The sequence below is a fragment of the Mesorhizobium monacense genome, assembly GCF_056781675.1.
Map to the genome: position 1 here is coordinate 5526118 of NZ_CM165567.1, position 114111 is coordinate 5640228.

The following is a 114111-nucleotide window of genomic DNA, read 5'->3' on the forward strand; positions in this document are numbered from 1 at the left end:
CCGGGCTGGAGGAGCCGACCAGCGGCGCCATCGTGCTCGATGGCGAGGACATCACGCCGCTGCCGACGCACAGGCGCAATCTCGGCATGGTGTTCCAGTCGCTGGCGCTGTTCCCGCATCTTTCCGTCGGCGACAACATCGCTTACGCGCTGCGCATTCGCGGCGCCTCCAAGGACGAGCAGAAGAAACGCGTCGACGAGTTGCTGAGCCTGATCCACCTGCCCGGCTTTGCCGATCGCCCGGTGGCGAAACTGTCGGGCGGCCAGCGCCAGCGCGTGGCGATCGCCCGCGCGCTCGCGCTGTCGCCGAAACTGTTCCTGCTCGACGAGCCGCTCTCGGCGCTCGACGCCAAATTGCGCGAGGCCATGCAGGTGGAACTGCGCCAACTGCAGCAGCGGCTCGGCATCACCACCATCGTCGTCACCCACGACCAGCGCGAAGCGATGACCATGGCCGACCTCGTCGTCGTCATGGGCCATGGCAAGATCCTGCAGGCAGCGCCGCCGATCGAGATCTACCGCAAGCCGGCCGACGCCTTCGTCGCCGACTTCATCGGCATCACCAATTTGTTGCCGGCGGAAGCCGACAGCGCCGGTCGAACCACCATCCTCGGCACCGCTATTCCCGGCCTTACCATGCCGGCGGGGCAAACCAAGGCCTCGGTGTCGATCCGTCCCGAGGACGTGCATCTGGGCGCTCCCGGCGGATCGGCGATCACCGGCGAGGTGAGTTTCGTGCGCGATCTCGGCGGCACCATCGAGACCTTCGTCGAGGTCGGCGGCACCAGCATCATCGCCGTGACGACGCCGCGCGAGCGGCACGACGTGCCAGTTGGCGCCAAGGTCGGCGTCACGCTGCCGCCTGAAAGCTGCGTGGTGCTCGGCTCATGAGACGCCAAGCTCCAAAGTCGGTAGCCGACTACACGCCGCTGTTCTTTCCGGCGCTGATGCTCATCATCTTCTTCGTCGTGCCGTTCTCGACGATGATCGCGGTGAGCTTCTTCAAGCGCAATCCGTCCGGCTTCTACACGCCGGATTTCGTGTTGGATAATTACGCACGCTTCCTGTCGGTGTTCTTCGGCGGCGTGCTCGGCTTTTCGCTGATGCTGGCGGTGCTGGTCGCCGTCTGCTGCGTCGCCATCGCCTTTCCCTTCACCTATCTTTTGACCCGGCGGCCGCGCCGCGTGCAGACGCTGTGGCTGGTCGGGCTGTTGTCGGTGCTATCGCTGTCGGAAGTCATCATCGGCTTTGCCTGGTCGATGCTGTTTTCGCGCACCGCGGGCATCACCAACCTGTTCGTGGCGATCGGGCTGATGGACAAGCCGGTGGCGCTGCTGCCGACCTTCGGCGCGGTGCTGACCGGCATGGTCTACCAGGCGCTGCCTTACACCATACTGGTGCTCTACCCCGCCCTCGTGCGTCTCGACCCGACACTGCTCGAGGCGGCGCGCACGCTCGGCGCCTCGCCGGTTCGGGCCTTCTTCAACGTCGTGGCGCCGGCGCTCCGAAACACCATCGTGGCGACGCTGATCATGGTCTTCGTCTTTGCGCTCGGTTCCTATCTGTTGCCACAGATCCTGGGACGGCCGCAGCATTGGACGCTGTCGGTGCTGATCACCGACCAGGCGATCTACCAATCCAACATGCCTTTTGCCGCGGCGATGGCGGTGTTCCTGGTGCTGATCTCGCTGGCGCTGGTTGGAATGACGCTGCTCGTCGGACGCAAGGAGAACGCGCTATGACCGAGACCTGGCTTCGCCGCTTCTATTTCGCCATCGTCGCGCTGTTCCTGGCGGCGCCGCTCATCGTCGTCGCCGGCGTCTCGGTCAACGAGAAGCAAGATCTGGCTTTCCCGCCGGTCGGCTTCTCGCTGGCGTGGTACGGACAGATCTTCACCGACCCGGAATGGCGGCTGGCGCTGATCCATTCGGTGACGCTTGCCCTCTGTTCTGCCGCAATTGCCGTCGCTGTCGCGTTGCCGCTGGCCTGGTTCCTGTGGCGGCGCATCGCGCCCTGGGCGAACATCTTCCAGGTGCTGGGACTCGCGCCTTTCATCCTGCCGCCTGTCATCACGGCGCTCGGCTTCCTCAGCTTCTGGGCAACGGTCGGGCTCTTCGGCCAGTTCTTCACCGCCATCATCAGCCATGCGATCTTCTTCGTGACGCTGCCGCTGGTGACGCTGTCGCTGGGCTTTGCCTCGATCGACCGCTCGCTCGTCGAAGCCGCCGCCACCATGGGCGCCGACGACCGCACAGTGCTGAAGACGGTGGTGCTGCCGCTGATCCTGCCCTACCTCGTCTCGGGCTATGCATTCGCCTTCGTGCTGTCGCTCAACGAATATATCGTCGCCTACATGACGATCGGCTTCACCACCGAGACGCTGCCGATCAAGATCTTCAACGCGCTGCGCTACGGCTATACGCCGACCATGGCCTCGGTGTCGGTGTTCTTCGTCGCGGTGGCCGCACTTGTGTTCGGTGCCATCGCCCGGTTCGGCGATATCCGCAGGCTGCTCGGCGCGATGTCGTCGGACGGCAACTGAGCGGACTCGCGAAAACAGCCGCCGGAACCTGTCCGGCGGCCGCTTTGTTTTTCAATGCCCGAAGGCGAGCGACGGCGCGATGCGGTCGCGCCGTAGCCAGCGTGCCAGAAGCATTGCGGCCACAACGGCCAGCCCCGACGACAGGCCGATCCAGATGCCGACGCCGTTGAAGCCGAAATGGAAGGCGAGCAGCACGCCGAGCGGCAGGCCGAGACCCCAATAGCCGATCGCGGCATAGATCATCGGCACCTTGGTGTCGTGCAGGCCGCGCAGCATGCCGGCGGCCACCGCCTGCGCGCCGTCGAAGATCTGGAACAGTGCCGCAAACGCAAGGAAAGACACGGCAAGCGCGATCACCCTGGCATTGGCCGGATTGCCTAGATCGATGAAGGCGCTGATCAGCAGATGCGGCCACAGGATCATCACGAGGCCCGTCAGCGCCATGAACGAGACGCCGATGACGAAGGCGGTCCAGCCGGCGCGGGAAACCCCTTCCGGATTGCCCGCACCATGGGCAAGGCCGACCCGTACCGTGACGGCCTGGTTGAGGCCGAGCGGCACCATGAAGGAGATCGAGGCGATCTGGATGGCGATGGCGTGTGCTGCCAGCGAATCCGCATCGATCAGGCCCATCAGCAGCGCCGCCGCGTTGAAGATCGTCACCTCGAAGGCGAGGAGGCCGGCGATCGGCATGCCGAGCCGCAGCAGGCCCTTGAAGCGCGGCCAGTCGGCGCGCCAGAAGCGACCGAAAAGCTGGTAGCGGCGGAACTTCTTCTCCAGCATCACCACCGCCACCATGCCGCAAAACATCAGCATACTGGAGAGCGTCGTGGCGAGACCGGAGCCGGCAATGCCCATCGAGGTGACACCGAGATTGCCGAACATGAACACCCAGTTGAAGAAGACGTTGCAGACGACGGCGACGAAGACGATGATCAGCGCCCAGCCCGGCCGCTCCAGCGCCGAGATGAAGGAGCGCAGCACGATATAGCCGTAGAAAGGCAGCACCGCCCATTCCAGCCAGCGCAAATAGACGCCGGCCTGGTGCGCCAGCGCTGGTTCCTGGCCCATGGCCAGCAGAATTGCCTCGCCGTGCCAGAGGAAAATCCAGATCGGGACCGAGATCAGGATCGCCAGCCACAGCCCTTGCCGCACGGTGCGGCGCAGATCGCGCACTGAATAGCCGCGGCGGCCGAGCTCGGTCGCCATCATCGGCGAGGTTGCCAGCATCAGGCCGAGGCCGAAGATCAACGGCATGAAATAGAGGTTGGCGCCGAGCGCGCCGCTGGCCAGCGTATCCGGCCCAAGCCGGCCCATCATCATGACGTCGGTGGCAGTCATCGCGGTCTGGCCGAGATTGGTCAGCACCATCGGCCAGGCGAGCGCCAGCGTCGCCCTGATTTCCTGACGCCAAAGATTTTCCGGCGCGCAAGCGTCGGCTTCGATCGCAGACATTGTCCTGCTCTTTCCGATTGCGGCGCGTCGGGACCCTGCCCGGAAGCCGCACGTCAAACGGCAAAACCTTCGGTTTCGCAGCGTTTGCGCCGTCTATTGAACGAAATGCGACATGAAGGCAAGGGAGGAGGAGCGGGCAGCTATTGAGCCAGAGCTTGCCTACAGCGGTTTTCCGTTTCACGGAAACGCAGAACCGCTCTATCTGTTTGTTTGACGCAATTCCGGACGGAAAACCGTTTCACACTTTTCCTGGAATTGCTCTAGCCGATGGCGTCGAGCGCCTGCCGCTGACGGTGCATCTCGAGAAAGATGCGGTAGTCGCGGTCGAAGCGGGTGCCTGCGGCCGGGTTGGCGGCGCGTTTCCTGCCGCCCTGCTGCATGGCGACGCAGGCGGCGTTGAGGTCGGGGAAAAGCCCGGCGGCGGTGGCGGCAACCATGCCGGTACCGAGGAGCACCGCCTCGTCGGCCAGCGGTTCGACCACCGTGCAGCCGGTGGCGTCGGCATAGAGCTCCATCAAAAGCGGGTTCTTGGTGTGGCCGCCAGTGACGTGCAGCGTATCGATCAAATAGCCGTTCTCGTTCAGCGCTTCCAGCACGTGGCGCACGCCGAGCGCGATGCCGACAGCGGTGCGCCAATAGAGCTTGCACAGGCTGTCGAAGGAGGAATCGAGCGTCAGGCCGCTGACGACGCCGACGGCGTGCGGGTCGGCCAATGGTGAGCGGTTGCCGTGGAAATCCGGCAGCACATGCAGCCTCGCCGCAAGAGCCTCACCCTCGGTGGCGCGCAATTCAGCGACGCGGCGCGCGATCTTTGCGTGCATGGCGGCATCAGGCTCGCCACCGGCCCCGTGCCAGCGGATGATATGGTCAAGCAGCGCACCGGTTGCCGACTGGCCGCCTTCCGACAGCCAGAGTTTTGGCAGTGCCGCGCCATAGTATGGCCCCCAGACGCCGGCGAAGGGTTGCGGATCGGGCGACATCGCCATGACGCAGGAGGAGGTGCCGGCGATCAGCGCCAGATGGCGGCTGATATTGCTGTCGTCGCCGGCAAAGCCGCCAAGCACGCCGAGCGCGCCGGCATAGGCATCGATGACGCCGGCACCGACCCGGCATTTCTCCGTCAGGCCAAGCTCCGCCGCCGCTTCGGCGCTGAGCGGGCCGATGTCGGCGCCGACCGGACTGGCCTTCTCAGGCAAATTGCCATGCTCGAAAAGATCACCAAGACCGACCGTCTCGAAGAAATCGCGCCTCCAACCGGTTTTTTCATGCGCCAGATAGGTCCATTTGGCGGTCAGTGTGCATTGCGAGCGCGCCAGCGATCCGGTCGCCTTCCAGGTCAGGAAATCCGTGAGGTCGAATAGCGAGCCGGCTTCATTCCATGTCCCCGGCAAATAGCGCTTCAGCCACATGAGCTTCGGCGTCGCCATCTCCGGCGACATGACGCCACCAATATAATCGAGCACCACATGGCCGCTTTCCGTGCATTCATCGGCCTCGGCGATGGCGCGATGGTCGAGCCAGACGATGGTGTCCCAGCGCCGCTCCCCGGTCACCGACACACTGAGCTGGCCACCTTGCCTGTCGCGCACCACGAGCGAACAGGTGGCATCGAAGGAGATGCCGACAATGTCGCCCGCCGCCACGCCCGCCTTTTGCCGGGCGGCGCGCACGGCGACGCACACCGCCGACCAGATATCCTGCGAATCATGCTCGGCGTGATCGGCCCTGGGCTGGTTCATGGCGATCGGGTGATCGGCGCGGCCAAGCAAGGTACCCTTGGTGTCGAGAATGCCCGCACGGGCGCTCCCGGTGCCGACATCGACCGCGCAAACGAAACTGTTGGTCAAGATGCTTTTACTCTCGCTCCCAGGCCTGCAATCAGATCGGGCAATTGCAGCATGTCAGCGAATATAAAGTCCGGTTCACTCGACGCAAGCCGCGCTTTCAATGCCGGGTTGCCGGCATGCGAGCCGCCGGTGAAGGCAAAGACGCGCATGCCAGCCGCCCGCGCTGCCGCAATGCCGGCCGGGCTGTCCTCGATGACGAGGCATTTGCGCGGATGGGCGCGCATGCTGGCGGCCGCGTGGAGGAAAAGGTCCGGCGACGGCTTGCCTCTAGCCACCATTGTGGCGCTGAACAGATGCGGCTGCAGGAGGCCGAGCAATCCGGTGACGTCCAGCGCATAGCTGATGCGCTCGAGCGTGCCGGAGGAAGCGACGCAGAATGGCACGCCAAGCTTCGGCAGCACGTCCTTGATGCCAGGAATCGGTTGCAGCTCCTCGCGGAACCGGCGCATCAGTTCAACGCGCATCGCGGTCAGTTGCTGGTCGGTGATGTCGAGCCCGAAGTCGCGGCCGAGGATCTCGCGGACGCTCTTCATACTCTTGCCGAGGAAATGCTCGTAGGCCTGATCCTCGCTGACGGCGCCGCCGGCAAGCGCGATCATGCCGAGCAGCGCCGAGACGGAGAGCGCCTCGCTGTCGACCAGGACGCCGTCACAGTCGAAGATGACCAGTTCGGGCGTCATTCGATGCGTCCAACCGGCGTCAGAGCTGGCCGGCGAGATAGCGCGTCAGCGTCGTGCGCGCGCCGCTCGCCCATAAGACTTTGAGCGCATGCGCGAACGCTGCGGCGAAGACCGGCGAGCGGCCGACATCGCCATAGATGTCCTCCATGGCAAGCCAGGCGGATGGCGCATCCTTAGCGGTCCGCGACGCCGCCTGCAGCCGGTCCCAGTTCGGGTCGTTGGGCTCGATGACGGCGCCGCTGTCGGTCGTGCCGAAGCAGTAGCGGCACCAGAGCGCCGATTCCAGCGCCAACCCAGCGACGCTCTTTCCCGCCTTCAGCCGGTCGGCGATGGCCGGGATGATGAATTTCGGCTGGCGGTTGGAGCCGTCGAGGCAGAGCCGGCGGATGGTGTCGCCGATTTTCGGGTTGGAGAAACGGCGCTCGATGAGCTGATAATAGTCTTCCAGTACAGTGTCCGGCACCGGCGGCACGGTCGGGATGATCTCGTCGCGCGCAAGCTTGGCGAGGAAGCCGCGCACCAGCGGCTCCTGCATCGCCTCATGCACGAAATGAATGTCCATCAGTCCGGCCGGATAGGCGATCGTCGCATGACCGCCATTGAGAATGCGGATCTTCATCAGCTCGTAGGGCGCGACATCCTTGACGAACTGCACGCCGACTTTTTCCAGCGGTGGGCGGCCGTCGGTGAAATGATCCTCAAGGACCCACTGCTTGAACGGTTCGCAGAACACCGGCCAATTGTCCTCCAAACCGAAATCGCTGGCCAGGATGCCACGCTCGCGGTCGGTGGTGGCCGGCGTGATACGGTCGACCATGCCGTTCGGAAAGGCGACGTTGTCGCTGACCCAATTGGCGAGGTCCTCGTCGATCAGGCGGGCAAGGCCGATGACGCCGTCGGAGGTGACGTGGCCGTTGTGTGGGATGTTGTCGCAGGACATGACGGTAAAAGGCACGACACCGTCGCTGCGGCGACGCATCAGGCCGGCGAGGATCAGGCCGAAAACGGTCTTCGGCGTCGCCCCTGCCTGCGCATCGGCAACGATATCGGGATGGGTCGGGTTGAACACGCCGGAGGCCGGGTCGATGAAATAGCCGCCTTCGGTGATGGTCAGCGAAACGATCCTGATCGCCGGATCGGCAAGCCGCTCGATGATACCGGCCGCATCGCCCGGCATTAGAAAGTCGATCATGACGCCGGTGACGCGGGCGCTCATATGGCCCGAGTCCTGCTCGACCACGGTGGTCAGCCAGTCTTGTTCCTGCAGCTTGCCGCGGCCGACCTTCTCGCCCTCGAAGACGCCGGCGCCGACCAGCGCCCAGTCGTGGCCAAGGCCCGCATTGAACAGATCGTCGAGATAGACTGCCTGGTGCGAGCGATGGAAGTTGCCGACGCCGAAATGCACGATGCCGGCCTTGAGTGCCGAGCGATCGTATTTCGGGCCGGCGACCTCCGGGGGAAGCTTGGTGAGAATGGAAGACGAGAGTTTCACGGTCATCTGCTTTTACCCTTTGGCCGAACCCGGCTTTCGCGATCCCGGCGTCTTCTCCCCGCGGAGGTACGGGGAGAAGAGCGCCTTCGCCCCCCTCAACTCATCCACTGTCCGCCGTCGACATTGTAGGTCTGGGCGACGATGTATTCGGCGTCCTCGCTGGCCAGGAACACGGCCATGCCGGTCAGGTCTTCCGCTTTGCCCATGCGGCCGTAAGGCACGCTCTCGCCGACCAGTCTCTTCTTCTCGCCCTTCGGCCGGTTCTCGTATTTGGCGAACAGCGCATCGACATCATCCCACATGTCGCTGTCGACGACGCCCGGCGCGATGCCATTGACGTTGATGCGGTGCTTGATGAGGTCGAGCCCCGCCGACTGGGTGAGCGAGATGACGGCGGCCTTGGTGGCGCAATAGACGGCGACTAGCGGTTCGCCACGCCGCCCGGCCTGGCTCGCCATGTTGATGATCTTGCCGCCCTTGCCGCGCGCGATCATCGAGCGGGCGGCTGCCTGCAGCATGAACAGCGTGCCGGCGACATTGACCGAAAACAGCTTTTCGTAGCTCGCCTTGGTGATCTCGACGATCGGCGCCAGGTCGAACAGGGCGGCGTTGTTGACCAATATGTCGAGCCCGCCTGCTCTGGTCTCGACCGCCTTAACCGCTGCCTCGATCGACGCGAGATCGCTGACGTCGAGCTTGACCGCATAGGCTTTCCCACCGATCTCCGAAGCCGTCTTCTCGGCGGCTTCTAGGTTGATGTCGGCAATCCCCACCGTCGCGCCCTCGCGCGCATAGGCTTCGGCGAAGGCCTTGCCGATGCCGCGCGCCGACCCGGTGATCAGCGCCGATTTGCCGGCCAGGCGCATGCTTACATCGCCTTCCCGTCGGGGCCGAAGCGATGCAGCTTGGCCTTGTCCGGGGTCAGGTGGATGGTGTCGCCGTGATGGGCGGCGAGCTCGCCGTCGGCGCGTACCGTCAGCGGGCCGACACCGTCGGCCTGGACGTGCAGGAAGGTGTCGGAGCCGAGATGCTCGGCAACGCCGACGGTCGCTTTCCACTCGCCAGCCGTGGTCGAGATCTGCAGGTGCTCGGGACGAATGCCGATCGTCTTGGCGCCATGTTTGGCGGCGGACGCGCCTTCGATCAGGTTCATCTTCGGCGAGCCGATGAAGCCGGCGACGAACAGGTTCCTGGGCGTCTTGTAGAGCTCCATCGGCGAGCCGACCTGCTCGATATTGCCGGCATTGAGCACGACGATCTTGTCGGCCATGGTCATGGCTTCGACCTGATCGTGGGTGACGTAGATCATCGTCGTCTTGAGCTGGTGGTGCAGTTCGCTGATCTCGAGGCGCATGGTGCCGCGCAGTGCCGCGTCGAGGTTGGAGAGCGGCTCGTCGAACAGGAAGGCCGAAGGCTGGCGCACGATAGCGCGGCCGATGGCGACACGCTGGCGCTGGCCGCCGGAGAGCTGGCCGGGCCGGCGTTCGAGATAGTTGGTGAGGTTCAAGATTCGCGCCGCGTCCTTGACCTTCTTGTCGATGGTCGCCTGGTCCTCGCCCGCCATCTTGAGCGGGAAGGCGATGTTCTTGGCCACCGTCATGTGCGGGTAGAGCGCGTAGGACTGGAACACCATGGCCAGCTTGCGCTTGGCCGGCGCCTCGCCGGTCACGTCGCGGCCATCGATGTTGATGGTGCCGCCGCTGGTGTCCTCCAGGCCGGCGATCAGCCGCAGCAGCGTGGACTTGCCGCAGCCGGACGGGCCGACAAAGACGACGAACTCGCCATTCTCGATGACCAGGTCGAGGCCGGGGATGATGGACGTCGACCCAAAGGACTTGGAGACGTTCTTGAGCGTGATGTTTCCCATGGTTTCCTCCCGGGGGATTGGTGTCCGTCGTCCGCCTGCGGCGTTGTTATTTCACCGCGCCAAATGTCAGGCCGCGCACCAGCTGCTTCTGGCTGAACCAGCCCATGATCAGGATCGGCGCGATCGCCAGCGTCGAGGCCGCCGATAGCTTGGCCCAGAACAGGCCTTGCGGGCTGGAGAAGGAGCTGATGAAGGCGGTCAGCGGTGCGGCTTCGGTGGTGGTCAGCCGGATCGTCCAGAATGCCTCGTTCCAGGCCAGGATTATGTTGAGCAGCATGGTCGAGGCGATGCCTGGCACCGCCATCGGCGTCAGCACATAGACGATCTCGTTCCACAGCGAGGCGCCGTCCATGCGCGCTGCTTCGAGGATCTCGCCGGGGATCTCGCGGAAGTAGGTGTAGAGCATCCAGACCACGATCGGCAGGTTGATCAGCATCAGCATGACCATCAGGCCGGCGCGGCTGTCGAGCAGGCCCGAGTCGCGGAAGATCAGGTAGATCGGGAACAGCACGGCGACCGCCGGCATCATCTTGGTCGAGAGCATCCACATCAGGATGTCCTTGGTCCGCTTGGTCGGCGAGAAGGCCATCGACCACGCCGCCGGTATGGCGACGAGCAGAGCGAGGATGGTCGAGCCGACCGAGAGAAGCACCGAGTTCAGGAAGAACTTGAAGTAGCCGCTCTGCGCCTGGACCTCGGAATAGCTCTCGATGGTCCCGGACGGGATCAGGGCAAAGCCCTGGATCGCCTCCTGCTCAGACTTGAACGAGGTGATGATCGTGTAAAGGATCGGGAAGAAGATCAGCAGCGCGACGATCCATGCGGCCGCGGTCGCGATCGTCTTGTGCTGGGTGGTGACTGCACGTGCCATCTTAGCCTCCCTTACTTGTCCAGGTTCTTGCCGACGGCGCGCATGGCGAAGAAGGCGACGATGTTGGCGAGAATGACGGCGATCACACCGCCGGCGGATGCCTGGCCGATTTTGAACTCCAGCAATGCCTTCTGGTAGACGAGGAAAGGCAGGTTGGTGGAAGCGTAGCCCGGGCCGCCATTGGTGGTGACCAGGATTTCGGCATAGATCGACAGAAGGAAGATGGTCTGGATCAGGATGACGACGGTGATCGCCCGCGACATGTGCGGCAGCGTCAGATAGATGAAGCGGCTGACGAAGCCGGCGCCGTCCATCTCGGCGGCTTCCTTCTGCTCGCCGTCAAGCGACTGCAGGGAGGTCAGCAGGATCAGCGTCGCGAAGGGCAACCACTGCCAGGCGACGATAATGATGATCGCCAGCATCGGATGCTGCCCGAACCAGTCGATCGGCTGCATGCCGAAGAAACGCGCAATGTCGGCAAAGACGCCGTATTGCGGATGCATGATCATGTTCTTCCAGACCAATGCGGCCACCGGCGGCATGACGAAGAAGGGCGAGATGACGAGGATGCGGACAATGCCTTGTCCCCACATCGGCTGATCGATCAGCAGCCCCAGCGCGATGCCGCCGATCACCGTGATCAACAGAACACTGCCGACGAGGACAAGCGTGTTGAGGATCGACTGCAGGAAGGCCGGGTTGGAATAGAAAAGCGCGTAGTTCGAGAAGCCGACGAACCCATCGCGGATCGGGTTGAGCGGGTTGTACTGCTGGAAGGAGAACCAAATGGTGATGACCAGCGGCACAATCATCCAGACGAACAGCAGCACCACGGATGGCGCCATCATGAAGCGGGCAAGCGAGCGGGTCTGCTGAGTAGCCATGACGGTCACCCTCCAAAGGTCAGACAGATTTCAGAGTTGTGCCAGAATTTCCCGGGTTTTGAAGGTGGCCGCCCGAACTGGGATTCGGGCGGCCCCTGCCGGTCATGGTGTGCGACCGGCTTTCGGCACCGGGAGGAGCCTTACTTGATATAGCCGCCTTCGGTCATCGCCGCGGTGGCGGCGTCCTGGGCCTGCTTGAGGGCATCGTCGACGCTCGACTGGCCGGCGAGTGCCGCCGAGAAGAGCTGGCCGACGGTGGTGCCGAGACCCTGGAACTCGGGGATGGCGACGAACTGGACGCCAACATAGGGCACCGGCTTGACGGTCGGCTTTGTCGGATCGGCGGCGTTGATGGAGTCCAGCGTCATCTTGGCGAAGGGCGCTGCCTTCTGGTACTCGGGGTTGGCATAGAGCGAGGAGCGCGTTCCGGGCGGTGCGTTGGCCCAGCCTTCCTTCGACGCGACGAGCTCGGCATAGCCCTTGCTGGTCGCCCAGGACACGAACTTCTGTGCCGCGTCAGCCTTCTGCGTGCCGGCGGGAATGGCCAGCGACCAGGCCCACAGCCAGTTACCGCGCTTGCCGAGGCCATTGTCCGGCGCCAGCGCATAGCCGACCTTGTCGGCGACGGTGGATGCCTTCGGGTCGGAGACGAAGGAAGCAGCGACCGTGGCGTCGATCCACATGCCGCACTTGCCCTGCTGGAACAGCGCCAGGTTTTCATTGAAGCCGTTGGAAGAGGCGCCCTCCGGACCAGCGGCCTTCATCAGGTCGACATAGAACTGCAGCGTGTTCTTCCATTCCGGCTGGTCGAACTGCGGCTTCCAGTTCTCATCGAACCAGCGGGCGCCGAAGGAGTTCGACATGGCGGTCAGGAAGGCCATGTTCTCGCCCCAGCCGGCCTTGCCGCGCAGGCAGACGCCGTTCACGCCATTGGCGCGATCGGTCATCTTCTCGGCGGCCTGCTTGATGAAGTCCCAGGTCGGTGCGTCGGGCATGGTCAGCCCGGCCTTCTCAATCAGGTCCTTGCGGTACATGACGAAGGAGCTTTCGCCGTAGAAAGGCGCGGCATAGAGCTTGCCGTCGACCGAAAGACCGCCGGCGATGGCCGGAATGATGTCCTTGGCGTCATAGTCGTCGCCGAGCTTGTCGAGCGGCAGAAGCCAGCTCTGCTTGGCCCAGATCGGAACCTCGTAGGTGCCGATGGTCATCACGTCGTACTGGCCGCCCTTGGTGGCGATGTCGGTGGTGACGCGCTCGCGCAGGACGTTTTCCTCGAGCGTGACCCAGTTGAGCTGGATGTCGGGATTTTTGCTGGTGAAGTCGTCCGTCAGCTTCTGCATGCGGACCATATCGCCATTGTTGACGGTGGCGATGGTGATGGATTCGGCGTGCGCGGCGAACGCAAGAGCGCTGGCCGACAACAGGCCCAGTGTGAGCGTGCGAAGTTTCATCAAATTCCTCCCATAAACCAAGATGAGCATTTGCCTTGGCTGTGAGCAATTACTCACTTGGCGTTAAATATGTCAAGTCGGATTCGTTGCTGCAGCGCAACACGACGAAGCCGCGCGGCATCGTGCGCCGGGCGCATGGAGGACGTTAGACGATGGATGTCGCGGCAGGGACGCTGCGGATCCCGGCAACGAGTCGCGGGAAAGCTGGCTGCCTACTGGCGGGCGATCTCAGTCAGGATCCAGTCGCGAAAAGCGCGGATCTTCGGCGCGTTGCGCCGTGTCTCGGGATAGACCAGCCAATAGGCATGACCGTCGTTGCCGACCAGGTCGAAGGGCTGGATCAGGCGGCCGTCGGCCAGTTCGGCCTTGAACAGCGACCTGGTCAGGATCGCCACGCCATGGCCGGCGATGGCGGCATTGGCCTCATAGGCCTGCGCGCCCATGCGGCTCTCGGGTCGGCTGGCGAGGTCGTGCGAATGCACGCCGGCGGCAGCAAACCATTCCTTCCACCAGATGTCGCCAGGGTCGAGGATGGGCAGCCGCAGCAGATCGGCCGGTTCCTTCACACCACCAATGCTCGCCGCCAGTTTGGGACTGAGCATCGGCGTGAAATCCGCATCGAGAAGCTTGTGGGCCTCCAAGCCTGGCCAATTGCCGCTACCTGAGCGGATGGCGAGATCGACTTCCTCGCGGGCGAAGTCGGTCAGCCGGCTCGACGTGTCGAGCCGCACCGCCAGCGCAGGATGGGCGATCTGGAACGAGCCCAGGCGCTGCGCCAGCCAGTTGGAGGCAAAGGTCAGAACTGTGGTGACGCACAGCAAGCTATCCGCGCCGGTGCGTGCGGCGGCATCGGCCCCGCTCAACAACGCAAACGCCTCGCTGACGGCAGGCGCCATGCGCTGCCCGGCCTCGGTCAGCGCGATCTGCCTTGGCTGACGCAGGAACAAGGGGCCGCCGACGCGCTCTTCCAGAAGCTTGATCTGATAGCTTGCCGCCGCTTGCGTCATGCCGAGTTCCTCGGCAGCCCTGGTGAAGGAGAGATGCCGCGCCACTGCCTCGAACACCCTGATCGCCTGCAGCGGAGGGAGCTGGGAAATCTGTCGCGCCTCAAGATTCGGCATAAGTCCTCCTTATGGGCCATGATCGACGTTTGATTGGAAGCGAGCCCCGATCCTGCCGATATCTGGGGGCGACGATAACTCTCGTCTAGACATATCGGAGGCTGACGATCATGACCACGGTACAGGAAAAGCTGTCTTTCACGCCAGGCCAAGGCTGGTTTTCGTGGCTGGCGCGTGGATTTGCGCGGCACACGGCAAAGCGGCGGGCCTACATCGACATAAGGGAGCTGTCGCCGCATCTGCAGCGCGACATGGGTTTCCTCGACGGCAACGACCCCAGCGAACCGTATAGATAGGCTTGCCTGTCTTATGCAAAGTCAGCTGGCCGCGAGCAGGGCCGCGGCGGTGCGCTCATCGGTGATGAGGCCGTTGACCAGCCGCCGGTTCACCGCCGCCTGGATGCCCGGCAGCTTGCGTTCGCCCATGGCGAGCGCAATGACCAGCGACTTTTCGCGGGACGGCAGCGCCGCCGACGAAACCCGCTCGTTGGTAATGCCCTCGATCATGCGGCCTTCGCGGTCGAACACCCAGCCGACGATCTCGGCGATGCCGCCGGCTTTCTGCAATGCCTTCAACTCGCTTTCCGAAATGAAGCCGTCCTCGTAGAGCGGCGCCTTCGGGCCGAGGTCGCCGATGCCGACGAAGGTGACGTCGGCCTCTGCCGCCAGCGCCAGCGTCGGCTGGATCATCGGCTGGGCGAGAAGCATCTCGCGTTCCTCCGGCGAAGAGGCGATGACTGGCAGCGGCATCGGGAACGAGCGTGCCTTGACCCTGTCGGCCATGGTGAAGATGACGTTGTAGAAGGCGGCCGAGCCGTCGGGCGAGATGTTGCCGGTCAACGAGACCACCTTGTGCTGCGGACACTCCATCGGCGGCAACTGCTCGATCGCGGCCTTCAGCGTGCGCCCGGTGCCGATCGCCATGACGATCGGCGCCGGCGATCTTAGCCGTCTCTCGATCTCGGCCGCGGCCGCCTCGGCAACGCCAACGATGGTGGAAGAGGAGGTCGGGTCGCTCGGCACGACCTCGACCAGATCGAGCGCGAAGCGCGATTTCAGCCGCGCCGCAAGATCGAGGCAATTGGCGATCGGGTGATCGACGCGCACCTTGATCAGCCCTTCGGACACCGCCAGCGACACCAGCCGCTGCGCCGTCTGCCTGGAGATGCCGAGGGTGGCGGCGATCTGGTCCTGCGTGTTGCCGGCAACATAATAGAGCCAGCCGGCGCGCGCTGCGTCGTCCAACCGGTTGCTGCCGCCGTCCTGCCGCGAATTCACGTCCTGCCTCCCAAGCCCCGCCTAGTATGCAAGCGGGCGCCTTAGCTTACAAGGAATGGCGCCATGCGCAATTGTCTATCACAAGGGGCAATTGCTTAGGCCCTTTGGCATGCCTGACCGGACTCTGGCATCATAAACCGGGCCTCCGCGCAGAGGCTGCAGCTGCGTCAATATCGGGGATCGCGGGTTCGACGGTTTATCTCCGGACACAAACGCTTTATGGGGGTCACAAAAGGAGCCTTGCATGACGCCGAAAGCGGTTTTCTGGGATATGGACGGCACGCTGGTCGACAGCGAACCGCTGCACGAGGCGGCCCTTGTGGCGGCGCTGCGCAGCGTCGGCATCGCGCCGCCGACCAATCTGCATGAGCGGGTGCTGGGCGTCGCCGCATGGCCGGTCTACGAGATGCTGCGCGAGGAGTTCGGCCTCGACCTGCCCTTCGACGACTGGATCGTGCGCAAATACGATCACTATTTGCCGATGGCCGAGACGCTGAAGCCGCGCCCCGGCGCGATCGAGATCTTCAACGAACTGCGCGAACGCGGCGTGCAGCAGGCGGTGGTCTCCAATTCCGACCGGCTGATCGTCGATGCCAACTTGCGCGCAGTCGGCCTCGTCTATCCCGGCATGAAGACGATCAGCCGCAACGACGTGCACGAAGGCAAGCCGCATCCCGAGCCGTTCCTGCGCGCCGCCTTCCTGGCCGGCGTCGAGCCGGCTGACGCCGCGGCGGTCGACGACAGCCGCACCGGCGCCATGGCCGGGCTGGCGGCGGGAATGCGCACGATGTTCTGGCCGGAAGCGCCGATGGAAGGGCCGCTAGGTGCGACCGTCATCAACAGCGCCGAAGATCTGCGCCGGGAATTCGGGCTTTAGAGCAATTCCAGGAAAAGTGCCTAGCGGTTTTCCGTCCGGAATTGCGTCAAACAAAGAGATAGCTCTCAGTTCCGATAGACCGGTTCCTGCTCGTCGAGGATCGCCTTCAATTCGCTGAGATGCCGTTCGGCCTGGCCGGGATAGTCGTCCATTTCGCTCGCTGTCTTCTCGGCAATGGCGTCGGACAGCGTGCGCAGTGGACGGCCGGTCCACAGCGCCTTGATGTAGGTCTCGGCGGCGCGCTCGAAATAGAACATGCGGTTGAAGGCATCGGCGACGTTATCGCCGATGACCAGCACGCCGTGATTGCCCATGACCATCACCTTGACCTTCGGATCGGTCAGAAGCTGCGAGCAGCGCTCGCCCTCCTCTTCGAAGGCCAGCCCGCCATAGTTGGCGTCGACGACATGGCGGTTGAAGAACATCGCCGAGTTCTGGTCGACCGGCGGCAGCCGCGAGTCGGCGAGCGAGGCGAGCACGGTGGCGTGGACCGAATGCACATGCATGACGCAGCGCGCATGCGGCACATTGCGATGGATGGCGCCGTGCAGGCCCCACGCCGTCGGGTCGGGCGCATTGGGGCCGGAGAGCGTCTCGGGAACGTTGGCGTCGATGAGCAGAAGATCGCTGGCCTTGATGCGCGAGAAATGCACCTGGTTGGGGTTCATCAGGAATTTGGTACCGTCCTCGTTGATGGCCAGCGAGAAATGATTGGCCACCGCCTCGTGCATGTTGAGCCGCGCCGTCCAGCGGAAGGCGCAAGCGAGATCGACGCGCTCCTCGTAGAAGGGCAGATTGGTCAGCGGCTCTTTCTGCAGGCGGGCAATGCTCATCGAAAAACTCCATTTTCCCGAGAATGCCGCGCCCAAAGCAGGCCAGCAATGGCAAACTGATGGCGCAGCTGTTAGGCCGCCGAGCGGGCCGACTGCAACCCGCCATGCTCGACGATGAAATCGATCACCTCCTGCAGTCCCTTGCCGCGCGACAGGTCGGTGAAGCCGAAGGGCCGCTTGCCGCGCATGCGGGCGGCATCGCTCTCCATGACATCGAGGTTGACGTTCACATAGGGCGCGAGATCGCTCTTGTTGATGACAAGGAAATCGGAGCGCGTTATCGCCGGGCCGCCCTTTCTCGGGATCTCCTCGCCCTGGCAGACCGAGATGACATAGAGCGTCAGATCAGCGAGATCGGGCGAGAAGGTGGCGGCAAGGTTGTCGCCGCCGGACTCGATGAAAATGACGTCGAGATCCGGGAATTTTTTGTTCAGCTCGGCGATCGCCTGCAGATTGATCGAGGCGTCCTCGCGGATGGCGGTGTGCGGGCAGCCGCCGGTCTCGACGCCGACGATGCGGTCTTCGGGCAGCGCCTGCAGCCTGGCCAGCATCATGGCGTCTTCCCTGGTGTAGATGTCGTTGGTGACGACGGCGATAGAGAACTCGTCGCGCAGCGCCTTGCAGAGCTTTTCGGTGAGCGTCGTCTTGCCGGAACCGACAGGACCGCCGATGCCGATGCGAAGGGGACCGTTGGCCTGGGTCATGCGGGGAACTCCGTGATGGCAAAGACGGCAAAGCCGAGCCCGATCAGCAGGCACAGCGGCGAATAATAGCGGACATCGAGCCGCGCGAAAGGCTGCTCGGGCGTGAGCCGCCGCCACCAGGGCGTGAAGCCGGCAATGCCGCGCCCGAGGAAGACCAGCGCAATCAGCATCGACGTGGCGGCAAGACCGACCTTCGGAAAAGGCGAGGCAAAGACGCCTTCGAGCGCCATCGGCCACAGCGTCGCCAAGGCAAGGCAGGCGGCAACGGCAAAGCTGGCAAAGGGCGAGGGCATCTCACTGATGCCGCGAAAGCCAACGACAGCATGGGCGCAGGAGGCAGCGTCCCTGCCCGGCCAGACACCGCCAATGCCCCAATAGACATGCAGAACGGTGATCACGAGCAGGACGAACGACAGCGCAAAGGCGAGGAGGATCATGAGCGGAACAGCCGCGAATATTGGGTTTCGTGCTTCATCGCCATGACGTCGGAAACGAAGGCGCAGCCGCCGAGATCGTCTGTTGTCGAGAGGGCGGCACGGGCCGCCGTCGCCAAGGCCAATGGTTCGAAGCCGGCGAGCAGCGCGGTGGCGTCGCTTTGGCCGACGACGCCGAGCCGGATCGCGGCCTGGACGAGGTTGGAGAAGAAGGCCTGCAGAAAGGCAGACAGTGCGTCCTGCAAGGCGATGCCGTTGCCGCCGGCAACCGCGCCGACGGCGACGCAATAGGCGCAGTCTTCCGGCAGACGGTCCAGCACCTGAGAGGGCCATGCCGATGCCGCTTTCAGGAAGGCGGCGCCCTGCAGCATGGTCTCGACATGGCGTTCGCGCGAGCCGGCCAGGGCTTCGGCGAGTGCGGCAATCTCGTCAAGGTCGCCGGCGTCGCGGACGCGCCGCCAGGCTTCGGCGAACAGCACGGCATCGTTCCAGCCCGAGCCCATCTCGATCAGCGTTTCCAGCCAGGCGGCGAGGCTTTGCCTGTCGGTTATCAGGCCGTCATGCACGGCGCGTTCGAGGCCATGGCTGTAGGAAAAGCCACCGACAGGAAAGGCCGGCGACAGCCACGCCATCAGCCGCAGCAAGGCGATGCCGGAAGGCTGGTCAGTCATGGTGATGATGGTCGTCATCATGCGAATGGGAATGACCATGGCTGTGCGAGTGAGAATGCGATTCGCTGTGCGAGTGGGAATGCGCTTCGGCATGGCTGTGCGCATGCGCCTCGGCATGGGCATGACCGTGATCGTGGCCATGGCCGCCATGACCGGAATAGGCGCCGCGCACTGGCTTGAAGGGTTCGGAGACGTCGCTCACCGTAGCGCCGAGCCCTTCAAGCATCGCCTTGATGACATGGTCGCGCAGGATCAGGATGCGGTCGGTCTCGATTGCCGCGGCGAGGTGGCGATTGCCGATATGCCAGGCGAGCTCGGCCAGATGCACGGCGTTGCGGGCGCGAATGTCATAGACCTCTTCATGCGCCGCGACGATCTCGACATGGCGGCCATCCTCCAGCACCAGCCTGTCGCCGTCGTTCAAGGCAACCGCCTCCGGCAGATCGACAAGCACCTTCTCGCCGCCTGACGTCTCGATGGCGCGGCGACGCAGGTGCCGCTCGTCGTGAGCAAGCACAGCCTTGGCGCAAGGCACGGTCGTTCCCGTCTCCGCGGCGGCAAGCACCGAGACGGCGCGCGGAAACTTGGTGAAGTCGGTGCGGATGTCGAGCTTCATCTGGAAGATCCTCCATTGGCCTGCGCACGGGCGCGGGCTGGACGGGCCAGCACGCGGTCGAAATAGGCGTTGACGCTGTCGGACTCTATCCGAAACCGGCCGGCGCGGGCCCAGCCACCCATATCGCCCAAAAGCACGTCGATAGCGGAAAACCGGTCGCCGAGGGCAAAAGGCTTGTCGCCAAGCCGGCGGTCCAGCACCTTGACCTCCGTGGCGAAGTCATGCGCCGCGGCGGGGCCGACATCGACCCGCACCTCCTTCGGCAACAGGAAGCGGTGGCGCACTTTGTTCCACAGCGGTGCCTCGAATTCCGACTGGGCAAAATGCATCCAGGAATCCATCTCGGCGCGGCCGGCGAGACCGGGATTGGCGCCCATGCCCTTATCCGCGTGCTTTTCGCCGAGATAGACGCAGATCGCCGCCGAATCCGTCACCTTCAGCTCGCCGTCGATCAGGATCGGCACCTTGCCGGACGGGTTCAGCGCATAGGCTTCCGGCGAGCGCAATTTGACCTCGACGAATTCATAAGGCTGCCCGAGTTCCTCGAGCATCCAGAGAACACGACTGACCCGGGATCCGCGCGATCCGACGGCCTTGTACATTGTTGAAACCTGCCTTTTCCGAGAAACCTAGACCATCCGCTGCCGTCATACGATCGTGTCGAAGAGCCGCAGGATGAACGATACCTGATAGATCAGCGTGCCGGCGACGAAAACGATGTGAAAGCGGCGATCGCGGACCAGGATGGCTGCGATGCACAGCGCGACGAAAACCGGCGTGCGGATGAGATATTCATTGCCGTAGTGGGCGAAATGCTCCGGCCCTTTCAGCAACGTGTCGACGGCATCGAGCAGATAGGTCATCGCCAGCAGGCCAAAAAACCAGGCGCGGCGCGAATAGAAGAAATCCTCGTAGCTGGTGTAGTCGAGCATGGAGTCCGGGAACAGCGGCGCGCAAAGCAGGAACAGCGTGACGGCATAGAAGATGAGGAACAGGTACGTGCCGAAGGTCCAGGTCTCGATGGCGTAGAGGCCGAATTCCCACCACCAGAAATGCACCAGCAACAAGAGCATGGAGCCGACCCAGGCCAGATGCACGGGATAGAGCTTGTACTGGCCGGGATGCTGGACGATGCGGGCAAGCCCCGACAGCAGGCGGGTGACGCCGAGGCCGATCACCATGCCCATGACGATGCGGATATGCGGAAAGATATCGTGGGGAGAGGCTATTTCGGTGGCCATGCCTGGGTTCTACCGGCTGCGTCGACAGTTGCGGCTAGTCATACCAGAGCCATAACTTTCGGTAACCGGCCGGAACTTCAACCTGCTCGGCGGGTAGGTGATTTACATCTCCTTCCCAGGTTTCGTCCGGCTCAAAGCCTGACGGCAGCCAGCCAATCACATGTTCTTCGCTGGCGCGCGTTGTGATCACGACCTTGTCAGAGAACGGCCATTCTCCATCATCACACTGCACGATTGCTATCCGGACGTCGTGAACTTCAGGCCTTTTCCGTATCGATTGAAATGCAGCTAGAACCGTATCATTGTCCGGCGCCTCCGGGCTGTTGCACAGCAATCCGGCTTGACCTTCAGCTCCATCGAAATATTCTTCCAATGTAACAAGAGGCATAGCGAGCGGAGCAACGCCGCCATTGTATTTTTGCAGCGCGCCCATCCTCGAAATCAGGGCTGTTTTCTTCTGGTCGTCCATGGCGTGTCCGAATGCGTTCTAGGATACGACCCTAAAACAGAAAATACCTCTGCGCCATCGGCAGCACGGTTGCCGGTTCGCAGGTGAGCAGCTCGCCGTCGGCGCGGACCTCGTAGGTTTCGGGATCGACCTCGACATGCGGCGTGGCGTCGTTGAGCACCATCGAATGCTTGCCGATGCCGCCGCGGGTATTTTCGACCGCGACCATGGCCTTGTCGACGCCGAGCCTGGCCTGAAGGCCGGCGTCGAATGCGGCTTTCGAAACAAAAGTAACCGAGGAGTTGGTCAGCGCCTTGCCATAGGCGCCGAACATTGGCCGGTAGTGCATCGGCTGCGGCGTCGGGATCGAGGCGTTGGGATCGCCCATGGGAGCCGCGGCAATCGAGCCGCCGACCAGCACCATCTCCGGCTTGACGCCGAAGAAGGCCGGGTTCCAAAGCACGAGATCGGCGCGTTTTCCCACCGCGATCGAGCCGATCTCCTTGGACAGGCCGTGCGCGATGGCCGGGTTGATGGTGTATTTGGCGATGTAGCGGCGGACGCGGAAATTGTCGTTGTCGCCGGTCTCCTGCGGCAGCGATCCGCGCTGGCGCTTCATCTTGTCGGCGGTCTGCCAGCAGCGGATCGCGACTTCGCCGACACGGCCCATGGCCTGCGAATCCGAGGAGATGATCGAGAAGGCGCCGATGTCGTGCAATATGTCCTCGGCCGCGATCGTTTCCTTGCGGATGCGGCTTTCGGCAAAGGCGATGTCCTCGGGGATCGACGGCGAAAGGTGATGGCAGACCATCAGCATGTCGAGGTGCTCGGCCAGCGTGTTGACGGTGTAGGGCCTGGTCGGATTGGTCGAGGACGGGATGACGTTGGGCAGGCCGCAGACCTTGATGATATCGGGCGCGTGGCCGCCGCCGGCTCCTTCGGTGTGAAAGGCATGGATGGTGCGGCCCTTGATCGCCGCGACCGTGTTTTCGACAAAGCCGGACTCGTTCAGTGTGTCGGTGTGGATCATCACCTGCACGTCATAGTCGTCGGCGACCGACAGGCAGCAGTCGATGGCCGCCGGGGTCGTGCCCCAGTCCTCGTGCAGCTTCAGCGAACAGGCGCCGGCGAGCACCATTTCTTCAAGTGCGGCCGGCAGCGAGGCGTTGCCCTTGCCCGACAGGCCGATGTTCATCGGGAAGGCATCGAAGGACTGGATCATGCGCGCCATGTGCCACGGCCCCGGCGTGCAGGTGGTTGCCAAGGTGCCGTGCGCCGGTCCGGTGCCGCCGCCGAGCATGGTGGTGATGCCGCTCATCAGCGCTTCCTCGATCTGCTGCGGGCAGATGAAGTGGATGTGCGCATCGAAGCCGCCGGCGGTCAGTATCTTGCCCTCGCCGGCGATGATCTCGGTGCCAGGGCCGATGATGATGGTGACGCCATCTTGAGTATCCGGATTGCCGGCCTTGCCGATGGCGGCGATGCGGCCGTCCTTGAGGCCGATATCGGCCTTGAAGATGCCGGCCGACGCATCGATCACCAGCGCGTTGGTGATGACGGTGTCGACAGCGCCTTGCGCTCGCGAAACCTGGCTCTGGCCCATGCCGTCGCGGATGACCTTGCCGCCACCGAACTTCACTTCCTCGCCGTGAACGGTGAGGTCTTTTTCCACCTCGATGAACAATTCGGTGTCGGCAAGCCGCACCTTGTCGCCGACCGTCGGGCCATACATCTGCGCATAGGCGGCGCGGGTAATTCTAGCCATCAGCAATTGCTCCCGAAATGCGGCTGCGAAGCCATGCCCCACATTGCCGCCATCCTATGGTCACGCAATGACCTGCTAAGCGACACCTTGTGTTCCCATTTGGCGGTTGAGGTGGGCGAGTCACCCCAAAACGACCGTTTGCCAAATCGATGGAAGGAAGATCCATGCGCAAAACGATACTTCTTGCAGCCGCCGCCACCCTGGCGTTGGCGAGCGCAGCCAGCGCTCAGCAACAGCCCGCGCAGCAACAGCCCAGCCAGCCGCCGGCCGCGCCCAACGCGCAGCCCGCCGTGCCGACGATCCAGAGCGTGAACATCGTCGACATCACGGAACTGCCCAAGGACACCCAGACGCAGGTCAACCAGGTGATCGCCCAGCGCGGCGAGGCCGGTTTGCAGAAGCTGCGCAGCTCGATCGACGCGACGCCGAAGGTCAAGTCGGCGCTGGAAGCCAAGGGGCTGACCTCGGCGCAGGTGATCGCCGCCAGCATGAACACCGACGGCGCGCTGACCTTGATCACAAAGAAGGCGAGCTGATCCGGGAAAGCGAGCTGACGCGTGGCTGCGGCGGGCCGGCACCCGGCCCGCCCGCCACATCAGAAAGGGAACCTTCGCCGGGCGGGATTCGTTTCTATCTTTTCGCGCTGAACCGCGTCCCGAAAAGAGTTCCATCTGGAGCGAGCGATGGCGATCACCCCTACCACAAGATGGCTGCAAGCGATGGCCGTGCTGGCGCTTCTCGCTGCGGCCGGTTCCGACACCGAGCTCAACGCGCAAGGGCTTGGAAGCACCGAGACCGTCGACCGCATCATCGGCTCGGAGGTCAAGCAGGAAGAGACCAGGACAAGCACCGAAGCCGGGAAGGTCAGCACCGCGATCGACCGGACGCGTGAAAACATCGGCACGGTGCGCAAGACGTCCAAGCTCGACAAGGTCGATATCGTGTTCCTCACCGACGCGGCGCGCAGCGAAGGCGGCCCGCCACCGGCGATCGAGACCAAGATCAAACAACATCAGGACGATATCGCGGAACTGCGCAAGGAGATCGAGGCGAACGCGCTGCTGTTCAATGCCATCGATTCCAGGCGCGTGGCCGCCGAGGACGTTCTCGCCGTCGAGTTCGATGATCCGGGAAAAGTCGTCATCTATGCGGCGGCCAAGCCGTCGGGCTGAACCGAAAGCGCTGCTTGTTTGCACGCATGTCGTTGCCCAAAAACCGCCCAGCACTTTTGGGCGACATGCATCAGCAATCGATCTCACAGCTTGCCCATCACCTTCTGTTGAAAGCCGTAGACCTCGCGCTTGCCGCCGAGCGGCACCAGCGTTACGTCGCGCTCCTGACCGGGCTCGAAGCGCATCGCCGTGCCGGCGGCGATATCGAGGCGCATGCCCCGCGCCTTGGCACGATCGAATTTCAGACCTTCATTGGTCTCGAAGAAGTGATAGTGGCTGCCGACCTGGATCGGCCGGTCGCCGCTGTTGGCCACTTTCAGCGTCACAGTCGGCAGGCCCTTGTTCAGTTCGATTTCGCCGCTTGCGGTGATGACTTCGCCCGGGATCATCTGGGGCCTCACAGCACGCCGAAGACAAGGCCGACGCCAACGGCCGCGCAGGCGGCGCCGGCGGCGCGGGCAAGTCCGCGGAAGCGCACACCAAGGCCGAGACCAGCCGCAATACCCGTCGCGTGGAGCAGCGCGGTGGCAGCGGCAAAGCCGGCCATGTATTCCAGCCCGCCGGCGTTTTCAGGAACCTCGGTGCCATGGGCGTGACCATGGAACAGCGCGAACAGGCCGATTATGGCGACGCCGGCCGAAACCGGCAGATCAACCGCCAGCGCCACCAGCAGGCCCAAGGCCACGACAGAGGCCAGGATGCCGGGTTCGACGAAGGGCACCGGCAAATGCAGCATGCCGAGCGCACCGCCCACCAGCATGACGCCGACAAATGCCGCCGGCCATGCCCAGATTGCCTTGCCGCCGTTGAGCGCCGCCCACAGCCCGACAGCGATCATCACCGTCATGTGGTCGAGGCCGGACAGCGGATGCATGAAGCCGGCGGTGAAGGACGAGGTGATGCCGACGCCGACATGAGCGTAGGCGGGCATGGCAGCGGCGAGCAGCAGGATCGCCGAGAGCGCGGTGCGTTTCATCGGAGCTGATGTCATCGAAATGCCTTCTCTGCTGACAGGGGTTATGCCGGTCATGCGGCCTTGCGGGGACCGCAGCCCCCGGCCTTGAGCACGCGTTTGGTCGAAGCGGGATATCTTTGCAGCATCGCCGCCGGGCGGATCGGCCGCGCCGACAAATTGCCGCCGCAGTTCGGGCAAGTGCCGCCGAGCACTTTTTCCAGGCAATCGGCGCAAAAAGTGCATTCGAAGGTGCAGATCAGCGCATCCGTCGCCTCCGGCGACAGGTCCTTGTCGCAGCATTCGCAGTTTGGGCGCAGCTCGAGCATCTTTATCTCCTCACCGTATCGGTTCGTGCACGGTCACCAGCTTGGTGCCGTCGGGAAACGTCGCCTCGACCTGCACGTCGTGGATCATCTCGGCGATGCCGTCCATCACCTGCGCGCGGGTGACGACATGGGCGCCGGCCTCCATCAGTTCGGCGACCGGGCGGCCGTCGCGGGCGCCCTCGACGACGAAATCGGTGATCAGCGCAATCGCCTCCGGATGGTTGAGCTTGACGCCGCGCTCGAGCCGCTTGCGCGCCACGATCGCCGCCATGGCGATGAGCAGCTTGTCCTTTTCCCTCGGCGTCAGGTTCATGCGTTTTCCTGGATTGACCTAGTCAGAATCAGAGTGACCATAATTTGGGCAGACCCGCCCGTCCGTTGAGCAATTCGACAAGCGGAACCAGCCGCTTGCGGAGCTGGTAGCCGTCCTCGGCAAACAGCCTCGCAAGAAGCTTGCCAGATTTTTTCACGCTCCAGGCACTGGCGTCACCCTCGCCACCGATGATTGCGCGAACCGGATCGAGAAACGCCTCGGCGCGCGGCGAGACCAACAGCACCGTCGTCATCGCAGCGGCGCCGCCGGCGACGGCCGCACGGCCAAGGCTGGCGGCAATATCCGGTCCGATACGGAAATCCTCGGCGTGCACAAACGCGCCGCCCTGGCGGACGCGCCAGCGGTCGTGAAAGCCGCCATGCGTCGTGCGCTCGCCCATGGCCAGGCGGCCGAAGACGGTGGCCTCGAGCAGCAGCGCCTCGGCATCGGCGGCTAGCTCGACGTCGAGCGTGCGGGCGAAGGCCGCCCGATCGAAGACGATGGTTTCCTGCGGCAGCCAGGCGATGCGGCCCCCGGCGCCGACGGTCAGCCTCACCCGCACCTCGGCGCGATCCGATGCCGCGCGATAGATTTTTTCGCAGGCCTGGGTGGTGATCGAGGCCGAGGCGCCGGCGCCGACATCCGCCTCCCAGCCGAGACGATCGCCGCCGGTCAGGCCGCCGGCGGTGTTGATCAGCACGGCTTCGAGCGGATCGGCCGAGACTGCCGGCATGCGGATCTTGGCCGAACCGTCCTGATAGAGACGCCGAAGGCGCGTGCGACCATCGCTCTTGCCGCAGAAAAGCCTGGCTCGCCCCGCAACACGCTGGGCCGCGGGCGCTGAAGTCGAGATAGTTTCCATCATGTCCACACGACCAACGTTAAGCACTCCCGTGGCTTTGTCGATATATAGCTTGTTGCTTCACAACGTTTCGGTTTCTATAGAGGGAGCCACCTTGGAACGGTCACGCAGCGCCTGGCGGGGTATAGGGCGACGACGACGATGTGAATCCGGGGACAAAGGGGCGCTGATCAGTCGGCGTCGGGAAACGACAAAGTTGGGGAAGAAACCGAATGGCTGACCAGCTGGCAACGGACATCATCGCGAAGATCAAGGCTCATGCCGAGCCTGGCGGCGAAGAGATCACCGCCAATACCGAATTGACGTCGCTGGGCATCCATTCGCTGGAACTGACGGAGATCATCTTCGATCTCGAAGAACAGTATGGCATCGAGATCGAGATGAACACGGTCGATGCCTGGAGCAATTTGAAGAATGTCGGCGACATGGTCGAGGCAGTTCGCGCGCTGATCACGAAAAAAGCCTGACCGAATGCTGAAACGCGTCGTCATCACCGGCATCGGCGGGATCTGCGGGCTCGGCACCAATGCACCGGCAATCTGGAGCGAGATGCGGGCCGGCCGCTCGGCGATCGGCCCGATCGACAATCCGCTGCTGCATGATTTGAAGGTCAAGATCGGCTGCGAGATCAAGGCGCTGCCCGAGCACGGCATCGACCGCAAGCAATTGGTATCGATGGACCGCTTCAGCCTGCTGGCGGTGATTGCCGCGCGCGAAGCCATGCAGCACTCCGGATTGACCGCGCATGCCGACAACACCTACCGGATGGGCACCATCGTCGGCGTTGGGGTCTGCGGCTTTGAGGCGATCGAGGAAAACTATCGCGCGATTTTGATCGAGAAAAAGAACCGCGCCGGCATCTTCACGGTGCCGAAAGTCATGCCGGGCGCAGCCTCCGGCCAGGTCAGCATGCATCTCGGCCTGCGCGGGCCCGTGTTTGGCGTCACCTCGGCCTGTTCGTCGGCCAACCATGCGATGGCCTCGGCGGTCGACCAGATCAGGCTCGGCCGCGCCGACGTCATGGTCGCCGGCGGCACCGACGCGCCGCTGGTCTGGGGCGTGCTGAAGGGCTGGGAGGCGCTGCGCGTTCTGTCGCCTGACACATGCCGACCGTTCTCGGCCGATCGCCAGGGCCTGATCCTCGGCGAAGGCGCCGGCATGGCGGTGCTGGAAAGCTACGACCACGCCATGGCGCGCGGCGCCACCATCCTGGCCGAGATTGCCGGCACGGGCCTGTCCGCCGACGCCTCCGACATCGTCGCGCCGACCATTGAAGGACCGGAAGCGGCGATGCGCTTCTGTCTCGCCGATGCCGGGCTCAATCCGGAGGATGTCGACTACCTTAACGCGCACGGCACCGGCACCAAGGCCAACGACCAGATCGAGACGGCGGCGATCAAGCGCGTCTTCGGCGAGCACGCGCATTCGCTCGCCATCTCCTCGACCAAGTCGATGCACGCACATTGCCTCGGCGCCTCGGGCGGCTTGGAGATGATCGCCTGCGTCATGGCGATCCGCGAAGGCATCGTGCCGCCGACGGCGAATTTCCGCGAAGCTGATCCCGATTGCGATCTCGACGTGACGCCGAACGTGGCGCGCGAGCGCAAGGTGCGCGTCGCGATCAGCAACGGCTTCGCCTTTGGCGGCACCAATGCGGTGCTGGCCTTCAAGGCGGTCTGAGGCCGTCCTGCACCATTTGCCCGGAACTTTTGCCGGCCATATTGATCGGGGCCGGGCCTGCTCCTAATTCTTTGCGACCCGCCCCTTGCGCCTGTTCCGCACCCGATCCCGGAGCCTTCCATGACCGACCTGTCCGCCTTTCCGATCACCAAGCGCTGGCCGGCCAAGCATCCAGACCGCCTCCAGCTCTATTCCGCGACAACACCCAACGGCGTGAAAATCTCGATCGCGCTGGAGGAACTCGGCCTTCCCTACGAGGCGCATGCGGTCAACATCGGCAAGAACGAGAGCTGGACGCCGGAATTCCTGTCGCTGAACCCGAATGGCAAGATACCGGCGATGATCGACCCGAACGGTCCCGGCGGCCAGCCGATCGGCCTGTTCGAATCCGGCGCCATCCTGCTCTATCTCACCGACAAGACCGGCAAGCTGATCCCTGCCGATCCGATCCGGCGCTACGAGACGATCCAGTGGGTGTTCTTCCAGATGGCCTCGATCGGACCGATCTTCGGACAGGTCGGCTTCTTCAACAAATTCGCCGGGCGCGAGATCGCCGACAAGCGGCCGCTGGAGCGCTACCGCGACGAATCGCGGCGGCTGATCGGCGTGCTCGAAACCAGGCTCAAGGGCCGGACATGGATCATGGACGACGACTACACCATCGCCGATATCTCGATGCTCGGCTGGGTACGCAATCTGATCGGCTTTTATGAGGCGCGCGGACTGGTCGGCTTCGACGATTTTCCGATCGTCGGCGCCTGGCTGGAGCGCGGCCTTGCGCGACCGGCCGTGCAGAAGGGCCTGACCATTCCCGCAAGGGGCTGAACGCGGCCTGCCGCAAGGACGGGGGGAATTGACCGGGCCTATTTTGCCTTGGCTTTGGACCCGCCCCTGCCGACGACAGAGGCAGCAAACGACGCGACGCCTCGCGCGGTGGCGACGACCGCTCCGGCCGCAATGTTGGCTGCCGTGCGAACGGCGCCCTTCGAGGCGGTGCTTGCCGCCGGCTTCCTCGCCTTGGCCTTCGACGCGGCGCCCGGCATCACTTTCCTTGGCGCGGCCTTGCCGAAGGCAGGCTTGGCGTCCTTCGAACGCTCGGCGATTGCCGGGCCGGCACCGGCTTTTGCCTGCGTTGCCCTGGATTGAACTGACCTGCCCTTGGCGGGTTTTTGGGTCCTGGTTGCCATCGGATTTTCCCTGATCCAGCTAAATGCCGTGTCGGGCATAACGACCGGAAAGTCTTAAGGTTCCCCGACCAACAATGCTAAAATCCGGCATGATCGCCGATGACAAGATCGGCGGGCCGCCGCCGCGCCAGCACGCGGTCGATGTTGGGCATGTCGTTGGACGCGATCCAGGCGCGGGCGTCTTCATCGGAGCGGCCATGCCCGTGCCAGCGCACCAGCAGGCGGCGTTCGAGCTCGTCGCGCGGCACGTCGACGAAGATGGTGAAATCGAACAGCGGCGCCAGCCGCGACCATGGCTCTTCGTCGAGCAGGAGATAGTTGCCCTCGACCAGGATGAACTTGGTGCCGGCACCGACGATTGCCGCGGCGGCGCGCGACAGTTCCATGCTGCGGTCGAACACCGGGATGGCAATGTCGGGCTCGCCCGAGCGGATGCGTTTCAAAAGCGTTTCGAAGCCGGCAAAGTCGAAGGTTTCCGGCGCACCTTTCCTTGGCCGAAGGCCGCGCTGGTTGAGCACGATGTCGTCATAATGGAAACCGTCCATCGGCACGACTTCCGAAGACCCTTCCGGCAGCAGGTCATGCAGGGAGGCTGACAGCGTCGACTTGCCGGCGCCGGGAGGGCCGGCGATGGCGACGACGAAGCGCGATGCCTTGCCGGCACGCTTGAAGATGGTGGCGGCGAGATGGGCGATTTCGGACATGAGGCATTCCTGGCTGGATGTTCCGCAGGGTGATCGGCGCATCTTGGCGACAGTTGGTGGAAATTTCAAACGCGGGATTGGCGCCCGCCCTCAGGCCGGGACGGACCGGCCGATGCGCAGGAAGTCGCCGTCGAAGGCAACCTCCTTCGCCGCGCCGTCGGCGGCGAGGATGCGCATCCGGTCGCGCACGGTTTCGATGCCGCGTGGCGGCTCGCCGCCGGCCGTGGGGACGGCGCCGATGACATGGCGGAACGACACCGAGCGCCCTTCGGCAAGCGCGAAGGCTGTCGCCACGCCTTCGCGCTTCAGCCAGTTGTCGCCGAGCGAAGCGGCATGGCCGACGGCGGCGCGGCCGTCCTCGATGCCGAGCACGCCGCGGTGGCGGCCGTTCCACGGCGCGTAGTCGCGCCCGCCATTGCTGAACCACAGCATGGTGACCGGCAGTTCGACCGGGTTCTTCAGCACCAGCACCAGATCCTGCTCGGCACGCCGCGCCAGCGCCGTCCAGCCCGGCCCGCCATGGTCGGCCTCGACCAGAGTGAGGAAATCCTCGCGCAGCTGATCGTTGCGATAGTCGCCGAGATCCGCCGTGCCGCCATCGGCGGTCGGAAACCGCGACAGGTCGGCGGAACGCGCCGGATAGGCGAGCATGAAACGGCCGCGCGCCGGATCGGGCTCCAGCGGATCAGCGGGTGTGGCGGCGAAGCGCTTGGGCGAGAAGGCCAGCCTGCCGCCGTCCTTCATCGCCGTCATCGGATGATGGGCGACGGAAATGGCGCCGGCGCCGCCCGAGAAGACATGCTCCTGATAGAGGAAGGGGTGGCCGTCGCGCACGGTCAGGACCTTGTCGACTGCGGCACCCATGACCTTGCGGCGCAACCGGAAGGTGGCGCGCCAACCATCGGCGATGGCGCTGCTGTCGACGGCATCCCATTGACTGTTGGCCGGCCAGCCATGCAGCGGCGCCTCCTCGACGTCGCTGCGCGAAAACGGCGCACAGAGGAAATCGCCTGACAGGCGCAACGTGCCCTCGGGCAGGTTTTCAGCCAGCGTTTCGCGCGGCGCGCCGACCCAGGGCGCCCGGTGCAGCGGCTGCAGCCGGCGCCCGTCGATGTCGACCGCCATGTCGGCAAGGTGACCGACCATGAGATCGAGCGAGACCGAAATGCCCTTTGCGCCGATTGTGAGCGTGTCCATGTCCACCTGCCGATTCTGCCCGGTGTGAGCAAAGCCCGCTCGGGGTTGATTGCGCAAGCGTGAGGGCAGGCATTTTGCATCAGGCGAGGCCAGAGGTGCCAATTGTCGAAGTCGGCGCTGCCCCTCATTGCCCTGCCGGGCATTTCTCCCCGTTTACGGGGAGAAAGAAGCCGGCATCGGCTGCAGCGCCCTTTCTGCAATGCTGGTGATTGGCGAAATCCTGGGCGAAAGCACCCCTCTCCCCGTCACTATGCGGGGAGAGGATGCCGGCCGGCAGGTGAGGGGCGGCGCCGACGCCCAGTCATCGCCAATGCCACAGCAACCAAGTCTACTGCCGCTTGTACTCCCGCACCGGCGACTTGGTGCCATCGGTGTAGGTGACCTGCACCGACATCGACTTCACGCTGTCGGCGACCTTGAAATAAGGCTGGTAGTCGTAGGGGATGGCGTAAGGGTCCTTCTTGTCGCAAGGCGGCATCTTGATCTCCTTGTCGAGCGCGGCGCCATTCAGGCCGTATTGCACCTGTTTGATGGCGCAGCGGAACGACAGCATCTGGGAGAAGTAGACCAGGCCGTGGTTGCCGCTGGCGTCGAAGGCAATCCACGACGTCCAGAACTGGTCGAGGATCTGCTTCGCGCCTTGTTGAAGGGCGGCGTCGGGATCGAAACTTATGTCGAACGGGCCGGTCTCGCGTCCGCGCAGATCGAGATATTTGATCCCGATGGTGGTGGCGGCGGTGCTGTCGGGCAGTTCGAAGCTCGGATTGGGCATCGGCTTGCCGGTCCGCTGGTCGTTCATCGCCATGAAACCGGTGTCGGTGAACGGGCCGCTGTTGCCCAGGCGCCAGGAAATGGCGGTTGCCGGCTCGGGCAGCGAGATGGTCATCGACCAGCCCTGGTTCGATCGCATCGGCGTCAGCGTCGGCGCGAACAGCGCAGGATCGAGCACGTCGCCAAGGGCTGCCAGCCGGCTGCGGCTGCGGTCCAGCCAGTCGGCAAGTTCTCTCTGGTCGACGAAATATTTGAGCAGCCCGCCATCCTTCTCGTAGGCGACGAATTTTGTCAGCGCCTGGGCCTCGCTGCGCTTGTCGGACAGCGACTGGCTGCCAAGGCGGTCCTCCGAAGACTCCTGCGCCAAAAGGAAATAGGCCGGCGCGAAGTCGGGATGGGCGGCGATGAAGGCGTTGAGCTTGTCGAGGCGCTGGACATCGTCGAACTGCATGAGATGGACCAGCTTGATCGACAGCGCCTTGCCCTTGTCGGAGAGCGCGCCAAACACCTCGCGGGCGCCGGCCTTGCCATCCTGCACCCGAAGCAGCGTGGCAAAGCGGGTGTAGGGGTCGACGGCGTCGACATCGAAGCCGGCGAAGGCGAAGTAGGAGCGCCGTGCATTGAGCATGTCGCCCGACAGTTCGTAGACGCGGGCATTGTGGTAATACTCGTCGGGACGCTTGGGATCGGCAATCGCGCCGCCCTGCGCGGCAAGGGCGGCAAAGCCCTTGGCGATGGTGTCGATGGAAGCGGCGATCTGCTCGGTCGTCGCCTGCAGCTTTTCGGCCTGCGCCACCTGCTGCTGCTGGCCGGCGGCCAGCGTGTCGGTGGTCTGCTTGACCGCTTCGACGGTCTTTTGCGTTTCCGCGCCCTGCGCGGTCTGCTGCTGCTGGTTGGAAGCAATCTCCTCGGTCTTTTTCGCCACGGTGTCCGTCGACTGCTTGACGGCTTCGACCGTCTTCTGCGTCTGCGTGACGGTCTGCTCGATCTTGGCCACCTTCTCGGCGACGATGCCCATCGACTGCTGCAGCTCGGCGATGGCCGGCACCAGGCTGGCAATCACCCCGTTCTGCGAATTGGTCTGCTGTTGAAGGCCGTAGACGCCGCCGGCGACCGCCGCCGCACTGGTGGCAAAAATCAGCGCCGGCACGGCCTTGGCAGCCAGCACCAGCTTGAGCACGACGGCAATCGCGATGATGACCGCCGTGACCGCGGCGACCAGCGCAATATAGGCGGCAAACGGCGCCAGCGGATTGAGCACGTCGGAAACGGCGCCACTGACGAACGCGACGCTGCCGGCCCACTTGCCGGTGCGGCCCAGCGATGCCTTGATAAGAGACGGCGCCTTGGCGCCGAGTTCCATTCCACTCGTCATAAAAACCCCCAAGCCAATGCCGCGCGCATAATAGCAGCGCGACCCCGAAGACCAAACAGGACAGGAAGCAGGCGTTTTCGGGGCGGGGGGACGTGGGAGGCTGTGGGCGCGGCAGAGGGAACCCTGCAGGGGCCGGCGCTGCCCCTCATTGCCCTACCGGGCATTTCTCCCCGTATAGTGACGGGGAGAAAGGGGCTGGCCGCGGCGCTGGCGGGTTCTTGCAACGCTGGTGATTGGCGAAACCGTCGATGACAGCGTCCCTCGCCCCGTTTACGGGGAGAGGATGCCGGCAGGCAGGTGAGGGGCGGCGCCAGCCTCTGAAACCTGGGCAAATGCGTCATTGCAGGTGTTAACCAAATGGACGCGGCAGGCGCGTTACGTTAGCTTCGCCGCATCTCAGCAACAGCGCGTTCAGAACAGTCCAGCCCTTGTCCGACCAGCGTCCCTTCCCGCTCATCCAGAAATTGATGGCCGTGTTTGCCCTGCTGGCGCTTGTCGCCGGCTGCACCACGGCGCCGCCTGACACAGTGCTGGCGGTGCCGGCGGCGCCGCAAAAATATGCGACGATCGTCGTCGACGCCAGGACCGGCAAGCAGCTTTTCGAGGTGAATTCGGGCGCGCAGCGCTATCCGGCCTCGCTGACCAAGATGATGACGCTGTATCTTTTGTTCGAGGCGCTGGAGAGCGGTCGCCTGGCCAAGGACACGCCGATCCCGGTCTCGGGCAATGCCGCCAGGCAGCCGCCGACCAAACTGCGCTTCCGGCGCGGCGAGACGATCGACGTCGATTCGGCGATCCGCGCCATCGTCGTCAAATCGGCCAATGACGTGGCGGTGGCGGTCGGTGAATATCTCGGCGGCTCAGAGGCGCAGTTCGCCGCCATGATGACGGCCAAGGCGCGCCAGCTCGGCATGGCGAGCACCGTGTTCCGCAACGCGTCGGGCCTGCCCGACGGCGGCCAGGTGACGACGGCGCGCGACATGGCGGTGCTGGGCATGGCGCTGCGCAACCGCTTCCCGCAGCATTTCCACTATTTCTCCGAAAGCGACTTCATGTTCCGCGGACGGCTGGTCCGCGGCCACAACGACATGCTCGGCCGGGTGCGCGGCGTCGACGGCATCAAGACCGGCTATATCAGGGCCTCCGGCTTCAACATCGTGACCTCCTACAGTGCCGACGGCCGGCAGCTGATCGTGGTGGTGATGGGCGCCGACAGCGCGCGCCAGCGCAACGACCATGTCGAGGCGCTGATCCAGCGCAGCCTGTCGCCGACGATCGCCGATGCGAAGACGCGGCTGATGTTCGTGCAGCAGTAGCGGCGAGCTTCGCACCTGCCGGCACATTCGGCACGCAGGCGCCCTTCTCGCGCGATCGTGAACGCACCGCCGCGGCTACGCGGCTTCTCCCACTCGACCGCAAAAGCCGGACGTGGGATGCGAAATCCGCCCGAACGGTGGATATGCCCCGCCGCCTTGGCCTCTCGCCCAGCGTGACAGCAGGAGCCCGCAGCATGAGCACCGCCCCCAAGACGCCCGAGAAGGCGCCAGAGAACGACAGCGGCGGCGAATATTTCGAGGCGCCGACCGTCGGCGACGCCGATCAAAGTTCGGACGAGCAGCTCGAAACGCCAGACGTGCCGGACTCGGAACCGGCCCTGCCCGGACGGGCAAAGCCGAAGAAGAAGCCGTCGGCGATATCCGGCAGAAGATTCCGCAAGCGCGACCTGGTGCGCATCGACGATTTGCGGCCGAGCCTGGCCGACCGGATCCGCGCCGATCACCCGGACCTGCCGACCGGCGCTCGCATCAGCCGCGAGGAGCTCGGCCGCTACCGGATGCGCTACATGGAGGAGCTTCTGCAGCAGGAGCACGGCGAATTCTCCGAGCTGGACCGGCAGGTGGTGGAGAGCATCGCCAGGCAGGACACGATTTCCGAAAACAGCGAAGAGGAGTTCGAGGAGCACAGGTCATTCGCCGACCGCGTCTCCGACAATATGGCTGCATTCGGCGGCAGCTGGTGGTTCCTGATCTCGTTCGCCAGCGTGCTGCTGGTGTGGATCGGCATCAATCTGCTCGAGGGCGCGGTAAGCGCCTTCGACCCCTACCCCTTCATCCTGTTGAACCTTCTGCTCTCCTGCATTGCCGCCATCCAGGCGCCGATCATCATGATGAGCCAGAAGCGGCAGGAAGCAAAAGACCGCCTGCGCTCGTTCAACGACTACCGGGTCAATTTGAAGGCCGAGCTGGAAGTGCGGCACCTGCACGAGAAGCTCGACTATCTGATCTCGCGCCAGTGGACGCGGCTGGCCGAAATGCAGCAGATGCAGCTCGATGCGATGCACGAGCTGACCGGCGCGAAGAAGCCGAAGCGGGCGCCGCGCGACGTGCGGAGGCGGGCTGTGAAGAGCGAGGTGGAGGGCGGCGCGAGCTAGCTCAATCATGTTTGTAGGCGCCGACAACCCACCCAGCGCAACGTCCAGATGCTGATCCACTGCAGCCTTACACCGATGGCGGCGGACGCGAAGACGAAGCTGCGGAGCAGTCGTGAGGGCCGCTTGCTCCGTTGCGGGCGGAACCGGCGGGCTCGTGATCGGTTGCCCGGTGACGGCAATTATGCTATAAATCTATGCATGGTGCTGATTTGCGCCAGCGACCCGCCGCCGAGGCGGGTTTTTCGTTTCAGGCTTGCAGGCCTTCGCGACTACCACCGCACGCATCCGAGACCCGCCAAGCCATTACGACTGATTGCTCCGAAAACCGGCTCGGATTGCCCTATGGCAGGCAGTGGTTCGCGCCAATAGAATGGCGCTTCGTTGAAGGGGGCGGCAGATGGGCCTGACGTGTAGCTTGCATCGTGCGTCAGAGGCTGAGATCAGGCGATTGCTTGCGGAGCCAGATGCGATGGCCGGCTTCCTTTACCCTGAAGACGGCTCGACGCTGCGGGTGAGAAAGGTCTGGCCGAGAGGGGTGCTCGGCTGGCTATTGCGTCTGACGCCAATCACGATCGAAGAAGTGGTTCCCGACTCCAACGGCGGCGCGGCGATCCAGCCGCCCGATCCGGATCGGAGTATCGACATCGACCGGGGCTGGCATGGCCTGCACTTTCTCTTCACCGGCACCGCCGACGAAGGCGACGAGCCCGCCTGCTACTTCGTGCGGGGTGGCCAGGATCTCGACGATGAGGGCCACGCGCGAGCGCTACGACCCGATCAGGTTCGCCGCTTCGCGGTGTATCTCGATACGCTCACACCTGCCGAGCTCGCCCGCCGTTACGATCCTGCGCGGATGACGGAGCTCGATATCTACCCCGGTGTGATCTGGAACCGACCTTTCGCCCCAGACGGATCACCCCTCGGCTGGCTGACTGGCTGTTACGCCGAAGTGCAGCAATTCGTGAAGAAGGTGGCGGCTTCTGGTGAGGGGCTCATCATCAACATTTCGTAGCGTGGTTCGCGCAAGCTGCTCCGGTTGGAAGCGGGGTCAATTCAGACCGCAGCACGATATCACGCCGAGCGTAGATTTGGCGCACCGACTGGATTCGAACCTGTGACCACTGCGCGAGGAGGCAGCGCACCTCCAATTGCCCGTTGAAGCCCGCCGCCGCTTCCGCTAAGAAGCCGTGGCTGGCCGGTTCACCGGCTGGTTCGTTTTCAAGATCGCCGATCCTGAAGGCACCCGTAGCTCAGCTGGATAGAGCGCTGCCCTCCGAAGGCAGAGGTCACAGGTTCGAATCCTGTCGGGTGCGCCATCAAATATCTGAATTTGTTAGTCTATTACCCGGCACTGTGACGAACCTTTTTCGGCTGCGGCCCTTGGGGTAACACCTGGGTAACAGCAAAAGCCGCGCTCCGGCAGTAATGCCTTGTAATTTCCACGTCGGGTTCCACAATTCCAACGTGAAACACTCGCCACCACAGTGCGGGCCTGGGTCTTAGAATTGGGTCAGGTTCGAGCTGAATTCCTAGGTCTCATTAAACGCCTTGAGACCGTCGCAGGTAACCAACAGGGCGTGGGAAGCAGGTCGCGTAAGGCTCTTGGGCACTGAGAACAACGGTCCGGAGATTAGTTTCGGTGTCCGCTTCCTTGGAAGCTGCCCGGAGCTATGTCCACTTGCGGCGCATTGCCGCCCGGCAGCATTGGGCCGGCAGCGGACTGGCGGCCTTTAGCGTCACGTAGCAATTAGCGGACCTTCAAGCCGATAGGGCCAAGTCTTAGATTGGCCCGAACCGGTCATTCAAACCCGGTCCTAGACAGGCTCTCTTCCCTGGTGGATCATGCGTGGGTAGGCAAGCCAGGGGCGCCGCCATGGACGTCGGAGGTTGGCTGCGGAGGCTTGGCCTCGAACAGTATGAGGCCTCCTTCCGCGAGAATAAGATCGACGACACGGTCCTGCCGAGGTTGACGGCCGAGGACTTGAAGGATCTTGGTGTCGGATTTGTCGGAGATCGTCGTAAGCTGCTCGACGCCATCGCAGCCTTGCGCGCTCAAGTAGGCGCACCAACACCGCTGTTATCCGATGCGCCTCTGGCAATCGACAACGCCGCGAAGGACCCCGCCGAGCGCCGCCAGGTCACCGTGATGTTCTCGGACCTTGTCGGCTCGACAGCACTCTCCGCGCGAATGGACCCTGAGGATTTGCGTGAGGTGATTGCGGCCTATCAGAAGTGCGTTGCCGAGGCCGTGCGTCGCTTCGGCGGGTTTGTGGCTAAATACATGGGCGACGGCGTGCTGGTGTATTTTGGCTATCCGAAGGCGCATGAGGACGACGCAGAGCGAGCCGTGCGCGCGGGGCTGGCGGTCGTTGATTCGATCGCAAGGCTCGCGACCCCGGCACAAGCGGCGCTGGCGATACGTGTCGGCATCGCAACGGGGCTGGTGGTGGTGGGCGATCTCATCGGCGAAGGAGCGGCGCAGGAGGAAGCGGTGGTCGGCGAGTCGCCGAACCTAGCGGCGCGGTTGCAAGCATTGGCGGCGCCCGGCCAGATCGTGATCCCGCTCGCCACACGCCGACTGCTCGGCGGGCTGTTCGAGCTCGTAGACCTGGGTCTGCACGACCTGAAAGGGTTCGACGCCCCGATCCGCGCCTGGCGCGTGCTTCGCGAGAGTGCCGCCGAGACCCGGTTCGAAGCGCGCGCGACGAGCGGCCTCGCCCCAACAGTTGGGCGCGAGCACGAGTTTGCTCTGCTCGCGGAGCTCTGGAGCAAGGCCGCGTCCGGCGAGGGGCAGGTGGTCCTGCTCTCCGGCGAGCCCGGCATCGGCAAGTCGCACCTGATTCAGGCGCTCCGCGAGCGCCTGCGGGACCGACCGCATATCCGCATCCGCTGCCAGTGCTCGCCGTTCCACGCAAATAGCGCCCTTCGCCCGTCGATTATCCAGCTCACCCGCGCGGCTGGCTTCCATCCAGACGATTCGCCGAGCGTAAAACTCGACAAGCTAGAGAGCCTCTTGGCGCGGTCCACAGACAAGGTCCGGGACGTCGCCCCTTTGTTGGCGGCGTTTCTGTCGCTCCCGGTAGGCAGTCGCTACGCACCCCTGAACCTCAGCCCTCAGCGCCAGAAGGAGCTGACCCTCGAGGCTCTGGTCCGGCAGCTTATTGGCCTAGCGGACCACCAGCCCGTGCTGATGGTTTTCGAGGATATCCACTGGATTGATCCAACTTCGCTAGAGCTTCTCGACCGATTGGTCCAGCAGATCCCCCGCCTTGCAGTATTGGCGATCTTCAGTTTCCGCCCTGAGTTCAAGCCGCGGTGGATCGGCCACCCGCGGGTCACCTCGCTCACGCTGAACCGCTTAAGCCGCCGGCAGGGCGCGACCCTGGTGGAGCGGTTGACCGGGGGCAAGGCGCTGCCGGGCGGGTTGCTCGAGCTGATGGTGGCCAAGACAGACGGCGTGCCCCTGTTCCTCGAGGAGGTGACCAAGGCCGTAATTGAATCTGACGTGCTGACCGATGAAGGCGACCGCTACGCACTCTCGGGCCCGCTGCCACCGTTGGCGATCCCTGCAACCCTGCAGGATTCTCTGCTGGCGCGGCTCGATCGGCTAATGACGCCAGCGCGGGAGGTCGCGCAGATTGGCGCCGCCATCGGCCGCGAATTCTCTTATGAGCTGCTGGCGGCGGTCGCGCAGCGCGAGGAACGGGAACTGCAGGGCGCCCTCGACCAACTAATCAGCGCCGAACTCGTGATCGCGCGCGGTCGGCCGCCGCACGGGACGTGCATCTTCAAGCACGCATTGGTGGGAGATGCCGCGTATGCCACCTTGCTGCGTAGTCGCCGCCAGCAGCTGCATACCCGGATCGCCCACGCGCTCGAGCAGCATTTCGGCGAGGTCGTCGAACACGAGCCCGAGATCGTGGCTCAGCACTATACGGCTGCAGGCCTCCCTCTTCAGGCCATCAGCTATTGGCAGCGCGCGGGAGAGAGCGCCAACGACCGTTCGGCCAACGATGAGGCCCAGAGCCATCTGCAGAAAGCGCTGAACTTAATCGAAACGCTCCCCGCGGGCCCGGAGCGCCAGCGGCGCGAGCTCGCAGCGCTAACGGTGCTGGGCCGCGTGCTCACCGCCAAGAATGGCTACGCAAATGCCGAGGTCGAGCCGGTCTATTCTCGCGCGCGCCGCCTTTGCGAGGTGATGCCAGAAGATGCGGATGTCTTCCCGGTTCTGCTCGGCCTGGCCATCTACTCGGCCACGCGCGCCGAACTCACGTCGGCGCACGAGCTGAGTGGACGGCTTCTCGACCTTGCCCTGCAGAGTAACGATCCCGTGCGGGTGGTCGAGGCCCATTATGCTCGGGGAATCAGCTTTTCTTGGCGCGGCGACTTCAGGGAGGCACGGAAACATTTAGAGCTGGCCTCCGAAGCGTATCGCCCGCAGCGACATCGAGCTCATCTCGCCCTCTACGGCCAGGACCCCGGACCGATTTGCCTATGTCGTGGGTCAGCGGTGCTTTGGCACCTCGGCTACCCCGACCAGGCGCTGACCCGGATGGAAGACGCCCTTGTCTTGGCCGAGCGATTGGCGCACCCCTTCAGCCGCGCTTATGTGCTGATATGGGCAGCGTGGTTACGACTATTCCGACGCGAGGTGGCCGAAGCCGAGGAGCGGATCGACCGTGCGCTCACTTTCGCGACCGAGCAGGCGTATCCCTTCTGGGTTGCCATGGCCGCCCAGCAGAAGGGATGGCTCTCGGCGAAGCAGGGCCAGAAGGAGCGAGCGATCGCCCAAATTGAGGATGGCCTGGCCCGGATGCAGGCCGTCGGAACGCAAGTGACGCAGGCGTACACGATGGGATTCCTCGGGGAGGTGCTCGGGAGTGTCAATCGCGCGTCGGACGGCGTGCGCCTGATCGATCGGGCTCTCGACCAGGTGAACCGGACCCGCGAGCTGTGGTGCGATGCCGAATTGCTGCGGCTCCGAGGTGCTATATTGGCTGCCGCGGAACCAAGCGATTGCCACGAGGCTGAAATCTCGTTCCGCCAAGCGATCGAACGGTCTCGTGAGCAAGGTGCCAAATCCTGGGAGCTCCGCGCCGCCACATCGCTTGCGCGCCTTTTGGCCGAACAGGGCAAGCGCGCCGAGGCGCACGACCTGCTCGCGCCTACCTACGGCTGGTTCACCGAGGGCTTCGACACGCTCGATTTGAAAGAGGCTAAGGCCTTGCTCGACAAACTGGGGGGATGACGCACATGCTAGCCATGCAATGTCCGGTCCTGGCGCGACCACGACCTCCAGCGTGGTCAACCGCAATGTCTGCTTCCAGTCGGAGGCAAAGTTCGCCTTTATGGCCGACATGTGGCGCGAAGCTTACTTTCGCGAAGGTCAACATCTGGCCCTACGCGGGCGTTAAGGCGCCTAACCGCAAGCGCGGCCGTCGAAGCGGGAGCGATGCTCTGATCGTGTCGCTTAGTTAGCGGTCCACTCCTGGCAACTGCGAGTTTGGAGGGTTCGCGAAATAGGCACTGGACGAAGCCCCTCTGAGTCGTAAACGTTTTGTCGGGCAAATACCTCGGTTCTCGGAGCTGAGATGACCAATTCTGCCGACCAGAAGGTTGAAAGGCGTCTCGCAGCGATTCTCGCAGCAGACGTGGTCGGCTACTCGAGTCTGATGGGCCGGGACGACGAGGGCACCCTCGCCAGGATAAAAAGTCTTCCGAGGCGGCGCTTCACGGTAGGTTCTCCTATCGGAGAGGGAGATTATCGGCCATTCCTCACAGAAGCGACAGCGATAAGAACGCCCGCAACTTCGGCTATTGATGCTGTGGACGGCTTTCCCGCAGCCGTTCAGCCTGTTGATTTCATCATGGCAACGCTCCGATGATAGTGAGGCTGATCTCCAAGTCGGCCATTTTGCCAATGTCCACAAACGGCACAACCGCGGCTGTCAGCGTGGTCGATTGGAGCGTCGGCTTTCAGGAAGTGGCCAAACTGCTCCCAGCGTCCGAGATCAGGCGCAAAGCTGACATTCGCATCGCAATTGGCGCGAGCAACTTTTGGTCGAAGCCGACGTAAGTGCACCTTGGTGATACCCCGGTGTTACCCGAACGTAGATAGCTGCGATCTTTCTCGATACGGATTTTCTGTAACGTACTGATTGACGAATTAAAATGCCGTACTCGCAAATTCGTGCACGGCGATTTCCACTGCCTTCCGTAGGCAGAGGTCGTCTTTTTGACGCCTCCCGGCTCAGGGGGAGCGTCTTCTGAAATGTCGGATTTTGGGCCGGTTCCGGGCGGGCAGCTTCACGGTGCGAATCGTGAATAGCGGACATTCAGAGAGACGCGGGCAACGTCGTGATCTGGACCCTCAGCGGTCATGAGCCCGATAGACGCAGGCACGAGGTGGCAATACAATCCGGCTGACCATTTCTCTGAAGGTCGCTGGATTCCATGGCCGAAGAGCGCACCCATCGCCGCCTCGCCGCCATCCTGGCTGCCGATGTGGTCGGCTACAGCCGGCTCATGGAGCAGGACGAGGCGGGCACGCTGGCCGCGCTGAAGGTGCGGCGCAAGACCATACTGGCGCCGTTGGTCGCCGAGCACGAGGGCCGTATCGTCAAGGTGATGGGCGACGGCGTTCTGATGGAGTTCGCCAGCGCGGTTAATGCGGTTACCTGTGCGGTCGAGTTGCAGAAGCGGATGGCAGCGGCCAATGAAGGACTGGCGGAGGATCGCCGCGTCGTCCTGCGCATCGGCGTCAACCTGGGCGACGTGATTGTCGAAGGAAATGACCTTTATGGCGACGGCGTCAACATCGCCGCTCGCTTGGAAGCCATCGCCGAGCCAGGTGACATTCTGGTGTCCGGTACCGCCTATGACCACATCAAGAACAACATCAAAGTGAGGTTCAATGATCTTGGCACCCAATCATTGAAGAACATCACCGTGCCAGTTCGTGTCTATCGCGTTTATCCGCTGTCATCCGCCACACGGGAAAACTCCGGGCGGGAGCAGAGACCATTGCCGATACCGGATAAACCCTCGATTGCCGTGCTGCCCTTCACCAGCATGAGCAATAATCCGGAGCAAGAAGCCTTCGCTGATGGGCTGGTGGAAGACCTGATCACCGATCTCTCCCGCAACGCTGAATTGTTCGTCATCGCCCGCAACTCGACCTTTGCCTATAAGGGCCGATCCGTCGATGCCCGCATGATCGCCCGCGATCTCGGCGTGCGCTATTTGTTGGAGGGCAGCGCACGCAGGGCCAAGGGTCGCGTGCGCATCAACGTGCAACTCATCGACGCGATCGGCGGCGGGCATTTGTGGGCAGAGCGCTTCGACCGTAGCCTGGAGGACGTCTTCGCGGTACAGGACGAGGTCACCGGCAAGATCGTCGAGGCACTCATCGGTCGGTTGAAAGCGGCCCCGCCCAGCCGAAAGCGGCCGGCGAGCCTGGAGGCCTATGATCTTTGCGTGCGCGCCCGGCGGCTGAGCGGAATATCGCGGCAGGCGGCGCATGAGGCACGCGTGCTTCTGGAGCGGGCGATTTCGCTTGATCCCGAATATGCGGAGGCTCATCGCTGGCTCGCCTACATTCTGTGGGAAAGCTGGTCGAACTGGGGGACGCCGATGGAGCCGGACCGCCGCGTGGCCGTGGAGTTGGCGCAACGCGCCGTGCGGCTCGACCCGAACGACGCAGGCAATCATTGGGTTCTCGCCCATGTGTTGGCGTACGAACGGCGCTGGACGGAATCCGATGCGGAATTCGCGGTTGCAATCGAATTGGATCCAAATCATGCCGACGCCTGGGCGGTTCGTACAGAAGTCACCGCGCTGGGCGGCCAAGCGGAGGTCGCCATCGAGCAGGCCCAACGGGCGCTCCGCCTGAACCCGTATCCCATGGCCTTATATTATTGGGCGTTGGGGCTGGCCCAGTATGCGGCGCGCCACTACGAAGCCGCCGTCGAGACGCTGCGCAAGGACATCGTATATCGGAGCGGCTCCCGGCGCATCCTGGCCGCCAGCCTGGCTCAGCTCGGGCGAATGGAAGAGGCCCGCCAGGAGGGAGCGCTGTTCATGGCGAGCAATCCGTTGTTCACTATCAGCCACTGGATCGCCACGCAACCGATCCGCGATGATGCGGTGGGCGAACATTTTGCCGAGGGATATCGCAAGGCTGGGCTGCCAGATTGACGATTGATCACTCGGCTCCGGCCAACGACGTCCGTTCCTGTGCAGGTTTTCGGACGCCGCAATTCCGAGACCATCCATGCGCTCGGACGGCCGGCGTCCGAAAAGCGCCAGGGCACGAAATCGCGGGGTGTGGGGCACCGACGGTGGAGCGGGCGCTATGGGGATTTGGGATTTGGCCGCGGCGTGAGTGTCGGGGACGTTGAAGCGAGGCCGCCGATCCGATCGCTTTACTTCGAAGCGTGGGGGTGCGCGCCGGGGTGAACAAGCCGATTAAGTTCATCGGGCGCCGGCCCATCGCCTTCGGCAACTCGGACGGCGATCTGTCTGCTTTCAGGAAGCGACAAAGCTGATCTCTACGGCCGACATGCGGCGCGTACCTGTCCGGCTCCTCGTTGGTCGCAAGGAGCCGGCGTGGTCAAATTTCTGTCCCTTCCGCCAAAGTGAGTGCATCCTCGACGTCGACGCCAAGATAGCGCACCGTGTTCTCGATCTTGGTGTGGCCGAGTAGGATTTGGACCGCGCGTAGGTTGCCGGTGGCTTTGTAAATGATGGACGCCTTGGTCCGCTGTAGCGAGTGCGTGCCGTATTCCTCCCGGCGCAGGCCGATGCCAGTCACCCACTCATCGACCAGTCGCGCATATTGCCGTGTGCTCAGATGATCGGCGTGATCGATGCGGCTCGGAAAGGCGTATTCGTCGATCGCGCCGCCGCGCCGATCAAGCCATGCCAGAAGGCTGGCACGCGCATCATCCATCAACTCGAATTGGACCGGCCGACCCGTCTTTTGCTGAACGACGATCGCCCGGGTCCGGATTTGGCTGCCGCTGACCAATTCGCCGATTTTGATCTTTACGATATCGCAGCCCCTCAGCTTGCTATCGATCGCCAGATCGAAAAGTGCTCGGTCACGGACGCGACGGTGCTGATTGAGGAAGAAGCGAACGGCCCACACCTGACGTGGCTTCAACGCTCGTTTGGCTCCGACCTTGCGGCCAGCATTCCAAGCTCGACGTTCCTGCGAACCCGGATCATATTGTGACATACCCATGATCATTCTCCTTGGCCGACATCGGCCAGGGAGATTTCCCCGCCTTGCACCTACCGTCTGTTGCGGTTTTGGGGCCGAGAGAGGACTGGCAGCTTCAAGACTCGAATCGTCAGAAGCGGACATTCAGCTTCTTGGGGGCATCGACGTGATCGACCCGAAGCCGACAGCGCCCCTGGCTCTTCCCGCATTGCTCTCGATCGCGCAATTGCACCTTGCGCGCCTATCCCGATTGTCGGATCAGAATTGAAGCCAGTTGCTAGTCGGGCAATCCTGCCAAGCGCATGCATTCGATGAGGTCGTCAGCCATCTTGGGGTCAACAAACATTGGATTCTTCCGCAGGGCACGCAGCGAGTAGCGCGGAATCAGGCGGAGCAGCTCGTCCACGTAATGCTTGGCTTCCTTGGGGCGACCTTGACGAGCATAGGAACACGCCAATGTCACTAGCGCGCCGAACAGAGCGGGGTCTTGTTGAAGCCCCTTCTTCGAAACGTCGATCGCTTTTTCATAATCGCCGAGGAAGAAATAAGCGTGTCCCATCGCGTCATATAGCCAGGTTCCGCGAGAATCGCGTGGGTTGCCGCGTTCCGCCCTTTGACAAGCAGCCAAGCCACCTTCCAAATCGCCACGAAACACCAGGGCATGCCCCAAGACCGCGTAGGCGTCGGCATAGTTCGAATTGAGCTCTATCGCCCGTTGGGCCACCCTGATGGCCTGCTCTGCCTCTCCGGTCACCGCCAGCACGAACGCCAGAGACTGATTGGCCTGCGGGTTTGTTGGCGCCAGGTGAACCGCCTTCTCCGCCCAGCGCCGGGCCTCTTCGAAGGCCAGGCGCGCCGGACGAATCCATCCGCGCAACCCGATGTGCACGTGGCATTGACCAAGCAAGGCGTGAGCATTGGCGAAATCGGGGTCGATCTCGATCGCTCTTCTGAGATCGGCAATCGCCGCATCCACATCCTGCTTCGTCATCCTGTGATAGGTGGCGATCGCCCGCAAATAGTGGTCCCATGCACCGAGATCGTCCGGCCGTTTTCCTCGCGCCCGCTCGATCTCAGCCAACGTGATTTCGGGTCCGACTACCGACGCGATGCTGGCCACGATGTCGTCCTGCAACTCGAAGAGATCATCCATCTTGCGGTCGTATCGCTGTGCCCATACATGGCGATCTGACTCCGCATCGATCAACTGAGCGTTGATTCGCACCCGGTCACCGGCCCGGCGCACACTGCCTTCGAGAATATACCGGACCCCGAGCTCCCGCCTAATCTTCTTCACGTCAACGGCCTTGCCCTTATAGGTAAAGGCGGAGTTGCGCGCGATAACAAACAACCATTCGAAACGCGAAAGTGCCGTCGTCAGATCTTCGGATATGCCATCCGAGAAATACTCTTGGGCATGATCATCGGACATGTTGTCGAACGGCAGGACGGCGATCGACGGTTTGGCCGGCAAGGGAATAGGGCCAGCCGGTTGGCTCGACACGCTCGCCGCAACCACTCGATACGTCCGTACGGGATCTGCGATATTTCTTACCTGGTGAGTTCCGAAGTCCTGGAACCCGGCGTCGAGTTTGCCTTTTACCTGGTCGAAGGCCATGCCGGAGATACAGATGCCGCCTGGGTCAGCCAGCTTTTCAAGTCGCGCCGCGACGTTGACGCCATCGCCATAGATGTCTTCGCCGTCGATGATTATATCGCCTACGTTCACACCAATCCGAAAGGAGATCGACGCGCTATCGGGCATTGCGAGATTTCGTTCGGCAACGCGGCGCTGAATGCAGACTGCACAGTCCACCGCATCGACCGCACTGGCGAACTCAATTAATGCTCCATCGCCCATGAGCTTCACCAGACGCCCTCGATACTCGGTGAGGATCGGGCTTATCAAGTTGCGGCGCAGTTCCTTGAGCGCACTCAGTGTTCCTGTCTCGTCCGCTCCCATGAGGCGGCTGTAGCCCACGACGTCAGCCGACATTATAGCAGCAAGACGCCGCTGAACGCGTTGCTTCGTCATTCCCTTCCGCCTCTGGCTAACGTGGTCGCAAGTGTATCGCCCACTGCCTTGGTGTGTCTACGAAGGCCTCGTTTCCCCAAATTCGACAGGCCACCGCGCGATGCGGCGACTGGCGCGGATCCGTCAATCGGGCATGGTCCCGCCGTGGAAGAAGGAGCGCGAGATGATCGCTGAGGTCGCTCATCGTAACCGGCGCCATGTCTGGAACTGCTTGCCCAAACAGGTACATGCCGGGTGCCTCGACTACGCCGCCGTCGTGACGTGTCCGGCCTTTGCGACGACTTTAGAGAACGGCAGGTTTGACAAATGCCATGGCGCCTCTCGAATGTCCGAGAAAGAGGCGCATAGCGGACCTGCCCGATGTTTCATGCGCTAACGCCTGAGATGCGAGCGCCGCCATTAACCATCGATTAACTATCCGGTCGCCTTTAATTCAATTCTGCAGCATACTGATTTGGGTAGCGAGGGTGCTCAAGGAGACTGGAACAAGAGGGTAATTCTCCGGTTCGCGCACCTGCCACTTTCACTCGCGACAGTCGAAATTGAAAAGGAAGCGACGGAACACCGTCGTCTCATGGGGAGGCGCCAGCATCATGTTTGATGAGGAGCGCCAGAATGAAGATCGAAGACGCAGTTACGGCGGTGACATCAGAAGCGAGCGCGCTCATGTCTTGCCTCGGCCAGCCCGTTGTCGCCTACCACGTCACGGAAATCATGAGAGAGGCGGACCTGGCACAGGCCCGCGAGATGCAGCTCGCGCTGATGCGACGAAGCATCGAGGCTCTTGTCGATGACGGCCTGGAAGGCGTCGCCGCCGAACATTTCGCATCCCAGTTCGACGGCCGCGTCGGCTTGACCTGGAGACTCCTGCACGCACCCGACGACGTGGCGCATTGATCAAGACCAGAGCGGTCTTGGTCAAGCTCTGGCAAGGTCAGCTTCGAGGCGCAGAGCGGAATATCGGCATCGCGCCGCGATGGTTGAGATTCAATCGCGGCTCAGTGCTCGCCGGAGAGCACCGAAGCGAATGCGATATTGCGCCGGCGTCACCCCGACCTTGCGGCGGAAGAGACGCCCGAAAAAACTCGCATCCTCGTAGCCGACTTCATTCGCCACCGCTTCGACCGGGAGATCGCCCGTCTCCAGCATCTGCTTGGCCTGCTCGAGCCTGAGCGCGTGGATGTAGTCGATCGCCTTCATGTCCGTAGCCCTGGCGAAGCGGCGCACGAAGGAGCGCTCGGACAAGCCTGACAACTTTGTCATGGCGGCGACGGGCGAGGAGGTCCGGTAGTTGAGCTCCGCCCATCTCTGGCACCGGTTGATCACCGCGTCGCTGGTCTGGCGAAAGCGCATGAGCGCGGCGAAGGGCTGCTGGCCCATGTCGTGCCACTGCAGCATGTAAACCTTGGCGACCTCCATCGCCTCCTTGAGGCCGACAAAGCGCGCGATGAGATAGAGGGCGAGATCCTGCCAGCTCGAGCCGCCCCCGGCCATGATCACCCGTTGCGCCTCGCCGCTCAGCACAAGCGACTGGTCCGGCTTCACCTTCACGCCGGGATAGTTGTTCGTGAGCGTCTCGACATAGCCCCAGTGAATGGTGGCCTCGCGATTGTCGAGCAGCCCGGCCTCGCCGAGCAGCACCGCGCCCGAGCATGCGCTGGCCAGCATGGCGCCGTCGTCATGCGCACGCTTCAGCCAGGCGGCTTCGGCGTCATACTGCCCGGCGACGTTTTCGCCCGGATTGACGAAGAAATCGGGGATGCAGACGATATCGGGGCGAGGGCAATCGGAAAGCGCGTGGTCCGGGCGCACCCAGACGCCGTTTGCGGCGCGAAACGCGCTGCCGTCCCCGGCAACCACATAGGGCCGCATGCGCGGCGTGCCCGCGGCTCCGCTGGTGATGAATAGGAAATCCCTGCCGGGCGAGGAAAACAGGTCGAACATGCCGTAGATCGTGGACGCGGTAGCCTCCGGAGCCGCAAGGATCGCCACATTCAATGGGTCGGCCTGTTCGACCATGGCAGAAATGACCGTCTTCCAGCATTTTCGACTTTAGTGGCCGTGCCCGCGCCGCGCTAGCGTGCGTGAAACGAGGAGACCGCCACATGACCGCCACCGCTACCCTTGCACAATCGAGCATCGAAAGCTTCCGTTCCATCATGCGCGGCGAGGTGCTGGAGCCGTCGAACCCATCCTACGACGCGACGCGAATCGTCTGGAACGGCATGATCGACCGCCGTCCCGCCCTCATCGCGCGCTGCCGGAGTGCTGCCGATGTCGAGGCGTCGGTGAATTTCGCGCGCGAAAACGGGCTGGCGATCGCGATCCGCTCGGGCGGCCACAATGTTGCAGGGTACGCCGTCTGCGACGGTGGGCTGATGATCGACATGTCGCTGATGAAGGGCGTGTGGGTCGCGCCCGGCCTCGACCGTGCCTTCGTCGAGGGCGGCGCCACCTGGGCCGATGTCGATGCGGCCACCACCCCGCTTGGCCGCGCCACGCCGGGCGGTCTCATCTCGGCGACGGGCGTTGCCGGCCTGACGCTTTCTGGCGGCATCGGCTGGCTGCGCGGCAGCCACGGTCTCAGCGTCGACAATCTGCTGGCCGCCGATCTTGTGACCGCTGATGGCTGCCTCATCCATGCCGACGCGACGCAGAACCCGGATCTCTTCTGGGCGCTGCGCGGCGGCGGCGGCAATTTCGGCGTGGTGACGAGCTTCGAGTTCAAGCTGCACCCGATCGAGCCGGAGCTGATGTTGTGCGGTCCGACCTATCCCGAAGAGCGCGCCAACGAGATCATTCCGCTCTGGCTCGACTTCATGCAGACCGCACCCGATCGCCTGAGCGGCCTGGCGGAATTCTCCACGCTGCCGGACGATCCCTCGATCCCCGAGCATGCAAGGGGCCGGCGCGTCCTGGCGCTCGCGCATGTCTATGACGGACCGGCCGACGAGGGCGAGCGGGTCGTGGCGCCGTTGCGCAGTTTTGGGGAACCGCTCGTCGATTTCAGCGGCCGCATGCCATATCGCACTATCCAGTCGCTCTATGACGGCCTGTTCCCGAAAGGCCGCGACCGCTGCTACTGGAAATCCACCTACCTCTCGCGCCTCGACGACGAGGTCATCGGGGAGATCACCGCGCGGATGGCGAAGCGGCCCTCCGAAATGACCTTCGCCTCGATCTGGAAGTTCGGCGGTTTCGTCCAGCGCGTTGCAGCCGATGAGACTGCCTTCGGCGACCGCTCCATGCCCTTCATGCTCAGCCTCGACGCCATTTGGCCAGGCGCTGACGAGGACGATGCGAACATCGGCTGGGTTCGCAGCTTCTGGCAGGACATGCAGCGCTACTCGACCGGCCGCCTCTATCTGAACTTCCCCGGCCATGGCGAAGGAGCGGATCTCGTGCGCGACGCCTTGGGAGCCGAGGCCTATGCGAGGCTCGCCAAGATCAAGCACAGATACGATCCGGACAATCTGTTCCGCCTCAACCAGAACATCCTGCCAATGCCCTGACGCACAATCCAAATCGGGCGTACGGTGGCTACTCTCATTTCGGCCATGGTGGTTTTGATCGCGCTGAGTCGCGAGCGACGACCAGCGTGGTCGCCACGATGTCCTCTGTGGATGGCTCCCACATTGCAAGAGGTAATTCGTTGTTCTGGCGCATTGGTCGGGTGCAGTCTTCTGTCCGGCCTGTTCATGCAGCCGTTTGAAGCTGCTGGCCCTGATGGGGTCGGCGAACAAGGTCCCAAACGCATCAAGTAAAGTCCAATCTCATCCGAGCTCATGGATCGCTACGCCCGGCACAACAGTCTTGGCGATCTCGCACAGGTGCTGATGATGCGTGAGGTAGATGACCTGACCGGCACTCGCCATCTCTCCAAACAACCGGAAAACCTCCTCTGACCGGACATGGTCGAAGGTTTCCATGATATCATCGGCGATGAAGGGCACCGAGGGTCGAAGCTGGGCGAACTCGTAGTATCCCGCAAGCCTGAGCGCCAGGTAGAGCTGAAAACGCGCCCCCTTTGACAGCGCGTCGGCGACCTTGGATTGCCCGTCGCGTTGCAACGCGATGAGCACTTCCCCACCCTTCACCGGCTGAGTTGTCAGGCCGGAGTACTGGCCACGCGTCATGAGTGCGAATGCGTCTGATGCCCGCTCCATCATTCCGGAGCGATGACGCTCGCGGTAGACGCAAAGAGCATTTCCAGCCGACATTATTCCCAATTTCAGCTCGATATAACGGACGGCCTTTTCTTCGATTTCGAGAAGTACGGTGCGCCGTTCGGCATCTATGCGGGCAACAGCGCTGTCGCCGCCAATGGCGTCCAGCTTATCGGTCGCGCGCGTCTGCCGAATGAGCTGATGCTGTATCGCCTCGTCAGAAGCGCGAAGCCTTTGCTCGGCTTCGGCCTTCTCAATTGCGAGACTGTCGAGATCGACGGCATCCAATATCGAACGCGCCTGCTCGAACCCTTCTACCGCGAGCTCGGACGACACCTGCTCCTCAAGTTCGGCCACGGCTGTGCGCAGGCGATCCCTGTCGCGCAGCAGTTCGTCGCGTTGCACGACTTCGGACAGCGTGGCCACACCAAAGACGCTCAGGACCTCGTTCTTGCGGCGCTCATGTGCCGAAATCTCAGCATCGAGGATCTCACGCCCATTCTGCAGTCGCTGCAGGTCATTGAAGAGGCTTGCCTTGGCCTCGCGCGTACGCTCGGCGCGCTCCAGGCGCTCGGCAAGCCGAATCGCAAGCTGTTCCGGTTCGTCGTCATCGGCCGCCTCGCCCGCTTCGGCTGCAACAGCGGTAACCTCGACCAGGAAATTGTCCCTGTCGGCCTCCATCTTCTCGATACGGAGTCGCATGGCGTCCCGGTCTTGAAGACATTTGGACAGTTCAGCCAATTGATCGAGGACACCGCCGACGCCGGGCGCCGAGATGCCGCTCTCGAGCCAGGTGCCCTTGAGCGCTTCGGCAACGCCGGCCAGCCATTCATCCTCACGCTGCTCTGCGACTTCGATGGCTCGGCGCCTGGCGGCCAGATCCTCTTGCCTTGTGCTAACGGTCTTGAGCGCCTCGGTGCGCTCAGCGTCCACCTTGAATTGCCTGTCAAGGAACAGCTCTGCCACGGCCATGACCGTCTCCAGGCTGTCACCAGGATCCGAACCGACGCCGACGCTCGCCAGCGCATCGCTTAGCTTCAGGCGTATTCGGCCTTCCTCATCAACCGCCTGCTCGGCCTTCTTGCGGGAAAGCTCGATCTCCTCCCAGGCCGCGAGCGCATCGATTCGGGCAGCAATGCGATCCTCGATCAGTTCGATCAGCTGTTGGGGGGATGTTTCCGGGACTTTTCCAAGCAGGTCTCTGGCGACTGCAAGAATTTCCGAGAGCATAGCCTCCCGATCTGAGCTGTTGCGTTCAAGTTGATCGCGCGCATACGCGATGGTGGCCACGGTTTCTGCGAGGTTGCGGTTCGTGCTGCGAATCTCAACGAGCTCCCGGGCGTTAGCCAGTCGGCCTGCTCCGACACTGTCGTCTCGACCCAGTGCTGCCGCGAAATCATCCGCCGTTTCGCCAGTCAGGTCATCGCGATGCCTTGCCCAGGCCTCGTCCCGGGCGCGCCGAATGGCGTGCGCCGCATCGTCGTCGGTGACATCCACCGAGGCACGAAGGGCATCCAGCCGCGCTGAAAGCAAATCGTGATTGCCCTGGTGCTCGGCAAGACGTTCGGAAAGGACGCCCCTGCTCTTCCCTAGCACTGCGGCCAGCGCCTTCCATGCGCCAAGCTGTCCAGCATTCGGAATGGCGACCCTGGCCAGGGCCTGAGCATCTCCCGACCAGGGATGCAAACGCGCGATCGCGGCCTCCCACCGGATTGCACCAGCATCCGTGACCTCGCGTGCCGCCTTGATTTCCCCTATGTGTCCGCCGGCCCTTGCCGTCGACAAAGCCGAAAGCAGCCTTGCCCTGGCAGGCTCGGGTACGGCCCGTTCTTCGCCGACCCGCTCGCGTGCCGCCTGAAGCGCATCAGCCGCCGCCGCGGCCTCCTCGCGCGCAACGCGCACGCTGGTAACGATCCCGGATCGCTGCTCGACCATGGTGCGCACAGCGCCAATGGTCGCAGCGGGCAAGAGCAGATTGGCAGGGTGTGGTTCGGACGACCTTCCAAGAGCGGCAAGGCAGGTCGCCACGGCATTGTCGAGGATTTGCAGCTCCGTCCTGCGACTTGGCAGGTCGAGGCCGGCCGAGACGTGGCGCACCTTGCGGTCGGCCAGGCCGCGAACCCGTTCGGAGATCGCAAGGATCACTGCGTCCACATCGACCGAGGCGATTTTCGTCGTCACCCGCTCGAGCTCGTCCACACTCGCGGATAGCCGCGCTCTCAGACTGGCGTCGGTCTCAATCATGTCGGCGACGCTGCCGGTCCAGGTCCGTGACGGTGAAGCGATCTCAGGCAACACGGCTAGTTGGGCTTCCTTGCGTCGGATATCGGCAAGGATTGGGATAGCGCGAAGATACTTCGCGATGGTATCGAGCCGAGCCGAAAGCACCGACCGTTCGGCGATGCTGCGGTCGTATTTTTCTGTCGCGTCCAGGCGCTCTGTCTCGAGAGTTTCGAACGTCGACGCCAAGGTGTCGATCGCCTCCCTCCCGGACTTCAGTTCCGCAAGCCGCTTCTTGAGCAGCGCGAGCTCGGTTCCGTGTGCCTGCTTGCGATGGAGCCTGTCCGCTTCGGCCTCCAGCACGCTCAATGTGTCACTTGCGTGCCCGAGTCCGGCGCTGGCCGTGAACAGCAGCTTGCCCAGGTCGCCGCGCGATTCCAGGATTGATTTTCCACCTGCTTCCAGCGTTTCGTCGTCTAACGAGAACATGGTCTCGTATGCGTCGCGAGACAGCCCGGCGAGATGCGCTGATATCGCCATCTCGCTGACCGGTTGGCCAGTCGCATTCAGCAATGAGTTGGTGCGCTGCTTCGTGCGCGTGAACGTGTGCTCCGCGCCGCCGAGTTCCAGCACACCGCCGATGCGCATCGCGCTGTACTCGTGCAGGAAATTGTAGCGGCTGCGTTCCTCGATACCGAACAGCAGGTCGAGATAGCCGGAAAGCGCCGTCGACTTGCCGGCTTCGTTCAAGCCGAAAACAATATGCAGGTCCGGTCCGGATTCCGGTTTTGGCCCGAAGTCGATCGTCCTGTCGGTGAACTTGCCATAACGGATGAGATCAAGTCGCCGGAGCCTCATTGTGACCCACCGGCCTTGAGGCGGGCGGTGACCAAGTCAGTGCCGTTGGTAAGCACTCTGTCGAGGAACAACTCCAGCTCAGCCTCATCCTTGCCGGCGAAATCGCGCCCGTCAGGCGGAAGATCCGCGACCATCTTCTGGACCAACGCCCTCGCCTCGGCACGGAAAGCTTCCGAGCTGGCATCGGCGCGCATGGATTGAGCGAGTTCGAAAACCGGATCAGCGGCGCCCTCGAATGTTTCGGCCGCGGATGGAGAGACGTTGAGCTCGAGCTTCTCCACCCAGGTGTCTCCCGTTTGTTCCGCGACTTGCTCGGCTTCTGCGAGCAGCAGGTCGCGGTCACGGATCAGCGCCCAGGTTAAAGGTGAGGCCCCGGTCAGGCCGAGACGGACCACAACATGACGGGATCTGACGGAGGCACGCACATCTTCGAGTGCGGAGCGGACTCGCCCGACGACTTCGGACCACTCCACCGTTTCGGTCAGGTCGACGTTCACCCGCTCGAATTGCGCGATACTGGTCAGCCTTTCCTCGATCTCGACGGTGCGGTCGTCTCGTATCGTCACCAGGGTGACGGATTTCTCTCCGGCCTCGTTGATGTCCCTGCCCTGCGGAATTCCTGGCATCACCACGGTGCTCGCCCCGGGATGGACTTGGCGGACATGGATGTGACCGAGCGCCCAATAGTCAAAACCGTGGAGGTGCAGGTCAGCGACGCTGCAGGGAGCATAGACGTCGTGGCCGGGTGATCCGGCCAGGCTCGTATGCATGATGCCGACATTGACTGCGCCTTCACGCGGAGCTGAATACTTGGGAAGCAGACTGTCTGGCGCCTTAGGGCTCGCGAAGCTCAAGCCATGGAACATGACGTCGAGCCCGCCGGCTGTCTGCAGCACTGACTGGGGACGGCCGCCGAAGATCGTGACCGTGTCCGGGAACACGAGCTGTTTCGATATCCGCGATAGGGCGTCATGATTGCCACGGATCTTGAAGACCCTGATGCCGGCCTGGTGAAGTCGTGTCATTTGCGATGCCAGGAATCTCGCCGTTTTCATCGACGTCTGATCGCCATCGTAGAGATCGCCGGCAATGACCAGGGCATCGACGCCTTCCGCAAGGCAGAGATCCACGATCGAGACAAACGCCTGACGGCTGGCGTCTCCTACGAGTTCAGCAAGGTCGGGGTTTCGCATCGCCAGCGAACGCAATGGCGAGTCGAGGTGGATGTCAGCGGTGTGGACGAATCGAAATGCCATTGAGCGGTCTCCGGCCACAAACATACCGGGGTTTGACTGCGGCTCGGTAGGAACAATATCATGATAGCCGATGCTGACGCCCGAGGTGGTTGCAATTGAGCAAACTGAGTGCGATGTGTCGGGGCGTTCCATATCGCGTTGAGAAACCCAACACCTTTCTAGACCCGCCTCTGTTACGCATATGACTGAATGACCGAAATTGGGAAAGCAGACTGGCCGCTCCTGGCATCCGAAGAGCGACAGCAGACATTCGACCAGGTGGGATTGAAGTCTCCAACTGACCCAAGTCGGACTTTGCGCGCGCTGGTTACCTCACCCGCCGCTATTGGGGACGTGCGAGGAACGCACGAGATTCATTCCGGCAGTCCGGCCTTTCGCAATGCCTGAACGAACGCATCCATCAACTGCGGGCGCGCCAACGCCATCCGCGCGAAACCGCTGACCGTGAAACCTGGGGTAATCTCCAACAGCCGTCGCGCCGCCGCGCGCGCCGCCTCAAGCCGGTCGAGATTGGCATAGCTGGCCACGAGGGTGGCATGAAGCAGGCTGAAGCCGGGGTTCGCCTGGATCGCCTGGGTCGAATAGGTGACCGCTTCCTCGTGGCGGCCGGTGAACAGGCAAACGAAGGCCAGCGCGAGGTAGGCGTGGTAGTTCAACGGACTGAACGGGCTCAGGCGCAGAGCCTTCCGGGCATGCTCGCTGGCTCGCTCGTAGCGGTCGCTGATCGAGCCCACCAAGGCGCTGAAACCGAAGGCAAGAGCCGAGTTGCCGTTCATGTCCAGCGCGCGGTCGAGCGCGCCGATGGCGCTTTCATAGTCGTGGGTAATGATCGCCTGGACGAAGGCGCCGATGCTCAGCGCCTGCGGGTCGTCCGTGCCGATGCTCAGCGCGATGCGGGCGTGGTCTAGCGCGGCAGCCCTGTCCTCGGGATGAAATCCGCCGCGAAAGAAGCGCTGCTCATGACACCAGGCGGCATGGGCGTGGGCGACGGCGTAGTTCGGGTCCAGCCGCAGGGCCTCCTTGAGGAAGCGCAGGGCCTCGTCAGTGTCGGCCGGCGTGTTCGCGAAAGCATGCGGCAGCGCCCGCAGGTAGAGATCGTAGGCGTCGAGGCTGTCGGGCCGCTTGCGGCGCGCCCGCTCTATTTCGGCGCGCCGCAGCGAGGGCTCGATCGCCCCGACGATGCTCTCCGTCAGCCGGTCCTGCAGATCGAACATGTCTTCGACGGCGCCCTCGAATTTGTCGGCCCAAACATGGGTTGCGGTGGTCCCCTCGACGAGCTGCCCGGTGATGCGCAGCCGGTTGGCCGCCTTGCGGATGCTCCCTTCCAGCACGTAGCGGACGCCGAGGTCCTTGGCGACCTGGCGGATGTCCACCGCCTTTCCCTTGTAGACGAATGTGGAATTCCGGGCGATGACGAACAGGCCGGGATTCTTCGACAGACTGGTGATCAGATCCTCGACGAGCCCATCGGCGAAATACTCCTGCTCCGGGTCACCGCTCATATTGGTGAAGGGCAGCACCGCGATCGAAGGCTTGTTCGGCAGTGCAAGCGGTATGGCCGGTGACACAGCAAGCGCCGAGCCGTCCAGAACGACGCGATAGGCGGGGACCGGCTCGGTCATGTTCTTGACCTGCTGGTCGCCCATCGCCTCGAAGCCGAAGGCGAGCTTCTTCTCCACCTCGCGCGCGACCTTGCCGGAGACGCAAATGCCGCCGGGCTCCGCGAGTTGCTGTAGACGTGCCGCAATGTTTACGCCCTCGCCATAGCGATCCTTCCCGTCGACGATCACCTCACCAAGATTGACTCCAATTCGAACCTGCATGCGTTCGCCGTCTGTGACATTTGCGTTGCGTTCCGCCAGACCACGCTGCAGCGAGACGGCGCATTCCACGGCATCCACCACGCTGCCAAATTCGGCAAGCAGACCGTCTCCCATCAGCTTGAAAATGCGGCCATGGCGCTTGGCAATTTCTGGCTCGAATAATTCCTTCCGACCCGCGACGACACGGCCGAACGTTCCTTCTTCGTCACGCTCCATCAGCGCCGAATAGCCGACGACATCAGCCGCGAGTATCGCCGCGAGCTTGCGCTCCATGAAAGAACCTCCCCTCGGTCAAGACCGAGTGGCAGGAAGAATAGCACACAAGTGTGCCAGTGCCCGCCAACCACTTGATGGGCAAGATTGCGGGTTCAGGTGCGGTGGACTTGTCTGCTTCTGGCGCAACCGCGACCGTCAGCGTGGTCGCTTGGAATGTCGGCTTTGAGCTCGCTCGCCCTCGGCCGAATTCACTCCCTGGCGCAGGACCGACATGCCATTCCCCGCTCCTTCGCATTAAGATAGATTGCCTGTTTCGCTACGGCAGCAGTTGAAGCTGCCGTTATGCTACTGAAGTGAACTTTCACACGAGGGGGCGAGATCGGTTTATGGCCGATGCTGGGACAGTGGAAGCTGCTGCCGGCTTCAAACGGCGGGCGCTCGGTGTTGGCTTGGTCGTCCTATCGACAATCGCCATCGCGATTGTTCCAAGCCTTGCCAAACTCGCTTATGAGGGCGGCAGCAATACTCTCAGTGTCATCACCGGCCGCAGCATCGTTTCGGTGTCGATCACACTGCTGTTATTGGTGGCCTTGCGCCAGCCGATCACAATTCCACGCAGACCTATGCGCATCGCCCTGGCAATGGGCGTGCTCTATGCCGTGATGCTCTACGGCTATCTAGGAGCGGTGAACTATCTTCCAGTCAGCCTGGTGATCTTGATCTACTTCATTCATCCAGTGCTTGTCGGTCTCATCGTGATGTACCTTGGTCAGGAGCGGCTCACGATCATATCGGTCGGGGCGCTCGTTGCTGCTCTAATCGGCCTTTACCTTGCCATCGGATTTTCTTTCGAAAGGCTCAGCCCCGTCGGTATAGGCCTCGCTACATTGGCAATGGCGGTGACGGCAATCATTGTCGTTTGCAATGCTCGCGCCATGGCGGACGCAAAGCCGATTTCGATTGGCTTCTATATGATGCTTTCGGCGGCAGCTACGCTCACGGTGATCTTCGCACTCTTTGGAACATTAGCCTTGCCTACGACAACGCTCGCATGGACGGGCTTTGTCGGCGTCGCCGTTGCGTCAACGACCGGAACCCTCGCCTTCATGACCGGCATGGCTTACGTAGGTGCGGCGCGTGCCGCAATGATCAGCAATCTGGAGCCGGTCCTTGGGGTCCTGTTTGCGATTGCAGTCTTGGGGGAGCGGGTCTCGCTCCTGCAAGGTATCGGCATCGCGGTGGTGATCGGGGCGATCTTTGTCATGGAAATGCGTCGTTAGCCCAATTGAACGTCCGCTGTTGGCGCAACCACGACCTCCACCGTGGTCGCCGGCAACGTCTGCTATCGGGCAACAGCGAAGAGCACCTCAACGGCCGACATGCGGCGCAAAGCTGCCGATTTTTCGCGCCCAAGATTGACCAATTCGCGTCAAGAGCCAACCTTTGCCGGCGGACAATCGATGCTAACATTGTGGCTAATTAAACGGCGCGCGATTATCGAGGCCCGGAAAGGCCGTTAATGGGCCGTGTATGGACGGCTCTCCGTTGGCAAGGGTTCTATTTGAGCGCTCTGCAGTTGCTGGTTGGTGCGGCCATGTATCCGACCTGTAGGTGCGGCTCTTCATATGCCGCTGGCCATAATGCCATTCGCGCGGCTCAGGTCCCGATCGAAAGCTCGCACTCGAAGGTGCACGGCCCAATTGGGTTCTCCTGATCCGGCGGTATCAACCGGCTTTGTGCATTAGCTCCTGTCCGCCCTTTCCAACCTCGTCGGCGTTCGCTCGCCTTGTCTCGTTCTATGCGATGACCGGCTCCCTGTAGCGCTCGCCGCTTGTCATCAACGCCCAGACCATCCGGGCGGTCTTGTTGGCGAGCGCTACCGCTGCAACCTTGGCCGTTCGCCGGGTCATCAGTTGCACGAGCCATGGCCGCCTAGTCCCGTTCCGCTCGGCATATCGGATGACCGCCATCGCGCCGACCACGAGCATCTGGCGCAAGTAACGATTGCCGGCTTTGGAGATGCTGCCGAGCTTCTCCTTGCCCCCGCTTGAGTTTTGCTTCGGCACGAGCCCGATCCAGGCCGAGAGGCAGCGCCCCGACTTGAAAGCGTGCGCATCGGCGACGGTCGCCACGAACGCACTCGCCAGCAACGGGCCCACGCCTGGTATCTCCATCAACCTGCGACCAAGCTCGGTCTCTCTCGCACTCGCCCGGACCCTTCGATCATTCTCGAGTATCTGCGCCTTCACGACCCTGAGCTGCGCCTCGAGCATCTGCAGGCAGAGCCGTGCGTCAGCTGGCACCCTCGGGTCGTTCTCGTCGTTGATGACGGCAAGCAGTTGCTCGATGCCGCCCCGCCCGATCGGCGCCACGATACCGAACTCCGAGAGATGCGCCCGCAACGCGTTCGATAGCTGGGTGCGCTGGCGGTTGAGCATCAACCGAACGCGGTGCAACATCATCACACTCTGCTGCTCGGGCGTCTTCACCGGCACGAAGCGCATGGTCGGCCGGGTCACGGCCTCGCAGATGGCCTCAGCATCGGCCGCATCGTTCTTCTGCCGCTTCAAGTAGGGCTTCACATACTGCGCAGGAAGCAGCCGCACATCATGGCCTCGTGCAATCAGTTCTCTAGCCCAATAGTGCGAGGAGCTGCATGCCTCGATCCCGACGAGGCATCGTGGCAGATTCTCGAAGAACCCCAGGACCCGCCCACGGGTCAGTTTCCTGCGGATGACAACCTCGCCAGCCGCATCCACGCCGTGCACTTGAAAGACCGACTTCGCGATATCCAGACCAATCGTCGTAGCAATGCCCATGGCAGCTTTCCTCCAGCTCTAGCCCCGCGATTATAGCCGCAGGGGGGTGGAGAGCCGTCCACCGCATCAGAAGCGGACAGGCAGCTCCGGACGTTTGTAAGCCAGAAGCGGACCCCTTGCGGTCAATTCCGTGCCTCTCCCCACTAAGCGCCATTTCCTATAGGATGTGGCGAGTTCGCGGGAAGGTAATGACCCAGGATCGCGTTCATCGCAGAATGGCTACCATCCTCGCTGCCGACGCAGTTGGCTACAGCCGACTGACAAGCAGAGACGAGGAAGGGACACTTGCCACCCTGCGGGCTCATCGTCGAATCATCGACCGGCTGATCGAGCAACATCAGGGGCGGGTATTCGGGAGCGCTGGAGACAGCGTCATAGCCGAGTTCGCGAGCCCTGTCGAAGCGGTTCGGTGCGCTACCGAAATCCAGCTCGAAGTCGACAAACAAAATGCTGAGCTTTCCGAAGCGAGCCGGCTGCGCTTTCGCATCGGCATTAATCTCGGCGATGTCGTCGTAGAGGGCGATAATCTCATGGGCGACGGTGTGAACGTCGCCGCCCGCCTGGAGGCGCTGTCACCCCCCGGTGGAATATGCATTTCGGACGCGGTCTACACTCAGGCCCGCGATCGGCTCGCCCTCGAATTCATCGATCTTGGCGAGCACAGGGTGAAGAACATCACCCGGCCTGTGCACGCTTACCGCGTGCCTCTCCCCTCGGAGGAGCAGGTCACGTCGCCCTTTCGAGGTCTCAACCCCTTCGAGTTCGAAAACGCCGACCTCTTCTTCGGACGAGCCCGCGCGATTGCCGAGTGCATGGAACGCCTGAGGCAGCAAGCTGCCAATGGCAAGGCATTCCTGCTCATCTATGGCATGAGCGGCTCCGGCAAGTCCTCTCTCCTGCGAGCAGGGCTGCTGCCTTCCATCACTCGGCCCGGCGCAGTGGCTGGCATCAATTTTTGGCGCCGCTGCCTAATCCGCCCCTCCGAGGTACCCGATGCGGTCGCCTCGCTGGCCGCTGGGCTGCTTCGCGAAGGCGCCCTCCCTGAGCTGGCTTGCGAACCGGCAGCGCTGGCTCAACTCTGTCGGAGCTCGCCTGATCGAGCTCTGGCGCTCATACGCCAGGCCCACGCCAAAGCGGCGGCCGCCGCAGGTTCGGTCCCTACGCAATTGCGACTGATAGTTGCCCTCGACCAGATGGAGGAGTTGTTCACGACGGAGGTGGAGCCGGCATCGCGCGAAGTGCTGGTGCGGCTCCTCGCGGCGCTCGCCGGCAGTGGACTGGCTTGGGTGATTGCGACGATCCGATCGGATTTCTTTCACCGCTGCGGCGAAATCCCCGGTTTCTCGGGGCTGAAGGATGGACTCGGCAGCTACGAGCTCTTGCCGCCATCCGGCCCTGAGATCGCCCAGATTATCCGCGAGCCGGCCCGCGCCGCCGGGCTCCGCTTCGAGGAGAGTCCCGATCGAGGACGGCTCGACGATGTGCTGCAGGACGCGGCAGCCGCCGATCCCAGATCCTTGCCGCTTCTCGAATTTGTGCTCGACGCCCTGTACGAGGCGGGGCGGGAGCGCCGAACCCTGACCTTTGCTGCGTATCAGGCCCTTGGCGGTCTCGAAGGGGCGATCGCGCGCCGCGCCGACGAAGTCGTCGACGCTCTACCGCCGGACATCCAGGAGGAGCTGCCGGTAGTGTTGCGTGCCCTCACCATGGTGCGCCCAGGCGATGAAGCAGTTGCGGCACGTCCGGCCTTGCACGCCGAAGTCACAGGCACGCCTCAACGATTGGCTCTCGTTGAGGCGTTAGTCGCCGCTCGCCTTCTCGTCAGTGATGAGGATGCCGCAGGCCACGTCTTCGTTCGCGTGGCACACGAAGCCTTGTTGAGCCGTTGGCCGCGCGCTAGCGACATTGTCAATGCAAACAGAAGCTTCCTCGAGACGCGGGCTCGGCTCATGGCTGACGCCCGTCGCTGGCATTCGGATAACAGGAACCAGGAACTTCTCTTACCATCCGGCAAGCGTCTCGCCGAAGGCGAGGAACTGCTGCAGTCGAGACGGGAAGAAGTCGACGATCAAGTCATCGAATACATCGAAGCGTCTTCTCGTGCCCAGAACGAGCGGGAGGAAAAGGACCGGCAGGCCGAGCGGGCACTGATCGAGGCTGCCGAAGCTGCAAAACGCGAACGCCTGGAGCGCGACGCTGAACGTCTGGAGCGCGAGGCCGAGCGCCGCAGCCTTGCGGCCGCGGCGGCGAGCCGGCTCGCGCAACGCACGCGCTATGCGGCCATCGTGGCGACGGCGTTGGCTCTCATGGCCAGCGTGGGCGCGTTCTTCGGGTTCAGAGGACAACAGGAAGCAACGCGGAACGCGGAGTTGGCGGAACAGAGTGTGGACAAAGCGAGATCGGCCGAACAGGAGGCCCTCGAGGCGCGCGACCAGGCGCTCCGCAATCAGTCTCTTTCGCTTTCGTTTCTTTCGCAGCAAACCGCGGCGAGCGGCGATACCGAGGCCGCGATCCTGTTGGCGTTGGAAGCGCTGCCGAAGGGCGGATTGGAGCCCGCGCGGCCATATCTCTTTGAAGCAGAGGCCGCGCTTTTCAACGCTCTGTTGGCACACCGCCAGACAGCGGTGTTCAAACACGACGCGGGAGTGACGCAGGCAGCTTTCGATCGGACCGGCGACCGCATTGTCACCGCGTCCTACGATAAGACTGCACGCATTTGGGACGTCTCGAAAGGTAAGGAGACTGCAATCTTGAAGGGCCACGAGGGACCCGTGGAGAGAGCCGGATTCAGTCCGGACGGACGCCGGGTCATTACGGCCGCAAGGGACGGCACCGCGCGCCTCTGGGATGCCGACACTGGAGCGCAGCGTGCCGTGCTTGAACCGGTCGGCTACTTTCCAACAGCTGTGTTCGATTCGAGCGGCGACCGGGTGCTGACGGCAGGGGAGAACAGTCCCGCGTCACTCTGGGATGCCCGCACGGGAACGAAACTCCTGAGCGTAGCCAGCTTGGTGGTGGCTGGCTTCAATCCGGATGGTCGCAGCTTTGCGACCTCACCAGCATATAAGGTCTTCGTCTGGAGTGCCGCGGATGGCGCTTTGATCCATGAATGGAACGTTGGCACTTACGCATCCACGCTCACATTCAGCCCGGACGGAAGTCGGCTGTTGCTAGGCTCGTGGGGCATAATTACATGGGGCAATGCAATTTCCCCGACCCTTTGGGACGTATCGAACGGAACCGAGATTGCCAGGTTGACCGGCCACAAGAGCGACACCCAACTGCAGGGTGTCACGTTCAGTCACGACGGCCGCCGGATTGCAAGTGTCTCGCTCGATGGCAGCGCACGAATCTGGGACGGGAAGTCGGGAACCTTGCTTGACGTGCTCGGCCAAGAGGTCCCGAACTTGAAACTGAGTGACATTGGCTCGGATGACCGTGATCACGAAATGAACAGCGCTTTCAGTCCTGACGACCATTTCCTGGCCACCGCTTCCATAAACGGTCCGATACGCATCTGGGACGTCGGTCGAGCGTCGCTGTTCACCACCTTCACCGGCCATCGTGCCTTGATCGAGCACCTAGAATTCGATCCAGTCGACAGCAATATCCTTCTCACGGCCTCACACGATGGCACCGCCCGGCTTTGGGACGTTGATGGAATTCTGACGACTGCACCGCCCCACGAGTACCCGCCGACCTTTGCGGTCTTCAGTCCTGATAACGTGCATCTTCTGACTGGAGGTGGGGACAGCGCGGTGCACCTTTGGGATGTTGTAACCGGTCGTAAGCTAGCCGACCTCGACACAGGCGAGATTGTCCACGGCGCGACATTCAGCCCTGACGGAAGTCGCGTTGCAACTGCATCCGGATCCGGGGGCCGAATCCTCCTCTGGGACGTTGGTGGGAGACGTGAGATCCGGCGACTCGAATATCCTCATGGGCTCCTTCAGGTTCAGTTCAGTCCGAAAGGAGATCTACTGGTAGCGAGTTCGACTCTCGGCACCGCGCGGTTGTGGAACGCGGCGAGTGGCACCGAAGTCGCCACTATCCGGACAAGTGGGAGGCAGGTTGTTTTCAACCCGGACGGCAATCTTGTCCTCGCGGCGACCAGCGACAACGCCGCGCACCTGTTGGAAACGGACGGGACCGAACTGAAGAAACTGGTCGGGCATGAAGGCCGAATCACCGGGGCGGCATTCAGTCCGGACGGGCAGCTGGTTGCCACAGCCTCGCTCGACCACACCGCGCGGATCTGGTCGGTCAAAGACGGAAGCAGTGTCGCGACGCTGAAAGGGCACCGCGACGAGCTGACGACAGTGATGTTCAGCCCAGAGGGTCAGTCACTACTGACTGCTTCGCGCGACGGCACGGTGCGAATCTGGAACGTTCCGGACGGGAAAGAAAGGGTCGTGCTCAAAGGTCACACTGGCGAAGTGAGTAATGCGCAATTCAGTCCCAACGGGCTCTATGTCCTGACCGCTTCAATCCAGGACGGAACGGCGCGGCTCTGGGCCTCGCGGACCGGGCGCGAGATGGCAGTGCTGGCCAGCCCGGAAAAGGAGAACAAGCGGCCGGCACCGACACGCGCAGCCTTCAATTCGGATGGCACGAGGGTCGTGATCGTGTCCTTTAAGCAAGACCCTCGCGTCATTCGCGTTTTTCCGACACCCCAAGATCTCATCGATTTCGCGAAGCAAATTGTTCCACGCGAACTGACCGCGTGCGAACGGCGTCGCTTCTTCCTTCCCGTCGAAGGCGACGTTAGCGATTGTCCAAACTGATGTCGCCCAACGCTGGTAACGCCATCTCGACTACGCCGTAGCCGTAATCGCACACTCATCCCATAGCGGTGATTTCTGAGCCGTTCGCACGCGACTGCATTTGGCGCAACCGCGACTTTCAGCACAGTCACCTTGATGTCCGGCTCTGGGCCAATGGGAACTTTGCCCGCTCGGCTGACATGAGTAGTTGGCAGGACTGGGTTCTAGAGCCGCTATGCGGCGCAAAGCGGACGTCCTGAGCGTGTCATCAATTCTTGGAACCAGAAGCGGATGTTGGTCACGCCGAGCCAGAGAAGGTTGGTTTCGGGTTCGTGTCCCTCTACCAGTCCTAACAAACAACAATTCTCTGTCGTGAAAAACCGGCTCCCTAAAGCCCAGCGTTTGCGGGATATGCGGCCGAAAGCCCGGGAGTGCGGGAACGATGTTCTTCCCGAAGACGTTCTCTGAACGCCCATCACTCTCCGAAGCTGGGGAGTAGCCCCAAAAATCCCCAGGTTTTGACGACAGGAATATCAATGCTTTAGCACCAGACTTGCTGCGGGCAGTTTGCGCTTCGCTCGCCTGTCCAAACAAGACCACAACTATGCCATCGCTCACTAGGTCCGGCTTGCGCCCACTACGGACATCGCCAAGCCACTACTCGGACGTCACGTTTGGGCCGTGTATGGACGGCTCTCCGTTGGCAAGGGTTCTATTTGAGCGCTCTGCAGTTGCTGGTTGGTGCGGCCATGTATCCGACCTGTAGGTGCGGCTCTTCATATGCCGCTGGCCATAATGCCATTCGCGCGGCTCAGGTCCCGATCGAAAGCTCGCACTCGAAGGTGCACGGCCCAATTGGGTTCTCCTGATCCGGCGGTATCAACCGGCTTTGTGCATTAGCTCCTGTCCGCCCTTTCCAACCTCGTCGGCGTTCGCTCGCCTTGTCTCGTTCTATGCGATGACCGGCTCCCTGTAGCGCTCGCCGCTTGTCATCAACGCCCAGACCATCCGGGCGGTCTTGTTGGCGAGCGCTACCGCTGCAACCTTGGCCGTTCGCCGGGTCATCAGTTGCACGAGCCATGGCCGCCTAGTCCCGTTCCGCTCGGCATATCGGATGACCGCCATCGCGCCGACCACGAGCATCTGGCGCAAGTAACGATTGCCGGCTTTGGAGATGCTGCCGAGCTTCTCCTTGCCCCCGCTTGAGTTTTGCTTCGGCACGAGCCCGATCCAGGCCGAGAGGCAGCGCCCCGACTTGAAAGCGTGCGCATCGGCGACGGTCGCCACGAACGCACTCGCCAGCAACGGGCCCACGCCTGGTATCTCCATCAACCTGCGACCAAGCTCGGTCTCTCTCGCACTCGCCCGGACCCTTCGATCATTCTCGAGTATCTGCGCCTTCACGACCCTGAGCTGCGCCTCGAGCATCTGCAGGCAGAGCCGTGCGTCAGCTGGCACCCTCGGGTCGTTCTCGTCGTTGATGACGGCAAGCAGTTGCTCGATGCCGCCCCGCCCGATCGGCGCCACGATACCGAACTCCGAGAGATGCGCCCGCAACGCGTTCGATAGCTGGGTGCGCTGGCGGTTGAGCATCAACCGAACGCGGTGCAACATCATCACACTCTGCTGCTCGGGCGTCTTCACCGGCACGAAGCGCATGGTCGGCCGGGTCACGGCCTCGCAGATGGCCTCAGCATCGGCCGCATCGTTCTTCTGCCGCTTCAAGTAGGGCTTCACATACTGCGCAGGAAGCAGCCGCACATCATGGCCTCGTGCAATCAGTTCTCTAGCCCAATAGTGCGAGGAGCTGCATGCCTCGATCCCGACGAGGCATCGTGGCAGATTCTCGAAGAACCCCAGGACCCGCCCACGGGTCAGTTTCCTGCGGATGACAACCTCGCCAGCCGCATCCACGCCGTGCACTTGAAAGACCGACTTCGCGATATCCAGACCAATCGTCGTAGCAATGCCCATGGCAGCTTTCCTCCAGCTCTAGCCCCGCGACTATAGCCGCAAGGGGGTGGAGAGCCGTCCACCGCATCAAAAGCGGTCTGTCGGCATTTGGACCAGAGGTCATTAAAGCAGACACATGATCGGTGCCTGAAGCCGCTGCCGGCATGAGCCTCGCCCGTATCCGTTGAGGGAGCGCTAGCGAGATCGTCGGCTGATCTCATGGGTTCGAGGCTGGCCGGGCGATTTTCGATCCTGCTCTCGTCGAGCCATCCCGACGCAGCGGTAACGTTGCCGTCAGGCCGTAATGATCAGTATCCGGGAATAAACCGCCGCCTGCCCTGGTCTTCCATGCATACGCTTCTGATTGACCTTGAAGGAACACCACGCTGCAAACCTCCACAGTGACGCGCACGACGGCATCGGCCAACCCATTCCCGAGATGCCTTGAGTGCAATGGGTTTTCCGTCTGTGGCCAACTGGCTCCGCGCCTGTCCACCGTTAGATCTTGCGCCGGGCGAGATCGAGAAGGCCCCGGCCCCGCGGGCGCGATCCCAATCATGAATGCGACAAAGTTCGTGCTCCAGAGCGCATCCGCGTGGATGCATCGTTGCGGCCCGGTGTGTGATTGACATCGATGAGACATTTACCTTCACATTCACCGCAGCTGGCGACCCGACAAATCCCTGCCGGGTCCGCTCGCAAGGAACCCTCCTCGCCCCATGAACATTCAAGGCGCGGCGCATATGGCGGTGTCCCCATGCTGAGCAGCAATGCACAGGCCGACCGCTTCGGCGAAGTGGTGATGCCTCATCTCGCCGATGCAATCTCGCTTGCCCGTTGGCTGACCGGCAACGCCACCGACGCCGAAGATGTCGTGCAGGACGCCTGCATAAAAGCACATGCCAGCATCGCCAGCTATGCCGGCGGCAATGCACGAGCGTGGCTGCTCACCATCGTTCGCAACTCCTGTTATACTTGGCTGGCCCGCAATCGCCCGCGCAGTATCGTCTCGGTGGGCGACTTGGGCGATCTCGACGAGATGAGCGCCGCTCATGCAGCCGATGTATCTGAAAGCGGAAGCCCGGAGGCGAGCCTGATCGCCAAGGCCGACATCGCGGCCTTGGAAGCGTCAATCGCCGCCCTGCCGCAGCCGTTTCGCGAGACACTCGTGCTGCGCGACATCAATGGCCTTTCGTACCGCGATATCGCGGCCATGCTCGGCGTGCCGATTGGCACGGTGATGTCGCGGCTGGCGCGGGCGCGCGGCCTGCTTATCTCTGACCTTGGGAGGGCGCAATGAACGCGCACAATGACGGATTGCCCGAGGACGCGGCAGGCATGAACCTGATGCTGCACGCGCTGGTCGATGGCGAGCTTGACGCCGCCGCGGCGATGGCGGTCGAGCGGCGCATCGCCGCCGATCCCGGTCTGGCGGCCGAACATGCCCGCATCGTTGCCTTGCAAGGGGTTGTGAGTTCACTGCCGAAGCCGCAAGTCAGCGACGCCTTCAGCGCCCGCATCGCTGCCATGGCCGCAGCCGGCAATGTAGAAGTTCTGGGGCTCAGGGCGTCGCCGGGACAGGCGAAGCCCGCTCGAACTGGGTGGTCGGCGCGCAACTTGGGATCATTCGATTGGCGCGCCATGGCGGCGTCGATCATGATCAGCGCGGTGCTGGCCAGCGGCGCGACGCAATGGGCGATGCAGCGCGTACCCGACAGCGTTGCCGCAGGCGTGGCCAGCGGCCATCGTCGCAGCCTGCTGGCGACGAGCCCGGTGGATGTCGTCTCGTCGGACCGGCACACGGTAAAGCCCTGGCTCGACGCAAGGCTCGGCCTTTCACCGCCCGCGCCAGACATGGCGAAGGACGGATTTGCGCTCATCGGCGGCAGGGTCGAGGTCATCGGCGGTCGGCCTGTGCCGGCGCTGGTGTATCGCCACCGCGAACATCTGATCACCCTTGTCGCCGAGCCTCAAAACGCCGGTGCCGTAACCGACCCTGTCGATCTTTCGGAGGGCGGCTTCTCGCTGGTGCAATGGAGCGACGGCGCCTTTTCCTATTGGGCGATTTCCGACATGGAGCGGCCGGAGCTCGACGATTTCGTGGCACGCTTCCGCGCCGCCGTCATGACCGGCTGATATCCGTCTTTCGGGACATCGGCAGCGACATCAAATGCGGCGCCACCGCTAGCTGCAGACCCTCGTGCGCGTGGGCTGACGGGCCATGACAGCCGCATCGTGCCGACTTCGGACGCGACGCGCGTGCTCGATTTGACCTATCGACTTGACCAAGGGGCAAGCCCGCACGCGGGCTCCCGGGCGCGTCCGTAATTCCCGCCACTCCTTCCTTCATCGGCGCTGCCAGCTCTTTGCTCGTGCAGCGTCGGCTGGCCCAGTTCCAGCCGGCCGCCAACCCCTGATTTCTGGACATCCAAAGAAATTCACTGCCCCTCGGGAATAAAGGGAAGCCCTCCCGGGTCTTCACTGTAGCGGGGCCAATCTCCCGGCCCGCGACCCGAAGAAAACGAAACAAGGATCCATGATATGACCAAGCTCGCTCTCAGCGTGGCTGCGATACTGCTTGCCTCGAGCGCTGCCTTTGCCGGCAGCGACCACGGCGCCAACAATGCCAACCAGCCGGTCGCTTCCGTCGACACGAAAACCACTGCCTCGATCCCCGCGCACCAGAACGGCGTCGACACCAAGGTGACGACCGGGCCGGGCCAGGGGTGGTCGGTTCAGGACATCATCACCCGACACAACAACGACAGCCTCTGGGGCCGCTGAGCGCTCCCGGCCTTCGACACCCTCTCAACCCTCACAAACAGGAACCATCGACATGAAAAACATCGTTCTCACCGCCGCCGCCATCCTCGTGGCCACCACCAGCGCTTTCGCCGGCAGCGACCATTTTGGGTCGCGCTCGACCAACCAGACGACTGCCACCATCGACAACACCTACACCGCTTCGATCCGCAAGACGGACATGGCCCGGCACGGCGTCCAGGCGGCGATGCAATCTGATGCGGGGGAACCCGGCCAGGGCATCTGGGGCCACTGAGTTCACGAGGTCAAGGCCGGATCCGACGGCGCTGACCTCAACCGCAGGACAGAGGGCCAGGGCTTGGCTTCCTTCCGAGACTTTTAGCCACCACTCAACCGAGGAAATCACCATGTTCAGCATGACACGTCGTACATTGCTTGGATCCGCCGCCGCCGCCGCCGCTTTCGGCCTTGCCGGAAGGCTGGAATTCACCCGGCCGGCCTTCGCCGACACGCCGGTGGAGCCCTCCGTCGGCTTCTACAAATACAAAGTCGGCGATATCGAGATCACCGCCATCTATGACGGCATTTGGCGCAAGCCGCACGACCCGGCCTTCATCAAGGATGTCTCGGTCGAGGACACCAAGGCGGCCCTTGCCAAGGCGGGGCTGCCCACCGACTTTATGCCCATTCCGCTCACCGTCGTCGTGCTCAAGATGAACGGCAGACTGATCATGATGGATGCCGGATCGGGCGTCGGCCAGTGGCAGACCAATGCCACCCATCTGCCGGCCAACATGGCCGCCGCGGGCATCGACTACAAGACGATCGACACCATCATGATCTCGCATTTCCACCCCGACCATGTCTGGGGCCTGATGGAAAAGGGCAGCAATGCGCCGGTGTTCCCCAATGCCGAGCTGATCGTCAACGCCACCGAATACAATTGGTGGACCGATCCCGGCCGGCTGGCAAAGTTGCCCGAGGGGCGCAAGCCAGCGGGCAAGCGCATCGCCGAAAACTTCCCGAAATGGAAGAACTGGAAGCTGGTCGAGGACGGCGCGGAGGTCGCGCCCGGCATCCAGATCATCGCCGCACCCGGCCATACGCCCGGCCACTCGGTGTATCTCGCGAACTCCGGCAAGGAACAGATCATGATTTCAGCCGACACGATGTATGTGCCGGCGCTGCTGGCACCGCATCCGGAGTGGCAAGGCAGCTACGACCAAGACGGGCCGACGGCGATCACCACGCGTCACAAGCTGATCGACCGGGTGATTGCCGACAACATCCGGATTTCGGGCTCGCACTTCCCGTTCCCGGGCACCGGCACCTTCGTCAAGGACGGCAACGCCTATGGCTTCACCTCCGTTCAGATCTAAGCGCGAGAACAAGAAGGCGAGAAAGACAATGAACCACCCAGTTTTCGGCAAACATGCCCTATTCGGACTGCTCGGCGCCCTTGCGGTCTTGACCGTCGTGCCGGTCGCCGTCACCGTGCCGGCCTATGCCGTGGACAACATCGAAGGCGACGACGCTCCGGACCTCACCGCCGTCAAGGCCAAGATCGACGTCAAGGACTACACGGGCGCGCTCGCCGAGCTGCGCGACCTTGCGCAGGACACCCAGCAAGCCGACGTCTACAATCTGCTCGGCTTCACGCTGCGCAAGACCGGCGACTACAAGACGGCGCTGACTTACTACACCAAGGCGCTCGAATTGAAGCCGGACCACAAGGCCGCGCGCGAATATCTCGGCGAGCTCTATGTCGAGACCGGCGACATGGCCAAGGCCAGAGAGCAGCTGGCGTCGCTGACGCAGCTCTGCCCTGCCGGCTGCGAGGAACGCGCCGACCTGCAAAAGGCCATCGAGACCAAAGTGACCAAGTAAAACCAGGCAGGCGCTTCAGGGCGCCTGCCCACCTTCCTGCCTGGAGCCAATCGTGACAACCACACAAATCGCCTCGAAACTACACCTCACGGACTTGACGCTGCTGACGGGTCGCCTGCTGCTCTCTTTGCTCTTCGTGCATGAAGGCCTTGTGCTGGCGACCCATTTCGACGGTGCCGCGAAAGTCATGGCCGCGCTCGGCGTCAGCCCGCCGCTTCTGATGGTCACCATAGCGCTGCAACTGGGAGCTGGTCTTTCGGTCGGCCTGGGCTTGCTGACACGCCTGGGCGCATTCGCGCTCGGACTGTTCTGCCTGGCAACCGCCGCCCTATTCCACACCAACTTCGCCAGCCCGAACGAATTGCTGCATTTCGAAAAGGATCTCGCCATAGCCGGCGGCATGTTCGTCCTCGCCATAGGCGGCGCCGGCGCGATATCTCTCGACAGCGTGGTGACTGGCTTGGTGACGCGTCGGCAAGGCACAGAGAGACGGTTGCTGCGCTCATAGCGGCGGGTCGCCCTCTGTCGGCGCGCGATCTCAAGCTTCCATTCTAAAGCGGCCAATACGCCGGGTCTCATTTCAACCCGCCCGCCCGATCGGCACCCCACATCTACCTGGGGTGACCCCTGATCGCGCAAGCCGCTCGTGGCGTGGGTAGTGGGTCCCAGATTTCAAACTGACCCACCACCGTGGCGTGTCGTTCATCGACGTCCGCTTGTCGGCGCGGACAGGACCGCCCCCAACGGCCGATTTGCGGCGCAAAGCGGTCGTGCCGCTTGGAGCGCCAATAATTCAGTCATAAGTCAAAAAAGCCACCTATTACGAATTGGTGTTACCCCGGTGCTACCCTCAGCCGAGAAATTCAGAGTGAGCGGCAAGCCTTGCGCTAATCCCCACGATAAATCGAATAGTTAGGCTCACCGCACTGGCAGCGCTTCGTTCCAACTCCTGCCTTCAGTGGGCAGAGGTCATTTTAATCCTGAGCCTTGGGCTTGGCGCCACAAGTAGTGAAAGCCGCCGCTAGTGCCCGGTGGCGGCAGTAATCCGCTCGCCGATGCTGGCCATTAGCTCCTGCTGCCTGTAGCCGGGGACAGTTCCATAGCTGGTAAGCGTGGTGAGTACATCTTCGTGTCCCAAGTTCTGTGACCAGGCCTTGAGTTCTTCGGGCGTGGTGCACATGCGTTGCCCAAACCTCGCGAGCGTGTGGCGAAAACTGTGCGGCTTGAAATCCGGAAGCCCTGCCGACTTGCAAGCCCCCTTGAACAGCATGCGGATAGGATCGGCGTTTGCCCAGCACACTGTACCGATACGCGGCGGCATCACTGACCCGTCTCCGCTAAATGAAACAACGGTGCGGGGAAACAGAGGGGCGTCCGCCCCGAACCTGTGGATCGACTGCAATTCAGTCTTCCACTGCTCGAGGACCGCTACGAAGTCGTCCCCGACGGGAAAGAACCAAGTTGAGAATGTCTTACGGAACTTGGTCCGCATTTGACGGGCATCTTGAAAGAGCTCCCGCTTGGCCACATCAAGGTGCTTCAGGCGCGCCGACGCAACGGCGTCGTCTCGGGCGCCAGTCAAGATGATCAATGCCACGATCGCCCGATTTCGCCGCTCCACGGTCGACGTTTCCGGCATCGCCGAAATCATCTTTCTTATCTGCTCTATGGTCGGCACGTCCATTTGCCTGGGAGCGCGCGAGATCGCCTCGTCCTGTCGTGAGGGTTTGAAATAGAGCGCGTCCGTCTTTACCAAGCGATTGCGGAACCCCTTCTGGTCGGCAAGCCATTCGATGAAGTCCCGCATGGCATGAAGCGTTGACGTGACAGTTGCCTTGCTAAGTCGGCTACCGGTCCGCTTGCCATCCTGAATGGCGAGATGTTTCTTGAAACCGCTTGCCTGTTCCGTGCGAAATTCCTTGAAGCTGCGGCGACGAGTATATCTTTCGAACCGGTCTAATGCCTTGGCCACTTGATCAATGGAATGCTCCCCCAGCCCCTTCGCGTCGCGCAGCCAGGCAAAGTAGCGATGCTTTAGGCGTTCGTTGGGAGCGTTCAGTTTCAACTCATGGGCCTGGTTTCCAACTGACAATTCAGACTGCATCAAAGACTCTCCTTTATGGCTTCGGGCGCCGGTCTGACCGTCACCTCCAATTCGGCCGTAAAGTGTGCAAGCCGGGCTGCGTTGACCCGTTGAGTCATTATGCCTTCGCAGACTGGGCAGATCGCGGACAAAATCCCGACCTTGTCGGTCATTCGAGTGAAATCAGCGATTGAACCTGCTGGTTGTCGCGGCCTACGGCAACCGAGGCAATAGACCTCGCCGGGACCGCAGGTCTGAGCGACTGTACCTCGCCGAGCCATATGAAAGCGGTTGAGCGCGGTGCCATGAACCATCACAGGCCGTTTTGCGTCGAGCGCCTGGAGTCCGTTGGCTAGCCAGTGGCGGACGGTGTTGCGATGAACCCCATAGAGGTCTGCAACTTCGATGAGGGTGTAGCAATGTAGCGACTTGGCCAGGCGGGGATTCTGGCGACGTTTGGCCATAACGACCCCTATGCCACAACAGAGGTCGACCGACGCGCTTCACCGATCCGATCCTCCGCCCAGGAGTCGAGATCCGTAGGGGAATAGATCGGGGTGCGTCCCGCCTTGCGATAAATAGGTCCTCCCCCAGTGACAGCGAGCTTGGCCAGCCACTGCTTGGAACAAGGAAAGCCATACTTAGAAATTACATAGGCGGCGGCCTCGGCCCGCCGCAGAAACCGGGGAGGGGAATTCAGAGTTGCGGCACTGCTCTCGTCCATTGTCGATCATCTCCGCCAATGCCCGGGGAATTCCGGGCTTATGCCTGAGATGGACAACTCGGGGGCCTAGAAAAAGCAGCCTAGAAATTCGCCTGGTCGATAATTTCTAGGCTTGGTTGGCCTTGTGAAAGGCAATGCGAATTCCGTTCTCGATCGCCTTGCGTCCCGCACGTGGGGAGTTGCGGTGGGTTTCGATCAGCCATTCAGCCAGGACACTTGCCTGCTTCGAGAGCGTGGTTTCAGTATCGCCGCGAGCAGCCCGCTCTTCAAACTCCGCAACAATTAGGTGCATCGATGTCGGTCTACCCGGAGCACCGCTTTTCGAAGGTGGGCTTGATTCGAACGGCCAGAAATGGGCAACGTCCGCCTTGGCCACCATCAGTTCCTTCCATCGGACGTCGTGACGATTGGTGAACGAGTCACTGAAGCCTCGGCGCCAATGCTCTTCGTCAATGTATGGATATGACTGCAAGTAGTAGGTCTCGCTAAATCCGATATCCAAGGCGGCGTCTGAATACGGATAGTCAACCTGACATCCGGCGAACACCACGCCGTCTATCAATTCGCGCGCATTGTTGCGAACGCCACTAATCCGAACCTGGCCCGACGAAACGTGGTCGAGCAATTCGCTATATGCCAAACGCCAATGATCCGTCTCTTCGGGGTCAAAATCAGACGCTCCGCCTTTGGTAGCGATCCACTGCGCAGCGCAAAACAGGGGTATATACCCAGGCCCGTCTGGTCTTATCAGCGGCGGTAGAACCCCTCGCGGCTTGGGCAGAGGCCACATTTTTGTAATGGCCCGGGAGTCGACCATCACATTATCGTAGCGCCCAGCTGAACCCTGTCGCAGAGCGTTGGCACAGTAGTAATCGCTGTTCTTCTCACTGAAGCATTTCAGGTCGATCCATTCGACCATTGGTATCGCAACTCGGTTTTCGTGGGGAGCGGTGACACCGGTAGCGCTGAAGCAGCCGATCTGCAGCGCCGTGACAAGCGCAGCTTCGGCTTCTGCCGGCGACATTTGCCTGGTTTCGGGCTGTTCTCCCGTGGCCCGATCATAAGTGTCCGCGAGAACGAGATGCTGCATGGAAATCCTTGGTCGTGCTTCCAGGAAGTAACCTTCCTCGATCGGGCCGTCGAAGCCGAGCCGCGATCGTCTGAAATGCCAATCCCAGCAGTTTTCTCGATAAGAGTTCCAGGCGTCTCGCACAGCATCCGAAGTTCGCCACGCGATCCACGCGACCGCCATCGGCATGGTCCAGAACGCTTCGGTAAGCGGATCGTACATGAGCGTGCTGGGCGTTCGAGCGAGTGGGCCAACGCCCAGCCTGTTAGCCACAGCTTCGGCCCGGCCAGGTGCCCATTTGCCTCGTTGGGCCTTACCGACTATATCGCCCAGGACATAAAACGCATCGCGCGCCAGATTCATGAAATCATGATCTATCCAAGATCATTGCTGGGAACCAGCTTCCAGCAGATGGATACACAAATAACTCTTGGTCTTATCGATCAGCAAACTCCGCCAGCGCGCTTACGACAACCAAGGCGGCGTGAGGCACGGCCTACGCTGCCGTTGATAGTCTCGATGGCCCGGAAGGCGAGCAAATCCAGTCTAGATTGGCCTAGCGACCGGCGCGATCCTTGATAGGCACAATGTCGGCGTTCCGCGTCATGTGAAACGCGGCTTCTACCGATTTTGAAATCTCGTCAGCAGCCTTCCTGACAGGATCGTCTGCAAGGTGGGCGTATCGGCTCGTCGTCTTGACGTCAGCGTGACCAAGGATGGCGCCAATGATCGCCAACGCATCGCCCCGTGCCAGGCCTACGGAAGCTGTGACGCAGATCATGCAGACGAAGCGAAGGGAAGCCAGCAGCGGCACGCACTTTGCGCCAGACGCGCTCGGTGCCCTGGAAGTGTCCACTCCCGGAAGAAGCCGGAAACACGTAGTCGCTGCCGTCTATCGCCGTCACGTTTGCCAAGATTTCTTTCGCCGGTGCGCCGATTGGAATGACCTTTGCGCCGGTCTTGGAGTCGCCAAGCCGCAAATAGCCGCGCTCCAGGTCGACCTCCGACCATCGCAGCGCTGCGATTTCGCCTTTACGTGCACCAGTAAAGGCCAGGAGCCGAATGACCGCAGCGCCAGCCGGGTTTGCTCCCGTCGCCTCGGCGTTGGCGAGTGCTGCGCCGACCTTAGCCAGTTCGGCCGCTGAGAGGAACTTCTCGCCCTTCTGATCAGGATAGCGTTTGACGCCGCGCACCGGATTGTCAGCGCGAAGTTGACGCGAGACGGCAAACGAAAAGATTCCGCCGAGCAAACCAACAGTCCGCGCTGCGGTGCCTTTGCCGCCTTCAACGATCGCTCGCCCGCGAGCTTTCGTTTTGATGTCAGCCGCAGTCTTCCCCGCGGCCACATCTCTCATGAACCGCTCGATGTCTGGGCGTGCGATCTCTCCTATCCGCTTCTTACCGAGCAGCGGCTTGATGTGACGCTCGATGCGCCCTTTGTCGGTGAGCAACGTGCTCGGCTTTTTGGTATCGCAGCCCTCAATGAGGTAGAGGTCGCAGATCTCACTAAGCGTTCTTTCGGCCCGCGCCTTGGCTTTGTCGGCGGCAAAATCCTGCCCCAGTTCGGCCTGACGGATGATGCGCTTTGCTTGCTCACGCGCGGCATCGGCCTCGATCTTGCCAACCGAGCCGATCGTGACGCGTCGCAGCGGCGTGTTCCTGCCTCCGACCCTGTAAACCGCAACAAATGATTTTGAACCGCTGGAGCGGACCCGAACACCGAACCCTGTCAACTCACCATCCCAATGGACGAAGTCCTTTCCAGTCGTTCGAATGGCATCCACTGTGCGCTTGGTGATCCGACCCAGTGCCATCTTTGTCTCCAGCCGATTTCCGCCTGGGTAACACCGGGGTAACACACCACGGGGAAGCAGCAGAAACGTTCAGGAAAAGCTATCCACCTCCCTTATTGATTTTGCAAGGATTTTGAATAGCCTATCAATCGGAAGCACGCTCTAGGAATTGTGGACGCTTGCCCTCCGAAGGCAGAGGTCACAGGTTCGAATCCTGTCGGGTGCGCCAACTTCAACATAAATATCAGATAGTTAGTCGAGGATGATTTTGGCAAGTGTCTTCGTGCTTTTTGCGCGGAAGCACGACGGAAGCACAAGAGATCTGACCAATTTCGACGCACCATCTTGTGGAAAACTATGCCATGGTGGCAAGGTCCTCGTCCGGCGACGGCAGACTGATGCTTCAAGAAGAGATGCAAGAAAATGCCGTCATTGTTCTTCGATAAAAGCGGCTTTCAATCGCATAAAATCTTTCCGCTTGGTGGTGATTGTCGCTACGCTCTTCGCGCAAACTCCACCGTCAGCTGTTTCCCTGTTTGATGATCTAAGCGTTGATCAGTGAGATGATAGCCTCTCGGATCCAGCGTTGGCCGCTGTGTCCGTGACTACGCTCGTGCCACACCATTCCTACAGCAAACCCCTCCACGGGGAACGGACAGTCAATCACCTTGAGCTTGTCCGCACGGTCGCGCACCAGCCGTTCGGGGACCAAGGCCACGAAGTCCGACTGAGACACGATCTCGGGAACGAACAGGAATGAAGCCGTGGAAAGCACTACGTTGCGACTTTGTCCGAGGGCAGCCAGAGCGTTGTCCACCGGAGTGACAAAGCCGCCTCCGACAAGGGACACGATCACATGCTCCAGCTGACCAAATTCCTCGACGGTGATCCCGTCGCGTAGTCGCGGATGATTCCGGCGGCCGATGAGCACATAGCGCTCGTCGAACAGATGCCGGGTGCGAAGACTGGGCGGTGCGACTTGCGGAGTCATCAGTGCCAGGTCGATATCGCCGCGCGCCATCTGAGCTTCCAATTGCTGCATGTCCAGATTGCGCAGCGCTACACGCACCCCGGGCGCCCTCGTCCTGAGTGCGACGACCAGCGTCTTGACCACCGCCGCCTGCAAGTAGTCCGTACACGCGACAGCGACGGTCAGCTTGGCCTTTGCGGGATCGAAGTTCCTGTGCGTGGTGAGGGTGGCACGAACCTGGTCGAGGGCTTGGCGCAACGGGTCGAGCAGTTCAATTGCCTTGGCAGTCGGAGTCATCCCTCGCTGTGCGGGAATTAACAGTGGGTCATCGAACACATCCCTCAGACGACTCAACTGGGCACTGACCGCCGGTTGACTCAGGTGCAGGCGGGCAGCCGCTTTCGACACGTTCTGCTCCACCAGCAACGTTTCCAGTGTGACCAGCAGATTGAGATCGAGACGCTTGCTATCCATGAGGTGGATAGTAGCCGAACATTTTCGCGATTTCAATTGTAGCTCGGAGCGGCCGAGACTTCGTGGTCTAGGTCAGACCTCGTCGCGCTGACTGCTTTAGCGGGCTCTGATGGGGAACGATCGGAAACAGTCTACGCCCTCAAGACTAGGAGAAATAGCATGACCCAAGCCGATAAGCCTTTGATCACTATTGTCGGTGCCTCGAGTAAGCAAGGCCGCAGTGTCGCCGATGCCCTGCTCGATAGTGGGCGCTACCGGGTACGCGCCCTGACTCGGCGCCTCGATAGCCAGCCCGCGCAAGCCTTGGCGCGAAAGGGTGCCGAAGTCGTGGTGGCCCCCCTTGAAATCGGCAGGCAGGCCGAGCTAACCGAGGCCCTGAAAGGCTCGGCCGGTGCGTACTTGATGACGCCGAACATTGTCACGGTGGAGCCAGAGGAACCCGAGTTTGCCCTCGGCAAGGAGTTGGCCGATGCGGCGGTGGCCGCTGGCGTCGAACATGTGGTTTTCAGCTCGCTCGAAAACGTCAGAGCGCGCACTGGCGGCACCAAGTGGGCGCCGCACTTCACGGACAAGGCGAGGGTAGAGGACTACATTCGCAGCCTGCCCATCCGTAGCTCGTTCGTGTACCTGGCGTTTTTCTACACCAACTTCCTGGAATACTACGTGCCGCAACGCGGGAAGGACGGCACAACGTTCGCCATATACTTGCCGCCGGACGTCCCCATGCCCTTCTGTGATCCGCTCACCGCGGCCGGGCCGGCGGTGCGCGAGATGTTCGATCACCCGGCGCAATACGCTGGCAAAGCCCTGCCGGTTATCGGCGAGCTTATCTCGCCGCAGGAAATGGTGAACACGTTTGTGCGCGTCACCGGGCAGCGGGCGCGATACGCCTCCGCGTACTCGCGCGAAGACCTGTTGCGCCACTTTCCGATGTTTGCTGTCAACGAGCCTTTCGTGCGCGAGTTGGTGGGCATGAACGAATACGCCGTCGAATATGGCTATTTCGCTCCCGAGCGCGACCTGACGTGGAGTCGGAAAATCGATCCGCATGCATTGACTTGGGAGCAGTTCCTAAAGCGCAGCAAATGGCAAGGCGACCTGCTGTCCTATGGTGCCATCTCTGAGGCCGCCTGAGAGCGGCGACACCTGCACCGTTGACGTTGAGAAGATAGTCCGCGGGTGGACTAGGCTAGGCGCTTCGTCGAGCCGCTGCCCTTCGTGCTGACGTGCGCCATTGTGCGCTGAAGCCGATTACCGCTCTCCAGGACCTCTTCGCATCGCCATAAGGCGGGATGCCCCGAACGGCATATGACCTAGGTGCCGCCTTGGCGGACGGCGCCTGGGTTACAAGCCTTTTGGGGCGCCTTCCCGGCAACCGGTCCCGGCCTCCTGTGGAGTGTCTTCCATCTCCGCAACCCACAAAAGCAAGAGGGGAGCATCATCGTGCGAACCGAGCTGATCGACGTGGCCGAGTCGCGTGAACACCTCTGGAACGGTGTCGTATGTACCCGCGAGGGGCGGCTGTTCGCCAGCATGCCGGCATGGCTTGGACCTTCGACGCCGGGCGTCGTGGAAGTGTTTCCTGACGGCAGTTTCAGACCGTTCCCGGGCAACGAATGTAATGCTTGGCGCGAGGGAAAAGATCCGACCCGCTCCTTCATCGACATCAACAGCATCATCCCCGACGGCAAGGGCAGCCTGTGGGTGCTCGATGCGGCGGCGCCTTACCTCGGCGCGGCGATGGAAGGCGCGGTCAAGATCGTGGAACTCGACATTGCCACGGGGCAAACCCGACGCGTGGGGGGAGCGAAACCGTGCTGTTCCGGCTGATCCATCCCAAAGCGGACATAGTTGCTGAAGGCGCCGGTGGGCGCTTTGCGCCAAGACTTGTCGTGAGGGTGGGGTTGCAAAACGCCGCCTCCGGGCTGACAACTCCGCGCTAAGGGCCGCTTCCTCAGAGACAGGTTCCGACCAGACTGCTGCATAGGCGAGGTAGCCCGAGAATTTCGGAGACCAAGACATGGCGAGCGAGGAGCAGCGGAACAAATCAGTGGCGGCAAAGGCGGTGTGGCCGCTCCTTTTTCTCACGGCTGCGCTTCAGGCGTATGTGGGACTGTCGTCGGTTGCCTATGTGTTCATGGGGGTGTCGAACCCGGCCTCCGGGCTCGGTGGATGGGCAGTGGCCACGACAGGCGGGCTCCAGGCGGTTGCGGCGATAGCGGCCTTCGTGCTGGCCGCTCGGCGTGATCTTCGCGGCACTACCCTTGCGATTGCCGCCAGCATCATGCTGGGCTGGCTTTCGATGCTTCCGTCGGTCGCTGTACAAGGACTCGACTTTCGCGGCGACGACCGAATTACCCCGATCTTCTTCGTGCTATCCCCCATCATCGCGATCGTTGCGGCAACGCTGGCGTGGCGCAAGGTGTATCCAGTCGCGGCCGCCCTCATCGTGAGTGCGATGACCTTCGTCGGCATTTTAGTCGTCATCGCCTTCGCGATCGTCATCGCAATATACGGCTTCTAAGTCCGGGGCCTAGGTTCACGGCTTAAAGTCGGTCGCAAAGCTCCGCTTGGGCCCGTGTGGTCGACACTGCGCCGACGCTGAACGCATTGATGCGCGCCGCAGTCTCGGCGCGGTCCAGGATGAATAACCAACCGACGGGCGGGCATCGTCACGCCGCCAGCGCGCAAGTGGCGCGCCAAACCGGATGATATTCGCTGAGAGTCGGCATCCCTGAATCGGGACGTCAGAGGCAGGTGTCTAAACGACGCTGGATATCTTCGACCACCAGGGCTGCTTCCTCCGCAATTGCCAATATTGTGCCCGACCGTCGCGAGATCGCGAAAGGCAGGCCGGCAAAATACACGCCAGGAACGCCCGCGAACCCGTTCTCATGCAATGGTTGGCCTTGTGCATCGAGCACGTTGGGAACGCGCACCCACCCGAAATCCCCTCTGAACCCGGTGCACCAGGTCACCGTTGTGATCCCGCGCGCGGCGAGATCAATTGATCGGATTGGTGGATTCGGCAGAAGCGCGGCAATCACCTCCGCCGGGTCCGGCTCAGCCCTCGGGGCATCGATCCCGTTGCGCGCGATGTACTCGTCGATCTGGCTTCGAATTTTAGCGGAGCCCTCGTCTGCATGGCGAACATGCGCTTCTGCATCGTCGCTGAACGAGAGGCGGCCGTCGTCGACGCCCGTGAGCCGACCCAGCAAGACAACGCCTTGCGCACTGAGCGACTGCAGGCTGATCGTATGGAGCGCTCCTGTCAGCGGCCTTCCAGGGATGGACCCCTGTTGAAGGATTTCCCTGCGCGTCACATCTATCAGTCCGCTAAGAACCATCCAGACACTGATGTGACTACCGCGGTACATTCGGGGCAGCCGGCCAACTCGGCTCGTTGCAAGAAACACAGTTCGCCCCGCCTGGACCAAGTCCTCGGCGATTTGGCCGCCCGACTGGGCGCTACCGACCACCAACACGGCTCCACTGTCGAGACCAGATGCGTTGCGGTAGGCTGATGCATCAATCTGTTGGACTTTGGGCGGCAACAAAGCAGAGAAAGGCGGGCGCGCCGGGCAATTCTGGTTACTGCTGGCGATCACCACATTCCTCGCCCACAGGGGGCCGCGCGGAAGGGCCAGCCGGTACAGGCCACCGCTCGCAACAAGGTCGATCACCGGCGTACCGGTTTCCACCGGGAGGCCATGCCGGCGGGCATAGTCCTCCAACAGCGCGACAAACTCGCCGCTTGTCATCGCGCCGTCGGGATCGGGGCCGACATAGGTATCCCCGGGCATGACCGTTTGGCTGTTGGGTGTGTTTACCCGAAAGGAGTCCCAGCGCTGGGTCCGCCAAGTCTCACCGATGCGACCTCGCTCCAACACTCTATGACGCAAGCCGCGCTGCGTCAGCGCATGACTGACGCCTAGCCCCGCCCAACCGGCGCCAATGACGACGGCATCAAGGATGTCCGTTCCGCTCGTCATTACGCTCCCCTCGGATTGTCACCCTATTGTACTTCGTGAAATCGGTAAATGGTCCGCTTTCTAGTACGGCGTTGCTCTCACGCATGACAAAATCGAAGACGACAGCACTTGGCGAGGCGATGACCAAGATGTCGCGTCCGCGCCTCTATGGACGTCTGTCAACCGAACGTCCACCATTGGCGGCGGATTCATCTGATCGCTGCAACACACTCGGCGAGGCCGAGGCGGGCCATATCACATCCGTTGGACACGGGCAGCCGGTCCTGGCCCGCATCTGCATCTATGATGTCCGCCGGATTGTTCCAGGCGACTGACGGTGGCTTTGTCTCCCGACGGCGGCGCTCGAACCCGATGGGTATGCGCCACCGCCCTTAAGGAGAACATCATGACGAAACAAATCCCCGCGACCAACACCGCGCTACTGCTTGCCGTCTTCACCATATTGGCTGTCTCTGCTCCCCTCGTTCTCGTCGGATCGGCGAGCGCGGCGCCGCTGAAGCAGGCCAAGATCATCATCGAGCATAACGCCACGGACAACGACACGGGCTTTCAGGCGTTCGTCGACGCCGACGGGTGGGAGCGCCTCGAAATCATCGGGCCGAACGGCGTCGTCGCCGAGTTTCAGGGCAAGGGGACGGTCAACGATCTGGGCCTCACCGAGCTGTTCTTTGAAACCACCGAACCCGAGAACGCCAAGTTGCCGCTGGCGCAGGTTCTCGAAATGCTGCCGGCCGGCAAATATGAGTTCCGCGCTCTCTACTCCGCCCTCGGAGGCAGCGAAGGATCTGTCAGCGGGATCGCGACACTGACCCACAAGATACCGGCGGGGGTTACGCTCGTATCGCCGAAGGAGGGAGAGACTGTGCCACCGGGCGAGCTGGCCGTCAGTTGGACGCCGTCAGAACGGGCGCTCGATGGCTCGACCGTCAACATTATCGCGTACCAGCTGATCATCGAAAAGGACGAGGACCCGCATCCCAAAATGATCGGCAAGCGCGGGTTGAGCATGTACCTGCCGGCGTCGGTGACGGCGATGACCATCCCGGCGGAGTTCTTCGAGCCAGGCACGGGCTACCTCTGGGAGGTTCTCGCGATCGAGAAGGGCGGCAACCAGACCCTGCAGTCCGGTACATTCTCGACCAGATGAGCTAAACTGAGCGGGCCGTGCACCAGCGCGGCCCTGCCTCGTCTCTTGCGGTGGAGCGAACGGCCATGAAGAGAATCCTGGTTCTGGCGGCGACTGCCTGCGGGCTGTTCGCGATTCTGATCGTTGTCGAGAATCTGCAGGGTGGCGAGCCGTTCACGCTGTCCGGCTTCGCGCTCGACCTGTTCGAGAAGGCGCTGCTGGCCCTCGCCGTTGCGGCGACTGCCTATGTCGCACTCGAAACCAAAGGCCTCAGGCGCGAACGGTTTGACCTGCTGAACGACCTCTCCCGCGTGCATAGCGAAAGCGACAGATGGCGCTCGGCAGCACGCGTGCACATCGATGGGCTCGGCCGGGCCATCAACGATCAATTCAAGGCCTGGCGGCTAAGCGAAAGCGAGGCCGACATTGCACTGCTCATGTTGAAGGGCCTGACGCACAAGGAGATTGCGCATTTGCGCGGCTCGGAGGAGGCGACCGTCCGCCAGCAGGCGGCTGCAGTGTACCGCAAGGCCGGTCTCGCCAATCGGGCGGAGCTAGGGGCGTTCTTCCTCGAGGATCTACTGTCGCCTGAGCCGGAGCGCGGCGCTGGCCAGCCGCCCAATCTGGAGGTGGTCAAGACCGACCGCGGTTAGAGCAATCAGGCTCCTGCCAGCCCGCAATCCCTCCTCCAAGCCCGCCCCCTAGGTTTTCGCCTCCGCCGCGCTATCTCCCCCTTTGCTAGCCTTGCCACTGGCATCGCCGCCGTCGCAGGCGCCGCGTCTGGAGACGGCACTGCCGCCGCTATTGGCGTCATGGCTACTATCGCAGGCGGTGCTATCGCCGGCGTGTCTGGGTGTTCTACCGGTTCTAGACTGTTTGCTTTCACGCAATTCCGGACGGAAAACCGCTACGCACTTTTCCTGGAATTGCTCTTTGTTTCTACGCAATTCCGGACGGAAAACCGCTACGCACTTTTCCTGGAATTGCTCCAGAGCCATGCCCCATCCCGATTAAAATCGGGATGGGGCTCTGTCCTTTTGCTAGAGCATGATCTTTCCTGGATCATGCTCCAGCAACCGGCTGTGCTGAAATCTCCGGGCCAAGGCCCGGAGGGTCGTTGCCCTTGGGAACCTTGAGCCGCGGCTCGCCGTTGACCCCCGAAGCCCTTCAGCAAAGGAGAGAACAATGGCCGACGACCCGAACGTAAACACGGCGCCGAGGATGACGCAGCGCGAAGCTCAGGAAGCCCTGGAAAAGCAGGTCGCGCAGCTGAAGCGCGAGATCAACAAGATCAACCGGGCGCTGGCCGAGCGGGCCGAAGAGGCGGTCGAGGAGGCCAATGGCTGGTATGACAGCGCCACCGAGCGCGCCTCCCGCACCGCGCAGGCGCTGCGCAGCAGGGCACAGTCGGTGTCGGGTGTCGTTCACGACAATCCGGGCACGGTGTCGTCCGCCTTCATCCTGGGCGGCGCCGCCGGCCTCTTGCTGGGCCTAGCGCTTAGCGCCAGCGAGCCGCGCAGGGAGCGCTGGTTCTAGACTAACGATGCCTATGGCGCCAACGTCGTCCGCAGCCATGCGGTGATGGCGTCGAAGGCGATCGGCTGCGTCGTGTCGACGTCGAAGAGCGGGCCGCGGCGCAACGGCTCGGCGCGTTTGGCGAGTTCGATCAGCTCGGGGATGTAGGCGGCGCCCGGATGGCCGGGAAGGCGTTGGTCGAGCCGGGCACGGTAGCGCTCGGCCAGGATGTCGCCGGGCGCATGGCACCAGATTTCGGCGGTCTCAACGACGCCGGCGCGCTTCAAATGATCCTCGAGCACCTGGCGCGGCTGGAAGCCGAACCAGGCATCGACGACGAAAATCGATCCCGCCGGGGCCTCGCCGACGAGCGACCAGATGGCCGTATAGCTGGCACGGCCGAGCGTGCGGTTGAATTCGCGGTCGCCGCCGCCCAGCACTTCGAGGAACGGGTTCTTGATCGTATCGAGCGCCAGCAACGGCCAGCCCATGCGCTCGGCAATGCCGCGCGAGACCGTGCTTTTGCCCGAAGCGGGAATGCCGTTGACCAGCACGGCGCGCTGGCCGAGCACGGCAGACCGGCCATGGCTCGGCAGGGAGAGCGGCTGAGATAGGGGCGAGGCGTGGGAAGCTGTCGTCTCGGCCGCCAGCGCCTGCAGGCCGGCGCCGATCACACCGGCGTCGTCGCCGAGCAGGGCCGGCCGCACGGGGGCCTGGTACCAGGCAGCCAGCGCCGGCGCGTTGGCGAGCGCCCGGTGCGCCGCCCCGCCCAGTCCGCCGCCGAGCAGCACGAGGTCTGGATTGAACATGGCGACCGCCGTGTCGATCGCGGCGCGCAGCGGCCGCGCCCAGGCATCCAGTATGCCGCGCGCCAGCGCGTCGCCGTCGGCGTCGCGGGCAAAGAGCTGGTCGACCGTGACCTCGGGACCGAGACCGGCGTGGGCGATATGGCGGCCAAGGGCGGTGCCGGAGCTGGTGGTTTCGACGCAGCCGCGCCGGCCGCATTTGCAGGCTTCGCCGTCGAGGTCGACGCCGATATGGCCGAGCTGCCCGGCCGTCGCCTTGCCGCGCACGATGCGCCGACCTTCGGCGACCGCGCCGCCGATGCCGGTGCCGATGGTGAACATGACGATGTTGTCGTGGCCGACGGCCGCACCCCGGGCCATTTCAGCTGACAGAGCCATGTTGCAGTCATTGTCGATGATGACGGGCTTGCCGGTCATGCTTTCCAGCCGCTGCGCCAGCGCCACCGAGGCGAGGTCGACATAGCCGCCGGACAGCACAGTACCGCGCCGCGCATCGACGCGGCCGGGAACGCCGATGCCGATCGCCGCTACTTCGGGGGTATCGAGCTGGTGCACCATGTCGGCTATGCGGCCGAGCACCAGCTCCGGGTCGGGCGCGCTTTTCTCGGAGACGCGCTTGAGGATTTCGCCAGTGCCGGAGATGCGGGCGGCACGCAGATTGGTGCCGCCGATATCGATCCCTATGGCCATCGATTTTTGTCGCATGACGTCTCGTGCTTGTCCGACTCTGCTCCATGGTGTTGAGATTCAGGTCAGGCCGAGTCGAAAATGGTGGCTTCCGAGAACCGGAGCGGAGCGTACTTATAGTACGTGAGCACCGGAAGCGCGGGAAACCACCATTCGCAGGCCGACCTCACCTGAATTTCGACAACACCTAGGCGGCTTTGCGCCGGTAGTTGCCTATCACCGCCTGGATCTCGCGCAGTCTCGACACGGCGATGGTCCTCAACTTCTCACGCTGGACGTCACGGTCGAGTGAGATGCAGTCCTTCCACAGCGAGCGGCCGGCGATGACGCCCGACGCACCGTTCATCATGGCGATCTCGACCTGGCCGAGGAAGGTCGAATGGTTGACGCCCGCCGACAGCACCGCCCACGGCACGTCACCGGCCAGCCTGGTGATCCGGGCGCAGGCGTCCGGCGTGCCGGGATAGGGAAGCTTGAGCACCTTGGCTCCGCACTGCAGCGAGATCCGCGTGCCCTCTTCGATCAGCGATGGGATCTTGGCGATGTAGTCCTCGGCGCTTTCGCCCTCGAGCTGATAGGTCAGGAACTCGACGACGAGCAGAAGGTCCTCCTGCGCGAAGTCGGCGATGCACTGGTTGAGGATGGCGATGTTGTGCTCGTTCGCCTCCGGTCTGTCGGCCCGCAGATAGACCATGATCTTGCCGCCGGTGCCGCCAAGCTCGCGGACGCGGCGCGCGTTGATGCTGGGAACGAGGCGCGACAGGCGGTAGCCGGCGGGCGAGACGTCGAAACCCGAAGCGTCGAGGCCGATGAGCAGTGCGGTGTCGCGGTTCAGCACGCCTTCATCGACGACGCGCGGCACCGCGCAGAGTGGGTCGAGCAGCACGCAGGAGGCCTCGCTGGCGAGGTAGCGCGTGATGTCGGCCTTGGTGTCGCCCAGCATGTCGTTGGTGATCCTGGCCTGCTGTTCCGGATCCGACGCCAGCAAGGTGCGCATGCCGCCGCGCTGGTCGCAGGCGATGGCCATCATCGCCCCGTCCCTGCCGCATATCTGCTGGTAGCCGCGCAGCTCCGCGGTGGTCATCCTGGTCATGGTCTTTTGTCCGATCCTGGCGCCCTCGGGACGCGATATGGAAGCGAGCCCAAGTTGCGGCTTTGCCAAATTTGGGCGATAACTCCCGTGGTCGGCAGGTCTGTAACACATTGCTGAAAGGAATTGCAAGCTGTCTGTTCCTCCCATCCAGGATGCGACCGCATCGCGCACGATGCTGCATACGGTCGCCAAGCTGCACTACGAGGCGGAGATGTCGCAGGTCGATATCGCGCGGCGGCTGGGGGTCTCGACCGCCACCATATCGCGCCTGCTGCAGCGGGCGCGGGCAGAGGGCATCGTGCGCATCGAGGTGCTCGATATCGTCACGCCCGAAGCTGTCACCGCGCAGCTGATCGAGGGGCTGGGGCTGCGCGACGCGGCCGTTGTCGAGACGCCGGCAGCCGGCGTGCTGACGGCGCTAGCAGCACCGCTGGGCGGCCTGCTCAGGCAAGCGGAGCTTTCGGCCGGCTCGGTGGTGGCCATCGGCTGGGGGCGCGCCATCCGCGAGGTTATCCGCGCCGGCTTGCCGCGCATTCCCGGCGTGCTCACCGTCGCCGCCACTGGTGGCATGCAGCAGCAGGCGGCGCATTTCCAGATCAACGAGTTCGTGCGGCTGGCCGCCGAGGAGTTCGGCGGGACACCGCATTTCATCCATGCGCCCTATCTGCCGTCGACCGAACTGCGCAATGTCTTCCTTGGCGATGCGGCGATCAGCGACAGCGTGGCACTCTGGGACCGGACCGACGTTGCGATCGTCGGCATCGGCCTGCCGCATGCCATCAACCCGCCGGAGGCAAGTGCGGCGACGCTGAGCGAGCAGGCGCTGTTCCAGGCGGCCGGAGACGTCCTTCGCCACTATTTCGATGCCGAAGGCACGCTGATCTCCTGGGAAGGGGAAAGCCGGATGATCGCCATGTCGCCGGCCCAGCTTCGCGCCGTTCCACTGGTGATCGGCGTCGCCGCCGGACCGGAGAAAGCAACGGCCATCATCGGCGCCGCGCGCGCCAAGCTGATCAATGCTCTCATCACCGACACCAAGACGGCGCAGGCCATCCTCGAAGTGCTCCTGCCCCGATAGCGTCGGCCATCGAAATCACCCGTTGTGCCGTCGCGACGTTGGCGCGATAGTTCCCGTGCGGGGCTCTGCGGAGCGAACAGGCGATGTCCGGTTTTGAAATGGCGGCGGTTCGGCCCCCCAAACACCCGCTTGCAATTTATTTCAGCAAAGTGTTACAACAACGCGAACTCGGTACGAATGCGTGCCGGGCGGCGCGGTTTTGTCAACCTTGCGGAGGCAGGGAACGAGACCGCTGACATCACAATGGCCGGTTTCGACTGGCTGGACTGACGACAGGGGCGCTTGGGAGGAAAGCCGCCCGCAACAGCCAGGCAGGCGAAATCCGTTTTTCGGCCGACGCCATGGTCCCGATCCGAGATCGACGGCCATTCCAGTGTCCACAGCATATCTGCCAACACCATGAGGAGGAATTCATGAAGAAGATCGTTGCCGCGCTCGCGGCGCTCGCCATCTCGGCATCGGCGCTGATCGCGCCTGCGTCGGCGCAGGACAAGAAGTACACCATTGCGCTGATTCCTGGCCTGACCACCGACGGTTTCTACATCACCATGCGCAAGGGCGCCCAGGCGGCTGCCGATGCGCTCGGCGTCACCCTGGTTTTCCAGGGCGCTTCGGATTTCAACCCGGTGACGCAGGTTCCCGTGCTCGACGCGGTCATCGCCAAAAAGCCGGACGCGATCCTGATCGCGCCGACCGACAAGGTTCAATTGGTCGAGCCGCTGCGCAAGGCCAGCGATGCTGGCATTCCGGTGATCACCGTCGACACCTTCATCGGCAGCGGCGTCTACCAGACCGGCGCCGGCGATGCGGACTTCCCGCTCTCCTACATCGCGTCGGACAACATCCTCGGCGGCGAGATCGCTGCGCGGGCACTGGCGACGTCCATTGGCGACAAGGGCAAGGTCTACGTCTCGAACGTCAAGCCCGGCATCTCGACCACCGACCAGCGCGAAGAAGGCTTCAAGAAGGAGATGGCCAAGCATCCGGGCATCACCGTGCTGGAAACCCAGTTCAACGATGACGACGCCAACAAGGCGGCTTCGCAACTGCAGGCCGTGTTCGCGCGCAACCCCGACCTCGTCGGCGTGTTCGGTGCCAATCTGTTCTCCGCCCTGGGTGCGGCCAACGGCGTCAAGCAGGCCGGGCAGAGCGGCACCATCAAGGTGGTGGCGTTCGATGCGCCGGTCAGCATCGTCGACAACATCAACACCGGCCTGGTCGACGTGGCGATTGCCCAGCATCCGGCCGAGATCGGCTATTTCGGCGTCGTTTCGGCCTATGCCCACCTGACCGGCCATTCGATCCCGGTTGCGATCGGCACCGGCTTCACGATCATGGACAAGTCCAACATCGCCGACCCGAACATCTCGAAGTACCTCTACTCCGAATGAGTCCTGACCGGTCCGGTCTCCTTCCGGCTTGCCGGGAGGGGACCGGGTCCTGGGACTGTTCGAAGAAGGCCGCACCGCGGATCGGAACCATTCATGACCTCAACATCATCAACCGGCGAAAAGCATGTTGCCCCCCAGGCGGACCACGGTGATCCCGCAAGAAGCCTGATCGCACGTATCGCCGATGGACGTGCCTGGCTGTTCCTCGCCGGCCTGATCATCTGTTTCGAGGTCTGGTCGCGGCTTGCCTTCGGCGCCACCTTCGTGCTCAACCCGTTCAACGTGCAGTCCATCGCGATCTTTGCCGTGGCGCCGCTGCTGCTGGCGACCGGCCAGACATTCGTCATCATTTCGGGAGGCATCGACCTCTCGCTCGGCTTCATCATGGGCCTTGCGGCCGTCGTCGCGGCCCATGCCACGAACATGGCCGGAGCCGCCATTCCCTTGCCGCTGGCCATGCTGGCCGGCATTCTCGCTGCCGTACTCGTCGCCGGCGTGCCTGGCGTCATCAACGGCCTGTTGATCTCGCGCCTGAGGATCCCGCCCTTCATCGGCACGCTCGGCATGTTCGGCGTGGCGCGGGGTGCGGCCTTCCTGCTCGCCGGCGGCACCACCGTGCCGGTACAGAATTCCTGGTTCGCGCTGCTCGGCAATGGCCGGCTCTACGGCGTGCCCTATCTCGTCATCATCACCGCAATCTTCGTCGTGGTGATGCACTACATCCTGAGCCAGACCCGGTTCGGCCAGCACAATTACGCCATTGGCGCCAATGTGCAGGCGGCGCGGCGCGCCGGCATCGACATCAAGGACCACATACTGCGCCTCTATGTGCTGTCGGCGATGTGCGCCGGCCTCGGCGGCGCGCTCTATGCGGCGCGCTTCACCGCGGGCGCGGCCCAGGCCGGCGAGCCGCTGCTGCTCGACAGCGTCGCCGCCGTCGTCATCGGCGGCGCCAGCCTGTTCGGCGGCTCCGGCACCATCTTCGGCACGGTCGCCGGCGCGCTGGTCATCGCGGTCATCCAGTACGGGCTGGTCTTCGTCAATGTCGAGCCGTTCTGGCAGTTCATCGCCGTCGGCGTCGTCATCATCATTTCCGTCCTTATCGACCAGGCGCAACGCCGGTTCAGTGGAGCCCGCCAGGATGAATAACCAAGAACAGACCCCCCTGCTGGAGGTCCGCAACCTTTCCAAGCATTTTGGCGCGGTGCGTGCGCTCAACGACTTCTCCATGGCCGTGCGGCCGGGCGAAGTGGTGGCGCTTGCCGGCGACAACGGCGCCGGCAAGACAACGCTGATCAAGGCGATTTCAGGCGTCTTCCAGCCGACCGGCGGCGAGATCCTGCTCAGGGGTCAGCCGGTGAGCTTTTCGACGCCGCAGGAGGCGCGCGAAAAGGGCATCGAGACCATCTACCAGGACCTGGCGCTGGCCGACAACCTGTCGATCGGCTCCAACATCTTCCTGGGACGCGAACCGATGCGCAAAGCCTTCGGCTTCTTGCCGGTGCTGGACCGCAAGGCGATGGCGGTTGCCGCCAAGCAGACCATGGGGCGGCTGGATTTCCATGTCAGCCGGCTCGATGCCCCGGTCAGCAATTTCTCCGGCGGCCAACGCCAGGCGGTTGCCATCGGCCGCGCCGTCTATTGGGACGCCCAGATCCTGATCATGGACGAACCGACCGCCGCACTTGGCGTGCCCGAGCAGCGCAAGGTCATTTCGCTGATCCACCAGCTCAAGGCGCAAGGCCGTGGCGTGATCTTCATTTCGCACAATCTGCAGGACATCTTCGCCGTGTCCGACCGCATCGTCGTGCTCAGGCGCGGCGTCCAGGCCGGCGAGCGCAACATCTCGGAAACCAACCACGACGAAGTCGTCAAGCTGATGGTCGGCGGGTAGGGCGCGCCGCCTGTCGCCACACTATGCCGACAGGGCGTCGAATATCGCTTTGGTTTCGGCGACAAGCATGCGCATCAGCTGCCCTGCCGGAAGCTCCCTGTTCAGCGCGGCCGCTTGCCCGTACAGGTGACAATCGAAATCTCCCTTCCCCTTTGCGTGCCCGGCATCGCCGAGCGGCGCACTGAGCACATACATCTGAGGAAAATCCGGCAGGCGCGTTCGGCTCTCTTCCATCTCCAGGGCGTAGCGCGTGCGCCTCGCCCGTGCCGCCCGACCGGAAAAGGCATTGCTGACCATCGTATCCATGTCGGTCGCGGAGCGGATAAGGGCGCGACGCGGCGCATCCGTGCCGGCCTCGTCACAGGACAGGAAACCGGTGCCGATCTGCACGCCGCTGGCGCCAAGGGCAAAAGCAGCCGCTATGCCTCGGCCGTCGGCAATGCCTCCCGCGGCAATGACCGGGAGATCGATGGCATCCACGATTTGGGGAACCAGCGCCATCGTTCCCACGCCGTCACCTGGATCGGTCGGAACGTGAGAGCCGCGATGCCCTCCTGCCTCCCATCCCTGGGCGATAACCGCGTCGACTCCGCCTTTGGCAAGCTTGTGCGCCTCGGCGACGTTCGTCGCGGTGCTCAATACTACGATCCCGGCCTGCCTCAGCCTGGCAATTGCTGTAGCGTCCGGTATGCCAAAGTGGAAACTGACGACAGGTGGGCGGACCTCAAGCACGAGTTCGAGCCTGGCGTCGTCGAAACCCAGCCCCAGCGACGGCAGCCTTGCCGGCGGCGCGCCGAGGGAAAGCTCCTCGTAGTAAGGGCGCAGCCTGTCGATGGTCTGCGCCAGGACGGCATCGCTCGTGCGGGGTTGCGGATGGGCGAAGAAATTGAGGTTGAACGGACGATTAGTCGCCGCTCTGAGCTTGCGAACCGCTTCATGCAGACCATCCGGCAGCATCCATGCGCAGCCGAGCGATCCCAAGCCGCCGGCATTGCTAACGGCCGCGGCGAGCTCGGGCGTCGCCGACCCAGCCATCGGCGCCTGGATGATCGGATGCTCGATCTTCAGCAGATCGTATAAACGACGGTTCGGCCACATGAGCGTCTTTCCGGTATCCAAGGGAGGATCGCACGCAATCCCAGCATAGGCCTGCGATGGGGTCGGGTCATCGGAATCATGCGGACGCCACGGACCCCACCGACTCCCGCTCCACCAGCGGACATTCCAGCTTGGTGATCGGATAGCGCCCTCGTCCGGGCGCAGGCGGCACTTCCAGCTGCTCGATCGCCCATTGGCCCATGGCCATATGCGGCAGGATCGATGTGGTCAGCGGCGGGAAGAGGTGGCGGGCGATCTCCTCGTCGTCATAGCCGACCACGGAAATGTCCTGCGGAATATGCAGGCCGGCCTCCTTCAGCGCCTCGTAGCAGCCGATGGCCGTGCGGTCGTTCTGGCAGAAGATGGCGGTTGGGCGGTCTTTCAGCGCCAGCAGCTTGACGGTCGCGGCATAGCCGGCGCTGGCCGACCAGTCGCCTTCGACCACCAGTTCCGGATCGAAGGGAATGTCGGCCGTTGCCAGCGCGCGGCGGTAGCCCTTCAGCCGGTCCTGCGCGGCCTGCATCCAGGGCTCGCCGGTGATGGTGGCGATGCGGCGGTGGCCATGGCCGATCAGATGGCGGGTGGAGCTCTGGCCGCCGGCGATCTCGGAAGGCACCACGGCGGGGAAGGCATAGTCCGCCGTATAGCAGTTGAGCAAGATGACCGGGATGTCGAGGCTGTAGAGGAAGTCGGGCGCCGTGATCTCCCGGGTGAAGATGGTCATGTAGATCAGCGCCGAGATGCCGCGCCTGGTGAGGGCCTGGATCGCCCTCGGCTCCATGACGGCATCGCCCATGGTCTGCGCCACCAGGAGCACGTTGCCGGCATTCCACGAGGCCTGACGCGCGCCTTCGATGGCGACCACCGCCTCGGGGCTGGTGGCGAGTTGGTCGACGGCGAAGCCAATGACGCCGTCCAGCCCTTCGAAGGACGTCACCGGCGGGCGCAAGGCGGAGAAGGCCGGCGCGGCATAGCCGAGCGTCCGCGCCGCCTCGATGACGCGGTCGCGGGTCTGCTGCGACAGCCGGATGCCGGGCGAATTGTTGAGCACGAAGGACACCGTCGCCTGCGAACAGCCGGCGGCTCTCGCGATGTCGGTCATGGTGACGCGCCCCTTGGGAGCTCTGGCGGACGGCTTGCGACGCCTGGAGCCCTCCGGGGGATCGCGCAGTTCCGTCGGTTCGCTCATGTCGGCATCGTTTCCCAAAATCCGGCCCCGTTAGGCCGGCATCGACGGCAAGGCGGTTTCAATCCGGCGCGTTAATCGGAGATGCGCGCTATTTATAACTATTATCATACGCGAGGCGTTCTGCGCCAGTAGCGCCGCATGGCGACGAAAACAACTGGTCGAGGCCGCAAAACCGGTGATTTCCTCAAGCTTTTCGCCGCAACAGCAGCCATGGCGCCGCCGCCGTCCTTCCTCCCTGATGTTCCCCGCGGTACCGGCCTCCTCCGCCCCGCGGCGCGCCCTTTCCAACACCATGACTAATACTATTTACTAATAGTCGTAAGCGTTCTACTGTCAACTCGTCGTGACCGATCCGAGCTCGGACCGGTGCCGACGAGACCCGATGCGTGGCGCACCACCGGTCCGGATTGCCACCGGAAAAGGCCCGCCACGCACTCACGAAAATGTCAGACAAATCGGACTATTTACGAACGACAAATGAGTGTCTAGTGTTTCGGTCGCGGCTGGATTGGCGCCGTTCTTCAGTTGCCAGACCTTTGGGCAGACCCTTGAGGAGGAGGGCGTCCGGGCCGCAGCCGAGACATCAGCGATGAGTTTCAAAAGGGAGGTTGAACCATGAAATCTGTGATCCGTACTGCATCCATCGCCGCCGCGGCCTTGGCTCTCGGCCTGTCGGTGAGTGCATTCGCGCGTGCCGACGACAAGCCGACGCTGGCCTTCGTCGTCAACGGCGCGTCCGACTTCTGGAAGGCGGCCGAAGCCGGCGTGAAGAAGGCGCAGGGCGAACTGCCCGACTACAATCTCGAGCTTAAATATCCCGAGCAGTCATCGGTCGCCATCCAGCAGCGGCTGATGGACGATTTGGTGACCGCCGGTGTCAAGGCGATCATGGTGTCGGCCGTCGACCCCAAGACCTCGACCGACGGGTTGAACAAGATCGCGTCGGAAACGGCGCTGTTCACCACCGACAGCGATGCCCCGCAGACCAAGCGTGTTGCCTATATCGGCTCGTCCAATGTCGATGCCGGCAAGCAGGCGGCCGAGATCGCCAAGAAGGCGATGCCAAACGGCGGCAAGTGCCTGGGCTTCGTTGGCCTGCTCGGCGCCGACAATGCCAAGGAACGCATCCAGGGCATGAAGGACGGGCTCGCCGGCACCAAGATCGAGCTGATCGACGTGCGCGGCGACGATATCGATCAGGCCCGCGCCAAGAAGAATGTCGAGGACGCGCTGGTTGCCAGCCCCGACGTGACCTGCATGGTCGGCTTCTACTCCTACAACACACCGCGCATCTATGAAGCGCTGCGCGATGCCGGCAAGCTCGGCCAGATCACCGTCGTTGGCTTCGACGACGATCCGATCACGCTGGGCGGCGTCAAGGAAGGCACCGTGGCGGCCACCGTCGTGCAGCAGCCCTTCGAATGGGCCTATCAGGGCATGAAGCTGATGGCCGCCTATCTCAAGGGCGACAAGTCGGGCGTTCCGGCCGATGGCCTGATCATCATCCCGACCAAGATCATCGGCAAGGACGATGTCGACGCCTACGCCGCCGATCTCAAGGCGATGTCCGGAAACTAAGGCGAGAACAGTTGCGCCGGCTCAAGGGTATGCCTTGAGCCGGCGTTCGTATTGACGGGCCTTCGCGGGCCCGTCAGTCTGCTGAAGGGGTCGTTCCGGGGCTCACCGGCTGCTGTCAGGCGTGATGAATTATTCCGACACATCCATCGTTGCATCGACTGTCGCTCCGTTTCTGAGCCTGGAGGGCGTGCGCAAGACCTATCCCGGCGTGGTCGCGCTGGACGGGTTCTCGATGGAGGTGAGGCCGGGCGAAGTGATCGGCCTTGTCGGCGAAAACGGCGCCGGCAAGTCGACGCTGATGAAGATCCTCGGCGGCGTGACCCGGCCGGACACCGGCACCATCACCGTTGACGGCGTCGCGCATGACGGGCTCACCGTCGAAGCCAGTCTCGGCTCCGGCATCGCCTTCGTCCACCAGGAACTCAATCTGTTCGAAAACCTCGACGTTGCCGCCAACATCTTCTTTGGCCGCGAGCCGCTCCGCGCCGGGCCGCTGAGGCTGGTCGACCGCACCAAACTGCGCATCATGGTGGCGCCGCTGCTGAAGCGGGTCGGCGCCAATTTCTCGGCCGACGCGCCGGTGGCCTCGCTGTCGCTCGCCCAGCAGCAGATGGTCGAGATCGCCAAGGCGCTGTCGATCAAGGCGCGGCTGGTGATCCTCGACGAGCCTACATCCAGCCTGCCGCTCGCCGAAACCGACAAATTGCTCGATGTCATCAAGGCGCTGAAGGCGGAAGGCATCAGCGTCATCTTCATCTCGCACCGCCTGCATGAGGTCGAGCGGGTCGCCGACCGCGTCGTGGTGCTGAGGGACGGCATGCTGGCCGGCACATTGCCGAAAAGCGCCATCAACCATGACCAGATGGTCAAGCTGATGATCGGCCGCATGCTGAAGGAACGGGAGAAGGCCGCGGAATCGGCGCACGCGCCGGGCGGCGTAGCGCTTTCGGCCAAGGCGGTGCGCACCAGCGCCTATCCCGACCGGCCGGTCGATCTCGACGTCCGGCATGGCGAGATCCTCGGCCTGGCCGGCCTGGTCGGCTCCGGCCGCACCGAGCTGGCGCGGGTGCTGTTCGGCATCGATGAGCGTTTCGGCGGCAGCGTCAAGCTTGACAGCAAGGAACTCGCGCTCGGCTCGGCCGCGGATGCGGTGGCCAGCGGCATCTTCCTGGTGCCCGAGGACCGCAAGCTGACCGGCATCCTGCTCGACCTCTCGATAGCGCAGAACATCTCGCTGCCCAATCTGCCGGCGCATGCGAAGCGCTCGCTGGTCTCGACTAGCGCCGAGGCCGCCACCGCCGAGAAGCAGAAGACAAATCTCGGCATCAAGGCGCCGTCAGTGGCGACGCGCACCGGCACGCTGTCGGGCGGCAACCAGCAGAAGGTGGTGCTGGGCAAGTGGCTGGCGATGAACCCGAAAGTGATGATCCTCGACGAGCCGACGCGCGGCATCGACATCGGCGCCAAGGCGGAAATCTACGGGCTGATGCGGGCGCTGGCCGATGCCGGGGTCGCTGTGCTGATGATCTCCAGCGACATGGAGGAGGTGATCGGCGTCTCGGATCGCATCGCCGTCATGCATGAGGGCCAGATCTCTGGCATTCTCGACAAGGACGATTTCAGCCAGGAAAACGTGCTGCTGCTCGCGGTCGGCAAGAAGCCGAACTAGATCTTGTTTCGCCGCAGGTTCTGGTCGCAAAACCGCGGAACACTTTGGCGGAACCTGCTCAGGCAGGCATTGGGGAGAAGACGATGAGCAAGAAAGACCTCGGCCTGCTGATCCTGATCCTGGTGGTGGGAACGGTGGTGGCGATCATCAATCCGCGCTTCCTCTTGCCGATCAACCTTGCCAACACCTCGAACCTGATCGGCCTGTTCGGGATTCTGTCGATCGGCCAGGCCTTTGTCATCATCACCGGCGGCATCGAACTTTCGGTTGGCTCAGTGGTTGCGCTGCTCGGTACGCTGTTCATCGACTTCATCGCCGTGCGCGGGATGGATTGGCCGCTGGCCTTCGTGCTGATCATCGCGCTCGGCGCCGTCATCGGCCTTGTGCATGGCTGGCTGATCACGCGGCTGAAGCTGCAGCCCTTCGTGGTGACGCTGTGCGGCTTGCTCATCTATCGCGGCGTGGCGCGCTTCTACACCGCCGACGGCACGGCGGGGTTCGGCTTCGGTCAGAATTTCCCGGATCTCGAATTCCTGACCGCCGGCCGCAGCTATGGCGTGCCGAACAGCTTCATCGCGCTGATCATCATCTCCATCGTGATGTGGGTGGTGCTGCACCGCTCGGTGTTCGGGCGCTATCTCTACGCCATCGGCAAGAACGAGGAAGCGGCGAAATATTCCGGCATCCGAACAGGCCGCGTGGTGATGGCCGCCTACGTCATCTGCGGCGTGCTGACTGCGCTGTCGGCGATCTATTTCGCCATGTACACGCGCTCGATCTCGCCGGCCAGCCACGGCCAGTTCTACGAGCTCTACGCCATTGCCGCGGCCGTGCTCGGCGGCTTCTCGCTGCGCGGCGGCGAAGGCTCGCTGATCGGCGTCATCCTCGGCACGGTGCTGCTGCAGGAATTGCAGAACCTGGTCAATCTGCTCGGCATCCCGTCCTCGCTCAATTTCGCGGTGATGGGCGGAGTGATCCTGATCGGCGTGCTGGTCGACCAGCAATGGGGCGTGTTCCGGGCACGGCGGCAGATGATCGACGCCACGCGCAAGAACGTGGCGGGCGCGCCGGCGGAATAGCTGCTCGTCTCTCCCTTCTCCCCTTGTGGGAGAAGGTAAGAAGCAGCCTAGAGCGGTTCAGCTTTTGGTAGAATCGCCGACCCGCTCTAAGTATTTGTTTTTACGCAATTCCGGACGGAAAACCGCTGCGCACTTTTCCTGGAATTGCTCTAGATCATGCTCGACAGGTCGGAGAACGCCATCGCCTTGCGCAGCACTTCGGCAAAGCGCTCGCCTGCCACTTCGCGGGCGCCGCTGTTGTCGATCGAGGTGACATCGGGGCCGGACAGCGCGACGGACGTGCTGCGCGCCAAGCGGGCCAGCACCTCGCCACGCGATTCGCGGCCGCGCATGGCCAGCCGCTCGGCGAGGATTTCCGGCGTCGCGGTGATCTCGACAACGGCCAGCTTGGCGTAGCGGTCGCGCAGCGCCGGGATGATGGCGCGGGAGACATTGGCGACGGCGACCTGGCCGTTGGCGACCGACCAGTCGACATCGGCCGGGATGCCATAGCGCAGGCCATGCGCCTCCCAGGCTATGGCGAAGGCGCCGTCGGCCTCGGCCTCGGCGAAGGCCGCGTCGGCCAGCAAGTCGTGATCCTCGCTCGCCGCATCACTCGGCCTTGTGATGACCCGGCGGACGAACTCCAGCCGGCTCTCGTCGGCGAAACGCGCCTTGGCATAGCCGATCACCGTGTCCTTGCCGGCGCCGCTCGGCCCGACCACGGCGACAAAGACGCCGTGGCGGATCGGAAAGGTATTGGTGGACAGTTCGCGTTCGATCAACGCCGAGACCATCATGCGACCCGGCGCCCCTGGCGCCAGACGGTGCGGACGACCGGCACATGATCGTCGACGCGCACGCGCACCAGATCGGCGCGGCGGCCCTGTTCGATGACGCCGCGATCGCTGAGGCCGACCGCCTCGGCGGGGTTCTTCGACACCATAGCCACCGCCTGCGGCAGCGAAATGCCCTCGACGACATCGCCGAGGAAGAAGGCCGACTGGATAAGGCTGAAAGGAATGTAGTCCGACGACAGGATGTCGAGCAGGCCGTCACCGGCGAGCGTGCGGGCCGAGACATTGCCGGAATGCGAGGCGCCGCGCATGACGTTGGGCGCGCCCATCAGCACGCCGAGCCCGGCCGCTTTCGAGGCCCGTGCCGCTTCCTCGGTGGTCGGGAATTCGGCGACGCGCACACCCTGCTCAATCGCCTCGTCGACATGGCCCGAGGTGGCGTCGTCGTGGCTGGCCAGCACGATGCCGCGCTCATGGCAGGCGGCGGCGATGAAGACCCGGTTGGGGCCCGAGTTGATGGCTGATTCCGCCATGCGCTTTTCGCAGAATTTCCGGAAATCGCGATCCGTCAGCTTCAGCTTGCGCTGGTAGTAATAAGCATAGGTCTCGAGATTGACGAACTGGCGCTGGCCCGGCGCATGGTCCATCAGCGATGCCAGCTTCACCCTTTCATCGGTTTCGAAATTGGCGAAGGCCCTGAGGCAATCGGGCGCTGAAACCTCGCAGCGCAGATGGATGAAGTGATCGGCCCGCAGCCGATCTTCGCGCACGCTGTCCTCGATCGCGTCGGCCAGCTTGCGGATGTCGGCGGAAGTCAGGTCGGCGTCCTCGTCCATGCCGACACGCAAGGCGTCGAGCACGGTGGTGATGCCGGCAGTCGCCACCTGCGCGTCATGGGCAAGCACGGCGGCGATCGGGTTCCAGCGCACTTTCGGCCGCGGTGCGTAGTGACCCTCGAGATGGTCGGTATGGAGCTCGACCAGGCCGGGGATGATGTAATCGCCGCCCATGTCCTCGCTGGTGCGGGCGGCGCCGGTATCGATGGCGGCGACCAGGCCGTCGCGCAGCACCAGCGAGCCCTCGACGATCTCGTCGGCAAGCACGATGCGGGCGTTGGTAAGAACGGTCTCGGCGGTCATTTCAGGCAGTCCTTGATCTCAAGCAGTTTTTCTGGCCGGGCGACGCCCGAGCGCGTGATGGGAAAGCACCATGAACGGCGCGCCCGGTTCGGTTTCGACAAACAGCGTCAGCGCATCCACCGGCACCGGCCGCAGCAGCACCTCCGCAAACAGGCTGTCGATTGCTGCGCGCAGACGAGGGCTTTCCTGTGACGCGGCGCGGCCGGACAGCGTCATGTGGAAGCGAAAGGTCTCGAAGACGTAAGGGTAGCCCCACTGGCAGAGGTTGCGGAATTCGGCGGGCTTCAGCGAATCCGGGCTGCGCCGTTCGATTTCCGCCTCGGTCAGCGGCGCGCGAAAACGGTCGAAGCCGAGCACGACGTCGTCGGCAAAGCGGTTGAGTGCCGCCAGCGGCGCCTCGGGAACCAGCGCGAAGAAGCCGTCGATCTGGCCGACGACCAGGCGCGGAATGGTGACTGCCGGCGTCGCTTCGGCAAAAGCATCAAGTGCCGCACGAAGCGAGGCTTCCGTCTCGTTCGGGGTCAGCCGGAAGGGCGCCTTCAGCGTCGCATGGAAGCCGTAGCGCCGCGCCGAGGCGGTGTGGAAGGCGACTTCCGCCGCCGACAATTCGCCCACGGCCTCGACCGGCCGCGTCGCCGCGCCAAACGGATCGCGGCCAAGCCAGTTGGCGGCGATCCGCGCCAACGGCTCGTCCTGTCCTGGGGTGAAGTAGATGGCGTAGCGCATCGAAAATTCCTCGTTAAAGCGCGACGCGTTTGAGGAGATGGTGCGACGCGCTTTAAGTCTTGGTTTTTGGCATGTCGTCGTCCCAAAACCGCTGCGCACTTTTGGGCGACATGCACTGGCCCCGCTGCCATAGGCGATTTGCATGACGGATTGACGAAGCTTTGAAGGGTTTTCGATGGCAAATCGACACGGCAAGTCCTTAGCCGACGATTTTTCCGTGCTGGACCAATAGCTTCAGCAGAAAAGCAAGCCGGGACCCCTTCGAACCAAATGTATTCCGGCTTTCGTTTGGCCGCATTTCAGCAAGCCCAGCGATGCCGCTCGGCTGCAAAATGCTCTGTCAGGCCGTCATCAACCATTCGTGCTCGGGCGCGTTGTGGAACTTCCACGTGCGCTTCGGGCCGGCCATGACGTTGAGATAATAGAGGTCGTAGCCATGACAGGCTGCGCAAGGATGATAACCCTTGGGCACCAGCACGACATCACCGTCCTCGATCGCCATCGCCTCGTCCAGATCGCGCTCGCCATTCTTGTCGGCATCGGTGTAGACGCGCTGGAAGGCAAAGCCCTGCGGCGGGTTGAGGCGGTGGTAATAGGTCTCCTCGAGATAGGACTCGGCCGGCAAATTGTCCTGGTCGTGCTTATGCGGCGGATAGCTCGAGGTGTGGCCACCGGGCGTGATCACCTCGACCACCAGCAGCGAGTTCGGCCGGCTTGCCCTCCGGCAGGATGTTGGTGACGTAACGCGTGTTGGTGCCTTTGCCTCGCACCTCTTGGCCAAGATCGTCCGGCGCGATGACACGGACGGGCAGGTCACCGCTCAAGCCGGGCGCCGAGCAGACGGCAAGCTCGAGATCTGTGTCGGCGGTCACCGACCAGTCCGAACCCTCGGGCACGTAGACCGACCACGGCTTGCCCTCGAAAGGCGACATGCGCTGGCCGAGCAGGCCAAGTTCCTTGCCGCCGGCGCTCGCCTTGCCCTTGCCGGTGACGAAGACCAGGCAGACCTCACGATCGGCGGTCTGGCCCGAGGCGCTCTCGCCGGGCTTCAGCCGATGCAGATCGAAACCGACATAGGTCCAGCCGGCATTTTTCGGCGTGACATGGGCGACGCGGCCATGGCCCTTGTTGGCTTTGACGAGCAGCTTCGACATCTGGGTTACTCCTTCGGTTCGGGCTCGGTCGGTGCCTTGCCCTCTTCGGCCGGCTTGTAGAGGTAGAAGAACTGCCAGACGGCGTAGCCGGCGAAACCGAGCGCGATCACGCCCCAGAACGGTGTGCCGGAGGCGAACTCGATCCCAGACCAGACGAGACAGACCGCGACGATGGCGACGCGCCGCCAAAGCGGCCGGAAGAACGGGTGCTCATAATCTTTCATCGGGCCAATCCGGGTTTCACCAACCGGACATCAGATAGGCCGCCGGTCACGGCAAATCCAGCGTTCATGCGTTGGGGAAGCCCTGCGTTTCAACCGTGTAGCCCGACGCCGTCATCACCCGCATCAGCTCCTTGTAGCCGACCTGTGCCATTTTAAGCGGCGGGTTCTTCTTCGGATCCTGCTCGGCCTCGACGACAAACCAGCCCTCATAGCCATGGTCCGCCAGCCTTTGCACGATAGCGCCGAAATCCAGCGAACCGTCGCCCGGCACGGTGAAGGCGCCAAGCGCCACGGCATCGAGGAAGGATTGCCTGGTGCGGTCGAGACTGTCGATCACGCCCATGCGCACGTCCTTCACATGGACGTGGTTGATGCGCTTGTGGTGGTTGTCGATGGCGCGCAGCACGTCGCCGCCGGCAAAGGCCAAATGACCTGCGTCGAGCAGCAGCGGAATGCCCTCGCCCGAATGGCGCATGAACGCGTCGAGCTCCGGCTCCGTCTCGACGACCGCCGCCATATGATGATGGTAGGACAGCGGCATGCCTTGCTCGGCGCACCATTCGCCGAATTCGGTCAGGCGCCGGGCGTAGGCCTTCATCTCGTCGCCGGAAAGTTTCGGCTTGGTGGCGAGCGGCTTCGAGCGGTCGCCCTGGATGGAACGGCCGACCTCGCCATAGACGATGCAAGGCGCGTTCACGGCCTTGAACAGATCGATCATCGGCTGGATGCGATCCTTGTTCCTGGCCATTTCCTCGTCGACCAGCGTGCCGGAGAACCAGCCGCCGCACAGCGTGACGTCGGCTTCCTTCAGGATCGGCAGCATCACCTTGGGGTCGTTGGGGAAGCGGCGGCCCATCTCCATGCCGGTGAAGCCGGCCGAGCGGGACTGGCGCAGACATTCCTCCAGCGACACGTCATCGCTCAGTTCCGCAAGATCGTCGTTCCACCACGCGATGGGGGACATGCCCAGTTTGGCTTTCAAGTCGTCACTCCAATGTCAGATCGTTGCGGGCGGCCCAGGGTTTATGAACGGCGGGCTCAAGCCTGCCGTTCGCTCAGGGCTTCCTCGTATTTCTTGCGCGCGGCGTTCACCTGCGGCCGTGCCGAGACTTCCGGCACGGCGACATCCCACCAGTGACCGCCGGCATCGGTCGAGACCAGCGGATCGGTGTCGATGACCAGCACCGTGGTCCTGCTGTTCTGTTTCGCCTGCTCAAGCGCCGTTTCAAGACCGGCGATCGAGGTCACTTTCTCGGAGATGGCGCCGAGGCTTGCCGCGTGCGCGGCGAAGTCGATGTCGGGCAGGATCTCGTGGCGCGAGTCCTTCAGCAGATTGTTGAAGTTGGCGCCGCCGGTCGCCATCTGCAGCCGGTTGATGCAGCCATAGCCGCGGTTGTCGAGCAGCACGATGGTGAGCTTGAGGCCAAGCATCACCGAGGTGGCGATTTCGGAATTGAGCATCAGATAGGAACCGTCGCCAATCATGATGACGACTTCCTCGTCGGGCTTGGCCATCTTGACGCCGAGCCCGCCGGCGATCTCGTAGCCCATGGTCGAGAAGCCGTATTCGGCATGGTAGGAGCCGGGCGCGCCGGCCTGCCAGAGCTTGTGCAACTCGCCGGGCAGACCGCCGGCGGCATGCAACAAGGTCACGCCGGAGCCCAGGGTACGCTGCACGGCGCCGATCACCTGCGCGTCGGACGGATAGGCGGCATTGGTCGAGGCCGTCACCTTGCTGGCATCGCCCTGCCAGTCCGTCTTGCCCTTGAGCGCATTGTCGGTCCAGGCGGCAGGCGCCTTCCAGCCCTTCAGCGCGGCTGTGAGTTCGGAGAGCCCCTCCGCCGCGTCGGCGACCAGCGGCAGCGCCCAGTGCTTGCCGGCATCGAAAGGCTGGCTGTTCAGGCCGATGATGGTCCGGCCAGAATTCTTGAACAGCGCCCAGGAGCCGGTGGTGAAATCCTGCAGCCTGGTGCCGACGGCGAGCACCACGTCGGCCTCTTCCGCCAGCCGGTTGGCAGCCGAAGTGCCGGTGACGCCGACCGCCGCCATGTTGAGCGGATGATCGTCCGGCAGCGAGGATTTGCCGCCCTGGGTCTCGCAGACAGGAATGCCGGCGCCCTGCACCAGCTTCGCCAATTCTCCGGAAGCCTGCGAATAGAGAACGCCACCGCCGGCGATCACCAGCGGCTTTTTGGCGCCCTTGAGCGCCGCGACCGCCGCTGCCAGTTCGTTGCGATCCGGGCGCACCCTGCGCGGCGTCCACACCCGCTCGGCAAAGACGTTTTCCGGATAATCATAGGCCTCGGCCTGCACGTCCTGGCACAGCGACAGCGTCACCGGCCCGCATTCGGCCGGATCGGTCAGCACCTGCATGGCGCGGTTGAGCGCCGGGATGATCTGCTCGGGACGGGTGATACGGTCGAAATAGCGCGATACGGCGCGAAAACAGTCGTTGACGGTCGCGGTGCCGTCGGAAAAATCCTCGGCCTGCTGCAGCACCGGATCGGGCAAGCGGTTGGCGAAGACATCGCCCGGCAGAAACAGGACGGGCAGTCTGTTTACATGCGCAAGTGCTGCCGCCGTCACCATGTTGAGCGCGCCGGGGCCGATCGAAGAGGTCGCCGCCATGAAGCGGCGGCGGAAATTGGCCTTGGCATAGGCGATCGCCGCATGCGCCATCGCCTGCTCGTTGTGGGCGCGGAAGGTCGGCAGGTCGTCGCGCACCTGATAGAGCGCCTCGCCGATGCCGGCGACGTTGCCGTGGCCGAAGATCGCCCAGACGCCGCCGAAGATCTGGACCTTCTTGCCGTCGATCTCGGTCATCTGGCGGGACAGAAAGCGGGTCACAGCCTGCGCCATCGTCAGGCGAACGGTTTTGGTCATGTCGTTTTCCTCCGGCTTTCCGTCTTCTTATGCGGCCTTGCGGCCGCGCGCGGCAAGCCATGCCTCGGTCAATTGCTCGAAGCGCGAAGCCATGTCGGCCACCGCTTCGTCATCCGACATCCTGCCGGCCAGCCATTGTTCTGCGGCGTTGATGAAGATGGTGCGACCGACGGCAAAGCCTTTGACGATGGGCGCCTTGGCGGTGGCGGCGAAGGCCGCCTCCAACTCGTCCTGCGGCGCTTCCAGCCCCAGCAGCACGACGCCGCGGCACCATGGATCGTTCCTGACGATCACCGCCTCGATCTTGGCCCAGGCGCTCGCCGAAGCCTGCGGTTCGAGCTTCCACCAGTCCGGCTTGATGCCAAGCGCATAGAGTTCCTCCAGCGCGCGCGGGATCGTCGTGTCGTCGAGCTTGCCGTGCTTGCCGGCGATGATCTCGACGAGAAGTTCCCTGCCTACTTTCCGCGCGGCCTCGAACAGGCTTCTGAGCTTCTGCTGCTGCTCTTCCTTCAGCGCCGCCGGATCGTCGGGATGGTAGAAGCACAGGCACTTGATGCAGTGCTCGACCGGCCATTCGACCAGTTGCGAGCCGATGTCCTGCGAGAATTCGAAGCGCAACGGCCGTGAGCCCGGCAACTCGACCGGGCGGCCGAGCCAGGCGAAGGGATGGCGGGCGAATTCGAACATCGCGTCGCGGCCGTATTTCTCGTCGAGCAGCATGCCGTAGCCGCTGCGGCCAGCGGCCACCTTGGCGGCCGCCTTGACGGTCAGCACCTTGAAATCCTCGATGCGCGCGACGTCGGCGCCGGCCTTGGCCGCGACATCCTCGAGCTGGACGCGGTGGTCGCAGGCCAGCGCCATCAGCGAAGGAATGTCGCGCCGGCGCGTCGTCGCCCAATGGATGTGGTTGATCGCCTCGTCCTTGCGCAGCGCCAGATGCTTGCTGCCGTGTTTGAGGAAGAACTGCAGCTCCTCGAAGGTCGGGTATTCCGGCGCGCAGAGCAGCCGCGACACGGCGAAGGCGCCGCAGGCATTGGCCCAGGTCGCCGCCGTGGCAAGGTTTTCGCCGCCGAGCCAACCGCGCAGGAAGCCCGACATGAAGGCATCGCCGGCGCCGAGCACATTATAGACCTCGATCGGAAAGCCCTTGCCAACGACGCCGTCCTCGAGATCGTCGCTGATCGGCCCGTCATAGACGATGCAGCCCATGGCGCCGCGCTTCAGCACGATGGTGGCTTTGGACAGCGAACGGATGGTCTTCAGCGCACTCAGGCAGTCGTCGGCGCCGGACGCGATCATGATCTCCTCTTCGGTGCCGACGATGAGATCGCAATCGGGCAGCACCGTCTTCAGCTGCGCCGAGACGCGATCGGATTTGACATAGCGCTCGAAACCTTCGGCATGGCCGGCGAGGCCCCAGAGGTTGGGGCGGTAGTCGATGTCGAACACCACCTTGCCGCCTTTGGCCTTCATGATGCGGATCGCCTTGCGCTGCGCGGCGTCGCTGTTGGGCCGCGAAAAATGCGTGCCGGTGACGACGACGGAGCGCGCCGAGGCGATAAAGGCCTCGTCGATGTCCTCCTCCGCCAGCGCCATGTCGGCGCAGTCGGAACGATAGAAGATCATCGGCGAGACGCCCTCCTCCTCGACCGACAGGAGCACCAAGGCCGTCAGCCTGTCCTTGTCGGTCTTGAGGCCGTCGACCGAGACGCCTTCACGCCTGAGCTGTTCGCGGATGAAACGGCCCATCTGCTCGTCGCCGACGCGGGTAAGCAGGGCCGAGCGCAGGCCGAGCCTGGCCGTGCCGACCGAGATGTTGGCCGGGCAGCCGCCGACCGACTTGGCGAAGGAGGTGATGTCCTCCAGGCGCGAGCCGGTCTGCTGGCCATAGAGATCGACCGACGCACGGCCGATGGTGATGACGTCGAGCGGTGTATGTCTCGCTTCCACGGCTTCGCCCATTGGAACCTCCCATCGGCCTTGTTGTCTTGAGCAACTTCATTTTTGGGGTACACGTGCGAGCGGCAGCGTGGCGCCGTCAATATGAAATAATAATTCCAATCCATAGTCAAGATGGAATGAGCATTCCTTTGCCGGAAAGTGCCACCAATGGGTGCGAGGCGGGTTTGGCTCGATTCACCAGGGAAGCGGACCATCGTCGTTGAAGAACCCGGCATTCGGGCCATCGGCATCCAGGGTCGCCAGGCATATGACGATCTCAGCCGCCTGCTGCACGGTGCGGTGGCCTCTATACCCATTCAGGTCGGTGGCGGTGTAGCCGGGCGCCGCGGCATTGACCTTGACGCCTTGCGGCGCGAGGTCCCGGGCGAAGGCCACGGTGATGGCGTTCAGCGCCGTTTTGGAGCTGCCATAGCCCATCAGGTTGACCGAATGGTTCGGGGTGCCGCAGTCGAGCGCGCGCCCGATGGATCCGGTGGAACTGCTCACCATGACGATGCGGGCGGTCGGCGCTGCAAGCAGTAGCGGCAGGAAGGCCTGGGTCACGCGGATCGGCCCGAAGACATTGACGTCATACGTGGCCCGAATATCGGCAAGATGCTGCTCGCTCGGCGGCAGCTCGTAATTGATGGCGACACCGGCATTGTTGACCAGCACGTCAAGGCAGGCGCATTCCGCACTGACAGTTTTAGCGGCAGCCGCTACGCTTTCGTCCTGTGTGACGTCCAGCTCGAGCCATTGAACGTCCAGGCCTTCGGCGCGCAGTTCCTGCTCCGCCGCTATGCCACGTTGGGCATCCCTGGCGCCGAGCCAGACCTTGAAGCCCATCGTTGCCAGCCGCCGGGCGATTTCGCGGCCGATGCCCTTGTTGGCGCCGGTCATCACAGCGCTTTTCGATCTCGTCATTTTGGGGTCTCCATCTATCCATGCTAAAGACCCAAAGATGGCGTGCCGCAGGGAACGCCGCGCGCCGAAACCTCTCCCGCTCTTGCCTAATCCTCTCACGCGGTTGCGCGGTATGTGTGGATGCGCGATGCTGGCGCAATGAACGAGGCACTGCAGGAACTGATCGGTATCGCCGGCCGCCATGCGCGCGGACGACGAACAAGAACGGCGATCCCTCGCGTTTCGATCGGTCGCAGCGAAGTCACCACGGTGCCATTACCGGGCGTGTGGGGGTCGGGGATCTTGTTCGTACTACAGGGCGCGAAGACGGTGCTGATCGGCGACCGGGCGCTTCGCTACAACCTCGCCAGCTATTTCATCTACACTGTCGAGACGCCCACTATCAGCCAGATCGTCGAAGCGACCGCCGCGCGTCCCTATCTGGCCATCGGCTTCACCCTTGACCTCCAGGCCGTCGCCGCGCTCCTTGTCGAGCACGAGCCGGCGCTCGGCGGCGACAGTTTCTCCACCTCTCCCGTCAATGACGACCTGCTCGACGCGTTGCGTCGCATGATGCGGCTGCTTGACCGACCGGCGGAGATCCCCGTGCTGGCGGCCATGCTCGAACGCGAGATGTTGTTTCGGCTGCTGCAAGGCCCCCAAGGTGGGAAGCTTCGCCAGCTTGCGCGCGCCGATGGCCATCTGTTCCGGATCGGCCAGGCGATCGCCTGGCTCCGGGCGCATTGCCATCAGCCAATCCGGGTCGCAGATCTGGCCGAAATTGCCCATATGAGCAACGCTGCATTCTACCGCCACTTCAAGGCGGCGACGGCGATGAGCCCGATCCAGTATCAAAAACAAATCCGGCTGCTGGAGGCCCGCCATCTGCTGGTCGCCCAGCCAGGCAACGTGGCACAGGTCGCCTTCGCCGTCGGCTACGAGAGCGCTTCCCAGTTCAGCCGGGAATATGCCCGTCAGTTCGGGTCGCCGCCTGGCCGCGACGCAGCACGGCTTTTGGGGGAAGGTGAAGTGGCCGTCGAAGTCATCTAATTATTTGTTTTTACGCAATTCCGGGCGAAAAAACGCTACGCACTTTTCCTGGAATTGCACTAAGCCTTGCGCTTGCGGCCCGTGTCGCGCCGCTTTTCGCCGACGGCGACGGTCAGCGCCATGGCCAGCGCCATTGTCGCCGACAGCGAGCGGAAGCCGCCGAAATCGGCCTCGGCAACCTCGAACCAGACCTTGGCGAACTGGGCGAGCGGCGAAAACGAGCTGTCGGTTATCGCCACGATCGGCACGCCCTGCTCCGAGATGGCGCGCGTCTCCTCGATGGTCGCCGGAGCATAGGGCGAAAAACTGATGGCGATGACGGCGTCGTTCGGCGTGGCAAAGCCGACCATCTCGGCGTTCAGGCCGGCGGCCGATTCGATCAGCTGGTTACGGATCTTCAGCTTGCCCAGCGCATAGGCGATGTAGGAGGCGACCGGATAGGAGCGGCGCTTGGCCAGCACATAGATGGTCTCGGCCTTGGCCAACAGGGTGATCGCTTCTTCGAAATGCGGTTCGTTGAGCGTGCGCGAAATGTCGCTCAGCGAGGTGCTGGCGGCAGCGACGAAGCCGTCGAAAATCGCCCGGTGGCCGGCGCCTTCCTCGGCCTTGGCGCGCAGCGCGGCCAGCCTCTCGTCATAGGAGGAATTGCGCTCGCGCAAGCGCTCGCGAAACACCTGCTGCAAGCTGGTGAAGCCGTCGAAACCGAGCTGCTGGGCAAAGCGGATCAAGGTCGATGGCTGCACGCCGGCGGAAGCGGCGATGCTGGCGGCGGTACCGAAGGCGATATCGTCAGGGTTGTCGAGCGCATAGGCGGCGATCTGGGCGATACGCTTGGGCAGGCTCTGGCGCCGCTCAAGGATCGTCGCCCGCAGCGTCTCGAAATCGCGGGGCACCCGTTCGTCCATCGTCGCTCCGCCCAAGCCCATCTGTCGACGCCCCCTCTGTGCACATCATAGCGAGACTGTGCAAGAAGGCCATAAAAAATGAGTCACACGTTCCATTCGCGAACAAAATGGATTAATTCATCCACACTATTTTTCCCGGCAGCGGAGATTGCAGAGATGGTCGGAGTCGGTCTTATCGGAACGGGCTTCATGGGCAAGTGCCATGCGATTGCCTGGAGCGCGGTCGGAACCGTCTTTCCCGATGTGGCCAAGCCGAGGCTGGTCCATCTCGGCGAGGTCAATGACGAGCTTGCCAAACGCAAAGCGGGCGAGTTCGGCTTCGCCAAGGGTTCCGGCGATTGGCGTGACGTCGTCAACGACCCGGAGGTCGATGTCGTTTCGCTGACCACACCCAACCAGTTGCACCCGGAAATGGCCATCGCCATCCTCGAGGCCGGCAAGCATCTGTGGTGCGAAAAGCCGATGGCGCCGGGCTTCGCCGAGGCGCAAGCCATGGCCGCGGCGGCGAAGAAATCCGGCAAGGTGGCCGCGCTCGGCTACAACTACATCCAGAACCCGGCCATTCGCCATATCGGTGCGTTGCTCGACGAGAAGATCATCGGCGAGGTCAACCATCTGCGCATCGAGATGGACGAGGATTTCATGGCCGACCCCGAGGCGCCGTTCTTCTGGAAGCATGAGGCGGCTTCCGGCTACGGCGCGCTCGACGATTTCGCCGTGCATCCGCTGTCGCTGGTCAACGTGCTGTTCGGCCGCGTCGCCCGCGTCATGTGCGACATGGCCAAGCCCTATGCCGAGCGTAAACTGGCGTCGGGCGGACGCCGCGCGGTCGAAACCTACGACATCGCCAGCGTGCTCATGCATCTCGAAAACGGCATCGCCGGCACGCTGCTGGTCAACCGTTCGGCTTGGGGCCGCAAGGGCCGCATCGCCATCCAGATCTTCGGCTCGAAAGGCTCGATCCTCTACGACCAGGAACGGTTCAACGAGTTCCAGCTCTACCTCACCGCCGACCGGCCGACCGAGCAAGGCTACCGCACCATTTTGGTGGCGCCGCACCACAAGCCCTACGACGCCTTCCTGCCGGCGCCCGGCCATGGCCTTGGCTTCAACGATCTCAAGATCATCGAATGCCGCGAACTCCTGACGCGGCTCGCCGGCAAACCGGCACGGATCATCGACTTCGACGAAGGCCTGGAGATCGAACGCACGGTGCACGCCATGGCGCGCTCGTTCGAGGAACAGCGCTGGGTAGATGTGAGGTAATATCTGCCGCGCCGACCCAACGCCCAGTGCTAAGGCCAGTTGTCGACGTTGGCGCCGCCCCTCATCCGCCTGCCGGCACCTTCTCCCCGTATAGTGACGGGGAGAAGAGGGCTGGCCGCAACCTCACCACCTTCTTGAAACGCTGGCGATTGGCGAAACCCTCGGCAACGGCGTCTCTCTCCCCGTCACTATACCGGGAGAAATGCCCGGCAGGGCAATGAGGGGCGGCGCCGGCTCAAACCAAGTTGCAGCACGATGGTGCTACCGCGCGATATGCAACCGGCAATTCGCCTACCGCCGCCAGCCTTGTCAGGCGGCTCCCTGGCGGCTGTCCAGCATGGCGCGGTGCGCCGAGCGGCGCCACTCGACGGCGCCGGCAAGACCGTGCAGCACCGTCTCGGTGGTCGCCCAGTCGATGCAGCCATCGGTGATGCTCTGGCCATAGACGAGCGGCTTGCCGGGCACGACGTCCTGGCGGCCGGCGACGAGATTGCTCTCGATCATGACGCCGATGATGCGCTCGTCGCCCGCCGCGACCTGACCCGCCACGTCGGCCGCCACCTTCGGCTGGTTCTCCGGCTTCTTGCTCGAGTTGGCGTGGCTGACATCGATCATCAGCCGGGGTGCGACGCCGATCCGGCCGAGTTCGGCTGAGGCGGCGGCGACGCTCGCCGCGTCATAATTGGGCTGAATGCCGCCGCGCAGGATGACGTGGCAGTCCTCGTTGCCGGTGGTCGTCGCGATGGCGCTGCGTCCGCCCTTGGTCACCGCCATGAAATGATGCGGCTGGGCGGCGGACTTCACGGCTTCGGCGGCGATCCGCAGATTGCCGTCGGTGCCGTTCTTGAAGCCGACCGGGCAGGAGAGACCCGAGGCGAGCTCGCGATGGATCTGGCTCTCGGTCGTGCGCGCGCCGATCGCCCCCCAGGCGACGAGGTCGGCAATGTATTGCGGCGTGGTCATGTCGAGGAATTCGGTCGCCGCCGGCAGGCCGAGATTGTTGACCGCAGAAAGCACGTTGCGCGCCATCCGCAGCCCCTTGTCGATGTTGAAGCTGCCGTCGAGGTCGGGATCGTTGATCAGGCCCTTCCAGCCGACCGTGGTGCGCGGCTTCTCGAAATAGACGCGCATGACGATCTCCAGCCGGTCCGACAGGCTCTCGCGCAGCGCCGCCAGACGGCTGGCATAATCCATGGCAGCGACCGGATCGTGGATCGAACAGGGGCCGACGACGACCACCAGCCGGTCGTCGGTGCCGGTCAATATCGAATGGATGGCGTTGCGCGAAGCGGCAACGGTGCGCGTCGCCGTCAGCGTGCGCGGGATCTCCCGCATCACCTCTTCCGGCGTACTCAGTTCCTTGATTTCGGTGACCCGAAGATCGTCTGTGGTGGTCAACACGGCTTTCTGCTCCTGATTGGGAGACCTGCCGGCTGAAACAAAAAAGCCGCCAGGTCTGGCGGCTGTTCGGATTTTGATGCTGCAATCTTCAGATCGAGCGCAATCCTCCCGCCGCCAGCGAGCTGCCGTAGCTAAAGTACCAGAACGTGGCGGTCAGGTGGATCATGCGGTTCATATAGTCGATGCCGGAGCGCTTGTCACGCGGTCTGATGCTACTCTGGTGACGACCCGGCGATGTTCTGGTCGTAGTCGACCAGCGAACCGGTCATGACGCCGGATTGCGGGCTGACCATGTAGCTCATCAGGCGAGCGAGCTGCGCCGGCTTCACCAATTGACCCATCGGCTGGGAGGCCTCGGCCTTGGCCAGCCAGTCGTCCGGCGCGTCGTGCCATTTCTTCTGCACG

General features: G+C 63.1%; 99 protein-coding genes, 1 tRNA gene and 1 pseudogene (2 of these 101 cut by a window edge). 43 read left to right on the forward strand and 58 right to left on the reverse strand.

Features of this window, described 5'->3' with window-relative positions:
• The 3 genes in view from AC1RUK_RS26365 to AC1RUK_RS26375 are tightly spaced (each overlapping or abutting the next) and all read left to right on the forward strand, a layout consistent with a single transcriptional unit that may run on beyond the window.
• A protein-coding gene (locus AC1RUK_RS26365; RefSeq protein ID WP_481838299.1) for an ABC transporter ATP-binding protein crosses the window boundary here: on the forward strand, nucleotides 1-890 show its 3' portion. Its footprint begins 148 nt before the window's first position; 890 of the gene's 1038 nt are visible here — the last part of the coding sequence; its start codon lies beyond the left edge, outside the window; the stop codon is at nucleotides 888-890.
• A complete protein-coding gene (locus AC1RUK_RS26370) occupies nucleotides 887-1741 on the forward strand; it encodes an ABC transporter permease (RefSeq protein WP_481838298.1) in 855 nt (284 codons plus the stop codon). The genes AC1RUK_RS26365 and AC1RUK_RS26370 overlap by 4 nt, the downstream gene beginning before the upstream one ends.
• Nucleotides 1738-2541 carry an ABC transporter permease gene (locus AC1RUK_RS26375; RefSeq protein WP_436170311.1) on the forward strand — a complete coding sequence of 268 codons (804 nt, stop codon included), beginning with the start codon at nucleotides 1738-1740 and terminating at the stop codon, nucleotides 2539-2541. The genes AC1RUK_RS26370 and AC1RUK_RS26375 overlap by 4 nt, the downstream gene beginning before the upstream one ends.
• Nucleotides 2542-2592: 51 nt before the next feature.
• Here the strand turns inward: AC1RUK_RS26375 and AC1RUK_RS26380 are convergent, their stop codons facing one another.
• The 10 genes from AC1RUK_RS26380 to gcvA form a co-directional block, all read right to left on the reverse strand.
• Entirely contained in the window at nucleotides 2593-3996 is a 1404-nt protein-coding gene (locus AC1RUK_RS26380) for an MATE family efflux transporter (protein ID WP_481838297.1), read from the reverse strand.
• 260 nt (nucleotides 3997-4256) lie between these two features.
• A complete protein-coding gene (locus AC1RUK_RS26385; protein ID WP_481838296.1) occupies nucleotides 4257-5843 on the reverse strand; it encodes an FGGY-family carbohydrate kinase in 1587 nt (528 codons plus the stop codon).
• A complete protein-coding gene (locus AC1RUK_RS26390) occupies nucleotides 5840-6523 on the reverse strand; it encodes an HAD family hydrolase (RefSeq protein ID WP_481838295.1) in 684 nt (227 codons plus the stop codon). Before AC1RUK_RS26390 ends, AC1RUK_RS26385 begins: the two co-directional genes overlap by 4 nt.
• A 19-nt stretch (nucleotides 6524-6542) precedes the next feature.
• On the reverse strand, nucleotides 6543-8021 hold the full coding sequence (locus tag AC1RUK_RS26395; RefSeq protein WP_481838294.1) for a mannitol dehydrogenase family protein: 1479 nt from the start codon (nucleotides 8019-8021) through the stop codon (nucleotides 6543-6545).
• A gap of 89 nt (nucleotides 8022-8110) precedes the next feature.
• Nucleotides 8111-8881 carry an L-iditol 2-dehydrogenase gene (locus AC1RUK_RS26400; RefSeq protein ID WP_481838293.1) on the reverse strand — a complete coding sequence of 257 codons (771 nt, stop codon included), beginning with the start codon at nucleotides 8879-8881 and terminating at the stop codon, nucleotides 8111-8113.
• A gap of 2 nt (nucleotides 8882-8883) precedes the next feature.
• Nucleotides 8884-9882 (reverse strand): ABC transporter ATP-binding protein, encoded by a 999-nt coding sequence (locus AC1RUK_RS26405; RefSeq protein WP_481838292.1) that lies wholly within the window; start codon nucleotides 9880-9882, stop codon nucleotides 8884-8886.
• 46 nt (nucleotides 9883-9928) lie between these two features.
• Entirely contained in the window at nucleotides 9929-10753 is an 825-nt protein-coding gene (locus AC1RUK_RS26410; RefSeq protein WP_120011784.1) for a carbohydrate ABC transporter permease, read from the reverse strand.
• A gap of 11 nt (nucleotides 10754-10764) precedes the next feature.
• Nucleotides 10765-11637, reverse strand: coding sequence for a carbohydrate ABC transporter permease (locus AC1RUK_RS26415; RefSeq protein ID WP_436170304.1), 873 nt, complete (start codon nucleotides 11635-11637; stop codon nucleotides 10765-10767).
• A 140-nt stretch (nucleotides 11638-11777) separates the two neighbouring features.
• Entirely contained in the window at nucleotides 11778-13088 is a 1311-nt protein-coding gene (locus AC1RUK_RS26420) for an ABC transporter substrate-binding protein (RefSeq protein ID WP_481838291.1), read from the reverse strand.
• A gap of 212 nt (nucleotides 13089-13300) precedes the next feature.
• A complete protein-coding gene (gene gcvA / locus AC1RUK_RS26425) occupies nucleotides 13301-14209 on the reverse strand; it encodes a transcriptional regulator GcvA (RefSeq protein ID WP_481838290.1) in 909 nt (302 codons plus the stop codon).
• A 110-nt stretch (nucleotides 14210-14319) separates the two neighbouring features.
• On the opposite strand from gcvA, the gene AC1RUK_RS26430 reads away from it, so the two are divergent.
• A complete protein-coding gene (locus AC1RUK_RS26430; protein WP_481838289.1) occupies nucleotides 14320-14505 on the forward strand; it encodes a hypothetical protein in 186 nt (61 codons plus the stop codon).
• Between the two features lie 21 nt (nucleotides 14506-14526).
• Here AC1RUK_RS26430 and AC1RUK_RS26435 read toward each other — a convergent pair whose 3' ends face one another.
• Nucleotides 14527-15486, reverse strand: coding sequence for a sugar-binding transcriptional regulator (locus AC1RUK_RS26435; RefSeq protein ID WP_436170300.1), 960 nt, complete (start codon nucleotides 15484-15486; stop codon nucleotides 14527-14529).
• 244 nt (nucleotides 15487-15730) lie between these two features.
• Here AC1RUK_RS26435 and AC1RUK_RS26440 point away from each other — a divergent pair, with 244 nt between their 5' ends.
• On the forward strand, nucleotides 15731-16363 hold the full coding sequence (locus AC1RUK_RS26440; protein WP_481838288.1) for an HAD family hydrolase: 633 nt from the start codon (nucleotides 15731-15733) through the stop codon (nucleotides 16361-16363).
• A gap of 65 nt (nucleotides 16364-16428) precedes the next feature.
• On the opposite strand, the gene AC1RUK_RS26445 is transcribed toward AC1RUK_RS26440, so the two are convergent.
• The 9 genes from AC1RUK_RS26445 to ureC all read right to left on the reverse strand — a co-directional run bounded on the left by AC1RUK_RS26445 (nucleotide 16429) and on the right by ureC (nucleotide 23075).
• Entirely contained in the window at nucleotides 16429-17196 is a 768-nt protein-coding gene (locus AC1RUK_RS26445; RefSeq protein ID WP_481838287.1) for a class II aldolase and adducin N-terminal domain-containing protein, read from the reverse strand.
• A gap of 71 nt (nucleotides 17197-17267) precedes the next feature.
• Nucleotides 17268-17900, reverse strand: coding sequence for an urease accessory protein UreG (gene ureG, locus AC1RUK_RS26450; RefSeq protein WP_481838286.1), 633 nt, complete (start codon nucleotides 17898-17900; stop codon nucleotides 17268-17270).
• Nucleotides 17897-18337 (reverse strand): DUF3995 domain-containing protein, encoded by a 441-nt coding sequence (locus AC1RUK_RS26455; RefSeq protein WP_481838285.1) that lies wholly within the window; start codon nucleotides 18335-18337, stop codon nucleotides 17897-17899. The genes ureG and AC1RUK_RS26455 overlap by 4 nt, the downstream gene beginning before the upstream one ends.
• Nucleotides 18334-19023: an urease accessory protein UreF gene (locus AC1RUK_RS26460; protein WP_481839385.1), complete on the reverse strand. Its 690-nt coding sequence runs from the start codon at nucleotides 19021-19023 to the stop codon at nucleotides 18334-18336. Before AC1RUK_RS26460 ends, AC1RUK_RS26455 begins: the two co-directional genes overlap by 4 nt.
• A complete protein-coding gene (locus tag AC1RUK_RS26465) occupies nucleotides 18998-19621 on the reverse strand; it encodes an urease accessory protein UreE (RefSeq protein WP_481838284.1) in 624 nt (207 codons plus the stop codon). Before AC1RUK_RS26465 ends, AC1RUK_RS26460 begins: the two co-directional genes overlap by 26 nt.
• The gene (locus AC1RUK_RS26470; protein WP_481838283.1) at nucleotides 19618-20223 is read right to left on the reverse strand and encodes a glutathione S-transferase family protein; all 606 of its coding nucleotides are present in this window, start codon (nucleotides 20221-20223) and stop codon (nucleotides 19618-19620) included. The genes AC1RUK_RS26465 and AC1RUK_RS26470 overlap by 4 nt, the downstream gene beginning before the upstream one ends.
• A 45-nt stretch (nucleotides 20224-20268) precedes the next feature.
• Nucleotides 20269-20862 carry a hypothetical protein gene (locus AC1RUK_RS26475; RefSeq protein WP_481838282.1) on the reverse strand — a complete coding sequence of 198 codons (594 nt, stop codon included), beginning with the start codon at nucleotides 20860-20862 and terminating at the stop codon, nucleotides 20269-20271.
• Nucleotides 20863-20896: 34 nt separating this feature from the next.
• A complete protein-coding gene (locus AC1RUK_RS26480) occupies nucleotides 20897-21331 on the reverse strand; it encodes a hypothetical protein (RefSeq protein ID WP_481838281.1) in 435 nt (144 codons plus the stop codon).
• Nucleotides 21332-21362: 31 nt separating this feature from the next.
• Nucleotides 21363-23075, reverse strand: a complete 1713-nt coding sequence (gene ureC / locus AC1RUK_RS26485; RefSeq protein ID WP_481838280.1) for an urease subunit alpha — start codon at nucleotides 23073-23075, stop codon at nucleotides 21363-21365.
• Between the two features lie 164 nt (nucleotides 23076-23239).
• Here ureC and AC1RUK_RS26490 point away from each other — a divergent pair, with 164 nt between their 5' ends.
• Nucleotides 23240-23611, forward strand: coding sequence for a hypothetical protein (locus tag AC1RUK_RS26490; protein WP_481838279.1), 372 nt, complete (start codon nucleotides 23240-23242; stop codon nucleotides 23609-23611).
• A gap of 147 nt (nucleotides 23612-23758) precedes the next feature.
• The gene (locus AC1RUK_RS26495) at nucleotides 23759-24247 is read left to right on the forward strand and encodes a hypothetical protein (RefSeq protein WP_481838278.1); all 489 of its coding nucleotides are present in this window, start codon (nucleotides 23759-23761) and stop codon (nucleotides 24245-24247) included.
• 83 nt (nucleotides 24248-24330) lie between these two features.
• On the opposite strand, the gene AC1RUK_RS26500 is transcribed toward AC1RUK_RS26495, so the two are convergent.
• From AC1RUK_RS26500 to AC1RUK_RS26520, 5 genes are read right to left on the reverse strand one after another with little or no spacing between them, the layout of a single operon-like run.
• Nucleotides 24331-24636 carry an urease subunit beta gene (locus tag AC1RUK_RS26500; protein WP_436170288.1) on the reverse strand — a complete coding sequence of 102 codons (306 nt, stop codon included), beginning with the start codon at nucleotides 24634-24636 and terminating at the stop codon, nucleotides 24331-24333.
• An 8-nt stretch (nucleotides 24637-24644) separates the two neighbouring features.
• Entirely contained in the window at nucleotides 24645-25238 is a 594-nt protein-coding gene (locus AC1RUK_RS26505; protein WP_481838277.1) for a HupE/UreJ family protein, read from the reverse strand.
• A gap of 35 nt (nucleotides 25239-25273) precedes the next feature.
• A complete protein-coding gene (locus tag AC1RUK_RS26510) occupies nucleotides 25274-25528 on the reverse strand; it encodes a DUF1272 domain-containing protein (RefSeq protein ID WP_481838276.1) in 255 nt (84 codons plus the stop codon).
• Nucleotides 25529-25538: 10 nt separating this feature from the next.
• The gene (locus tag AC1RUK_RS26515) at nucleotides 25539-25841 is read right to left on the reverse strand and encodes an urease subunit gamma (RefSeq protein WP_095805092.1); all 303 of its coding nucleotides are present in this window, start codon (nucleotides 25839-25841) and stop codon (nucleotides 25539-25541) included.
• A gap of 28 nt (nucleotides 25842-25869) precedes the next feature.
• Nucleotides 25870-26706, reverse strand: a complete 837-nt coding sequence (locus AC1RUK_RS26520; RefSeq protein WP_481838275.1) for an urease accessory protein UreD — start codon at nucleotides 26704-26706, stop codon at nucleotides 25870-25872.
• Between the two features lie 209 nt (nucleotides 26707-26915).
• Between AC1RUK_RS26520 and AC1RUK_RS26525 the strand changes: the two genes are divergently transcribed.
• From AC1RUK_RS26525 to AC1RUK_RS26535, 3 genes are all read left to right on the forward strand, one after another.
• Complete coding sequence (locus AC1RUK_RS26525) at nucleotides 26916-27170, forward strand: acyl carrier protein (RefSeq protein ID WP_481838274.1); 255 nt, start codon at nucleotides 26916-26918, stop codon at nucleotides 27168-27170.
• Nucleotides 27171-27174: 4 nt separating this feature from the next.
• Nucleotides 27175-28383, forward strand: coding sequence for a beta-ketoacyl-[acyl-carrier-protein] synthase family protein (locus AC1RUK_RS26530; protein WP_481838273.1), 1209 nt, complete (start codon nucleotides 27175-27177; stop codon nucleotides 28381-28383).
• Between the two features lie 120 nt (nucleotides 28384-28503).
• A complete protein-coding gene (locus tag AC1RUK_RS26535) occupies nucleotides 28504-29208 on the forward strand; it encodes a glutathione S-transferase family protein (protein WP_481838272.1) in 705 nt (234 codons plus the stop codon).
• Nucleotides 29209-29246: 38 nt separating this feature from the next.
• On the opposite strand, the gene AC1RUK_RS26540 is transcribed toward AC1RUK_RS26535, so the two are convergent.
• The 4 genes from AC1RUK_RS26540 to AC1RUK_RS26555 all read right to left on the reverse strand — a co-directional run bounded on the left by AC1RUK_RS26540 (nucleotide 29247) and on the right by AC1RUK_RS26555 (nucleotide 33617).
• Nucleotides 29247-29570, reverse strand: a complete 324-nt coding sequence (locus tag AC1RUK_RS26540) for a hypothetical protein (protein ID WP_481838271.1) — start codon at nucleotides 29568-29570, stop codon at nucleotides 29247-29249.
• 77 nt (nucleotides 29571-29647) lie between these two features.
• On the reverse strand, nucleotides 29648-30274 hold the full coding sequence (locus tag AC1RUK_RS26545; protein ID WP_436170281.1) for a nucleoside triphosphate hydrolase: 627 nt from the start codon (nucleotides 30272-30274) through the stop codon (nucleotides 29648-29650).
• 90 nt (nucleotides 30275-30364) lie between these two features.
• Nucleotides 30365-31471, reverse strand: coding sequence for a hypothetical protein (locus AC1RUK_RS26550; protein ID WP_481838270.1), 1107 nt, complete (start codon nucleotides 31469-31471; stop codon nucleotides 30365-30367).
• Nucleotides 31472-31799: 328 nt separating this feature from the next.
• Nucleotides 31800-33617 (reverse strand): methyl-accepting chemotaxis protein, encoded by a 1818-nt coding sequence (locus AC1RUK_RS26555; RefSeq protein ID WP_481838269.1) that lies wholly within the window; start codon nucleotides 33615-33617, stop codon nucleotides 31800-31802.
• Between the two features lie 428 nt (nucleotides 33618-34045).
• Between AC1RUK_RS26555 and AC1RUK_RS26560 the strand changes: the two genes are divergently transcribed.
• From AC1RUK_RS26560 to AC1RUK_RS26590, 7 genes are all read left to right on the forward strand, one after another.
• On the forward strand, nucleotides 34046-34933 hold the full coding sequence (locus AC1RUK_RS26560) for a D-alanyl-D-alanine carboxypeptidase family protein (RefSeq protein ID WP_481838268.1): 888 nt from the start codon (nucleotides 34046-34048) through the stop codon (nucleotides 34931-34933).
• Nucleotides 34934-35127: 194 nt separating this feature from the next.
• Nucleotides 35128-36048, forward strand: coding sequence for a DUF1003 domain-containing protein (locus AC1RUK_RS26565; protein WP_481838267.1), 921 nt, complete (start codon nucleotides 35128-35130; stop codon nucleotides 36046-36048).
• A 397-nt stretch (nucleotides 36049-36445) separates the two neighbouring features.
• Nucleotides 36446-37060 carry a YfbM family protein gene (locus AC1RUK_RS26570; protein WP_481838266.1) on the forward strand — a complete coding sequence of 205 codons (615 nt, stop codon included), beginning with the start codon at nucleotides 36446-36448 and terminating at the stop codon, nucleotides 37058-37060.
• Between the two features lie 227 nt (nucleotides 37061-37287).
• Nucleotides 37288-37364 (forward strand) — tRNA-Arg (locus tag AC1RUK_RS26575).
• 557 nt (nucleotides 37365-37921) lie between these two features.
• Nucleotides 37922-41296, forward strand: coding sequence for an adenylate/guanylate cyclase domain-containing protein (locus AC1RUK_RS26580; RefSeq protein ID WP_481840135.1), 3375 nt, complete (start codon nucleotides 37922-37924; stop codon nucleotides 41294-41296).
• Nucleotides 41297-41639: 343 nt separating this feature from the next.
• Nucleotides 41640-41933, forward strand: a complete 294-nt coding sequence (locus AC1RUK_RS26585) for a hypothetical protein (protein ID WP_481838264.1) — start codon at nucleotides 41640-41642, stop codon at nucleotides 41931-41933.
• 568 nt (nucleotides 41934-42501) lie between these two features.
• A complete protein-coding gene (locus AC1RUK_RS26590; RefSeq protein WP_481838263.1) occupies nucleotides 42502-44244 on the forward strand; it encodes an adenylate/guanylate cyclase domain-containing protein in 1743 nt (580 codons plus the stop codon).
• 415 nt (nucleotides 44245-44659) lie between these two features.
• On the opposite strand, the gene AC1RUK_RS26595 is transcribed toward AC1RUK_RS26590, so the two are convergent.
• Together AC1RUK_RS26595 and AC1RUK_RS26600 are read right to left on the reverse strand one after the other, a co-directional pair.
• A complete protein-coding gene (locus AC1RUK_RS26595; protein WP_481838262.1) occupies nucleotides 44660-45292 on the reverse strand; it encodes a tyrosine-type recombinase/integrase in 633 nt (210 codons plus the stop codon).
• 256 nt (nucleotides 45293-45548) lie between these two features.
• The gene (locus AC1RUK_RS26600; RefSeq protein WP_481838261.1) at nucleotides 45549-47306 is read right to left on the reverse strand and encodes an adenylate/guanylate cyclase domain-containing protein; all 1758 of its coding nucleotides are present in this window, start codon (nucleotides 47304-47306) and stop codon (nucleotides 45549-45551) included.
• A gap of 615 nt (nucleotides 47307-47921) precedes the next feature.
• On the opposite strand from AC1RUK_RS26600, the gene AC1RUK_RS26605 reads away from it, so the two are divergent.
• Nucleotides 47922-48203 carry a hypothetical protein gene (locus AC1RUK_RS26605; protein WP_481838260.1) on the forward strand — a complete coding sequence of 94 codons (282 nt, stop codon included), beginning with the start codon at nucleotides 47922-47924 and terminating at the stop codon, nucleotides 48201-48203.
• 90 nt (nucleotides 48204-48293) lie between these two features.
• On the opposite strand, the gene AC1RUK_RS26610 is transcribed toward AC1RUK_RS26605, so the two are convergent.
• Nucleotides 48294-49325, reverse strand: a complete 1032-nt coding sequence (locus tag AC1RUK_RS26610; protein ID WP_481838259.1) for a GlxA family transcriptional regulator — start codon at nucleotides 49323-49325, stop codon at nucleotides 48294-48296.
• 86 nt (nucleotides 49326-49411) lie between these two features.
• Here AC1RUK_RS26610 and AC1RUK_RS26615 point away from each other — a divergent pair, with 86 nt between their 5' ends.
• On the forward strand, nucleotides 49412-50818 hold the full coding sequence (locus AC1RUK_RS26615; RefSeq protein ID WP_481838258.1) for an FAD-binding oxidoreductase: 1407 nt from the start codon (nucleotides 49412-49414) through the stop codon (nucleotides 50816-50818).
• A gap of 261 nt (nucleotides 50819-51079) precedes the next feature.
• Here the strand turns inward: AC1RUK_RS26615 and AC1RUK_RS26620 are convergent, their stop codons facing one another.
• The 3 genes from AC1RUK_RS26620 to AC1RUK_RS26630 form a co-directional block, all read right to left on the reverse strand.
• Nucleotides 51080-54550 carry an ATP-binding protein gene (locus AC1RUK_RS26620; RefSeq protein ID WP_481838257.1) on the reverse strand — a complete coding sequence of 1157 codons (3471 nt, stop codon included), beginning with the start codon at nucleotides 54548-54550 and terminating at the stop codon, nucleotides 51080-51082.
• On the reverse strand, nucleotides 54547-55806 hold the full coding sequence (locus tag AC1RUK_RS26625; RefSeq protein WP_481838256.1) for a metallophosphoesterase family protein: 1260 nt from the start codon (nucleotides 55804-55806) through the stop codon (nucleotides 54547-54549). The genes AC1RUK_RS26620 and AC1RUK_RS26625 overlap by 4 nt, the downstream gene beginning before the upstream one ends.
• A 353-nt stretch (nucleotides 55807-56159) precedes the next feature.
• Entirely contained in the window at nucleotides 56160-57902 is a 1743-nt protein-coding gene (locus tag AC1RUK_RS26630; protein ID WP_481838255.1) for an adenylate/guanylate cyclase domain-containing protein, read from the reverse strand.
• A 329-nt stretch (nucleotides 57903-58231) separates the two neighbouring features.
• Here AC1RUK_RS26630 and AC1RUK_RS26635 point away from each other — a divergent pair, with 329 nt between their 5' ends.
• A complete protein-coding gene (locus AC1RUK_RS26635) occupies nucleotides 58232-59125 on the forward strand; it encodes an EamA family transporter (RefSeq protein ID WP_481838254.1) in 894 nt (297 codons plus the stop codon).
• 516 nt (nucleotides 59126-59641) lie between these two features.
• On the opposite strand, the gene AC1RUK_RS26640 is transcribed toward AC1RUK_RS26635, so the two are convergent.
• Nucleotides 59642-60664: an IS110 family RNA-guided transposase gene (locus tag AC1RUK_RS26640; RefSeq protein ID WP_481834959.1), complete on the reverse strand. Its 1023-nt coding sequence runs from the start codon at nucleotides 60662-60664 to the stop codon at nucleotides 59642-59644.
• A 215-nt stretch (nucleotides 60665-60879) separates the two neighbouring features.
• Between AC1RUK_RS26640 and AC1RUK_RS26645 the strand changes: the two genes are divergently transcribed.
• Entirely contained in the window at nucleotides 60880-65448 is a 4569-nt protein-coding gene (locus tag AC1RUK_RS26645) for an nSTAND1 domain-containing NTPase (protein ID WP_481838253.1), read from the forward strand.
• Between the two features lie 930 nt (nucleotides 65449-66378).
• Here AC1RUK_RS26645 and AC1RUK_RS26650 read toward each other — a convergent pair.
• Nucleotides 66379-67401 carry an IS110 family RNA-guided transposase gene (locus AC1RUK_RS26650; RefSeq protein WP_481834959.1) on the reverse strand — a complete coding sequence of 341 codons (1023 nt, stop codon included), beginning with the start codon at nucleotides 67399-67401 and terminating at the stop codon, nucleotides 66379-66381.
• A gap of 736 nt (nucleotides 67402-68137) precedes the next feature.
• Between AC1RUK_RS26650 and AC1RUK_RS26655 the strand changes: the two genes are divergently transcribed.
• From AC1RUK_RS26655 to AC1RUK_RS26685, 7 genes are all read left to right on the forward strand, one after another.
• On the forward strand, nucleotides 68138-68680 hold the full coding sequence (locus tag AC1RUK_RS26655) for a sigma-70 family RNA polymerase sigma factor (RefSeq protein WP_481838252.1): 543 nt from the start codon (nucleotides 68138-68140) through the stop codon (nucleotides 68678-68680).
• Entirely contained in the window at nucleotides 68677-69516 is an 840-nt protein-coding gene (locus AC1RUK_RS26660; protein ID WP_481838251.1) for an anti-sigma factor family protein, read from the forward strand. The genes AC1RUK_RS26655 and AC1RUK_RS26660 overlap by 4 nt, the downstream gene beginning before the upstream one ends.
• Nucleotides 69517-69921: 405 nt before the next feature.
• Nucleotides 69922-70164, forward strand: a complete 243-nt coding sequence (locus AC1RUK_RS26665) for a DUF680 domain-containing protein (RefSeq protein ID WP_481838250.1) — start codon at nucleotides 69922-69924, stop codon at nucleotides 70162-70164.
• A gap of 52 nt (nucleotides 70165-70216) precedes the next feature.
• Nucleotides 70217-70438, forward strand: a complete 222-nt coding sequence (locus AC1RUK_RS26670; RefSeq protein WP_481838249.1) for a DUF680 domain-containing protein — start codon at nucleotides 70217-70219, stop codon at nucleotides 70436-70438.
• A gap of 112 nt (nucleotides 70439-70550) precedes the next feature.
• The gene (locus AC1RUK_RS26675; RefSeq protein ID WP_481838248.1) at nucleotides 70551-71522 is read left to right on the forward strand and encodes an MBL fold metallo-hydrolase; all 972 of its coding nucleotides are present in this window, start codon (nucleotides 70551-70553) and stop codon (nucleotides 71520-71522) included.
• 28 nt (nucleotides 71523-71550) lie between these two features.
• Complete coding sequence (locus AC1RUK_RS26680) at nucleotides 71551-72030, forward strand: tetratricopeptide repeat protein (protein ID WP_481838247.1); 480 nt, start codon at nucleotides 71551-71553, stop codon at nucleotides 72028-72030.
• Nucleotides 72031-72082: 52 nt separating this feature from the next.
• A complete protein-coding gene (locus AC1RUK_RS26685; protein WP_481838246.1) occupies nucleotides 72083-72538 on the forward strand; it encodes a DoxX family protein in 456 nt (151 codons plus the stop codon).
• A gap of 513 nt (nucleotides 72539-73051) precedes the next feature.
• Here AC1RUK_RS26685 and AC1RUK_RS26690 read toward each other — a convergent pair.
• From AC1RUK_RS26690 to AC1RUK_RS26705, 4 genes are all read right to left on the reverse strand, one after another.
• Nucleotides 73052-74134: a tyrosine-type recombinase/integrase gene (locus tag AC1RUK_RS26690; protein ID WP_481838245.1), complete on the reverse strand. Its 1083-nt coding sequence runs from the start codon at nucleotides 74132-74134 to the stop codon at nucleotides 73052-73054.
• 809 nt (nucleotides 74135-74943) lie between these two features.
• Entirely contained in the window at nucleotides 74944-76269 is a 1326-nt protein-coding gene (locus AC1RUK_RS26695) for a hypothetical protein (protein ID WP_481840136.1), read from the reverse strand.
• Nucleotides 76270-76607: 338 nt separating this feature from the next.
• The gene (locus AC1RUK_RS26700) at nucleotides 76608-77720 is read right to left on the reverse strand and encodes a tyrosine-type recombinase/integrase (RefSeq protein ID WP_481838243.1); all 1113 of its coding nucleotides are present in this window, start codon (nucleotides 77718-77720) and stop codon (nucleotides 76608-76610) included.
• A 523-nt stretch (nucleotides 77721-78243) separates the two neighbouring features.
• Nucleotides 78244-79143, reverse strand: a complete 900-nt coding sequence (locus AC1RUK_RS26705) for a LysR family transcriptional regulator (protein WP_481838242.1) — start codon at nucleotides 79141-79143, stop codon at nucleotides 78244-78246.
• Nucleotides 79144-79302: 159 nt separating this feature from the next.
• On the opposite strand from AC1RUK_RS26705, the gene AC1RUK_RS26710 reads away from it, so the two are divergent.
• The 3 genes from AC1RUK_RS26710 to AC1RUK_RS26720 all read left to right on the forward strand — a co-directional run bounded on the left by AC1RUK_RS26710 (nucleotide 79303) and on the right by AC1RUK_RS26720 (nucleotide 81667).
• A complete protein-coding gene (locus AC1RUK_RS26710; protein WP_481838241.1) occupies nucleotides 79303-80277 on the forward strand; it encodes an NmrA/HSCARG family protein in 975 nt (324 codons plus the stop codon).
• Between the two features lie 309 nt (nucleotides 80278-80586).
• Nucleotides 80587-80973, forward strand: coding sequence for a hypothetical protein (locus AC1RUK_RS26715; protein ID WP_481838240.1), 387 nt, complete (start codon nucleotides 80587-80589; stop codon nucleotides 80971-80973).
• A gap of 190 nt (nucleotides 80974-81163) precedes the next feature.
• Nucleotides 81164-81667, forward strand: a complete 504-nt coding sequence (locus AC1RUK_RS26720) for a hypothetical protein (protein ID WP_481838239.1) — start codon at nucleotides 81164-81166, stop codon at nucleotides 81665-81667.
• Between the two features lie 223 nt (nucleotides 81668-81890).
• Here AC1RUK_RS26720 and AC1RUK_RS26725 read toward each other — a convergent pair whose 3' ends face one another.
• Nucleotides 81891-83135 (reverse strand): flavin-containing monooxygenase, encoded by a 1245-nt coding sequence (locus AC1RUK_RS26725; protein ID WP_481838238.1) that lies wholly within the window; start codon nucleotides 83133-83135, stop codon nucleotides 81891-81893.
• Nucleotides 83136-83451: 316 nt separating this feature from the next.
• Between AC1RUK_RS26725 and AC1RUK_RS26730 the strand changes: the two genes are divergently transcribed.
• The 3 genes from AC1RUK_RS26730 (at nucleotide 83452) to AC1RUK_RS26740 (ending at nucleotide 85797) form a co-directional block, all read left to right on the forward strand.
• A complete protein-coding gene (locus AC1RUK_RS26730) occupies nucleotides 83452-84282 on the forward strand; it encodes a hypothetical protein (protein WP_481838236.1) in 831 nt (276 codons plus the stop codon).
• A 65-nt stretch (nucleotides 84283-84347) separates the two neighbouring features.
• Complete coding sequence (locus AC1RUK_RS26735; protein WP_436170264.1) at nucleotides 84348-84914, forward strand: helix-turn-helix transcriptional regulator; 567 nt, start codon at nucleotides 84348-84350, stop codon at nucleotides 84912-84914.
• A gap of 532 nt (nucleotides 84915-85446) precedes the next feature.
• On the forward strand, nucleotides 85447-85797 hold the full coding sequence (locus tag AC1RUK_RS26740) for a hypothetical protein (protein WP_481838235.1): 351 nt from the start codon (nucleotides 85447-85449) through the stop codon (nucleotides 85795-85797).
• An 11-nt stretch (nucleotides 85798-85808) separates the two neighbouring features.
• On the opposite strand, the gene AC1RUK_RS26745 is transcribed toward AC1RUK_RS26740, so the two are convergent.
• Together AC1RUK_RS26745 and AC1RUK_RS26750 are read right to left on the reverse strand one after the other, a co-directional pair.
• The gene (locus tag AC1RUK_RS26745; RefSeq protein ID WP_481838234.1) at nucleotides 85809-87287 is read right to left on the reverse strand and encodes an ROK family protein; all 1479 of its coding nucleotides are present in this window, start codon (nucleotides 87285-87287) and stop codon (nucleotides 85809-85811) included.
• 169 nt (nucleotides 87288-87456) lie between these two features.
• The gene (locus AC1RUK_RS26750; protein ID WP_481838233.1) at nucleotides 87457-88362 is read right to left on the reverse strand and encodes a tagatose-bisphosphate aldolase; all 906 of its coding nucleotides are present in this window, start codon (nucleotides 88360-88362) and stop codon (nucleotides 87457-87459) included.
• Between the two features lie 172 nt (nucleotides 88363-88534).
• On the opposite strand from AC1RUK_RS26750, the gene AC1RUK_RS26755 reads away from it, so the two are divergent.
• From AC1RUK_RS26755 to AC1RUK_RS26770, 4 genes are all read left to right on the forward strand, one after another.
• The gene (locus AC1RUK_RS26755; RefSeq protein WP_481838232.1) at nucleotides 88535-89440 is read left to right on the forward strand and encodes a sugar-binding transcriptional regulator; all 906 of its coding nucleotides are present in this window, start codon (nucleotides 88535-88537) and stop codon (nucleotides 89438-89440) included.
• 413 nt (nucleotides 89441-89853) lie between these two features.
• Complete coding sequence (locus AC1RUK_RS26760; RefSeq protein ID WP_481838231.1) at nucleotides 89854-90831, forward strand: ABC transporter substrate-binding protein; 978 nt, start codon at nucleotides 89854-89856, stop codon at nucleotides 90829-90831.
• Nucleotides 90832-90924: 93 nt separating this feature from the next.
• Nucleotides 90925-91980 (forward strand): ABC transporter permease subunit, encoded by a 1056-nt coding sequence (locus AC1RUK_RS26765; RefSeq protein ID WP_481838230.1) that lies wholly within the window; start codon nucleotides 90925-90927, stop codon nucleotides 91978-91980.
• Complete coding sequence (locus tag AC1RUK_RS26770; protein ID WP_481838229.1) at nucleotides 91973-92725, forward strand: ATP-binding cassette domain-containing protein; 753 nt, start codon at nucleotides 91973-91975, stop codon at nucleotides 92723-92725. Before AC1RUK_RS26765 ends, AC1RUK_RS26770 begins: the two co-directional genes overlap by 8 nt.
• Nucleotides 92726-92746: 21 nt before the next feature.
• Here the strand turns inward: AC1RUK_RS26770 and AC1RUK_RS26775 are convergent, their stop codons facing one another.
• Nucleotides 92747-93823, reverse strand: a complete 1077-nt coding sequence (locus AC1RUK_RS26775) for an NAD(P)H-dependent flavin oxidoreductase (RefSeq protein ID WP_481838228.1) — start codon at nucleotides 93821-93823, stop codon at nucleotides 92747-92749.
• Nucleotides 93824-93899: 76 nt separating this feature from the next.
• Nucleotides 93900-95012: a LacI family DNA-binding transcriptional regulator gene (locus AC1RUK_RS26780; RefSeq protein WP_481838227.1), complete on the reverse strand. Its 1113-nt coding sequence runs from the start codon at nucleotides 95010-95012 to the stop codon at nucleotides 93900-93902.
• Between the two features lie 615 nt (nucleotides 95013-95627).
• On the opposite strand from AC1RUK_RS26780, the gene AC1RUK_RS26785 reads away from it, so the two are divergent.
• The 3 genes from AC1RUK_RS26785 (at nucleotide 95628) to AC1RUK_RS26795 (ending at nucleotide 99338) form a co-directional block, all read left to right on the forward strand.
• Nucleotides 95628-96590, forward strand: a complete 963-nt coding sequence (locus tag AC1RUK_RS26785) for a sugar-binding protein (protein ID WP_481838226.1) — start codon at nucleotides 95628-95630, stop codon at nucleotides 96588-96590.
• Between the two features lie 124 nt (nucleotides 96591-96714).
• On the forward strand, nucleotides 96715-98259 hold the full coding sequence (locus AC1RUK_RS26790; RefSeq protein WP_481839384.1) for a sugar ABC transporter ATP-binding protein: 1545 nt from the start codon (nucleotides 96715-96717) through the stop codon (nucleotides 98257-98259).
• Nucleotides 98260-98342: 83 nt separating this feature from the next.
• Entirely contained in the window at nucleotides 98343-99338 is a 996-nt protein-coding gene (locus tag AC1RUK_RS26795) for an ABC transporter permease (RefSeq protein WP_481838225.1), read from the forward strand.
• Nucleotides 99339-99487: 149 nt separating this feature from the next.
• Here the strand turns inward: AC1RUK_RS26795 and phnN are convergent, their stop codons facing one another.
• The 9 genes and pseudogenes from phnN to AC1RUK_RS26840 form a co-directional block, all read right to left on the reverse strand.
• A complete protein-coding gene (phnN, locus tag AC1RUK_RS26800) occupies nucleotides 99488-100117 on the reverse strand; it encodes a phosphonate metabolism protein/1,5-bisphosphokinase (PRPP-forming) PhnN (RefSeq protein ID WP_481840137.1) in 630 nt (209 codons plus the stop codon).
• The gene (locus AC1RUK_RS26805) at nucleotides 100114-101253 is read right to left on the reverse strand and encodes an alpha-D-ribose 1-methylphosphonate 5-triphosphate diphosphatase (RefSeq protein ID WP_481838223.1); all 1140 of its coding nucleotides are present in this window, start codon (nucleotides 101251-101253) and stop codon (nucleotides 100114-100116) included. Before AC1RUK_RS26805 ends, phnN begins: the two co-directional genes overlap by 4 nt.
• Before the next feature lie 18 nt (nucleotides 101254-101271).
• Entirely contained in the window at nucleotides 101272-101979 is a 708-nt protein-coding gene (locus AC1RUK_RS26810) for a DUF1045 domain-containing protein (RefSeq protein WP_481838222.1), read from the reverse strand.
• Nucleotides 101980-102319: 340 nt separating this feature from the next.
• Nucleotides 102320-103133 (reverse strand): annotated as a pseudogene (gene iolB, locus AC1RUK_RS26815) (5-deoxy-glucuronate isomerase).
• Nucleotides 103134-103138: 5 nt separating this feature from the next.
• On the reverse strand, nucleotides 103139-103357 hold the full coding sequence (locus tag AC1RUK_RS26820) for a DUF3329 domain-containing protein (protein ID WP_481838221.1): 219 nt from the start codon (nucleotides 103355-103357) through the stop codon (nucleotides 103139-103141).
• Nucleotides 103358-103421: 64 nt separating this feature from the next.
• Entirely contained in the window at nucleotides 103422-104339 is a 918-nt protein-coding gene (gene iolE / locus AC1RUK_RS26825; RefSeq protein WP_481838220.1) for a myo-inosose-2 dehydratase, read from the reverse strand.
• Nucleotides 104340-104395: 56 nt separating this feature from the next.
• The gene (gene iolD / locus AC1RUK_RS26830) at nucleotides 104396-106240 is read right to left on the reverse strand and encodes a 3D-(3,5/4)-trihydroxycyclohexane-1,2-dione acylhydrolase (decyclizing) (protein WP_481838219.1); all 1845 of its coding nucleotides are present in this window, start codon (nucleotides 106238-106240) and stop codon (nucleotides 104396-104398) included.
• Between the two features lie 27 nt (nucleotides 106241-106267).
• Nucleotides 106268-108202 carry a bifunctional 5-dehydro-2-deoxygluconokinase/5-dehydro-2-deoxyphosphogluconate aldolase gene (locus tag AC1RUK_RS26835; RefSeq protein ID WP_481838218.1) on the reverse strand — a complete coding sequence of 645 codons (1935 nt, stop codon included), beginning with the start codon at nucleotides 108200-108202 and terminating at the stop codon, nucleotides 106268-106270.
• Between the two features lie 174 nt (nucleotides 108203-108376).
• The gene (locus tag AC1RUK_RS26840; protein WP_481838217.1) at nucleotides 108377-109105 is read right to left on the reverse strand and encodes an SDR family oxidoreductase; all 729 of its coding nucleotides are present in this window, start codon (nucleotides 109103-109105) and stop codon (nucleotides 108377-108379) included.
• A gap of 138 nt (nucleotides 109106-109243) precedes the next feature.
• On the opposite strand from AC1RUK_RS26840, the gene AC1RUK_RS26845 reads away from it, so the two are divergent.
• On the forward strand, nucleotides 109244-110134 hold the full coding sequence (locus AC1RUK_RS26845; protein ID WP_481840138.1) for an AraC family transcriptional regulator: 891 nt from the start codon (nucleotides 109244-109246) through the stop codon (nucleotides 110132-110134).
• Between the two features lie 59 nt (nucleotides 110135-110193).
• Here the strand turns inward: AC1RUK_RS26845 and AC1RUK_RS26850 are convergent, their stop codons facing one another.
• Nucleotides 110194-111039: a MurR/RpiR family transcriptional regulator gene (locus AC1RUK_RS26850; RefSeq protein ID WP_481838215.1), complete on the reverse strand. Its 846-nt coding sequence runs from the start codon at nucleotides 111037-111039 to the stop codon at nucleotides 110194-110196.
• Between the two features lie 156 nt (nucleotides 111040-111195).
• Between AC1RUK_RS26850 and AC1RUK_RS26855 the strand changes: the two genes are divergently transcribed.
• Nucleotides 111196-112305: a Gfo/Idh/MocA family protein gene (locus tag AC1RUK_RS26855; RefSeq protein WP_481838214.1), complete on the forward strand. Its 1110-nt coding sequence runs from the start codon at nucleotides 111196-111198 to the stop codon at nucleotides 112303-112305.
• 309 nt (nucleotides 112306-112614) lie between these two features.
• Here AC1RUK_RS26855 and AC1RUK_RS26860 read toward each other — a convergent pair whose 3' ends face one another.
• Complete coding sequence (locus AC1RUK_RS26860; protein WP_481838213.1) at nucleotides 112615-113706, reverse strand: 3-deoxy-7-phosphoheptulonate synthase; 1092 nt, start codon at nucleotides 113704-113706, stop codon at nucleotides 112615-112617.
• 212 nt (nucleotides 113707-113918) lie between these two features.
• Nucleotides 113919-114111: the 3' portion of an SDR family oxidoreductase gene (locus AC1RUK_RS26865; protein ID WP_481838212.1), read on the reverse strand. Its footprint extends 602 nt past the window's final position; the window shows 193 of its 795 coding nt (coding positions 603-795); its start codon lies off the right edge, out of view — the gene reads right to left on this strand; the stop codon is at nucleotides 113919-113921.

Excerpts from the sequence above, each read along its gene's own strand:
- AC1RUK_RS26665 (WP_481838250.1), top strand. The coding sequence starts at position 69,922 with ATGACCAAGCTCGCTCTCAGCGTGGCTGCGATACTGCTTGCCTCGAGC.
- AC1RUK_RS26520 (WP_481838275.1), bottom strand. The coding sequence starts at position 26,706 with ATGATGGAAACTATCTCGACTTCAGCGCCCGCGGCCCAGCGTGTTGCG.
- ureC (WP_481838280.1), bottom strand. The coding sequence starts at position 23,075 with ATGGCTAGAATTACCCGCGCCGCCTATGCGCAGATGTATGGCCCGACG.
- AC1RUK_RS26620 (WP_481838257.1), bottom strand. The coding sequence starts at position 54,550 with ATGAGGCTCCGGCGACTTGATCTCATCCGTTATGGCAAGTTCACCGAC.
- AC1RUK_RS26565 (WP_481838267.1), top strand. The coding sequence starts at position 35,128 with ATGAGCACCGCCCCCAAGACGCCCGAGAAGGCGCCAGAGAACGACAGC.
- AC1RUK_RS26470 (WP_481838283.1), bottom strand. The coding sequence starts at position 20,223 with ATGTACAAGGCCGTCGGATCGCGCGGATCCCGGGTCAGTCGTGTTCTC.
- AC1RUK_RS26760 (WP_481838231.1), top strand. The coding sequence starts at position 89,854 with ATGAAGAAGATCGTTGCCGCGCTCGCGGCGCTCGCCATCTCGGCATCG.
- AC1RUK_RS26695 (WP_481840136.1), bottom strand. The coding sequence starts at position 76,269 with ATGAATCTGGCGCGCGATGCGTTTTATGTCCTGGGCGATATAGTCGGT.
- AC1RUK_RS26705 (WP_481838242.1), bottom strand. The coding sequence starts at position 79,143 with ATGGATAGCAAGCGTCTCGATCTCAATCTGCTGGTCACACTGGAAACG.
- AC1RUK_RS26490 (WP_481838279.1), top strand. The coding sequence starts at position 23,240 with ATGCGCAAAACGATACTTCTTGCAGCCGCCGCCACCCTGGCGTTGGCG.
- AC1RUK_RS26740 (WP_481838235.1), top strand. The coding sequence starts at position 85,447 with ATGGCCGACGACCCGAACGTAAACACGGCGCCGAGGATGACGCAGCGC.
- AC1RUK_RS26420 (WP_481838291.1), bottom strand. The coding sequence starts at position 13,088 with ATGAAACTTCGCACGCTCACACTGGGCCTGTTGTCGGCCAGCGCTCTT.
- AC1RUK_RS26475 (WP_481838282.1), bottom strand. The coding sequence starts at position 20,862 with ATGGCCACCGAAATAGCCTCTCCCCACGATATCTTTCCGCATATCCGC.
- AC1RUK_RS26790 (WP_481839384.1), top strand. The coding sequence starts at position 96,715 with ATGAATTATTCCGACACATCCATCGTTGCATCGACTGTCGCTCCGTTT.
- AC1RUK_RS26670 (WP_481838249.1), top strand. The coding sequence starts at position 70,217 with ATGAAAAACATCGTTCTCACCGCCGCCGCCATCCTCGTGGCCACCACC.
- AC1RUK_RS26405 (WP_481838292.1), bottom strand. The coding sequence starts at position 9,882 with ATGGGAAACATCACGCTCAAGAACGTCTCCAAGTCCTTTGGGTCGACG.
- AC1RUK_RS26735 (WP_436170264.1), top strand. The coding sequence starts at position 84,348 with ATGAAGAGAATCCTGGTTCTGGCGGCGACTGCCTGCGGGCTGTTCGCG.
- AC1RUK_RS26855 (WP_481838214.1), top strand. The coding sequence starts at position 111,196 with ATGGTCGGAGTCGGTCTTATCGGAACGGGCTTCATGGGCAAGTGCCAT.
- AC1RUK_RS26780 (WP_481838227.1), bottom strand. The coding sequence starts at position 95,012 with ATGAGCGAACCGACGGAACTGCGCGATCCCCCGGAGGGCTCCAGGCGT.
- AC1RUK_RS26460 (WP_481839385.1), bottom strand. The coding sequence starts at position 19,023 with ATGACGACCATCATCACCATGACTGACCAGCCTTCCGGCATCGCCTTG.
- AC1RUK_RS26370 (WP_481838298.1), top strand. The coding sequence starts at position 887 with ATGAGACGCCAAGCTCCAAAGTCGGTAGCCGACTACACGCCGCTGTTC.
- AC1RUK_RS26550 (WP_481838270.1), bottom strand. The coding sequence starts at position 31,471 with ATGGACACGCTCACAATCGGCGCAAAGGGCATTTCGGTCTCGCTCGAT.
- AC1RUK_RS26505 (WP_481838277.1), bottom strand. The coding sequence starts at position 25,238 with ATGACATCAGCTCCGATGAAACGCACCGCGCTCTCGGCGATCCTGCTG.
- AC1RUK_RS26755 (WP_481838232.1), top strand. The coding sequence starts at position 88,535 with ATGCTGCATACGGTCGCCAAGCTGCACTACGAGGCGGAGATGTCGCAG.
- AC1RUK_RS26650 (WP_481834959.1), bottom strand. The coding sequence starts at position 67,401 with ATGGGCATTGCTACGACGATTGGTCTGGATATCGCGAAGTCGGTCTTT.
- AC1RUK_RS26455 (WP_481838285.1), bottom strand. The coding sequence starts at position 18,337 with ATGATCCTCCTCGCCTTTGCGCTGTCGTTCGTCCTGCTCGTGATCACC.
- AC1RUK_RS26555 (WP_481838269.1), bottom strand. The coding sequence starts at position 33,617 with ATGACGAGTGGAATGGAACTCGGCGCCAAGGCGCCGTCTCTTATCAAG.
- AC1RUK_RS26640 (WP_481834959.1), bottom strand. The coding sequence starts at position 60,664 with ATGGGCATTGCTACGACGATTGGTCTGGATATCGCGAAGTCGGTCTTT.
- AC1RUK_RS26515 (WP_095805092.1), bottom strand. The coding sequence starts at position 25,841 with ATGAACCTGACGCCGAGGGAAAAGGACAAGCTGCTCATCGCCATGGCG.
- phnN (WP_481840137.1), bottom strand. The coding sequence starts at position 100,117 with ATGATGGTCTCGGCGTTGATCGAACGCGAACTGTCCACCAATACCTTT.
- iolD (WP_481838219.1), bottom strand. The coding sequence starts at position 106,240 with ATGACCAAAACCGTTCGCCTGACGATGGCGCAGGCTGTGACCCGCTTT.
- AC1RUK_RS26410 (WP_120011784.1), bottom strand. The coding sequence starts at position 10,753 with ATGGCACGTGCAGTCACCACCCAGCACAAGACGATCGCGACCGCGGCC.
- AC1RUK_RS26720 (WP_481838239.1), top strand. The coding sequence starts at position 81,164 with ATGGCGAGCGAGGAGCAGCGGAACAAATCAGTGGCGGCAAAGGCGGTG.
- AC1RUK_RS26775 (WP_481838228.1), bottom strand. The coding sequence starts at position 93,823 with ATGTGGCCGAACCGTCGTTTATACGATCTGCTGAAGATCGAGCATCCG.
- AC1RUK_RS26805 (WP_481838223.1), bottom strand. The coding sequence starts at position 101,253 with ATGACCGCCGAGACCGTTCTTACCAACGCCCGCATCGTGCTTGCCGAC.
- AC1RUK_RS26375 (WP_436170311.1), top strand. The coding sequence starts at position 1,738 with ATGACCGAGACCTGGCTTCGCCGCTTCTATTTCGCCATCGTCGCGCTG.
- AC1RUK_RS26525 (WP_481838274.1), top strand. The coding sequence starts at position 26,916 with ATGGCTGACCAGCTGGCAACGGACATCATCGCGAAGATCAAGGCTCAT.
- AC1RUK_RS26605 (WP_481838260.1), top strand. The coding sequence starts at position 47,922 with ATGAAGATCGAAGACGCAGTTACGGCGGTGACATCAGAAGCGAGCGCG.
- AC1RUK_RS26500 (WP_436170288.1), bottom strand. The coding sequence starts at position 24,636 with ATGATCCCGGGCGAAGTCATCACCGCAAGCGGCGAAATCGAACTGAAC.
- AC1RUK_RS26700 (WP_481838243.1), bottom strand. The coding sequence starts at position 77,720 with ATGGCACTGGGTCGGATCACCAAGCGCACAGTGGATGCCATTCGAACG.
- AC1RUK_RS26770 (WP_481838229.1), top strand. The coding sequence starts at position 91,973 with ATGAATAACCAAGAACAGACCCCCCTGCTGGAGGTCCGCAACCTTTCC.
- AC1RUK_RS26585 (WP_481838264.1), top strand. The coding sequence starts at position 41,640 with ATGACCAATTCTGCCGACCAGAAGGTTGAAAGGCGTCTCGCAGCGATT.
- AC1RUK_RS26750 (WP_481838233.1), bottom strand. The coding sequence starts at position 88,362 with ATGACCAGGATGACCACCGCGGAGCTGCGCGGCTACCAGCAGATATGC.
- AC1RUK_RS26440 (WP_481838288.1), top strand. The coding sequence starts at position 15,731 with ATGACGCCGAAAGCGGTTTTCTGGGATATGGACGGCACGCTGGTCGAC.
- AC1RUK_RS26580 (WP_481840135.1), top strand. The coding sequence starts at position 37,922 with ATGGACGTCGGAGGTTGGCTGCGGAGGCTTGGCCTCGAACAGTATGAG.
- AC1RUK_RS26395 (WP_481838294.1), bottom strand. The coding sequence starts at position 8,021 with ATGACCGTGAAACTCTCGTCTTCCATTCTCACCAAGCTTCCCCCGGAG.
- AC1RUK_RS26400 (WP_481838293.1), bottom strand. The coding sequence starts at position 8,881 with ATGCGCCTGGCCGGCAAATCGGCGCTGATCACCGGGTCGGCGCGCGGC.
- AC1RUK_RS26655 (WP_481838252.1), top strand. The coding sequence starts at position 68,138 with ATGCTGAGCAGCAATGCACAGGCCGACCGCTTCGGCGAAGTGGTGATG.
- AC1RUK_RS26465 (WP_481838284.1), bottom strand. The coding sequence starts at position 19,621 with ATGAAGCTCGACATCCGCACCGACTTCACCAAGTTTCCGCGCGCCGTC.
- AC1RUK_RS26710 (WP_481838241.1), top strand. The coding sequence starts at position 79,303 with ATGACCCAAGCCGATAAGCCTTTGATCACTATTGTCGGTGCCTCGAGT.
- AC1RUK_RS26810 (WP_481838222.1), bottom strand. The coding sequence starts at position 101,979 with ATGCGCTACGCCATCTACTTCACCCCAGGACAGGACGAGCCGTTGGCG.
- ureG (WP_481838286.1), bottom strand. The coding sequence starts at position 17,900 with ATGACCCAGGCCAACGGTCCCCTTCGCATCGGCATCGGCGGTCCTGTC.
- AC1RUK_RS26615 (WP_481838258.1), top strand. The coding sequence starts at position 49,412 with ATGACCGCCACCGCTACCCTTGCACAATCGAGCATCGAAAGCTTCCGT.
- AC1RUK_RS26820 (WP_481838221.1), bottom strand. The coding sequence starts at position 103,357 with ATGAAAGATTATGAGCACCCGTTCTTCCGGCCGCTTTGGCGGCGCGTC.
- AC1RUK_RS26415 (WP_436170304.1), bottom strand. The coding sequence starts at position 11,637 with ATGGCTACTCAGCAGACCCGCTCGCTTGCCCGCTTCATGATGGCGCCA.
- AC1RUK_RS26390 (WP_481838295.1), bottom strand. The coding sequence starts at position 6,523 with ATGACGCCCGAACTGGTCATCTTCGACTGTGACGGCGTCCTGGTCGAC.
- AC1RUK_RS26690 (WP_481838245.1), bottom strand. The coding sequence starts at position 74,134 with ATGCAGTCTGAATTGTCAGTTGGAAACCAGGCCCATGAGTTGAAACTG.
- AC1RUK_RS26590 (WP_481838263.1), top strand. The coding sequence starts at position 42,502 with ATGGCCGAAGAGCGCACCCATCGCCGCCTCGCCGCCATCCTGGCTGCC.
- AC1RUK_RS26430 (WP_481838289.1), top strand. The coding sequence starts at position 14,320 with ATGACCACGGTACAGGAAAAGCTGTCTTTCACGCCAGGCCAAGGCTGG.
- AC1RUK_RS26785 (WP_481838226.1), top strand. The coding sequence starts at position 95,628 with ATGAAATCTGTGATCCGTACTGCATCCATCGCCGCCGCGGCCTTGGCT.
- AC1RUK_RS26795 (WP_481838225.1), top strand. The coding sequence starts at position 98,343 with ATGAGCAAGAAAGACCTCGGCCTGCTGATCCTGATCCTGGTGGTGGGA.
- AC1RUK_RS26835 (WP_481838218.1), bottom strand. The coding sequence starts at position 108,202 with ATGGGCGAAGCCGTGGAAGCGAGACATACACCGCTCGACGTCATCACC.
- AC1RUK_RS26660 (WP_481838251.1), top strand. The coding sequence starts at position 68,677 with ATGAACGCGCACAATGACGGATTGCCCGAGGACGCGGCAGGCATGAAC.
- AC1RUK_RS26725 (WP_481838238.1), bottom strand. The coding sequence starts at position 83,135 with ATGACGAGCGGAACGGACATCCTTGATGCCGTCGTCATTGGCGCCGGT.
- AC1RUK_RS26630 (WP_481838255.1), bottom strand. The coding sequence starts at position 57,902 with ATGGAGCGCAAGCTCGCGGCGATACTCGCGGCTGATGTCGTCGGCTAT.
- AC1RUK_RS26495 (WP_481838278.1), top strand. The coding sequence starts at position 23,759 with ATGGCGATCACCCCTACCACAAGATGGCTGCAAGCGATGGCCGTGCTG.
- AC1RUK_RS26850 (WP_481838215.1), bottom strand. The coding sequence starts at position 111,039 with ATGGACGAACGGGTGCCCCGCGATTTCGAGACGCTGCGGGCGACGATC.
- AC1RUK_RS26595 (WP_481838262.1), bottom strand. The coding sequence starts at position 45,292 with ATGGGTATGTCACAATATGATCCGGGTTCGCAGGAACGTCGAGCTTGG.
- AC1RUK_RS26445 (WP_481838287.1), bottom strand. The coding sequence starts at position 17,196 with ATGAGCATTGCCCGCCTGCAGAAAGAGCCGCTGACCAATCTGCCCTTC.
- AC1RUK_RS26745 (WP_481838234.1), bottom strand. The coding sequence starts at position 87,287 with ATGCGACAAAAATCGATGGCCATAGGGATCGATATCGGCGGCACCAAT.
- AC1RUK_RS26570 (WP_481838266.1), top strand. The coding sequence starts at position 36,446 with ATGGGCCTGACGTGTAGCTTGCATCGTGCGTCAGAGGCTGAGATCAGG.
- AC1RUK_RS26510 (WP_481838276.1), bottom strand. The coding sequence starts at position 25,528 with ATGCTCGAGCTGCGCCCAAACTGCGAATGCTGCGACAAGGACCTGTCG.
- AC1RUK_RS26765 (WP_481838230.1), top strand. The coding sequence starts at position 90,925 with ATGACCTCAACATCATCAACCGGCGAAAAGCATGTTGCCCCCCAGGCG.
- AC1RUK_RS26600 (WP_481838261.1), bottom strand. The coding sequence starts at position 47,306 with ATGACGAAGCAACGCGTTCAGCGGCGTCTTGCTGCTATAATGTCGGCT.
- AC1RUK_RS26480 (WP_481838281.1), bottom strand. The coding sequence starts at position 21,331 with ATGGACGACCAGAAGAAAACAGCCCTGATTTCGAGGATGGGCGCGCTG.
- AC1RUK_RS26530 (WP_481838273.1), top strand. The coding sequence starts at position 27,175 with ATGCTGAAACGCGTCGTCATCACCGGCATCGGCGGGATCTGCGGGCTC.
- AC1RUK_RS26635 (WP_481838254.1), top strand. The coding sequence starts at position 58,232 with ATGGCCGATGCTGGGACAGTGGAAGCTGCTGCCGGCTTCAAACGGCGG.
- AC1RUK_RS26845 (WP_481840138.1), top strand. The coding sequence starts at position 109,244 with ATGAACGAGGCACTGCAGGAACTGATCGGTATCGCCGGCCGCCATGCG.
- AC1RUK_RS26535 (WP_481838272.1), top strand. The coding sequence starts at position 28,504 with ATGACCGACCTGTCCGCCTTTCCGATCACCAAGCGCTGGCCGGCCAAG.
- AC1RUK_RS26675 (WP_481838248.1), top strand. The coding sequence starts at position 70,551 with ATGTTCAGCATGACACGTCGTACATTGCTTGGATCCGCCGCCGCCGCC.
- AC1RUK_RS26840 (WP_481838217.1), bottom strand. The coding sequence starts at position 109,105 with ATGACGAGATCGAAAAGCGCTGTGATGACCGGCGCCAACAAGGGCATC.
- AC1RUK_RS26380 (WP_481838297.1), bottom strand. The coding sequence starts at position 3,996 with ATGTCTGCGATCGAAGCCGACGCTTGCGCGCCGGAAAATCTTTGGCGT.
- AC1RUK_RS26610 (WP_481838259.1), bottom strand. The coding sequence starts at position 49,325 with ATGGTCGAACAGGCCGACCCATTGAATGTGGCGATCCTTGCGGCTCCG.
- AC1RUK_RS26625 (WP_481838256.1), bottom strand. The coding sequence starts at position 55,806 with ATGGCATTTCGATTCGTCCACACCGCTGACATCCACCTCGACTCGCCA.
- AC1RUK_RS26545 (WP_436170281.1), bottom strand. The coding sequence starts at position 30,274 with ATGTCCGAAATCGCCCATCTCGCCGCCACCATCTTCAAGCGTGCCGGC.
- AC1RUK_RS26540 (WP_481838271.1), bottom strand. The coding sequence starts at position 29,570 with ATGGCAACCAGGACCCAAAAACCCGCCAAGGGCAGGTCAGTTCAATCC.
- AC1RUK_RS26680 (WP_481838247.1), top strand. The coding sequence starts at position 71,551 with ATGAACCACCCAGTTTTCGGCAAACATGCCCTATTCGGACTGCTCGGC.
- AC1RUK_RS26645 (WP_481838253.1), top strand. The coding sequence starts at position 60,880 with ATGGCTACCATCCTCGCTGCCGACGCAGTTGGCTACAGCCGACTGACA.
- gcvA (WP_481838290.1), bottom strand. The coding sequence starts at position 14,209 with ATGCCGAATCTTGAGGCGCGACAGATTTCCCAGCTCCCTCCGCTGCAG.